This window comes from Pseudomonas sp. R11-23-07, assembly GCF_003852295.1.
In the GTDB taxonomy this organism is placed as follows: Bacteria; Pseudomonadota; Gammaproteobacteria; order Pseudomonadales; family Pseudomonadaceae; genus Aquipseudomonas.
Genome location: NZ_CP027761.1, coordinates 4,570,395 through 4,683,347 on the forward strand (window position 1 = coordinate 4,570,395; position 112,953 = coordinate 4,683,347).

Below are 112,953 nucleotides of genomic sequence, written 5' to 3' on the forward strand. Positions count from 1 at the left end.
TGGACGTTACCGCCATGTTATTCGCCAACCTGCTGGGCAGCGTGGTGGTGGTCTGGTCGCTCTGGCGGCTACGAGAGCCGAGCCGCAGCATTGGTTTATATGACGCACTGGCGAGAATACTGTTCACTATCTGGCAACTATTCGCGGTAGCCCACGGAGCCAGTTTTTTGATCCTTGGCTTCACCTGTTTCGAAGTCGGATTTGCCATCGCGCAAATACTGCCACTGAACCCTCCAAGAAAGGTTCGAACCAGCGCAAGCCCTAAGCGTTCTGGTCTTGGTTTGTAATAGACGGAATGTCCGCTTCTGGCCGATTGTATTGAAAAAGTCGGCTTTGAATTCCACGCCAGAAAAGTACGCGCCTGAGATTGAAATCTGAATTTTTGGCAGAAGGTTCAGGACTCGGATTTCACGTAGCAGCGTGCAACAGAGGTGTTTTCATGCATCAATATTCGAGTACTTTGGGAAAACCGACTTTTTCAACACCATCGGCCGATAGCCGCCCTTGACTAAGAGAAGCAGTCTTTATAGCTACGCAGCTTTCTCCCAATTCAGCCTCCACACTGCGACCTACGCGACAGCCACTTGATCCATATCGAAATGCGACGTTGCCGTGACTGCATGCCCACGAGCCAAAGCACCGGTATTAGCTAGTAAAAATTAACGTTAGGATGGCGTCATCAAGCGGGAAGCCAGCGTCCAAAATCAATGGCAGAATCCGCCACAGCTATCAACGACAGCGGCTTTGCACTCAATGCAGCGCCGGCCAAGGAATCAAGCAGCAATGAGCACAAAGAACCCGATCAGCCGGCTCACCATTAAAGGCTTCAAGTCCATCAAGAACCTTGAAGACTTGCACCTGGGCAGCCTGAACGTGCTGCTGGGTGCCAACGGTGCGGGCAAGAGCAGCTTCGTTTCCTACTTTCGCATGCTCAGCGAAATGATGGAGTTGCGCCTTAAAAAGTGGACGACCCAACAAGGTTCGGCAGACCGCGTTGTCAGCTTCGGCGTCAAGGAAACTCAGCAGATCAGTTCCTATGTCCATTTTGGCTTGAACGGCTATGAGTTCGAGTTGGAGCCGACCGTGGATGGTGACTTTGTTTTTTCCAATGAGCGGCTCTTTTTTGACGGCCCCATGTATGGGTCCGAGTGGATTCCGCTGGGCTCCGGGCATCAGGAGACCAAGCTTAAAAAAGCCTACGACATCAAGCAGTTCCAAGCCCCCTACAAAAACAACGTAGTGGCGTACTGCTACGAATCAATTTCCAGCTGGAAGATTTTCCACTTCCACGACACCAGCGAAACCGCGAGCGTCAAACGCTGGGGACCGGCCCATATCGACGACTATCTGCGTCCAGACGCGTCGAACCTGGCGGCCTATCTGCATCGTTTAGCCACCCAGACGCCTGAGGTGTATGAGCAGATCCGAAAAACGATCCAACTGGCGATTCCATTCTTCGACGACTTTGTGCTCAAGCCTGTGCGACTGGACAGCCAGGAAGAACTGATCAACCTGCAATGGCGTCAGAAGGACAGCGACTACACCTTCTGGCCGAGCCAACTGTCGGACGGTTCGATCCGTTTCATATGCCTGGTAACCGCCCTGCTCCAGCCCGACCCGCCATCGACCATCATCGTTGATGAGCCGGAACTCGGCCTGCATCCCTACGCCATCACCCTACTGGGTTCACTGCTGCGATCAGCCTCCACCCGAATGCAGGTGATTGTCTCAACGCAGTCAGTGCCTCTGGTGAACGAGTTTTCAATCGACGACCTGATCATCGTCGAGCGGGAAAAAGGCGCAACCGTCTTCAAGCGTCTCGACGAAAAAGCCTTCGAAACATGGCTGGACGATTATTCGGTAGGTGAGTTGTGGGAGAAAAACATCCTGGGCGGGAGGCCGCGTAAATGATTCGAGTCCACGTGATCTGCGAGGGCCAGACAGAAGAGATGTTCATCAACGAGGTGCTGGCTCTAGCCTTCCAGCACTTGGATATTTACCTGATGCCCGCGCTGATCGGGAAGCCCGGCCACAAGGGCGGCAACTTTCGTTTCGAACGTCTGCTCAGCGATGTTGAAAAGCGCCTGCTAGGTGACCGTCAGGCATATTGCACCACGTTTTTTGACTTTTATGGCCTACCCGAAGAATTCCCTGGCAAGGCGAATGCCGGTGGCAGGAACACCATGGATGAAAAAGCTGAGTGCCTGCTTGAAGCGATGGTGGAGAAGTTGGCGAACAAACTGGGTGATGAAGCCATGCGTCGATTCATTCCCTACGTGCAAATGTATGAATTCGAGGGTCTGCTATTCAGTTGCCCCACAGGGTTAGCTGTCGGGATCAACCAGCCGGCCCTCGAAGACCGTTTTTTGCACATACGAAATGAGTTTGAAACGCCGGAAGCGATTAACAACAGCCCGATGACCGCGCCGAGCAAAAGATTGCAGAAGCTGTACGCCGGCTATGAAAAACCGTTGCACGGTTCACTTGCTGCCATTGAGATCGGACTGCCGATCATTCGGCAACAATGCGCTCGATTCGATGCCTGGATCAGGCAGATGGAAGCGCTGCATACAATCGCCCAGCCATGATCGATCCGACCACACCCGCCGCCATTCTGACTGAACCTCCCACCCATCCACCTGGTCGCTAACGCTCGTCGATCAAGCCGAATTCTCCCCTACCCGCGCGCATCACAACCCTACGCACCACGCCTTCACCGGCTTCAACAAGGAGAACCTAAGCATGTCCGAACCCAAAAACCCCCAGCCGCCACTCCAAGGCTCCCAGTCCGACGACTCCGCCGCCGGCGGCTGGCCTGCCCTAAACGCCGTCAACAAACACCTGCTCCACCAACACGTCCTGCTCAAGGGCAACCGTACCCTGCTATCCATGAACAAACCGGACGGTTTCGACTGCCCCAGCTGTGCCTGGCCAGACCCGAAGAAGCCGCACACCTTTGAATACTGTGAAAACGGCGCCAAGGCACTGGCATGGGAGTCGACCAAAAAACGCGTCACGCCGGAGTTCTTCGCTGAACATACGGTGAGTGAGCTGGCCACCTGGAGCGATCACGACCTGGAAGATCAGGGCCGTATCACCGAACCGATGCGCTATGACGCGGGCAGCGACAAATACCTGCCCGTCAGTTGGGACGAGGCTTTCGCCGAGATCGGGCAGGAGCTGCGCGAACTGAGCGACCCGTGGAAACTGGAGTTGTACACCTCGGGGCGTACCTCAAACGAGGCGGCGTTTCTGTATCAGTTGTTTGGCCGCCTGTATGGCATGGCTAACTTTCCTGACTGCTCGAACATGTGCCACGAAACCACCAGCGTGGCCCTTCCCGAGTCGATCGGCGTAGGCAAAGGCACCACGACGCTGGAAGACTTCGAGAACGCCGACGCCATTTTCATCTTCGGTCAGAACCCTGGGACCAACAGCCCGCGCATGATGTCGGAGCTGCATGCCGCCGCACGCCGTGGCGCGAGCATCATCTCGTTCAACCCGTTGCGCGAAAAGGCCTTGGTGCGTTTTGCATCCCCCCAGGACCCGCGCGACATGCTCAGTCGCAGCGGCGTCAAGATCAGTTCCCAGTACCATCAGGTCAGGATCGGCGGCGACATGATTGCCCTGCAGGGCATCTGCAAGGCGGTGATTGAAGCGGACGATGCGGCTCAGCGTGAAGGGCTGCCCCGTGTGCTGGACGTCGCCTTCATCGACGAGCACACCCACGGCCTTGAGCCGTTCGCCGATTATTGCCGACAGCTGCCGTGGGAAATCATCGAGCGTCATTCGGGCCTGACGCGTCAGGCGCTGGAGGATGTGGCGGCGGTGTATATGCGGTCGGAGCGGGTCATCTGTTGCTGGGGCATGGGCATCACTCAACACAAGCGCGGTGGCGACGCGATGCAGCAGATCATTAATCTGCTGCTGTTACGCGGCAACATCGGCAAGCTGGGCGCGGGTGCTTGCCCTATTCGCGGCCACTCCAATGTGCAGGGTGACCGCACCATGGGTATCTACGAAAAAGCCGGCGAGCCGTTCCTGGCCAGCATGAGCAAGGTGTTCGGTTTCGAAGCGTCCCGCAAAGGTGGGCATGATGTGGCCGAAGCCTGTGAAGCGCTGCTGCGCGGCGAGATCGAAGCGTTTATTTCAATGGGCGGCAATTTCTTCCGGGCCATCCCGGATATCGACGTGGTGTGCCCGACCGTCAAGCGCTTGAAAATGACCGTGCTGGTCAATACCAAACTCAACCGCAGTGCAACGGTACATGGCCAGAAAGCGTTTTTGCTGCCGTGCATCGCCCGCTCGGAGCTGGACATGCAAAACGGTGTGGCGCAAACCGTTACGGTAGAAGACTCGATGTCGATGGTGCACGGCTCGACCGGCATGCTGGAACCTGCATCGAAACACCTGATCTCCGAAGTGGCGATCATCGCCGGTATCGCCAAGGCGACGCTTGCGCCCAACCCCAACGTGGATTGGGACAGCTACGTGAGCGATTACGCGCGTATTCGCGACAAGATCGAAGCCGTGCTGCCCGAGCAGTTTTATGACTTCAATCAGCGCATCAAGGAGCCGGGAGGGTTCCGCCTGCCCAATGGCGCCAGCGAGCGCAAGTGGAACACCGAGTCAGGCAAGGCTAACTTCCTGTTTCCGGCAGGGGTTTTTGACGAGGACGACACGCCACCGGGCGCTGATCATCTGCAGTTGATGACGATCCGCAGCCATGACCAGTTCAACACCACGGTGTATTCCAACGATGACCGTTACCGGGGTATCTACGGCGACCGCATGGTCGTGATGCTCAATCCGCAGGACATCGAGCGCCTGGGGCTCAAGGCGGGGGATTATGTCGAATTCCACACCGCCCTCGACATGACAACGCCGCGCCGAGCGCCCGGCTTCAAAGTCATCCCCTTCGACGTACCGCAAGGCTGTTGCGCCGCGTATTACCCGGAAACCAACGGCTTGCTGCCACTGGCGAATCGGGATAGCCGCAGTAACACACCGGCGGCGAAATCCATCCCGGTGAACCTGGTGCGGATGAATCCAGAGGAGGCGCAAGTGGCTTTGGAGCGACGCGGATTGATTGCGGCGGCCAGTTAGGGCTCGTGGTACAGCTTGCGCCCCCCTGACGCTCCGCGTCCTGCTTTCAGCGCAAAATCCGGCACTTGCGCAATGGGGACGCGGAGCGTCACGGGATGCATTCCCACGCGGAGCGAGGGAACGATCACTGTCCCCTTTTCGGGCTATTCAGTAGTAACATCCGTCCGACCCACCAAATCGGGTCTCCCGCAAGCAAACATGCCGCCAGCTATTGAGCACCAGCGGGGCATAGCTGCAAGACGCACCGGTTTTGTTGATAGCGACTTGCACCGACTCCATGTCGTCGCGGCTGACAGGGACGGATATTGCGCAGCAGTCCGGGGTTTTTGAACAGGCTGAAATTGTCGTGTCATTTCGCGTGCGCCCATTCACAGATACGGCCAACGCAGTGCTGTCACAGTGACCAGCCAAACCTTCCCCCGTGACAATAAACGAGGTGGTTGACGGGTTACCAGCACCACCCCCAAACCCTAGCGGAATAAGGAACAGAGAATGAGCGTAGCTTTCCCCGGCACTTACCGTTGAGATCGTGACGGGTGGATTACAGGACTGATTGACCCACGCCACGTGGGACACCGGTTTCCAATCGCGGTCGTCTGTGAGGTTCCAATGCTTGCCACTGCGGTAGTCATAGCAACCGTTCAGGCCTGCGACGGCGGTGAGTACCAGAAGAATTACCGCCCGTGTTGTTTTCATGGTTGACCCGCTTTTCCAATAAGGTTTTGATTGCCTGCACTCAGTTAAACCGGACATTAAAAGAGGACCGGGTTTCCAGGAGAAATAATCCGTTCCCTTTTCGGGTTTCCGATTGCGTCTACCGGTCTTTCGACGAAGTAACATAGGAAATCATGGCCTTCACAGCTACCTGCATTGTGTCCCTGTTTTTTTGGACTGTTGTTTCAGCAATTACAGGAACCAAGGAGCCTTGGGACCTGGCCAGTTATTGGACCATCATCTATCCCGCCGCGCTTGCTCTGTCAGCGATTCTTGGAGCCGTGTTAAAAAGCGCCCAGTGGTCCGCAGGCGCCGTGGTAATGCTTGCTCAGATCCCGGTGATTTTAGTTACTTCTGGTGCTTCCCCGTTGCTGGCTGTCGGTATCCTGTATGCGGCTGTTCTCTCAATTCCGGCGATAACGCTATCTTGGCTCGCCGGCAAAGTGCGGCAGGCTTACACCACGCCATAAAGCCCTGGTGGTTCTTTCTTAAAAACTAGACGGCTGGAAAATAGTCGCAGAGCGAAGCGCAGGTCGCTGAAGCTATGAACCCAGCGCCCTCACTCAGGCTTGGCGTCAGGCACCCACAATGTGCACGATGTTGCGGCCTGGGCGATCAGCCAATCATGATCACGTTTGGCGAAGGGCCGTGGCATCCCGGCAGAGACCCGAAGTGCCATTCTGTGGGCACCCGTGACTTCGCTTTCACTCGGAGTCGCCTCCCCCAGTTTTGTATTGTTCTTGAGCCCGCCAATGGCACCATGCAGTGCGAGCGCCTGTTTGTAGGTGTCGGCACTCTCTTCAACGATAGATACCGCGATAAAGGCGGCATTTGAGCAGCGATCCATTTTTTCCCACTGCTTCAGCTGCGCTTCTGTGCCGAGGGCGGCCGCTGATGACAACAAGACCATAAAGCCAATTAAACAACGCATTGTTTGCCTCCTTTCAAATAATTGACCGCTGTAATACCTCATCAAAAGCTGGCGAGCAATGTGGGCAACACTTACTCCACGTATCCCATAAGCCTCTAACAACTGCCAAACGCTTCACAACATGGGGTCTTTTTTTTCACGCGCAGAACAGTAATCATCGCCCTCCCCTAAAGCCCCAGGAACAGAGACCATGGAATTGACGCTGGAAGCGGTTGCGCTCTTTGCACTGAAGCTCGTGCACGAGACAGACGGCGGCAGTCCGGTTTTGCGGGATGATCCGGTGATGCAAGCGTACGACCGCGAGGTGTTTGGGTTGTTGGTGCGGCAGGGGGATTTGTCTGGGATTCAGTGGAAGCTGGATGAGTGCCTGACGTTAGCGCTCGAGTCGCTGGGCGGCGCAACGACCGTGATGGGGTTCGAGCTGCAACGGCTTGCGCTGCAGGTGCGCCAAGCGCCAACACTGGAAACCCTCAATGCCCCGCTCGACGCACTCAAGGATTATCTGAAAGCCATCCTGTGAACTGGGGCTATCGACGCCCCTCTACCGCCATCCGCACCGCCAACCCCATCAACGCCGACCCCATCAACCAGCGCTGCACCACCTGCCACCCCGGCCGGGTGACGAAAAACACTGCGATAGACCCCGCCAGCGTGGCAATCACCGCATTCACGCTCACGCTGATGAGAATCTGCGTGAAGCCCAGCACCAGGGATTGCGTCAGCACGCTGCCGTGGCCGTCCGGGTCGATGAACTGCGGCAGCAACGACAGGTACATCACCGCCACTTTGGGGTTCAGCAGGTTGGTCAGCAGGCCCATGGTGAATAGTTTGCGCGGGCTGTCCTGGGGCAGGCGCTGCACCTGGAACGGCGAGCGGGCACCCGGTTTGATCGCCTGCCAGGCCAGATAAGCCAGGTACAGCGCCCCGCCAAAGCGCAGGGCGTCGTACGCAAAGGGCACCGCCATCACCAGCGCCGTAATACCCAAGGCCGCGCACAGCATATAAACCAAAAAGCCCAACGCAACGCCGCCCAGGGAAATAAACCCGGCGGTGCGCCCCTGGCAAATCGAGCGCGAAATGAGGTAAATCATGTTCGGACCGGGCGTCAGCACCATGCCGAGTGATATCAGCGCATAGGCAAGCCAGCTGGACAGTTCAGGCATGGTCGGGCTCCCGAAATATTTGGTCAACGTTGTAGGGTTGGACGCCATGGTAGGGCGTTCAAAATGCGCGCGTTAGATACAGATACGTGATCAAAACGTCATACACCGTCCACACCATTCACCCAGGGGCAGGCACATGATTGACTTCAATGACAAAGGTTTCTTCAAGCTCAAACAAAACAACGAGTACGCCGAACGCGTGGCTTCATTGCTGCTGGATGGCGAAGAGGTAGTGGATGCGTACAAGGCCATGCGCGACGGCGTGGTGTTCACCACCAAGCGCATCATCGCGGTGAACGTGCAGGGGATTACCGGCAGCAAGAAGGATTTCACGTCGCTGCCCTATAAGAACATCGTGGCGTATTCGGTGGAAACGTCGGGGACGTTTGATCTGGATTCGGAGTTGGAGATTTACTTTTCGTCGCTGGGGAAGGTGAAGTTCGAGTTCACCGGCAAGACGTCGATTGTGGAAATTTCACGGTTGATTTCCAAGCACTTGCTTATTTGATCAGCGGGCAAAAAAGACCCTGGCGTCCCAAGGTCTTTTTTACTGCCTGCACACGGATTAAACGATGTATTCCGATCAAAATGGGGAGCTGGTTAAGTACAGCAATCGTAGTCTAAAACTACAACATTACCTCATAAGGCCCAAGCAGCTTACTGGTCTGCACTAGCCCCTGCCGCATCAACATCTCGAGATACCCTTCCCCATTCATCGGCGGCCTAACTAGTGCACGCCTCTGCTTCTGCACTGCCGCCAACACGGCCGCTTGATCCAAGTCCCAAAGGTCCGAGATAAAGTCGTCGGGATGCATCGGTTCTATGTCATAAGCCGCGAGTACCCGCACTGGAAAATCTTTCAAGTTAAAGGTCACGATAACTTCCGCCTTACTCCGAATCGCCGCGGCCAATACGTGACGATCATCTGGATCAGGCAAATCCAAACTTGAACACAAGTCTTCGTACCCTGTTACCAACGCGTCCGGTATGGCCTTGTCCATCAATGCCGAAATTTTATCTACTTGGTCGGGAGTGAGATCAGGTCGGTTCTTGAGGACGTTACGCTTCCACTCTTCATGAATCTGTCGGGTCCATCGCGCCCGGTACAACCCGGATAAACCAAGCCACATCAACAAATCCCTGAGAGCCGCCGGGTACAGAACACAGGCGTCGTAAACCGCAGTGAAAGGCGAACACCTCATTCGTCATACCCCAATCCCAACTCCCGGGTCTGCCGTACCAGTTCCTCCATCGCCTCTTGACTTTCTTCATCGCGGCGCTGTTTGAACGCCATCAAATCGGAAAATCGAATACGCCGATGACGACCGGTTTTCGTAAAGGGAATGGCGCCTTCTTCCAGCATCTTGACCAGATGCGGGCGTGAAACGTTAAGCAGGTCGGCAGCTTCCTGAGAGGTCAATTCAGCATGGACGGGTACAACTTTGACGGCATTACCCAGCGCCAGCTCACCCAAAATATCAACCAGCAGGCGCAGCGCGGATGTGGGGAGTACAAGGGTGTGAGGCTTGTCTTCTTTGTCGAAGATGTCGATGCGCTGGGTTTCGAATTTGGTCGATAGCAACGAAGCCAGCTCGCGTTGGCCTTGCACAGCGGCTTCGACTTCCCTCTCCAGCGGAGGAATTGTTTTGGGAAGGTGATTGGTGATCATGGTGCTACTCCGTCGTAACTTAACTCAATGGGCTCAACCTAAACGAAACAAACGAAAATCGCAATATTCGAAACCCAGTGTTATTTCTGTCTACTTTTCCCACGCCCACCGTCGAATACTGCCAATTCCAGCCCCCTGATCCCCCCCCGTAGGCTCACTCCCTCGCACAAGGAAGTGAGCCGGTCATGTCAGAACGTTTTTATCCACCGACTGAAGAACAGCTACGCAGGCAACGAATCCTGACCCCGCAACCGTCACGCGTGCCCTATTCGCCGGCGATTATTCCATTTGAGCCATCTCCTGCCCCAACTCCCACGCCAACCAAACCTCCCGGCTGCGTCTTCATTAAGCCGTGCCAACTGCCGGACGGCTTCACCCGTTTCGCTGACCCCACTGGTTATTTGCCGCTGAAGTTGTTCAAAGAGTTCGCCCGTTTAAGTCTGTTGGGCGGGCGCGGGCGCGGCTGACCCAAAACGCCGAATTTACCAATAAAGAGGAACATGGAAAATGGTCATGAAAATCAGACTGCGGTGGTACGAAAAACACAGTAATAACTTAAAGGCGGATGAGTATTCAGCGGATATCGAGGACTCAGACAGCATTCTCAAAGCGTTGGGTTTAGGCGAGGAAACCGCGATATATGCCGATATATTCAATATGCGGCCTAACTGGATAACGATTATTCAGCCATATTTCCAACACATGATCGAACCCGACCACCTCGACTACCAGATTTCCTTCCGTTACCAAGGCGCGTGGCCACCGCTTCCCAATCAACTTAAGAAGGGGTCTTGATGCAATGAGACCTCCACTGCAAAAGCCTCTGCTCTATCGCTCAGTCAACACCCGAACCCATGGCGTGCGTCATGGGAGTTGCTGTGCTTACAGATATCAACGACACAGCAAAAGCGAAAAGCGAGCGCTATCAACCCGTGGCTCAATGCACAGCCATCAAAGACACGGGTTCGATTACACCCCCCTATTCCGGTTCCTCCTGTCCAAAGTCGGCCACCCCTGGAGCAAGGTTTTCAGCGAAGCCAACGCCCGCCTGGATCGCCCGGAGCCGGTGTTCTGGATGGTTGCGCTGCATGAAAGCGACAAGCAGGAATACGTGAGTACGGGCGAAAATAGCTATTACAGCGGCTTGTGGGTGGACGAGGCTGGCCTGCTGCAAAAGGTCAACCCGCAGCTGACGCCCGAGCACATGGAACCCTTTTACGACTGCTGCACCCAAACGTTCAACGGCGTGGTGTTCGCACACGCTTTACCGCGCGAACGGTAGGCAGTCGGGCACGACAGCTTCCAAAGGTGTTCCGCCTTGCCTCAGCGATCACTTGGACTGAAACGTCTCCAAATACGCCAATATATTCTCAATTTTCTCCTGATCACTGATCCCCCAAAAAATCATCCGCGTGCCGCTCACCACTTTCTTCGGCGCTTCGATGTAGGCGGCAAGTTTGTCGCGGGTCCAGACCACGCCTGAGTTTTTCATCGCGTCGGAATACTGGTAATCCGTAGTAGTGCCCGCAGGCCGGCCGATGATGCCGTTGAGCTGTGGTCCGAACCCACCGCGTGCGCCTTCGCCCACACTGTGGCAGCCACCGCAAGTCTTGGTGAAGAGCTTGCCGCCCGCCTCGGCATCGCCGGCAGCAAAGGCCCCGTATGTGTTGAAGATCAGGGCAAGGGTCAACCAGGCGTACTTCATCAGAGGGCTCCGCATCGAGTGTTGCCGACAATTATGCCCGTTTAAATGGCCGTTTCCCCAGCCGCTTTACGATAACCGTGCGGGCCTGTGCTATGAACTGGCGCCCCCCAGCCACGTTCCTGCAGACCACCAAACGACCACCCATCGTTTAAAAAACATCCAATCGAACCTATATGCCCCGCCTCCACTCCACCCTACTGAACCCTGATGGTGGAGTAAGGATCATGGCTCAGCCATCGATTTTAGTATTGGAAGACGACGAGATCATTCGGGCGTTGATGGTGGATGTGCTGGAGGACTTCGGCGCATTGGTAAAGTCGTTCCCTTCGGCGGATGAAGGGATGATTTATCTGGAGCGGGGCGATGACCCCGTGGACCTGATTGTCAGTGATATTCAGATGCCCGGCTTGCTCAATGGTTATGACTTGAGCCGAGTGGTGGCGCATCGTTGGCCTGAGGTTCAGGTGGTACTGACGTCCGGCAACACCACGATAGCGTCGCAACTGGGTGGCTCTGTGCGGTTTTTGCCCAAACCCTGGAGTACCGACCACTTGCTTGAGTGCGTGCAAAAAGCATTGACCCAGCAAGGCTCGTCTGTGCATTAATAGCGCGGCGATATCATTCAACCCGAACTTCGTGCCAAGGCCTGTGGTCGTTTTACCTATAAGGAGTGACTTTTCTGATCTGATGGTCAGCCTTTTCGCTTGTTGCGTAAGCTGACGACAATGAATTGTGTAGAATCGTCGCCCGTTTTCATGCGTCATTCATGGCCGAGAGGCCCACAGTTCGAGCTCATTAATGCACTCAGAAGCCCATGACGTTGGTGCGCCATCTTTGTTGGAAACGTTGCGCACAGGCACCGGGCTGTTGCATGTCGCGCTGGAAAAGCGCCTGCCGTTTTTTTCCGAGCGCCTGGATACAGACTGGTACCGGCGCTTGCTCCAGGCCTACTACGGTTTCTATCAGCCGATGGAAGCGGCGCTGTATGACGGCGGCCTGATTCCCCATGGATATGACGCCGCGTCGCGTACGAAAACGCCGACGCTGGTCAGTGATCTTCGCGCCCTTGGCCTGAATGAGCACACCATCAGCACCCTGCCCCGTTGCACCCGACTCCCGCCTCTGGACACACCCGCCGCCTGCCTTGGCGCCTTGTATGTGCTGGAAGGCGCGACCCTCGGTGGGCAAGTATTGCGCCGCGAAATGGCCCTACGCCTGGGGATCGATGCCAACAACGGCGGTGCGTTTCTCGATATTTATGGCGCCGAGACCGGCCGACACTGGAAAGAGTTTCTCGACTACCTGGGTCGCCTGCCGCTGGACACAACAGCCAGAGCGCGCGCAGTCATGGCTGCCCGCTCCACATTCAGCGGCTTTGAGCAATGGCTCGACAGCCAGGAGGTACTGTTATGAAACCCGACGATTTTGAAGAGCTGCTTGCCAACTGCGCCGACGAGCCCATCCGCTTTCCCGGAGCGATCCAGCCTCACGGTGTGCTGCTGACATTGTCGGAACCCGGCCTGGAGATCATCCAGGTCAGCGCCAACGTCGGCAGCTTGTTCGGCCAGGCGCCCGAAGCGCTGCTCGGCCAGCCGCTGCACAGCTTGATCGGCGCAGAGCACACCCAGGCGGTGCAGGTTATGGCACAAACCGACACATTCTTCGACATGCCACCGTTGCATGTCACGCTCAATGGCGCGGACTTCGAAGGCTTGCTGCACCGCCACCAGAATGTGCTGGTGCTGGAGTTCGAACCGCGAATCAAGGATTTTCGCCCACGCGCGCTGAACGGTCGCACCAGTAATCTGGGCAAGATGCTGCAACGCTTGCAGGCGGCGAAAACCCTGCAAGCGCTGTACGAAATCAGCGTGAATGAAATCCAGGCCATGACCGGTTACGACCGCGTGCTCATTTACCGCTTCGAAGAGGAAGGCCACGGCCAGGTGATTGCCGAAGCGTCAGCGCCGTCCATGGAGCTGTTCAACGGGTTGTTTTTCCCCGCCTCCGACATCCCGGAACAGGCCCGCGAACTGTATCGCACCAACTGGCTGCGCATCATCCCCAACGCGGCCTACGAGCCAGTACCGTTGCTGCCCAAGCTGCGCCCAGACACCGGCGAGCCGCTGGATTTGAGCTTCGCCACCCTGCGCAGCGTGTCGCCGATTCACTGCCAATACATGAAGAACATGGGCGTACTGTCGTCCATGAGCATCTCGTTGATGAAGGGCGACAAGCTATGGGGCCTGATCAGCTGCGGCAACCGCGAGCCGCTGCTGGTGCCGAACGAGTTGCGCACCGCCTGCCAGACCATCGGCCAAGTACTGTCGTTGCAGATCAGCGCCATGGAGACCCTGGAACTGAGCCGTCAACGCGAGGAAAAAGTTCAGGCGCTGGCACTTCTCGATCAAGCGCTAAAGGCCTCCCAGGACAGTGTGTTCGACGGCCTGGCCCAACAAAGCCAGCTGCTGATGGACCTGACAGAGGCAGGCGGCGTGGCGATCATCGAGGACAAGCAGTTGCACTGCTACGGTCACTGCCCGGAACCGGCGCAGATCCGCGCGCTGCACAAGTGGCTGCAAGAGCGCGACGAACCGGTATTCGCCAGCCACAACCTGGTCTCGGTATACCCGCCGGCCGCCGAGTTCCAGCAGTTGGCCAGCGGCGTCCTGGCCCTGCAGCTGCCCAAGCCTGTGGATAACGGTGTGCTGTGGTTCCGCCCGGAGGTGAAGGAAAACATCCACTGGAGCGGTGACCCGCAAAAGCCGCTGGACCTGGAAAGCTCCCACGCGGGCCTGCACCTTCGCCCACGCACGTCGTTTGAAGTGTGGAAAGTGGTCATGGCGGGCATTTCCACCAAGTGGAGCCATGGTGACCTGTTCGCCGCCAACGACCTGCGCCGCTCGGCCCTGGAAAACGACCTGGCACGCCAGGTACAGCGTGAGCAGCAGGCCGTGCGGGCGCGTGATGACCTGGTGGCCGTGGTATCTCACGACTTGCGTAACCCGATGACCGTCATCTCCATGCTCTGCGGCATGATGCGAAAAGCGTTCAGCTCCGAGGGCCCGCACACTTCGCGACGCATCTCCTCGGCTATCGACACCATGCAACAGGCGGCCGGGCGCATGAACGTGCTGTTGGAAGATCTGCTCGACACTTCAAAAATCGAGGCTGGGCGCTATGTCGTCAAACCCGTGCCGCTGGAGGTGAGCCAGATGTTCGATGAGGCTTATTCGTTGCTCACACCGTTGGCGATGGAAAAAGGCATTGACCTGTCGTTCAACGCCGAGCCCGGCCTGCTGATCAATGCCGACCCGGAGCGTTTGTTCCAGGTGTTGTCGAACCTGATCGGCAATGCCATCAAGTTCACCCCGCGCCTGGGCTATATCGGCGTCAGCGCCATGAGCAACGGTGAAGAAATCGTGTTCTCGGTGCGCGACTCCGGTGAAGGCATTGCACCGGAGCAGTTGCCTCACGTGTTCGAGCGCTACTGGACACAAACCGAAAACAACCCCACCGGCAGCGGTTTGGGGCTGTACATCACCCAAGGCATCGTCCAGGCCCATGGCGGCGAAATTTCTGCCAAAAGTGAGGTGGGCCAGGGCAGTGAGTTCCGGTTCACGGTGCCCAGGGTGATTGAAGGCTCGCCTACCTGATACGTCTTGTGAATGTCATACCGGCAATATCACCACGGCTTCCAACCCACCCCCCTGGCGCTCGGCCAGGGTCAGGGTACCGCCATGTTCCAACACGATCGCTCGTGCGGTAGAGAGCCCAAGCCCTACGCCGCCGGTGCTTTTGTTGCGTGACCCCTCCAAGCGATAGAACGGCAGGAATACATCCTCCCGATGCGCTGCGGGAATGCCCGGGCCACGGTCGAGCACGCGAATCACCACCGTATCCTGCTTGTGCTGCAACTCGATTTGCGGCGCCGCACCGTAGTGGATGGCATTGTCCATCAGGTTGGTCATCACGCGTTTGAGGCCCAGGGGCCGGCCGAAATACACCAGACGTGGCGGCCCGTTAAACGTGAAGTCGATGGCCTGGTCGCGATAATCGTCGATCAGGGTCTGCAGCAACTCCGCCAGGTCCAGTTGGGTGGCCTGTTCCAGGCGCGCGTCATCGCGGAAAAATTCCAGGGCGGTGTTGATCATGGCCTGCATTTCATCCACGTCGCGGAACAGTCGCTGTTGCTGGTCGCTATCCTCGATGAACTCACCGCGCAGGCGCAGGCGGGTCAGCGGCGCACGCAGGTCGTGGGAGATGGCGGCCAGCATTTGGGTACGGTCCTGGATGAAGTGGCGCAACTGCGCCTGCATGCTGTTGAAGGCAAGAATCGCCTGGCGGATTTCGTGAGGTCCCACCGGCTCGATCGGCGGCGCGCGAAAGTCGCTGCCAAAACGCCGCGCACCTCGGGCGAAGTGTTGCAGCGGGTGGGCCAGGCGTCGGGTCGCGACCAGGGTGACCAAGGCGGTGGAGACCAGCACCAGCAGCGCCACAATCAGGCTGCGCACACCATCGTCCAGGCCCCAGCTGCGAGTACCGGTGCTGAACATCAGCCAGGATCGATCGGTCAGTTGCATCAACAGCACGTACTGGCCGTTGCCGTCGGGCCAGTCGGCAGGTTCATAGGCCTCCATGGGGCGCGTCGGGCCTTCAAGCAGGTGCTTGAACACGCGCTCGCCCGTGTTGAAATCCGGATCAGCCAGCACCGGCAGATTAAACGCCACCCGCTGCGCCGCCCACGTCACCCTGAAGGACCCGTCCCCCATCACCTGGGCAAGATGCGCTCGCTGCGCCGGTTCGGACGCCTCGATCACGCGCACCACCACCGCAACTTTTTCCAGCAGGCCGGTTTCAGCCAACGGCGGCCTGGCCCATACCCCCGCCAGTTGCACGAACAAAGCGTTGAATCCCAGCGCGGTGATCATTGCGACCAGCACGGTCAGCGCGATCCAGCGTGCCACCGTGTCGCGCGGACGCTGGATCATGAACGGGTCACGCTGGCGGTGAATTGATAGCCGCCATTGCGCACGGTGCGGATCATCGCCGGGCGCTTGGTATCGAATTCCAGCTTGCGGCGCAGGCGGCTCACCTGCACGTCGATGCTGCGGTCAAAGGCATCATGGCTATGGCCGCGCGCCAGGTTCAACAACTGTTCACGGGTGAGCACGCGTTGCGGGTGTTCGAGAAACACCAGCAGCAGGTCGAACTCGCCGGACGACAGCGGAATCATCACCTGGTCGGGCGAGCGCAGCTCGCGGCGCGTGAGGTCCAGCTGCCAGCCGGCAAAACGGATCAGCGGGCGCGCGGCCTCCCCCATCGGCGGCCGGCTTTCACCCGCCCGGCGCAGTACCGCACGCACCCTGGCGAGCAGTTCGCGAGCATCGAAGGGTTTGCTCAGGTAATCGTCGGCGCCCATTTCCAGGCCCACCACGCGGTCGCTGAGTTCACCCATGGCCGTGAGCATGATCACCGGCGTAGCGTATTGCTGGCGCAGGCGCTGGCACAGCAGCAGGCCGTTTTCGCCGGGGAGCATCAGGTCGAGGATAATCAGGTCGGTGGGCTGACGCTCCATGGCCGCCCACAGCTCAGCGCCACTGGCCGCGGTCTCTACCGAATAGCCATGACGCAAAAAAAATTTCTTCAGCAGGGCGAGGACTTCAAGGTCATCGTCGACGATTAACAGGTTGCTCACCGGCAGGCTTCACTGGACTGGGTCAAGGCGCCATCTAAAACTATTCGACGCGCTCCGTCATATATTTCAATCGTGCAATAAAGCGTCAGCAATGCAATAAAGCAGACATCTTTGCGCAAGGCGGCAATGCCAGCATCGGCCTCCCTTTTGCGGAGACTGTGCCCATGCACGCGTTGACCAACCCACGGCACCTGGCCCGCCACGCCGTGCTGTTACTGACTGTGTCTTACCTGGCGGGCTGTGCGAGCCCTCCACCCTTGACACCCACCACCCGCTGCGCGCAGGTGAACAATCCGGTGTATGACCCTGCCGAACCGGTCAACCGCAGGGTATTTGCGTTCAACCGTGCTGTGGATAACTACGCCCTGGCGCCTGTGGCGCGCGGTTACCGTTACCTGCCGGAATTTTTCCAGGCGGGTGTGCATAACTTCGCGAGCAACTTCAGTGAGCCGAAGGTATTTATCAACGACTTGCTGCAAGGCAACCCGCGGCGCTCGGTCAACACCCTGGGGCGCTTCGCCGTGAACACCACAGTGGGCGTGGTGGGGCTGTTCGATGTGTCGGATCGACTGGGCATCCCACGCCATACAGCCGACTTCGGCCAGACATTCGGCGTGTGGGGCGTGGGCAACGGCCCCATTGTCGAACTGCCACTGCTGGGCACCCACAACAGCCGGGATGCTGCAGGCAAGGTCTTGAGCTTCCTGGTTTCGCCATTGGGCGACAGCGATACGGTGCAGACCCTGGGCACCATCAGCCTGGTCGGCGGTACTGTCGACACCCGCGCGTCGCTGTTGCCGCTCACCGACAGCCTGCAAAAACTGCCGGATTACTACAGCGCGTTGCGTAATGTGGTGGCGGAACATCGCGCGGCTTTTGTGCAGGAAGGCGCGGAAGGCGCGACCTCTGCGGGAATGGACAACTGCGCTGACCGCCCTGCGGATGATTTCTGAAGAGGCTCGTCAGCCACAGTCATATCTTGCAGCAGTGCGTTTATAGCAGCCTTGTTTCTGCCGCTATTAAGGTTGGCCTTACTTCGTCCCGACGGGCGAAGCATCCTCTCCTCATAGAAGGAAACATCCATGGTCAGCGGAATCAACCCCTCACTGGGCAGCTTTCAATACCCACCTCTGCAACAGGATGATGCAGAGCCCCTGCGTAGGAAACGCAGCATCGACACCACCCACATGCAGCTCAACGCCGCCGAGCCTGATGGCATGGCGACCAATGACCGACGCAAAAACAGAGGAGGTGGGCTCGACAGCCTGGGTCAAGGCAACCTTCTTTAACTAGCCGCGTACGAAGGGCAGTGCACGGCCCTTCGTACATCCCTCCTTAACAAAACCATCACATTCACTCGCTTAAACTCGCCGGTTCAATCCAGCCTGGGGCCACTGTCTGCATGCCGCACTCCGACACACTGCCCGCCGTATTGGCCGGCCCACTGCTGCGACGTCTCGAAGCTCGGCGCCTGGTGTTGTGGCTGGTAGGCAGTCGAGCACTGGCACTGACGCTGAAGCTGCACCTGCCGGCGCAAACACTGGAAATCGCCCTGGACCAATGCCAAGTGGTACCCGTGGGGCGCCAGGCGTTTATTCATTTGATCGATGTGGCGCTGGACGAAGCGCTGCCTTTGGACGTGGCGATCAGCTACGACCTGCTGTTTGACGACACCGGCATCGCCGACTGGGCACCGCACCTGCTGTACGCGAATGCTCAATACCCGAGTTTCGTGTTGCATAGCCGTATCCATCAGTTGGTGCACGGCTCATGCCGCAAACCCCATCACAGTGCCGACGAAGGATTGCTGTGCGTCGACCGTCTGCTGGCCGAGGCCAAAACCCCGGCCGAACGTCCGGCCTTGTTGATGATGAGCGGCGATCAGGTCTATGCCGACGATGTCGCCGGGCCGATGCTGCGGGCGATTCATGGGTTGATAGCACGGCTGGGCCTGTTCGATGAATACCTCGAAGGCGCTGTGGTCGATGACAGCGCCAGCCTCTATGGGCATCCGGCCAGTTATTATCACCGTGCCGATTTGCTGCCGGCCTTGGACAGCAACGAGACCTTGCGCGAGCGCTTCTTTGGCGGCGTGAAAAAGCCGATTTTCACCAGCAGCACCGCCGACAACCACCTGGTGACCTTTGCCGAAGTCATCGCGATGTACCTGCTGGTGTGGTCGCCCACGCCCTGGACACTGACCACGCTTCAGGGCCCGCCACTGAGCCTGGAACGACAGCAGCGCTACGCCCGCGAAGAGGTCCAGATCGAGCGATTCCGCGACAGCCTGCCCGGTGTCGCGCGGGTATTTGCCCACCTGTCGACCTTGATGATCTTTGACGACCATGACATCACCGACGACTGGAACCTCAGCGCCCAATGGGAAGAAACCGCCTACGGCCACCCCTTCTCCAAACGCATCATCGGCAACGCCCTGCTGGCGTACCTGTTATGCCAGGGCTGGGGCAACCAGCCGGATGCGTTTGTCGAACTGGTGAGCCAGACCCAAGCGTTGACCACCCAGGCCCAGGCCAACCACCTGGACGCAGCCGCGCAGGACGAATTACTCGAGGCGCTGCGTAAATTCCAGCACTGGCACTACGTACTGCCGACCACCCCCGCGTTGGTGGTGCTCGACACCCGCACCCGACGCTGGCGCAGCGAGTTCACCCTCAAGCAACCTTCCGGCCTGCTGGATTGGGAAGCCCTGAGCGAACTGCAGCAGGAGCTGCTCGACCACCCTTCGGCCATCATCGTCTCGCCTGCACCGGTTTTCGGCGTGAAGCTGATCGAGACCGTGCAAAAAGTATTCAGCTGGTGCGGTTACCCGCTGCTGGTAGACGCTGAAAACTGGATGGCCCATCGCGGCGCCGCCCAGGTGATTCTCAACATCTTCCGCCATTCCCGCACACCGGGTAACTACGTGATTCTGTCGGGCGACGTGCATTATTCGTTCGTCTACGAAGTGTTGATCCGCCACCGAAACGGTGGCCCCAGGATCTGGCAAATCACCAGCAGCGGCATCAAGAACGAATTCCCACCACGCCTGCTCGAATGGTTCGACCGTCTCAACCGCTGGCTCTACTCCCCGCGCTCGCCGCTGAACTGGTTTACCCGGCGCCGCACCATGCAGGTGGTACCGCACATTCCGGAACATGCCGAAGCCGGCGAGCGGTTATGGAATTCAGCCGGGATCGGCCAAGTGTTTTTCAACGGGCAGGGCCAGCCTGAGGCGATTTACCAGCACAACGCGGATGGCAAGCCTCGGACGAAAATGATTGCGCCGCGCTCCTGAAACAGTCTGCCTGCCCTATTCAAAGGCCGCCAACCACGTTGTACAGTAGCGTCAGCCACGGAGTATCGGCGTCAACGAAAGCTGGCCTTGAAAGCCCGCTCATGCAGGAAGCGTGTAATGGACGATACACCCGGCACCGAACCGCTGCGTAATGACCTTGCCAATATCAGCACCGACATGTTGCATGCCATCATGGAACTGGTCAGCGACGGGATATGGGATTGGAATGCCAATACCGGGTTCGTCTACCGCAATCCCGGCTGGTACGAAATGCTTGGCTATCCGCGCCACTCCCTGGAAAACAGCGTATTCACCTGGGAAAGCGTGATCCATCCCGAGGATTATCCCCATGTGATGGCCGGATTTGATGACTATGTCTGCCAACGCGCGCCCCTGTACCGAGCCGAATACCGCTGTCGAAAATACGACGGCACGTACCTCTGGATCGAGGACCGTGGCTACATCATTGCGCGCAATCCCGACACTTCGGTAGCGCGCATGGTGGGCGCACACCGCGATATCCATGCACGCAAATGCTCGATTGAACGTCTTCAAAAGCGTAACCGCTCCCTTGAGACCTTGGTGCTCGAGCGCACCCTTGAATTGTCGCGCGTCAATCAGCAGTTGCAATTGCAACTGGTCGAAAACCGCTCCCTGGCCGAACGGGATGCCCTGACGCGCATCGCCAACCGTTATCGCCTGGAAAAAGTGATGCTCCAGGAATGCGACCGCGCCGAGCGCTTTCGCTTGTCATTGGCGCTGGTGGCTATGGATATCGATGACTTCAAGCCGATCAATGATCGATATGGCCATGGCGTAGGCGACCAGACGCTGGTCCAGGTAGCGGAAGGCCTGGAAACCTGCGTACGTGCCGGTGATGTGCTGGCCCGCTGGGGCGGCGATGAATTTATGCTGGTCTTGCCCAACAGCACTCTGCAGACGGCGAAGGAACAGGCCGAACGTGTGCGCCACACAATCCAGAACCTGTTTGCCGTCGCTGATCCCAAGATAACCCTGAGCCTGGGCGTGGTGGAACGGCGGGTGGGGGAGTCACCGGCGGCCCTGATGGCGCGCGCCGATCAGGCGTTATATCGATCCAAGGCGGCAGGGAAGAATGGAGTCTCGGAATGAATGATCCCGACTTTTAATAATGACCCGGCGACTTTATTTCGTTTGCGGCAGAGGCGCTCACGCAGCTTAGATAAACCGAGCCCATTACTGCCGAGTCAACGATTCATGAGCCGCGAAACGATCAGCCAATCGATTTCCATCGTCCATCCCATCAACCTCAGCCATGGAAAAAACGCTGAGGTCTGGGACACCGCAGGTAAGCGCTATATCGATTTTATCGGCGGTATCGGCGTACTCAACCTCGGCCATTGTCACCCGGCCGTGGTGGACGCGATTCGCGAGCAGGCGACCAGACTCACCCACTACGCGTTCAACGCCGCGCCGCACATGCCCTATATCGATTTGATGGAGCGCCTGACCGCGTTTATTCCGGTGAGCTATCCGGTCAGCGGCATGCTCACCAACAGCGGCGCTGAGGCCGCGGAAAATGCCTTGAAGATTGTGCGCGGCGCCACTGGCCGCACGGCGGTGATTGCGTTTGACGGAGCGTTTCATGGGCGCACCCTGGCCACCCTCAACCTCAATGGCAAGGTCGCGCCTTACAAGCAAAAAGTCGGCGTACTGCCCGGCCCGGTGTATCACCTGCCCTACCCCAGCGCCGACAACGGCGTGACCTGTGCCGAAGCGCTGAAGGCCATGGACCGCCTGTTCAGTGTGGAAATCGACGTCAACGACGTAGCCTGTTTCATCATTGAACCGGTACAGGGCGAAGGCGGTTTCCTCGCCCTGGATACCGAATTCGCCCGGGCCCTGCGCCGTTTTTGTGACGAGAACAACATCCTGTTGATCGCCGACGAAATCCAGTCCGGTTTTGGTCGCACCGGGCAGCGATTCGCCTTCTCGCGCCTGGGCATTGAACCTGACCTGATCCTGCTCGGCAAAAGCATCGCCGGCGGTGTGCCGCTGGGGGCGGTGGTGGGGCGCAAGGCACTGATGGACAACCTGCCCAAGGGCGGTCTGGGAGGCACCTATTCCGGCAATCCCATCGCCTGCGCCGCCGCGCTGGCAACCCTCGATGTGATGACCGATGAACACCTGCAGGTATGGGGTTCCCGGCAGGAGGAGGCGATCGTGCGACGTTACCAAGCGTGGCGCGCACAGCACCTGTCGCCGTATCTGGGCCGCCTCACCGGTGTCGGCGCGATGCGCGGCATTGAACTGGCGCATGCCGACGGCACGCCCGCCGCCAAGCAACTGACCCAATTGCTGAGCCTGGCGCGGGCTGCCGGCCTGCTGCTGATGCCCAGCGGCAAGTCACGGCATATCATCCGCTTGCTGGCACCGCTGACCATTGAGCCGGCCGTGCTGGAGGAAGGCCTGGATAAGCTCGAAGCGTGCCTCAAGCAGCTGGACTGATGCATGCGTCCACAAATTCGACCGCTGATAAGATGCCTCTTGTAGATATGTACGTATTTCTGTACGTTCAAAGCTTAAAACGAGGATGTTTTCATGGAAACTATCAACTACACCCATGCGCGTGCGCACCTGTCCGAAACCATGGACCGCGTTAATGAAGATCACATTCCACTGCTCCTGACCCGACAAAAAGGCGAACCGGTGGTGATGATCTCGTTGTCAGAATTCAATGCTCTCGAGGAAACAGCCTATTTACTGCGCTCGCCAAAAAATGCCGAACGCCTCATCAACTCAGTCAACAGCTTACGAGCCGGCAAAGCCAAGCCAAGGCAGTTGATTGAAGAATGAAAATACTCTTTACCCCTGAGGGCTGGGACGATTATCTGTGGTTTCAACAAAACGACAAGGCAGGGCTCAAGCGTATAAACCTGCTCATCAAAGCGATTCAAAGAGACCCATTTGAAGGTGTTGGAAAACCTGAGCCCCTCAAACACAACCTGAGCGGCTACTGGTCCCGGCGAATCACAGCAGAGCATCGTTTGGTGTATGGCATCGAGGAGGATGAAGTACAGATCCTCATGTGCCGTTATCACTACTGACCGGGTCCACCTTCAGGAGGCGCCTTGACCTGACTCCCCGGCACCCTGAAAATGCCCGACGCTTTTTTGTCTCTCCCCGTTTACTGAAGTAGTGAAATTTCAATGTCCGATGCGTACACCGCTGAATCCGCCGAAGCCTCCGTCGTCGTCTCGCACGCCAAAGCCGAGTATGAAAACGCCATCAATCTTTCACAGCATGTGCCAGCGGCCAAGATCATCAGCGAAATGGTGCTGGACGCGTTTCACACTTCCAAGGAAAGCGACCAGATCCGCGAGTTGCGCGTGGCCATTCGTCAGGCCCATGACGCCTTCGACGACGACAAAGCCTACGACCTCATGGGCCAGCTCAAGCAATTGAAGGACGCCGAAGCCGCCGACAACGCTGCCCTGGAAGACCTGAGCAGCAAGTTCTCCATCAGCCGCCTGCTGTCCAGCTTCAAGGACGACCCTGAATTCCAAGAGCTGGTCTACGGCCTGGCCCTCAAGGTGCTGAACCAGTCGCACCAGGCCATCAGCAACCCGAGCGCCGGCAAGGGCAAGGCCGCACGCGCCAAGAAGGACGCCGAGGTGTTTGTGATCAGCAAGGATGGCATCAGCGTCACCCTGCCGCTGCGCACACCGCGTTCCAAGCTCAATGTGGACCGCGAAGCGCTGGAGTTCCTGGGCCTTACCTTTGTAGGTGAAGGCAGCGAGGCGGAGCTGGAAAGTGACACCTTCGTTGACAACAGCGGCGTGGAGCAGCCGGTCACGCGCAAGAGCATTGTGACCGCACTGCAACAGCAAAGCGCTTTTGACGGTTACTCCATCGCCGCCCAGTAAATGCCGAAGCTATAGGCTGCGCAGGATGACCAGCGCCTGCTCGACCTGGGCGAGGGTGATATGCCGGCCCACCGAGGCACGCACGAAGTGGCTGACGCCCAGGTCCTTGAGCAGCAACGGGGTATGGGCGGCAGTGCCTGCCCAGAGGTTGAGCCCCAGCGCGCGGGCTTGGTCGACGAATGCCTTGGCCGGCACGTTGTGTGGCACGAACGAGACAATCCCGGTCTGTTCGAACTGGTCACACATCAGCGTTAACTGCGGCAGGCGCCGCAACGCCTGCGCCAGCAGCGCATAGGGCTCCGTGCTCACCTGCCCGCCGCCTACTTGCAGGTATTCCTGCACCGCCGTGTGCAAACCCACCAGGGCCGAAAGGCTCTTTTCAGCGATCTCCAGCACCCGAGCGCCGGACGCATCCACCTGGTTGACCTGGCCATCGGTGCTGGCGGCGTGCAGGTCTGCAAAATTCAGCTGCAATTGGCCCAGCAGGCGTGGCGACACATAAGCAATCCCGCTGCCACGGGGCCCGCAGAGAAACTTACGCCCCGCGCCTGTCAATAAATCACAGTGCATATCCCGCACATCCAGCGGCAACTGCCCCAGCGATTGGCACGCATCCACCACATACAGTGCGTTCGAACCCTTGAGCAGCGCACCCAGCGCCTCCACCGGATTGATCACCCCGCAGCAGGACGGCAGGTGCGACACGCTGACGAGAAACACATCGTCGTCCAGATGACGCCGCACCCAATCCAGGTCCAGCGGGCTGGTGGCCGTGGTCGGGATCACTTCAACGCGAATTTCGCGCGATTGCTTGAGGTAGTTGAAAAAGATCAGGTTCGCGGCGTATTCCGAAGTCGACACCCACACCCGCTTACCTCGGGGAAATTGCAGCTTGCCGAGAATGCTGGTCCAGGCCTCGGTGGCGCTGCTGAAAAAGCCAATCTGCGCAGGCTCTGCATTCAACAGCTTGGCCACCAGGCGGTACAGGTCGTCGTTGAGCAGCGCCTCGTAGGCCAGCTCGGTTTCATAGCTGCCCATTTGCGCTTCTGTGGCGGTAAAACTCTGGATCGCATTCAGCGTGGCCGGTGACATCAGGCCCGCACCGGCGGTGTTCAAATGAATCCTGTTCATTTCATGCTTCCTTGTTCCACAAGACAGCCGAGCCTTTCATCACGCCTACCGCCACCGCGAACAGCAGCAATATCGTGCCCGCCAGCAGCCACGGCGAAGGCAGCGCGGGCTGTGACACCAGCATGAACGCCAGCGAAGGCGTGATCATTACGCCGATGTTCACCCCCGCCGAGTAATAGCCGAGGTTGCGGTCCACGGTGTGACGGCTGGAGATACTGCTGACGTAATGGGTGATGCCGGGAAAGACGATCATCTCGCCCAGGCTCCAGAGCACGGTAGCCACCAGCAACAGCGCGCCGACCTGGCTGAAGCCCATCAGGAAAAACCCCACGCCGGCTACCAGAAACCCGGCCACCAGCGAGCGGCTGCTCGACAGGTGCGACATACGTTGGTTGATCGGCACTTCGAACAGAATCACCAGCAGTGCATTGATGAAAAAGATGATCCCGACGTAGTACGCCGGCAACTCGGTGTAATTGATGATGTAGGCCGACAGAAACGTCGGCGGCAGCGCATAGGCCACGTGCACCGGCAATGCCGCCAGCAAAATCACCAGCAAGCGCGAGCGCTCGTGCACTGCGCTCTCCGGCAAGCCGTTGCCCTTGCTGACGACGGCAGCCCCTTGGACCACTGGCACCGCACGCCCGAACCGCAGGCAGGCAACGAAGGCCACCAGGGACAACGCCGCGTTGAGGTAGAACACCGCGTCGGCGTTACTCAAGAAAATCAGGCTGCCCAACAGCGGCCCGATCGCCATGCCGATGTTGATCGCCAAACGGTTGCAAGAGAACGCCACTTTGCGCGATTCGCTGCTGCTGTGGGTGACCGTTTCGGAGAACGTCGCCGGCGTGAATGCCTCGTAGCAGGCCCCCCACAGAAACGACAGCACAAACAGCAGCGCCGTATTATCCACCGACGGAATGATCAGCAGCAGCAGCGCGTTAAGCAGCAACGAACCGAGGATCACCCGATTGGCGGAAAACCGTTTGATCACCCCGCCGATGATCAAGTCCACAAACAATGCGCCCGCGCCATAAACGCCCACCAGCAACCCTGCGGTTGCCGCCGACACGGCGTGCTGATGAATCAGGTAAGCCGCATAGAAAGGGAACGCCATGGTGCCCATGCGGAACACCAGGGTGATCAGGAACAGCAACTGCAAGCGAGCGTTGAGCCCGCGCAACGCGCGATAAGTGCCTATCATCAGCGAATCACATAGACGTTGTCTTTGTACTGGCGGATCTGCTCGTAATCCTGGTCGATAGTGCCCTGGCTATCCGATACCAGAAACACCCGCAGCGGGCTGCTGAGCAGGTCCACGGTCTTTTTCATCAGCTTGCCGGCCTTGTATTTGACGCTCAGCTTATGCACCGAAGGCAACGCCTCGATCCGGTGGATGGCCGATTCATTGAAGCCGGTAACCTCGCCTTGCAGCGTGGTGTCGGTGTTGATGACACAGGCCTCCTTGAGCTTGTGGTAGCGCTTGCCGGCGTAGTTGGCCTTGAACGCCTCACCGTCGCAGTACGCCAGGTAGGTGAGCTGCGCCTGGTTGCCACCCAGGCTGATGTCATGGAACCTTGGCTCCATGTTGCCGTTCAGGCGAGCACCGACTTCCACCAGCGCGGGGCCGGCTTCGGTGAGGATCACTTCCGAATGGGCCGGGCCGTTATCGATACCCAGCGCCTTGAGCGCCTTCACGATGTAGTCCACCAGCACGTTGGCCTCGGCGCTGTCCGGGGCAATCAGCACGTCGCGGTCGTAGATGTTCTTGCCGCCGCTGATTTCACGCTTCACATAGCGCCAGATCCCGCACACGTAAGTCTGCCCATCACGGCTGACGGTATCGACGATGTACTCCGGGCCCTTGAGGTAGGACTGGCAAAGAATTTCCGTGTTGGGCAGGCCAAAGATATCCGGGTTGGACACCACCTCCTCACAGGCGCGCTTGACGTCCTCGAGGTTGTGGCAGATCGAAACCCCGTCGGTGGATGCCGAACTCAGCGGTTTGATTACGCAGGGAAACACCTGACCGGCCTCGACCCAGGCCAGCAGCTCGGCGGGGTCCGAGGATTTGATCTGGCGTGCGGTCAACAGGCCTGCGGCGGCGACTTTGTTGATCATTTCAAACTTGTCGCGGCGAGCGCGTGAGCCTGCACTGCCGTTGGAGGTGGACAGTTGCAACTGTTCACTCAAGTAATCGGCGAATGGCACGCCCGGCTCCTGGCCGGCAATGACGGCGACTACATTGAACTCACGCAAGCGTCGCACTATGTCCTCGGCGTTGTCGTTGAGTGCCAGGTTGTGCTCGAACTCAGACAGGTTCGGCCCGAGCATGCTTGGCATCAGCTCGGGTGTACTCTGTACATGGATCAGGCTGAAACCGGCATCCCGGAAATACTGCGGCAGGAAATTACCGCTCGAGTAGACATCCACCAATGCGACGTACTGCTTCATAAGAATGTCCTTTTCAGTAATGAGTGGCGGTTTCAGAGGCCCGTGGCGACGCCACGTCATCGAGCGCCAGGAAAATGTTCTGCGGAAACTCAGCCACACGGTGCAACAGGTGCAAGTACCAGTTGGTGCCGTAAACCGCCGAAACCCGGGCCTTGACCTGGCCCTGGTCTTTTACCGCCTTGATCAGCTCAGGGCGCACGCCGTGGAGCATCTCCAGCTCACCTCGGTCGGCGATGCGGCTGGTGAGGATTTCTTCAACCAGCAGCGGGTCCTGGGTGGCGAAAGCAAACTGCCCGCGGCCACCATTGATCCGGTCCAGCAGCCCCAGGTAACGCTCGTTGAGCGCCTCGCCACGGGGCAAGGCAATGGCGGCAGGCTCAGCATAGACGCCTTTGACCAGACGCACCTTGCAGCCGGTTTCCAGCACCGCTCCCAGGTCATCCGGGGTTCGGTTCAACTGCGCCTGGAGGGTGATGCCCACGTTGGGAAAACGCCCGCTCAGGTGCAGGAAGATCTCGAGGATCGAATCCGTCCATTGGGAGCGCTCCATGCTGATGATCACGCCGACATCCTTATCGGCTGCATGGGCCAGGATCTTCGAGCAGTTCTCGACTGCCAGCTCGCGGGAAATGATGGTACCGACGTTCGACAAATCGAACCCCAACTGAGGAGGTTCACCGAGCTTGGGATGCTGGGCGATCAAGTCGATCAGCTGCAGGTATTCATCGGTTGCCGTGGTCACCTCGGCCAGCGTCGTCGCTTCCTCGCCGACGAACTCGACACCGGTGCGATAGCCTTTGGCCAACAGGGCCCCAAGCTTGTCGAGCATCTCCAGGCGATCTTCGGAAATGATGTAGCGAAGCGCCGCAGGTCGCAGGAAATCACGCAGCGTCTCGCTCTCCAGGAACAAGTCGCGGTAGGTCTTGTTCGCCGCCAGTTTCTTCAGGGCCAGGGTTGCCAGCAGGCTGTTATCTGTCGTGTTCATGGCATTAAACCCCGTAGGACTGGTTGAGCATGCGACGTGCGAAACTCGAATCGTCGGTGTGGTTGGCGATCTTGTGGGCGCGGAATTTGGCCGCGTAACTGAGCAGGGTTTCCTTGTGGCGGCTATGCCGGTCACGGGTAAAAATCCCCGCCCACAGGTTGTCCCAGCGTGCGTACTCGGGGTGCGACATCAGCAGTTTATGGGCCTTGCGCATGTTCCAGTGGGGAATCGACGGGTGCAGGTGGTGCACAAGGTGGTAGTTATCGTCGTGGCGGCCGAAAAAGAAGTTTTCCAGCGCGTTGCCTTTACGGTTACGGGTCAGCAGCAGCTTTTCGCTTTCAACGGCGGGCAACGGATAATGCTCGGCCAGCTCGATGATCCAGCCCACGGCCACGGCGGCCGTGAACAGCGGCACGAACCAGAACAGCACCAGTTCAACCGCAAGGCCAAACCAGGCAACCACTGCAAAAATCACTGCCCAGTAGGCCCACATCAGCACGCGTTCCTTGCGGATGCGTGCGTCCTGGCCCTGGAGCCGGTCCTTGACGATATACTTGATGTATTGAAGGGTGCGGTAACCCGATAACGCCATCACCACGTTCTTCAGGAAGAACTCGCGCTCGCTTTGCTGGAGGTCGTACAGGCCGCACTTGAGATGGAAATTGTAGTCCGGGTCTTTTTCCGGGTGCCCCAGGTGCACATGGTGGTTTTTGACGTGCGAGGTGCTGTAGGACTGGTAAAGATGGAAGATCAGGTACCCCGAGAGAAAGGTACCGGCAAACCAGTTGATCGCCCGGTTTTTCGCCAACAGTTTGTGACTTGACTCGTGCAACACGTTCGCCAGGGCACGTTGAGTGGTGCCGATGAGAAACAGCGAAACGGGATAAAACCAATAGCTGACGCCCACGGACAGATAAATGGCAAAGGCGATGATTGAATAATCCTTACCCAGTGCGATGGCCCAATGGTAGTTATCTTTCTTGCACAGGTGCTTGAGCATCCCGAAGGTTTCACGGGAAATACCCGCAGCGTTTTGGCCACCTGGCTCTTTGTTTTTATCGACCAGCATAATCACTCCATAATTAAGCGGCACGCTGCAACACTCGCATCGCGCGGAGCGACGATGTTTTTTCGGGTGTTGCGGCTATTGTTTTTTTGCCTGAGCTAAACTCATTGGCTGCAAAAAAACTAAAGCACCGCTTGAAAGTGAACAAGCTGCCCTTTTAGACAGGTAGCGCCAAATCACACACGCACGCGCACGCCCGCCGGTAATAAATCATCGGCGGGCGTGGCAATGGGGAAAGAAGTACCGGCGAATCAGGCCTGTTCGCGGATATAGCCCAGCTGCAAGGCTTTGCGAATGGCGGACTTGCCGTTGGGCACACTCAGCTTGCTGAAGATATTCTTCATATGGAACTTGACCGTACGCGGGCTCATTGAGACCAGAAGCGCTATTTCGTTGTAGGTCTTGCCCTGACTGGTCCAGGACAACACCTGCGTTTCCCGAGGTGTCAGCACGGTTTCCGGTACAACCGGCGGGAGCACGGTGGTGCTTTCCAACGCCTCGTCGTAAACCGAGACCAGCAGCATCTGCAGTTCACTTTTGTTGGCCAGCACTCGCTCGCGAAACTGTTGATGTTCGCCAAAGCTGCACAGGTTGAGGATGGAATAAAAGCCCCGGTTACCATGCACGATAAAACTGGCGCCCTCGCCGACGGGAGCACAGGGCCCTGGCACCGGGACCGCGTCTGCAGCGGGCGCAAGGATGTTTTCATCGCTCCAGAAAAACGGTTTTATGCGGCGTTTGGACAAGGACAGCAATTGACCGCGTTGGTAAAAGTCATCTGCAGCGTCACCACGGTCCAGCGCGTCGGGGTAGTTAGTGATGATTTCCGCTTCATCCAGCGTCGGCCCACATTGATAGACCTCGAAATGCCCGAGGCCGCGTCGGCTCAGCTCAACATCGAGCAATTGGCGCACATCGGTGGGCTGCATGAGCGTATTGTTATTGGCTTGACCATCGCTTCGCATGACTATCGTCCCTGATGAGTGACAACGGGTGAGGTTAGCGACCTGACCGGAGTGCTTCAATCCGTAAGCTTCCGATCAAAATCGACCTACACCGTAGGAAAATTCCTCTATATCAGGGAAAGAATGAAACATGCCTACCAACCTTGTCCAGTGCTTCCAGCGCTGAGCCGACCGCAAGCAGGCGCAGCAGCGTCTGGTCAGGCTATCTGTGTCGCAAACACTTCGCGAAACCGCTGCATTTGCTGCTTATTGCCTACCGTCACCCGCACCCACTGCGGCCAATCCTTCCAGACACGTCCTACCAGCACATTCTGCGCAGCCAGGCGCGCAACCACCTGCTCTGCCGGCTGCTTGACGTCGATCATGAAGCAATTGCTCTGGGAAGCCGTGCAGCTATAGCCCCGGCCCTTCAGCCAAGCGATGGTCTCCTCACGCACATCGGCATTGAGCGCCTTGCGCTGGCCCAGCAGCTTGACGTCTTCCAGGCTGGCATGGGCACCCAGCAGGCTGGCACCGGCCGGCACATTGTCGCCGCCAAACACCGCGAGGCGCTCCAGCAGCGAGGGATGGCCGATCGCCAAACCGAGGCGCGCACCGGCCATGCCGTAAATTTTCGAGAAGGTGCGCAGTACCAGCAGATCGTCATGGTCCTTGATCCAACTCACGCAACTGGGGGCGTCGCAGAAGTCGATATAGGCTTCGTCCACCACCAGCACGCTGCCTTTGGGTTTGTTCGCCAGCGCCTGACGGATAGCCTCGGTCGGCGTCAGGGTGCCGGTCGGGTTATTGGGGTTGCACAGGTACAGCATGCCGGCCTGGGGATCAGCCGCGAGCATCGCCGGTACATCATGGGCATGCTGGGTATCAAGGCTGACTTCGTGTACCGGCGCCTTGTTCGATTCGGCCGCCTGGCGCGGAACTTCATAGGACGGCGTGGCCATCACCAGGCCACGGGTTGGGTGGGTGAATGCCAATACGGCATAGCGCAACGCGGCCATGGAGCCGGCAAACACCGCCACATTGTCTTCGCTGATGCCTTGTTGTTGGGCAAACAGCGCAGCCAGCGCGTACATGTGCGGGTAGGGATAACGCCCGGCTGCCGCACTACCACGCTGCATCGCCTCAAGCGCCGCTTTCGACGGCCCATATGGGCTTTCGTTGTAGTTGAGCAATACATCGTCAGAGGCCGCCGGCGCAGGGCTTGCGACTGCCCAATCGAGATGCCCGAGCACAGGCAAGGCCGCGCCCAGGGCGAGAAGGGATCGACGACTGACGCTGACCATGGTGACTACTCCTTGTAGGCGGACGGGGGATTCGTACGGGTCATACAGAAGAGTATGACGAGGAAAATGTCGCCTGATTTAGCACCACCGGGTTAGCCGCCGTTACCGCAGCAACGGATATGTGCTCGCTCTGATTCAGCATCCTGGTCGGCTGTCAGGCCGCCATCGGGAGCAAGCCCCCTCCCACATTTGGAACGCGAGGTGTCAGTTAGAGAGGCTCTCGACTCCTGAGCCGCCACAGGTTCAGGGCCCTACCGCGAAACTTATGTGGGAGGGGCGGTGCGACGATTCGACTTGCTCCCGATGGCGGTGTGTCAGTTACACAGGCATTCACTGACACTGCCTCATCGGGGCTTGCCCCCTCCCACACTTTGATCGTCCTCTATCAGGTAGACCTCACCTGGCTCTGGATCGAGTTATTTCAACTGCAACTTGTGCTTCAGGCTCTGCATCACATCCGCCTTGTTCTGCAGGTACTCATTCAAGCCCCGCGCGCGCAGGTTGCACGCGTCACACTCGCCACAGCCGGTGCCAATGACGCCGTTGTAGCAGGTCAGGGTCTGCTCGCGCACCAGTTCCAGTTGCCCGTGGTAATCGGCCAGGGCCCAGGTCTCAGCCTTGTTCAGCCACATCAACGGGGTGTCGAGACGCACGTCGTATTCCATGCCCAGCTTGAGGGCCTGGTTCAGTGCCTTGACGAACTCGTCACGGCAATCCGGATATCCCGAGAAGTCGGTTTCGCACACGCCGGTGATGACGGTCTCTGCCTTCACTTGATAGGCGTAGATCGCGGCCAGGGTCAGGAACAGGATGTTGCGCCCCGGTACGAAAGTGCTCGGCAGGCTTTCGCCTGAGCTGTTCACGGTCGGCACCGGAATGTTGTCACGGGTGAGGCTGCTGATCGCCAGCTCATTGAGCAGCGACACGTCCATCACTTTGTGCACGGTGGCGCCCAATTGCTTGGCCAACTGCTGGGCAACTTCGATTTCCGCCACATGGCGCTGACCATAATCGAAGGTGATGCAGTGCACTTCGTCATACAGCTTCAGCGCCTGGATCAGGCAGGTGGTCGAATCCTGCCCGCCACTGAACACCATCACGGCTTTTTTACTCATTGCTTTGCTTCCTGCCTTCGAAGAATGGGGAATAGTTTAAAGGCCACTCAATAAAAAACCCCGCGCTCTTTCGAAGGCGGGGTTTTTCACTGCCAGACCACTCAGGGCGCGTACGTCAGCAACAGCTCTTTCGGCACTTGGAAATCCAGGGACATCATCACGCTGAGCGCGGTGATGGTGAAGATCGAGAACACGAACAGCTTGCGCGCCCAGACGGTGTCATCCACCGCCTTGTAGCCGGTCCAGGCCATGTACAACCAGTACATGCCCATGGCCGCGGCGACGGCGAGGTAGCTCATGCCGGCGTAGCCGCTGAAGGTCAACATCAAGGTCGCCACGAGGAAGGCCAGGATGTAGAGCAGAATGTGTTTCTTGGCCACCTGGATGCCACGCTTGACCGGCAGAACCGGAATCGACGCAGCCAGGTAGTCATTGAAGCGGAAAATCGCGATGGCGTAGGAATGCGGCATCTGCCACAGGCTGAACATCACCAGCAGCACCAGCGCGGCCATGTCGAAGCTATTGGTTACAGCCACATAACCAATCACCGGCGGCATCGCCCCCGACAGACTGCCCACCAGCGTGCCGTGTACCGACTTGCGCTTGAGGTAGAGGCTGTAGAGGCCGACGTAGATGACAAAACCGATTACGGCAAACAGCGCCGCCAACGGGTTGGCCACCTTGTACAACAACACCACGCCCGCAACACCCAGGACGGTCGCGAAAATCAGTGCCAGCTTCAGGGAGATAAGGCCCTGGACCAGCACGCGATTCTTGGTGCGCTCCATCTTGACGTCGATGTCACGGTCGATGCAGTTGTTGAACACGCATCCGGAAGCTACCACCAGGGACGTGCCGATCATTGCAGCCAGGAAGATGGCCAGATCGACATGTCCCTTGGAGGCCAGGAAGAAACCGCCCGCCACAGAAAGCACGTTACCGAAAATGATCCCCGGTTTGGTGATTTGGATAAAGTGCTTAAGCGACATCGGGTTTTACCTCACTTCGCCATCATGTAGGTGTGGATGCTGAACATGATCCACAGCGACAGACCAACCAGCAGAACGATCACCAGGCCTGCGAACACGAACGCAATCACGTTCTCGCGCTGCTCTTTGGAACGATCCAGGTGCAGGAAGTACACCAGGTGAACCAGGACCTGAATCACCGCGAACGCCAACACGATCATCAAGGTGATCGACTTCGGCAGGGTTGGGTACATCACCAGGCCGAACGGGATCAGGGTCAGGATGACCGACAGGATAAAGCCGATGGCGTAAGACTTTACGCTGCCGTGGCTTGAATCGTGGTTGTCATGGGAGTGTGCATTAGCCATTACAGAGTACCCATCAAGTAAACGACGGTGAATACGCAGATCCAGACCACGTCCAGGAAGTGCCAGAACAGGCTCAGGCAGCTCAGGCGGGTCTTGTTGGTGTTGGTCAGGCCGTGCTTATTAACCTGATACATCATCACCGCCATCCACAGCAGGCCGGCGGATACGTGCAGACCGTGGGTGCCGACCAGCGTGAAGAACGCCGACAGGAAACCGGAACGGTGCGGGCCGTAGCCTTCGGAGATCAGCAGGTGGAACTCGTTGATCTCCATGCCGATGAAGCCCAGGCCGAACAGGAAGGTCAGTGCCAACCAGCTCAGCACGCCTTTCTTGTTGCCTTTGTAGAAGGCCAACATGGCGAAGCCGTAGGTGATCGAACTGAACAACAGCAAGGCGGTTTCGCCGAGCACGTAAGGCAGTTCGAAGATGTCGTGGCCCGACGGGCCACCCGCTACGTTGTTTACCAGTACCGCGTACACCGCGAAGATCGACGCAAACAAGATGCAGTCGGTCATCAGGTAGAGCCAGAAACCGAAGACGGTTATTGGCCCCGAGTCGTGGTGATGGTCATCGTGCCCATGGTCATCGACATGGGCGTGTCCAGCATTGGTCACTAAGTTCGACATGGTTTAAGCCTGTTCCAACGAGGTTTCTACACGGTTGGCCGGGATCTTGTTCTCGGCTACCAGGCGAGCGTGCTGCTCGGCTTCGATGCGTTCGATCGTTTCGACCGGCACCATGTAGCCTTGATCATCACGGGCAGCGTGAATGATGAAGTAACCGATAGTGCCCACCAGGCTCGCGATTGCCAGCCACCAGATGTGCCAGATCATCGCGAAACCGAACACGGTCAACAGCGCACCCATCACCACGCCAGTGGCGGTGTTGTTTGGCATGTGGATCGGCTCGTAGTGCTTGGGTTGCTGGTACGCAGTACCGTCTTCCTTGGCTTCGGTGAACGCATCGATGGTGTTCGCGGTAGGAATCACGGCGAAGTTGTAGAACGGCGGTGGCGACGAGGTCGACCATTCCAGGGTGTGGCCATTCCACGGGTCGCCCGATTCGCACAGGTTCTGCTTGCGATCACGCACGCTGACGTACAGCTGGATCAGCTGGCAGGCGATGCCCACAGCGATCATCACCGCACCGAACATGGCGACGTACAGGTACGGCACCCACTCAGGGTTGGTGGTGGCGTTCAGACGACGGGTCATGCCCATGAAGCCCAGTGCATAGAGCGGCATGAACGCGACGAAGAAGCCCGAGATCCAAAACCAGAATGCAGCCTTGCCCCAACCTTCGTGCAGCTTGAAGCCGAACGCTTTCGGGAAGTAGAAGCTGAAACCAGCGATGTAGCCGAATACCGCACCACCGATGATCACGTTGTGGAAGTGAGCGATCACGAACAGGCTGTTGTGCAGCACGAAGTCAGCACCCGGGATGGCCAGCAGTACGCCGGTCATGCCGCCGATGGCGAAGGTGACCATGAAGCCCAGGGTCCACAGGACCTGGCTGGTCATGCGCAGACGACCGTGGTAGATGGTGAACAGCCAGTTGAATAGCTTCACCCCCGTCGGGATGGAAATCAGCATCGTCGCCAGGCCGAAGAAGGCGTTGACGCTGGCCCCCGAACCCATGGTGAAGAAGTGGTGCAGCCACACCATGAAGCCCAGTACCGAGATCGCGCCCGATGCATAAACCATCGAGTGGTGACCGAACAGACGCTTGCCGGTAAAGGTCGAGATCACTTCGGAGAAGATACCGAACGCTGGCAGGATCAGGATGTACACCTCAGGGTGACCCCATGCCCAGAACAGGTTCACGTACATCATTGGATTGCCACCAAGTTCATTGGTGAAAATGTGGAAATCCAGGTAACGGTCAAGCGACAGCAGCGCCATGGTAGCGGCCAGGATCGGGAACGAAGCCACGATCAGCACGTTTGCCCAGGTGCAGGTCCAGGTGAAGATCGGCATGTCCATCAGTTTCATGCCAGGGGCGCGCATTTTCAGCACGGTGGCCAGGAAGTTGACCCCCGTCAATGTCGTCCCGAGTCCTGATAACTGTAGCGCCCAGATGTAGTAGTCCACACCCACGCCCGGACTGTATTGCAGGCCCGACAATGGCGGATACGCAACCCAACCGGTCTTGGCGAATTCGCCGACGCCCAGGGACACGTTGATCAGTACCACGCCGGATACCAGCAGCCAGAAGCTCAGGGAGTTCAGGAACGGGTAGGCAACGTCACGCGCACCGATCTGCAGCGGCAAGGCCAGGTTCATCAAGCCGGTGAAGAATGGCATCGCCATGAAGATGATCATGATCACACCGTGGGCGGTGAAGATCTGGTCATAGTGTTCAGGCGGCAGGTAGCCAGGCGAACCCTCGGTGGCCATGGCCAACTGGGTACGCATCATGATGGCGTCGGCAAAACCACGCAGCAGCATGACCATGGCAACGATGACGTACATGACGCCGATTTTCTTGTGGTCGACCGAAGTCAGCCACTCGGTCCACAGGTAGGTCCACTTCTTGAAGTAGGTGATACCCGCAAACAGTGCCAGACCACCCAGCGCGATCATGGCGATGGTAATCATCACAATCGGCTCGTGGAAAGGGACCGCGTCCCAACTTAATTTACCAAACATCGTTTACTCCTCTGCCCCAGCAGTTGAATGCGCGCCTGTGTCAGAACCTTCAACCACGGCCACTTCTTTCTTCTCGTGCTTGACCGGCTTGCCTGGCTTCATACCTTCGTACTTGTCGACGATTTTCTGAAACAGGTTCGGCTCAAACGCGGAGTACAGGGCGACAGGGTTGTTCTGGCTTGGTTTGGTCAGGGCGTCGTATTCAGCTTGATCAAGCTGTTTAGGTGCGGCCTTGACTTCGGCTACCCAGGCGTCAAATTCTTCCTGGCTCGTCGAGATCGCTTTGAATTTCATGCCGGTGAAGCCAGCGCCGCTGTAATTGGCGGAGATGCCTTCCATTTCAGCTTTCTGGTTGGCGATCAGATGCAGCTTGGTCTGCATGCCTGCCATCGCATAGATCTGGCCGCCCAGGGCTGGGATGAAGAACGAGTTCATCACGGCGTCGGAGGTGATCTTGAAGTTAAGCGGAGTGTGCTCCGGGAACCGGATCTGGTTCACAGTGGCGATACCCAGGTCCGGGTAGATGAACAGCCACTTCCAGTCCAGCGCGACCACTTCGATGTTGATCGGCTTGACGTCCGATTCCAGCGGACGGTACGGGTCCAGTGCATGGGTGGACTTGTAGGTCACATAACCCAGGGCAATGATGATGAGGATCGGGACCAGCCACACCGCGATTTCGATCTTGGTGGAGTGCGACCACTTCGGCGCGTAGGTAGCGCTGGTGTTGGACGCGCGGTATTTCCAGGCGAAGGCGAAGGTCATGATGATCACAGGGATCACGACCAGCAGCATCAGCAGGGTGGCGGTGATGATCAGGTTTCGTTCATCCAGACCGACCTGTCCTTTTGGGTCGAGCAAGGTCCACTTGCAGCCTCCCAGCATTAACATCATGCCAAGCAGCGGCAAAAAGCCTAGTAATCGGGGGTACCTGTTTTTACTCATCTCACGACCTCTAAAGCAGCTTGCGCAATGCAGTTGGGTTTTGATCGCCAACACTTCACCCTGCCAAGGGTTGGCATTTCTCTTCGATTGAATAAGAGCCTGCCCGTTACGTCATAGCTGTACGTCGCACGGACCTGCGGTGAGTTCTTATTCGATTTCGTGGCTAAAGGCCTTGTTACAGACCAATTCCATTTGGTGCGGAAAGTTGAAAGGCTGCCGGAACCTGGGATCGCACAGAGCCTTCCATCTGCTCCTCGACCGCTCCAATGCTCAAATATTGAACAGCACCGGACATTCAGTGCGGGCGATTGTAGTTAGCTAGCGATGTATAAACCATGTCTGATAAAGAAATAATTTTTATCGATTACAGCAATAATACTTCACCATTCCTGCAAGGGTTCGCGATGTTATCGCGTTCAATTCTCAACAAAAACCACAAAAATTGCGCTGTTATTGGGCAGATTGCCACTCCCCTTACGCTGTGTAAGGGCATGGCAAACGTGGCAAAGTCCCCATAAAACAAGGCATTTGCAGAGCGCTCATGGGCTCAAACCTCACGCGCCCTGCGGTGTCTTTCAAACCACGAATTGACAGCACGTTTTGTGCCCCGGATGCAAATTCGGCAGCCGGTTCGGCCATTCAGAAATGCCCTGCGACAGCCTCCGTGTGACAACATGTCGCACGCTGCGCGCACTATTCATTGCCGCTCGTCACGGCTCTTTCACAAATCCCTACACACAAAAACGCCCCGGCCTTCACTCAAGGAGACCGGGGCGTTTTAGTGAACGGGTTCAGGCTTTGGGGTGACGATTACGATAGATGCACAGGGGCACCAGGATCGCCGTCAGCACGAACGCGACCAACGCCCATTGCGCCAGGGACAGGCCGAGGATCGGCGGATAGGGCGTGCTGCAGAAACCATCGACCTGAAAGCCCAGGGGAAACACTTTGGCCAGGGGCAGGTCATCGACGATCGGCTGCAACACATCGATGCCGCAGCTGACCTGAGGGAAGAACTGGGTGTACACATGATGACCGGCGGCAGCCACACCGCTCAGGGCGCTGAGGACCACCAACCCTTCAAAGAACGTGACCGCCCCCTTGCTGCGCATGGCAGCGCCGAGGAACGCGAAGATCGCGATCAACAGCAAGGCATAGCGTTGCAGGATGCACAGTGGGCACGGCGCTTCGCCCAGCACCACTTGCATGTACAGCGCTCCGCCGATCAGCGCCAGGCAGATGATGCCCAGCAACACCAGAAAGCGCCGCTCCCTGCCCAAACGCAATTCGTCACTCATCTCTGGTTTCCTTTGTCTGTTTGCCCAAGGGCAACAAGTTTACACACAGGCACCCGTTAAAACAGAGAGGGGTTAACAACGGATTAATCAGGAAAAATGAAGAACCCAATGTGGGAGGGGGCTTGCTCCCGATAGCGGTGGATCAGTCAGCTTGCCTGTCACTGACACACCGCTATCGGGAGCAAGCCCCCTCCCACACTGGTTCACTGTTGCTGTGAAGCAGCTTACTCCAGGGCAGCAGCCGGGCCGAAAAATTCGTAGCGGCTTTGTTTCTCGGGCACACCCAGGGCCTTGAGGTAGCGCTTGATTACCGCCATGAACCCCTTGGGCCCCAGGAAATACGCATCGATGTCGCGCGCCTCGGGCAGCCACGCCGCCAGTTGATCCTGGCTCAGCAGGCCGACCTTGTCCGCCGCCGGGCTTACGCCGTCATCCTCGGCATAGCAGTAGAAGCGCTTGAGCTGCGGGTGCCTGGCCGCCAGCGCGTCTACCCAGTCCCGGAACGCATGCACCGCACCGTTACGCGCGCAGTGGATAAAGTGCACCGGGCGCTCGGTAGCCAGGGCCGCTTCGAGCATCGCCAGGGTCGGGGTAATACCTACCCCGCCGCTGATCAGCACCAGCGGCTTGTCGCCGGCGGCCAGGGTGAACTCGCCCGAGGGCGGGAACAGGTCAAGGGTCGCGCCGACGTGCAATTGGTCATGCAAGTAGTTGGACACTCGCCCACCGGCTTCGCGCTTGACGCTGATGCGGTACAGGCCGTCATTGCTCAGGGCCGACAGGGAATAGTTGCGACGGACTTCCTCGCCGTCGAGCACCAGCTTCATGCCGATGTATTGGCCGGGCGCAGCGCTGAGGATCGGGCCGTTGTCCACCGGGGCGAAGTAGAACGAGGTGATCTCGTTGCTCTCCTCCACGCGTTTGACCAACCGGAACGGCCGCGCACCGCGCCAGCCGCCGGGCGCCTGGGCTTTCTCGTTGTAGATAGCCGCTTCGGCACCGATCAGGATGTCCGCCAACTGCCCATACGCCGCGCCCCAGGCGCTCATCACCTCAGGGGTGGCAATCTCGCTGCCCAGCACTTCGGAAATCGCCCGCAGCAGGCAGGCCCCCACGATCGGGTAGTGTTCCGGCAGGATCTGCAAGGCCACGTGCTTGTTGATGATTTTGGCCACCAGGTCGCCCAACTGGTCCAACTGGTCGATATGCCGCGCGTACATCAGCACGCCATTGGCCAAGGCGCGCGGCTGGTCGCCGCTGGCCTGGTGGGCCTGGTTGAACAGCGGGCGAACTTCGGGGTATTCGGACAGCATCATGCGGTAGAAATGGGTGATCAACGCTTCGCCACCGCTTTCCAGCAGGGGCACAGTGGATTTGACGATGGCACGGTCTTGGGCGCTCAGCATGGGAGACTCCTGGGTCTTTTCATTCGTTGCCCTCAGGTACTCAGTAATCGTGCCAACTAATAAATTCATGTTTTTCAGCAACTTAAATACAGCATAGTCAGAATGACTTCCTACAGTTTATAGTCATAAGGACTACAAGGAGTCATTATGACTGCACAATCGCTGCTCACCACCCTGCTGCCCCTCGTGGCCGACCTGTCACGGGACTTGCCCGAAGGCGAGCGCTATCGACGCCTGCTGCATGCCATGCGCGCCCTGCTGCCATGTGATGCCGCCGCCTTGCTGCGCCTGGAGGGCGAATGGCTGGTGCCGCTGGCCGTGGATGGCTTGAGCGCCGATACCTTGGGTCGGCGCTTCAAGATCAGCGAACACCCGCGTTTTGCGCTGCTGCTGAGCAGCCCCGGCCCTACCCGCTTTGACAGCGACAGCGAATTGCCCGACCCCTACGACGGCCTGGTGGAAGGCCTGCACGGGCAGCTGGAAGTGCACGACTGCATGGGCTGCCCGTTATTTATCGACGACCAGCCGTGGGGCCTGCTGACCCTGGACGCCCTCGACACCGAGCGCTTCGAACGGGTCGAACTCGACGCCCTGCAAGCCTTCGCCAGCCTCGCCGCTGCAACGGTCAACGTCGCCGAGCGCATTGAGCGCCTGGCGTTGCGCGCCGAAGACGAACACCAGCGCGCCGAGATCTACCGCCAGGCCAGCAGCCAGCAGCACAAGGAAATGATCGGCCAGAGCAAGGCGCACAAGCGCCTGGTCGAGGAAATCAACCTGGTGGGCGGCAGTGACCTGACCGTGCTGATAACCGGTGAAACCGGGGTCGGCAAGGAGTTGGTCGCCCAGGCGATCCACGCCGCGTCGTCGCGTGCCGACAAACCGCTGATCAGCCTCAACTGCGCCGCGCTGCCCGAAACCCTGGTGGAAAGCGAGCTGTTCGGCCATGTACGCGGTGCCTTCACCGGCGCGCTGAATGAGCGCCGGGGCAAATTCGAACTGGCCAACGGCGGCACGCTGTTTCTGGATGAAGTGGGCGAGCTGTCGCTGAGCGTGCAGGCCAAGCTGCTGCGGGTGCTGCAAAGCGGCCAGTTGCAGCGCCTGGGGTCGGACAAAGAGCATCAGGTGGATGTGCGCCTGATTGCCGCCACCAACCGCGACCTGGCCGAAGAAGTGCGCCATGGCCGCTACCGCGCCGACTTTTACCACCGCTTGAGCGTCTACCCACTGCAAGTGCCTGCGTTGCGTGAACGCGGGCGCGACGTGTTGCTGCTGGCCGGTTTTTTTCTGGAACACAACCGCTCACGCATGGGCCTGGGCAGCCTGCGCCTGACCAGCGATGCCCAGGCGGCGCTGCTGGCCTACGACTGGCCGGGCAATGTGCGCGAGCTGGAACATTTGATCGGACGCAGTGCGCTCAAAGCCCTGGGGCATTGCCGCGAACGTCCGAAGATTCTCAGCCTGAGCGCGGCGGATCTGGACCTGCCTGATGTCAGCGCAGCCGCCATCGAAGCACCGGCCGCTGTCGCCCGCGACGTCACCGGCGACCTGCGCCAGGCCACCGAGCATTACCAGCGCCAGATCATCAACGCCTGCCTCGAACGCCATCAACACAACTGGGCCGGCGCCGCCCGAGAACTGGGCCTGGACCGCGCCAACCTTGGCCGCATGGCCAAGCGCCTTGGCATAAAATAACCAGGGTCAACCCGGTCAATGTGGGAGGGGGCTTGCTCCCGATAGCAGTAGATCAGTCACCTTATGTGCAACTGATATACCGCTATCGGGAGCAAGCCCCCTCCCACACTAGACAGGCTTTGCATCGAAAATTGGGTTGGCAGGCCGAGGCTTGCGAAACACCAACACATTACCCAACATCACCAGCACCAATCCCGCCAGGGCCGGTGCCGTCCATTGATAACCCTCGGCAAAGGCCGATACGTTCAGCGCCACCACCGGGAACAACACGGTGCAATACGCCGCCCGCTCCGGCCCCATGCGGCCGACCAGCGTCAGGTAGGCGGTAAAGCCAATCACCGAGCCTGGAATCACCAGGTACCACAAGGCGCCGATGTAACGCGTGCTCCAGTCCATCTCGAACGGAATACCGCGTACTGCGCAATACGCCGCCAGCATCGCCGCACCATAGGCCATGCCCCAGGCATTGGTGGTCAAGGGCCGCAGCCCGGCCTTCTGTTGCAGGCTCGAGAGCATATTGCCCGCCGAAAAACACAGTGTGCCCAGCAAGGCCAGGCCCAGGCCGAGCAGGGTCTGTGGGCTGGCGGCGTGCCCTGCCAATTCGGGCCAGAACAAACAGCCCAGGCCGAGCAAGCCAAGGCCGCCGCCCATCAACACATTCCGCGCGACCCGCTGGCCGAAAAACACCCGGGCATTCAGCGCGTTCCACAAGGTCGCCGTGGAAAACACCACCGCCACCAGGCCGCTGGGAATCCACTGGCTGGCGGTCAGAAAACACATGAAGTTGACGCAGAACAGGCACAGGCCCTGGGCCAGGCAAATCAGGTGCCCGCGCCGGTTCATCACCTGCAGCCGGCGGCTGAGCAGCAACAGCACGAACAGCACCAGGGCCGCCAAGGCGAAGCGGTAAACGATCGACACGGGAATCGCCACCACGCCCAACTGCCATTTGAGCGCGATCCAGGTCGTGCCCCAGATCAGTACAGTGAGTACATACAGGAAAAGGTTCATAGCGGGCTCCGGTGAGTGAGCCACAGTGTCGCGTTTTCCGTGTGCGACGCTCTTGCACATTCTTGCGCTTTTTCAGGGGGCGGGGATCACAGCGCCATGACGGCGGAGTAGGATGCAAAACGTCGGAGAACACACCATGCCAGAGCTGCAATCGCTGCACGTCTTTCAAGCCCTTAACCGCTCGCCCAACGCACGCCTGGAAGCCTGCGCCGAGCTCGGTGACGGTTTGTCTGCGGCGTTGTGGAGCAACCACCACGATGCTCAGGATTACCAGGCGCCCAGCCATCACACCTTGTCATGCTACGTCGGCGGCGGTACCGGCACTTTTCGCCGTGACCAACCGGGCACCAAGGGCGGCCCCGACAAACTGTGCATCCTGCCGGCGGAGCATCAATCGGCCTGGGTGATCAATGGCGAGATTCGCCTGGCCCATGTCTATTTCAGCCCCGAACAATTCGCCCTCGGCTGCGTCACCCTACTCGACCGCGAACCCCGTGAACTGCAACTGCGCGAAAGCACCTTCCTCGAGGACGCCAGCCTGGCCGCACGCTTTCACCAGTTGATCGCCCTCAACTGGCAGGAGCCCGGTGAGCGCCTGCTGACCAGTAGCCTGGCCCATGAAATGCTCAGTCACACCCTGCTCAGCCAGGTCGGCGCCCGCGAAGGCCTGCGGGTCAAAGGTGGGCTGGCCGCGCACCAGCGACGGCGTTTGGTGGAGTACATCGACCATCACCTGCAGGACGCCATCAGCCTCGGCCAACTGGCCGGCCTGTGCGCGCTGTCGGAATACCATTTCGCCCGCATGTTCAGGCAAAGCTTCGGTCTGCCGCCCCACCAATACCTGCTGGCGCGCCGGCTGGCCCGTGCCAGGGCGCTGTTGCGCGACAGCGCCCTGGCCGTGGGTGAGATTGCCTGGCGGTGCGGGTTCTCCAGTGCCAGCCATTTCAACCAGCGCTTCCGCCAAGCCATAGGGGCGGCACCTGGGGACTATCGCCAGGCCTTTCGCACCTAGCCCATCAAACCCAGCGTCTTGGCCTTGGCCACTGCCTGGGTGCGCCGCTCTACCCCGAGTTTGCTGTGGATACGCCGTGCATGGGTCTTGACGGTGTGCAGGGAGATATACAGGCGCTCGGCAATTTCCAGATTGGAGTTGCCCAGGGCGATCAACTGCAGCACTTCCAGCTCGCGCAGGCTCAGCGGATTTTGCGTGGCGCCGACTGGCGCGGCTTGCGGTTCCAGCCCCAACTCACTGAGCAACCCCGGCGCACGCAAACGCAACTCGCGCACCGCCTGCTGCACCTGGCAACGCGCCGCCAGTTCCAGGCCGGCTTGCAGGGCCGCGCGCGCCCGCGCTGGCTCGCCCAGCCGCCAGGCCACCTCCCCCAGCACCAGCTGCAGTTCGGTTTCCAGGCAGAGCATGCCGCGTTGGCGGGTGCTGTCGAGCAAAGCGCCAAGCCGCTCGAGCGGGTGTTCGGCGCAGCCCAGCCTGACCTCGGCCAGCACCAACAGGTACTCAAGACGCGGGATCAATTCCAGCGTGGCCGGCGGCGCCTGCTTGGCGCAGGGCCCATGGAAGTGACGCAACACGCGGCGCATCGCTTGCACCGTCAACTCCGCGCGCCCTTGCTGCAACCAGAAATGCGCGCTGACCAACAACAGCACCGCGCGGTACACCAGGTCGGGGACGTGACGCTGCTGCATCAGCCGCTCGGCATCGCGCAACTGTATAAACGCCTGGGCGTAATCACCGCGATTCGCCGCCAGCAGCGCCAGCCCGAGAAACCCGTAGAGCACCCGCTTGTCCTGGCTGTGCAGGCAGATGTTCAAACCAGCCTCGAAACACTCATGCGCCAAGGCGTCCTGCCCTTGGCGCAAGGCGAGATGCCCACGTCGCAGGGCGATACGCCCCATCAGCGGCCCAGCCTGCAAGCGTTGCTCGACCAGCATCGCCTGCACGCTTTCCAACAAACTCTGCGCCCGGTAAGGCGCGCCGCGTTGTTCCAGCAATTGGGCGTGATCCAACTCAAGCAAGGCTTCCAGCACCAGCGAACCGTGTGCGCGGGCCAGGCACAGCGCTTCGCGATTCAGCGCTTGGGCCACGTCCAGCTCACCGCGCAGCATGGCCTGCTGGGTCAGGCCCGACAGGCACATCAGGCGTGACGTCCAGGCACTCTCGGGCAAGGCTTGCAGGGCCTCGAGGAAATGCTCGCGGGAACCCTCGGCATCGCCGCTCAGGTGCAGTAACCAGCCGACTTGCGCCTGCCAGCGCGCCACCAGATGCCGCTGCGCCGCCGCCGTCGGTCGCGGCGAGAATCGAGCCAACTGGTCGATGCACACCGCCGCCTGCTCGAACCGCCCGGCAAACAGCAGTGCCGCCGTGACCAGGCCCACCAGCGGTGCCGAGCCGAGCATCAGTTCATCGCCATGCTGCTCATGCAGGCGCAACAGCAGCACAGCATTTTTCCCGCGGAACAAGTCTTCGAAACTGAAGTGCTGCAACAGGCTCACTGCGCCCTCATATTCCTGCGCCAGCAGCGCCTGTTCGAAGGCCGCCTGCCAGTCCTGCTCGGCGCTGAACCACTGGCACGCGCGCCGGTGCCAGGCGCGCTTGGCCGGCCAGGGTTCTTCGCGCAGCAAACGCGCCAGGGGCGCAAAAATGTGCAGCCAATCGGTGGTGCCTTCCCAGGGTTGGATAAACGCACCGAGCGCTTGAAGCTCGCGCAGGTACTGAGCGCCGTCACCCGAGCCGAACAGGTGTTCACACAGGCCGGTATTGAAGCGCGGCAGGTTGGCCAGCACCCGCCAGGCTTCGGCCAATTCCGCCGGCAAGCTGCTGAACACTTCGTGTTGCAGATAATCGAGCAGGGTTTTATCGGGATGGCCGTCACCGAGCAGCGCAATACGCACCCCGGCGCACCATCCGGCGCTGAATTGCATGATGTGGTCGACGCTCTGCCCTGGGCCGAGCAACGCCTGGATTTCCGTCGCGCTGAACGAAAGTTCGGTACTGCCGCACTCCAACAATTCGTCATCGAGCAACAGGCGCGGCCAATTGCACGCCGGCCGCCGCCGCGCGCCCAGCCACCAGGTCAGCGCCGGGCTGCTGGCGGTGAGCAACCGGTCCAGCAAGGCGTCCAGTGCAGGCGCGGGCAGCCGGCAAAAATCGTCGAGGAATAGCCACGCCGTGTGTTGCCAGCGCCCCAGGTCCAGCAATAACGTCGCTTCATCGGTGTAAGACAGCCCAAGGCTGTGGGCCAGGCGCCGGGAGAAGTCCACGGGGCATGCAACCACGCCATTGAGCGCCAACCAGTGAACCTGGCACCCGGGCGGCGCCTGCAACGCGCACTCGGCAAGCAACGCGCTTTTGCCACTGCCGCCCGGCGCGCACAGCAGCTTCACCCGCGCCGGTGCCGCGAGCAAAGGCGCGGCCAGGCGCGGGCGCAGCAGATGGTGAGCGGACAGCCGGGGCATGAATCCAGGACGGTCCAGGCAGCGTGTCATGGCGGTCATTGCTGCATCCTGCTTTTTTATTGTGATGCAACCCTAGTCCTGTGGTGGGCGGTTGTTGAAGAAGTATTCAGCGGGGTGATTGAAAGATATGCGCAAAACCCAATGTGGGAGGGGGCCCCCGAATGATCATTCCCACGCTCTGCGTGGGAATGCCTCCTGGGACGCTCCGCGTCCCGCCAACCGCCGCGCACAGGTGACGCAGAGCGTCACGGGCTGCATTCCCACGCGGGAGCGTGGGAATGATCTTTAGCGCACGCCTTCGGACCTGAGCGCGGCTGGGGTGTAATCCGCTGCCTTGGCCGCGAAGCCGAAGACGAAGCTGCTCTTCTCCTCGTTCTTCATACCCAGCGCGAGATAACGCCCGGCGATCAGGTCGTACAGGGTTTCCACGGTGTAGGCCGGTACCTGATGGTCGTAATAGAACTGCGCATGGCCTTCGGCGACGCGCCACAGTTGGCCGCGACCGTCGTAGTGGTCCACCAGGGCGACTTGCCAGCTGTCTTCGTCAATGTACATGTGGCGCTTGGCGTAGATGTGGCGTTCGCTCGGCTTGACGGTGCCGACCACTTCCCAGACGCGATGCAGTTCATAGCGGGTCAGGTCCTGGTTGATATGCCCGGCCTTGATGATGTCGTCGTATTTGAGGGTCGGCGAATCGAGCTTGTAGCTGTTGTAAGGGATGTACAGCTCCTTCTTGCCCACCAGCTTCCAGTCATAGCGGTCGGGCGCGCCGGAGAACATGTCGAAGTTGTCGGTGGTGCGCAGGCCGTCGGAGGCGGTGCCCGGCCCGTCATACGAGACCTGCGGCGCCCGCCGCACCCGGCGCTGGCCGGCGTTGTAGATCCAGGCCAGGCGTGGCTCCTTCACCTGGTCGAGGGTTTCGTGTACCAGCAGCACGTTGCCGGCCAGCCGCGCCGGCGCCGTGACCGATTGCTTGAAATAGCTCAGCACGTTGGCCGCCTTGGCCTGGTCGATATCGGGGATGGCCTGCGGCACCGCCACTTCCTCTTCGAAGCGGATCGGCGTGTAGCTGCCGTTGGTCTGTGGCGTGGCCTGGGTGATGATGCGGCGCAAGTTGCCGCCGTGGTAACGGGTGATGTGATTCCACAACACCTCCACGCCGTTTTTGGGAATCGGGAACGCGTAGTAACGGTTACCGGTGAAGTTCTCCAGGCCGTTGCCGTCGTTGATCGCCTTGACGTTCAGTGCGCTGCGCTTGATCGACTCGTAGATATCCGCCGGCAGGTTGACCGTACGGTGGCTCGGATACACCGGGATCTTGTAGGTCTCGGGGTAGCGCTTGAACATCGCCACCTGGCCGTCGGAGAGTTTGTCTTTGTACTTGTCGACGGTGGCTGCGGTGATCACGAACAGCGGTTTTTCACTGGCAAACGGGTCGGCGAGAAAGCCCTTGCTGTCCACCGCGCCGGCGTTTTTCGGAATGCCGCCGGTCCAGGCCGGGATCGAGCCATCGGCGTTGCCGGCTTTTTCGGCGCCGACCGGGGTCAGGCTGGTGCCGAGCTTGGCGGCTTCTTCCGGCGATACCGCGGCCATCACGTGGGCGGCCAGCAGACTCAGGGCCAACGCTGCAATTGTCTTACGCATAGTTCTTGTCCTTCTTTAAGCCAGATCAGAAGTTCACGCCGAAGCTGAGGGCGAGGAAGTCGCGGTCGGTCAGGGTGTTGTAGTCGCCGCCAAAGAAGTCGGTGTAGCTGAGACTGGCGGTGTAGGTGCTGCGGTAGTCCGCATCCACGCCGACGCTGATCGCCTTGGCGCCTTTATTGAACAAGCCGTTGGGGCCGTAGCCGGCCACGTCATGGGACCAGGACAGGTTGGGCTTGAGGTTCACCCCGGCAATCGCGTTGTTGTAGTCAAGGATCGCCCGCGCGCGGTAGCCCCAGGAGGTGGAGGTGACGAAACCGTCGGTGTCACCCTGGAACCCATAGGCGCCGTACACCGAGTCACGGCCATAACGCAGTCGGGTTTTGTCTTCCAGGCCGGCGACGTGCACAACGGCCGCTTCGCCCACCAGGGTCAGGCGCTCGGCGCCCAGCACCTGGTCGAAGAACTGGGTCATGGTGCTCTGGATCTGGGTGATTTCCTTGCGACGGTAGCCTTTGTTGTCGGCGCCAAACGAACTGCGGATCGGCGACGCGGTGTTGCCGGCAATCGGGTTGACCAGCGCCAGGGTCAGGTCGGTGGTGTTGAGTTGCACCGGCGCATTGGGCCGATAGCTGATTTCGCCGGTCCACGCCGTGCCGGTGGGCAAGGTGGTGGAGAAGCTGGCACCGAACAGACGGATATCCTCCGGGTAATCCAGGTAGTACTGGCCACGCCCGAGCATGGTGCTCTGGGCCAGGGCCCCACCAAAGCCCGGCGGAGCGGCGGCACCAATGGCGCCGATGGTTGCCAGGTTGGTATTGGCGGTAATCGTGCCCACGGTCGGGGTGCGGCTGTGGTAGTTCATGAAGTACAGACCGTATTCGGTGTCGTCACCCAGCCAGCGCAAGGCGGCGCCGAACTGGCCGGAGTCACGCGCATCACGGTCCGCGGCGCGCTGCACCACCACACCCTCGCGGGTGACCACAAAGCCTTGGCCGCGTGCCGCTGCAATCGGTTGCAGCGGTGCAATCCCCGGGCTGCCCACCGTGTAGTTACCGGTGCAGCCATCCGCCGCTACGTCACCGCCGAAGAAGGTGCCGCAGTTGTCCAGCACAGTCTGGTCCCATTCCAGTTGGTAGAAACCTTCTACGGTGAGCTGATTGGTCAGGCTCTGGGAGGCGAACAGCATGTTCACCGGGATCAAGCCTTCCTTGATCTCGGCCCCCGGACGACGGAACGCCGACACGTCGATCGGGTTGATGCTGTTGATGGAGTTACCGATGAACGTACTTTCGCCCCAACTGACCACTTGCTTGCCGGCGCGCACGGTGCCGGGCAGGTCGCCCAGGGAATAGTTGTGGTAGACGAAGGCATCGAGAATCTGCGCACCGCTGGATTTGGCGCCTTCCTTGCGGTTGTGGTCGCTGATCTGCTTGAACTCGCGGTCTTCGTCCTTGAGCTCGAAGTCGTACCAGTACTTGCCGCGCACGAACACACCGGTGTCGCCGTATTTCAGTTCAAGATCATGCAGGCCCTTGAAGATTTTCGAGAAGGTCTCGCCCTTCTTGAAGTTCAGGCGCCCGTCATCCCCGGTGGACGCCTGGCCCGTGCCGCCGTTGACGGTGCCGACCAGGCTTTTGTCGGCATCCCGCGTGCCCCAACTCGCACCGACCGATAGCGAGGAATCGAATTGCCCTTCGATCTCGCCGATGTTGAACGAAACAGCGTGGGCCTGGGCACAGCAACCCAAGGCAACCGCAGCGGCCAGCGCCTGTGGCGTGAAGATGGCGCGCATTGTTGTTTTTGTCATGCGTCTTCCCCGGTGAGTGACAGAAGGCCCCACCCTACTGCTGCCCAGGAGGAGCGATAAGCGCACCAAGGAGGTATTCGTGTTGTCGCTCGAAAGGATGACGGGCCGCGCGGGCCATGGGTGCGGCGCGCGTCATGGATTGGATGGATGGTGGCCTATCAGAAGCATCGATGGCATGCGCCGAATTATTGTCGTTTTGGTAACAGTCCTTGTCCTGAACCGCTATTACTCATTCTGTTACAACCGACTATGCTTACTTCGCTTTCAGGGCAAACAGCCCGCTCCGAGGTTCTGGAGAAAAGCTTGAATTCAACGGATTGCCAAGACATTCAATCTGTTACCTGTGTTCACTGACGTTGATTTATCGCTCCTTGATCCAACGTCTTACTTCGGCCGCTGCCTGTGCAGCGGCCTTTTTTATGCCTGGAATAAAAACGGGGCGCCATTGGCGCCCCGTTGGATTCACTGTTTTTACGGCAACGATCAGAGGCTGAACTTCTGCAAGTTGGCCATCATCTCCTTCAATGCCTCGATCGTGTCTTTGGGGTGCGCCGCGCCTTCGAAGTCGCAGATCTGCTGCCAGTGCGCCGCCACGTCATCCGGCGAAAAGCCCGCTTCGGGGTCAAAGCCTACGCCCAGGCTGCGCTCCCAACGGGTCTTGCCGATCCAGCCGCCGCCCACTTCGAACAAGCCTGAGGTTTCCTGGCAGGCGTCGCTGCCCAGGTACACCACCAACGGGCTGATCAGTTCCGGCTTGAGGCGCTCGAACACCTGCAGCGGAATCAGCCCCTCGGTCATGCGCGTGGCGCCGGTGGGCGCAATCGCGTTGACCAGGATGTTGTTCTTGCGCCCTTCCAGCGCCAGGGTTCGGGTCAAGCCATACAGGCCGAGCTTGGCCATGCCGTAGTTGGACTGGCCGAAGTTGCCGTAGATGCCCGAGGTGGACGCGGTGAAGATCACCCGGCCGTAGCCCTGCTCGCGCAGATGCGGCCAGGCGGCGCGGGTGACTTTGTAGGCGCCTTCGACATGCACCCGGTAAACCAGGTCCCAGTCGCTGTCGTCCATCTTGTGGAAGGTCTTGTCGCGCAGGATACCGGCGTTGTTCACCACCACGTCGATGCGGCCGAAGGCATCCAGAGCGTTCTGTACGATTTTATCGCCCTCGGTGACGGAGTCATGGTTGGCGTGCGCAATGCCACCCGCTGCGCGGATTTCGGCCACCACGCGGTCGGCCGCCGAGGCATTGGCGCCTTCGCCCTGGGTCGAGCCACCGAGGTCATTGACCAGCACCTTGGCCCCGTGCCGGGCGAACAGCAGCGCGTGGGCGCGGCCCAATCCGCCGCCGGCGCCGGTGATGATCACGACCTTATCCTGCAACTGCACTGACTGACTCATACCGAACTCCTTGGGCGACAATGGCAATGGGCAGAGTGTCCGGCACCGGGCCTTGGGTCACAATAAATACGGCCGACGCTGAATGGTGCTCGATAAGGCAGCGGGATGATGCCGCCTGGGGGCGCAAGGCTCAGGAATAGGCCGGACGCGCTGACCGCAGGCCAATACGCTCGCGAAACGCCTGGTAATGCCTGAGCACCTGGACCGGCGCCTCGATCTGTGGGTAATGGCCGATATCGGCCAGCAAGATGGCATCGGCATTCGGCACTAGTTGGTGATAGCGCTCCACCATATGCGCGCCGGAAATGGGGTCGACCTCACCGTCGATGACCCGCAACGGCACGTCGCCGCGCTGCATTGCCGCCACCCAGCGGTCACGCAGGCGACGGCGCTGGGGAATGTAGTTGATCAGCTTGTGCAGGATGCGCGGGCCGTCGTTGTGTTCAATCAAACTCCAGAAATCATCCAGGGCGCTTTCGCTGGGTAGCGTCCGAGGACCAAAAATCTGGTTAAAGCTGTTGGCCAGGCTACTTCGTCCGGAAGCTCGGCCGATCATCCAGCCCAAGGGGCTGAGCAATAACTTCTGCACCAAGGTTGCGCGGTGGGTTTCGGGGAACAGCCCACCGTTGAGAAACGCACAACTGGCCATCTGGAACCGCCCTTCGTAATGCCGGGCCAGGAGTTCCTGGGCAACGCTGTCGCCATAGTCATGGGCCAATATGTGCACCGGCTCTGCCACCCCCAGGTGTTCAAGCAACGCCTGTTGCAGGTCGGCTTGCTCCAGCAGGCAGTACTCGTGATCCAGCGGTTTGGCCGATTCGCCGAAGCCGAGCATGTCGCAGGCGATCACCAGATTGCGCTGGGCCAGGGGCTGCCACAGGTAATGCCAGTCCCAACTGGCCGTGGGAAAGCCATGGATCAGCAGCAGCGGCTCGCCCTGCCCGGCCACCCAATAACGAATGGAGCGGCCGCGAAAGACGAAATCCTGGCCGCGTTTGCGCCAGGCGCTGAGGGGTATCTCGGCAAGTGGCATCAGCTTTTATACCCGGGGTCCTGGTTATCCAATTTGCGCAGCAGCGCCGGCCAGGCCAGCGCACCGCCCATACCTTGGGCGCTTTTTGTGACAGCCGCCACCATCGCCTTGGCACCGGCCAGAATCTGCGGCTCGATGGCAATCAACTCGGCAGCGCCGTTCTGCGCCAGTACCTGGATGTCACAGGCACGCTGGAACGTGAACATCATCAGAAAGGTGTCAGCGATGGTCGCGCCGCACGTCAGCAGGCCATGGTTGTGCAGCATCAGAAAGTTGTGTTCGCCCAGGTCCGCCTGCAAGCGCGCCTTTTCATCGTGATTCAGTGCGACGCCTTCATAGGCGTGATAGGCCAGGCTCGACAGCACAAACAGCGACTGCTGGCTGATCGGCAGCACGCCCTGCTTTTGCGCAGACACGGCGACACCGGCGGCAGTATGGGTGTGCAGCACGCAGGTCACGTCGTGGCGCACTTCGTGGATGGCGCTGTGGATGGTGTAGCCCGCGGGGTTGATCTCATAGGGGCTGTCCATGCGCTTGTTGCCGGCCTGGTCCACCTTGACCAGGCTTGAGGCGGTGATTTCGTGGAACATCAGCCCATAGGGGTTGATCAGGAAATCATCGGTGCCCGGCACCTTGGCGGAAATATGCGTGAAGATCAGATCATCCCAACCGTGCATCGCCACCAGGCGATAGCAGGCCGCCAGGTCGACACGGGCTTGCCATTCGGCCGCGCTGACCTGATCTTTGACATTCTGTGACGATAGAACGGGGGCTAGGCTCACAATAATGACCTCCTTGGCGCATTTATTATTATTTTTTAAGTGATGAGCCAGTCTAGTCAGACGCCCTGGCTTGCGGAGTTGCCTTCGCAGCCAGCTTGATGACTGAGCGAGTCAGCCTGGAGAATAGTACAAACGGTGTCAGAGAAGCGCCGTCAATAAAAACACGCGGACAGCGCCTCACGGGGTCGGTCAGCGCTGCAGTGCAGTAATCAACTCGGCCAGCCACGGCTCGGCGTCGGTCTCCGGGGTCACGCTTTCGCTGGCGTCCAGGCGCAGCATCGGCAGCACTTCGCGCAGGCCCAACTCACTGAATACTTCGCGCATTTGCTCGCCGCCGCCGCAGAAGGTATCGCCGTAGCTGGCGTCGCCCAGGCCAATGACCGCACCGGGCAGGCCGCGCCAGGCGGCGGGCAACTGGTCGCGAATGCTTGAGTACAGCGGTTGCAGATTGTCGGGCAGCTCGCCCATGCCGGTGGTCGATGTGACCGCCAGGAACGCCTCGGGCGCGAAGGCCTGCACGTCGGCCAGCGTGGCACGCGGGTTGTGCCAGGCTTCAAAACCCGCTGCTTTGAGGATTTTTTCGGCGTGGCGAGCGACTTCTTCAGCTGTGCCGTAGACCGAGCCGGAAAGGATGGCGACTTTCATCAATCTGATCCTGTAATTGAGCGAAAGCGTAGGATATTAGCAGCTGGCGCAGTTTTCTCAGCGCGCGCCGTGCAACATTCAAGACGTGTCATAAACTTCAGACCTCAACAACAAGCCATGGACCGCTCAATGATCAACGCCAAGCTGATGCAAATGGTCATCAACGCCTCCAACGACGGGATTGTCGTCGCCGAACGAGAAGGCGAAGACAAGCCACTGATCTACGTCAACCCGGCCTTCGAACGCCTGACCGGCTACACTCTGGACGACATCCTTTATCAGGATTGCCGTTTCCTGCAGGCGGGCGACCGTGACCAGCCAGGCCTGATGGCGATCCGCGAGGCGCTCGACAGCGGTGGCGCGTGCCGGGAAATCCTGCGCAACTACCGCAAGGACGGCACACATTTCTGGAACGAGTTATCACTGTCAACGGTGTACAACGCGGCCGACCAGCAGACGTATTTCGTCGGCGTGCAAAAAGACGTCACCGTCCAGGTAAAAGCGCAGCAACGCGCCGCCCAGCTGGAAGCCCAGGTAGCCGAGCTTAAAGCCGAGCTGGCGGCGCTCAAGGCGACGAGTGAAATTAACAAGCTGTAAAAATGGCGGTCTTTAGAGCGATAATGGCCTTTTAACGCCCAACTTTGAGCTATATCCATGCACCGCGATGCTCTTTTGACCCAGGACGAACTGGCGTTTATCCAGGACATGCAGCACAACCCGCAGCTCAACCTGCGGGATGCATGGTCGAGCCTGACGGTGAATGGCGGTGCGCAGATTCGCGATTTGCTCACGCGGTTGGCCGCTCACGACCAAGTCACCATCCAGGCGCAGTTCGATAACCAGCAACTGACCTTTCCCCTGCATCTGGTGGAAGATGAGTTTCATGCGGTGCATCTGCGCCTGGGCGTGCCGAGTATCTTTGAAGACGGGCCGATGATCCGCCCGTGGCGCCTGGCCCTTGAAACACCGGTGGCCCTGGAGAACATCAAGGGCTACGCCAGTGCGCTGTGGGTGCACGAAGTGTCATTCAAGGGTGTGCTGGTGGAAGGGCGTGGCCGAGCCAAACCGCCGAAAACCTTTTCTTTGTGGTTCAGTCCGTCCGGTTACGAACGTATTGCGCTGCGTGGCACGCTGGAGCGGGAAACCGCCCGGGGCCTGTTTGCCTACCGCCTGAATCAGAGTGACGCAGGTGAAATCGAGCGCCTGCGCCAATTCATCCTGCACCAGCATCGTCTGGTGCATCCCCATGTACATGCCTGAGATCAGGTATCCAGACCGCCACTGAGAAACTGCTGCAAACGGCGCTGCATCTGGCGCCCTTCGCTGCCGAGGCAGCCGATGGACGTGCCGGCCAGATCGGCCTGCAACAGGTCCGATGCAGCGCCTGCGAGAAACAGCGGGCAGTCCAGGGTCAACGCCAAGCGGTTCAGACGCGCAGCCAGGTCATGCTTATGCGAGTGATTGGAGAACATGACCAGCGCCTGGGGGCGGATCTTTTCACAGACCAGGGTCAACTCATCGACCGGCTGGTCCAAGCCCAGCACCTTCACGGACAAATCCTCCCAGCTCATCAACAGCGCCGCCACCAGTAGCTCCAATTTGCGGCAATCGCCCGGCAGGGCGCTCAGTAATACCTGGGGGGCGGGCGATGCGCTTGCCACCTGCAAGCGCAGCAAAGTCTGCATACACAGAAAAGAGTCGAAAAATAGCCATTCACTGGCCTGGCCGAAACGGCCCTGGTGGCGCAGCAAGTCGCGCCACAACGGCATCAGAATGTCCTGAAACGCAACGTTCAGTGGATAGGTCGAGAACACCTGGCCATACACGCTCTCCAACTGACGCTCGTCGAACGCGCTGATGGCATGCATCAGCCGGGCTCGCCACTGCGGCCATTCGCTGTCTTCGGCCGCGTCGCGCTCGGCACGAATCGCTTCGATCTGTTGATCGTCACGCGCCAGAATCTTGCCAACCTTGCTCACCGCCACGCCGCGTTCAGTCCAATCAAGGATACGCTGGACCGTCTCAATATCGGCCGTGGAGTAGAGACGGTGCCCGCTTTCGGTGCGCATGGGCTGGATCAGCCCGTAGCGCCGCTCCCACGCTCGCAGGGTGACCGGGTTTACGCCTGTCAATCTCGAGACTTCCCGAATGGGAAACAGCTGATCTGAATCTGTCGAAATCAGACGCGAAATGCTATCAATCGGAGCAGTAATCAAGGGCATTGGTGACCAAATGTGGCAATGCTGGCTGAAGGGTATTTAACGCTTATCGACCTGTCTTTTTCAAGGCCGCACTTATCGGACCAATGTCTCTGGTGTATTTCGGCAAAAGAGGAATAATCCTTGCCTGTTTTTTAAGAGAGCGGCCTCACCCGGCCGCCTCTTTGTGCGCCACCTACCCGGTTCAGCGCACCCGTACATTTGGAGATATACCATGTCTACCTCACCCGTCACCTTGATGGTCGCGCGCCGCGTGGCCAAAGGACGCTATGAAGAGCTGATGGCCTGGCTGCGCGAAGGCGAACAACTGGCCACCGACTTCCCCGGTTACCTGGGTTCCGGCGTGCTGGCCCCGCCGCCCAATGACGATGAATTCCAGATCATCTTCCGTTTCGCCGACGAAAAAACCCTGCATGCCTGGGAGTTTTCCGCTTCGCGCAGTGCCTGGCTGAGCCGTGGCAGCGAGCTGTTTGCCGACCCGTCCGAACACCGCGTGAGCGGCATCGATGGCTGGTTTGGCGCCGTGGGAGCCCGCCCACCCCGTTGGAAACAGGCGGTGGCGATCTGGCTGGCGTTTTTCCCGGTGTCGCTGCTGTTCAATTTTGGCCTGGCCCCCTTGCTCGGCGAACTGGACCTGTTCAGCCGGGTGCTGGTCAGCACCTTGGCGCTCACACCGCTGATGGTGTACTTCTTTATTCCGTTGTCGACGCACCTGCTGGCGAACTGGCTGCATCCCACGCCACCACGCAAGGCCAGCGAAGCCGCTGCCTGAGTACAGGGGAGACGGGTCGCTGGTATAGTTTCCACCTGCCAGCGACTAGAGCCTCCCATGACTGCAACCAACGCCCCGATCCTGATCACCGGTGCCGGCCAGCGCGTCGGCCTGTATTGCGCCGAGCGTCTGTTGGACGCAGGGCAATCGGTCATCTTCAGCTACCGCAGCGAACGCCCAGGGGTGCAGCTGCTGCGCGAACGCGGTGCGTTCGGCCTGTTTGCCGATTTTTCCAGCGAAGCGGGGATTGTGGCGTTCATCACTGAGTTGAAGGCACATACCGACTCGCTGCGCGCGATCATCCACAACGCCTCGGCCTGGATCGCGGAAACGCCTGACGACGAAAGCCACGCCTTTACCGACATGTTCAGCGTGCACATGCTTGCGCCGTACCTGATCAACCGGCATTGTTCACCCCTGCTGCAACGTTCGACACCGGCCGATATCGTGCATATCAGCGATGACGTGGTACGCAAGGGCAGCCGTCAGCACATCGCGTATTGCGCCACCAAGGCCGGGCTCGACAGCCTTACCTTGTCGTTCGCCGCAGAGTTCGCGCCGCTGATCAAGGTCAACGGCATCGCGCCGGCCATGGTGATGTTCAATGAAGGCGACGACGCGGCCTACCGTGCCAAGGTCCTGGCCAAGTCGGCGCTGGGCATCGAGCCCGGGCCTGAGGTGATCTACCAGAGCGTGCGTTACCTGCTGGACAACCCCTATGTCACCGGGACCACCCTGACCGTCAACGGCGGGCGGCATATCAAGTAAGCCGTTTTGAGGATGTTGTATGACCTTGTCCCTGCCCCACCATTACCGCGAAATCCTCAAAGGCCTGGGCGAAGACCCGGAACGCGAAGGTTTGCTCGACACCCCCAAGCGCGCCGCCAAGGCGATGCAATACCTGTGTCATGGCTACGAGCAGAACCTGGAAGAAATCGTCAACGGCGCGCTCTTCGCCTCCGATAACGACGAGATGGTGATCCTCCAGGACATCGAGCTGTACTCGCTGTGTGAGCACCACCTGTTGCCCTTTATCGGCAAGGCCCATGTGGCCTACATTCCGACCGGCAAGGTGCTGGGCCTGTCGAAACTGGCGCGCATCGTCGACATGTACGCCAGGCGCCTGCAGATCCAGGAAAACCTCACGCGGCAAATTGCCGACGCCATCCAGGACGTGACCCAGGCCGCCGGCGTGGCGGTGGTGATCGAAGCCAGGCACATGTGCATGATGATGCGCGGCGTGGAAAAACAGAATTCAACCATGAACACCTCGGTGATGCTCGGCGCGTTCCGCGAGTCGAACACCACGCGCATGGAGTTCCTGCAACTGATTGGACGGAGCAAGTAGCAATGCCACAACTTCAACCAGGCATGGCGCGCATCCGGGTCAAGGACCTGTGCCTGCGCACCTTTATCGGCATCAACGAGGACGAAATCCTCAACAAGCAGGATGTGCTGATCAACCTGACCATCCTGTATGCCGCCCAGGAAGCCGTGCGCGATAATGACATCGACCACGCGCTGAACTACCGCACCATCACCAAGGCCATCATTGCCCACGTCGAAAGCAACCGCTTCGCCTTGCTCGAACGCCTGACCCAGGAGCTGCTCGACCTGGTGATGAGCAACGAGTCGGTGCTGTACGCCGAAGTCGAAGTCGACAAACCCCATGCGCTGCGCTTTGCCGAGTCGGTTTCGATCACTCTGGCGGCCAGCCGCTGATAGTCAAGTGAGCCCTATGAACGACCAACAACGCCTCGAACTCGAAGCCGCCGCCTTTCGCCGGCTGGTGTCACACCTGGACAGCCGCAAGGATGTACAGAACATCGACCTGATGAACCTGGCCGGCTTCTGCCGTAACTGCCTGTCCAAGTGGTACAAGGCCGAGGCCGATGAGCGCCAGATCGAACTGAGCCTCGATGACGCCCGTGAAGTGGTGTACGGCATGCCGTACGCCGAGTGGAAAGCCCAATACCAGAAAGAAGCCAGCGCCGACCAACACGCGGCGTTTGCCAAAGGAAAAGCCCATGACTGACCTGAACACCCTGCGCGCCAGCCTTAACAGCGGCAAACACGCGTTTGCCGACACCCTGGCCTTTGTTGCCGCAGGTTACGACTACCAGCCGCAAGCCTTCACCAACGGCGAGGTGGAAAATGCCGCCGGCCAGAACGAAGGTTCGTGCAAGACACTTGGATTGGCGTTGCTGGAAGGGTTGAGCGATCAGGAAGCGTTGCTGGCGTTTGGCGAGCATTACCGTTCAGTGGTGGCTACGCCGGAAGGCAGTGACCATGGCAATATCCGTGCGTTGATCAAATACGGCCTGGCCGGAGTGAAATTTGCAGCACAACCCCTGACCCGCAAATCCTGAGCCAAATAAAGATCAAAATGTGGGAGGGGGCTTGCCCCCGATTGCGGTGGTTCAGTAGCAAATGTGCTGACTGAAACACCGCTATCGGGAGCAAGCCCCCTCCCACATTTGTTTTGCAGCGTTGCTTAGAACGAGGCGTCTTTCAGACCGTCAAGGTAACGTTCGGCATCCAGGGCCGCCATGCAACCGGCGCCGGCCGAGGTGATGGCTTGGCGGTAGACGTGGTCAGCCACGTCGCCGGCCGCGAAGATGCCGTCGATGTTGGTGGCGGTGGCATTGCCTTCACGGCCGCCCTGCACCACCAGGTAACCGTCTTTGGCTTCCAGCACACCTTCGAACAACGAGGTGTTCGGGGTGTGGCCGATGGCGATGAATACGCCGTCGACTTTCAGCTCGTCGAAGCTGCCGTCATTGTTCTTCAGGCGCGCACCGGTCACGCCCATGTTGTCACCCAGGACTTCGTCCAGCGTGGCGTTGAGCTTGAGGATGATCTTGCCTTCAGCGACACGGGCGTGCAGCTTGTCGATCAGGATCTTCTCGGCGCGGAAGGTTTCGCGGCGGTGCACCAGGGTCACGGTGCTGGCGATGTTGGCCAGGTACAGCGCCTCTTCCACTGCGGTGTTGCCGCCACCGACCACAGCCACTGGCTTGTTGCGATAGAAGAAACCGTCGCAGGTCGCGCAGGCGGAAACACCCTTGCCCATGAACGCTTCTTCCGATGGCAGGCCCAGGTAACGGGCGCTGGCGCCGGTGGCGATGATCAACGCGTCACAGGTGTACACGCCGCTGTCGCCTGTCAGGCTGTAAGGCTTCTTGGAAAAGTCGACCTTGTTGATGTGGTCGAACACGATCTCGGTTTCAAAGCGCTCGGCGTGTTCTTTCATACGCTCCATCAGCACCGGGCCGGTCAGGCCGTGGACGTCGCCCGGCCAGTTGTCGACTTCGGTGGTGGTGGTCAACTGACCGCCCGCCTGCATGCCGGTGATCAGCAGCGGCTTGAGGTTGGCGCGGGCAGCGTAGACCGCAGCGCTGTAACCGGCAGGGCCGGAACCGAGAATAATCACTCGCGAATGACGGGTATCAGACATGACTCACTCCTATCGACCGTCCGGACAACAAGACGGCTGGAATAAAAAAGGACCGCGAAGCACTTGGGGAAGGCTTGAACTCGCAGATCCTGAAAATAATGGGTGCAGCGTATAGAGGGGGGCAAGATTAAGGAAATACGGAATAACAATCCAGCTCATAGGTGGTCTCTATGCAGTCGACCGGTTTGATCGACCTTATTGTCCACTCAGGTGTAACCGCTGATGTCGCCACTTTCACCGCCACGGCAAAGCCGGTAAGGTCGGCGCGTTCGCCCTTCTGCTCGGAGTCTTCCATGCCTGCCCCCGCTCTTTCCGGCCCGCAATACCTGCGCGAAGGCCTCAAACTGGTGTTGAGCCCCGGCCTGCGCCTGTTCGTACTGCTGCCGCTGGCGATCAACCTGGTGCTGTTCGTCGGCCTGATCTACTTTGCAGGCCACCAATTCAGCCTGTGGGTCGACCACCTGATGCCCACGCTGCCCGGCTGGCTGAGCTTTTTGAATTACCTGCTGTGGCCGCTGTTCGTGGTGCTGGTGGTGTTGATGGTGTTTTTCACCTTTACCATGCTCGCCAATATCATCGCGGCGCCGTTCAATGGTTTTCTCGCGGAGAAAGTCGAGATCGTGGTGCGTGGCACCGACGACTTCCCACCGTTCAGCTGGGGCGAGCTGATCGCGATGATTCCGCGCACCCTGGCCCGGGAAATGCGCAAGCTGGGCTACTTCCTGCCACGGGCCATCGGCCTGTTCATCCTGTCGTTCATTCCCGTGGTCAACCTGATCGCCGCGCCATTGTGGCTGTTGTTCGGCGTGTGGATGATGGCGATCCAATACATCGACTACCCGGCCGACAACCACAAGCTGGGCTGGAACGAAATGCTCGCCTGGCTGCGCCAGAAGCGCTGGCAGAGCATGAGTTTTGGCGGGATCGTCTACCTGGTGCTGCTGGTGCCGGTGGTCAACTTGCTGATGATGCCGGCAGCAGTAGCCGGGGCTACGTTGTTCTGGGTGCGCGAGCAAGGTGCCGAAGCGATGGCCGGGCAACAGGTGGCCCGGTCATAAATCCATCATCCCAGTGACACAATGAAGACATGGCCCGCAGCGACACTGTGGGTCATGACGATAGCTTCGCTCCACATCACCCTGATCACCGAAACCTTCCCGCCGGAAATCAACGGGGTGGCCAATACCCTTGGCCGCCTGTGCGACGGTTTGCGCGCGCGCGGCCATCAAATCGAACTGGTACGCCCCCGCCAAGGCGTCGACCAGAGCCGGCCGAGTGACGATGAGTTGCTGCTGTGCCGCGGCTGGCCGTTACCGGGGTATCCAGGGCTGCAGTGGGGCCAATCGTCGATGCACAAACTCCTGCGCCGCTGGACCCGCCAGCGTCCGGATGTGTTGTACATCGCCACCGAGGGGCCGTTGGGCTTGTCGGCGTTACGCGCGGCGCGGCGCTTGGGCATCAGCGTGGTCAGCGGCTTTCACACCAACTTTCAACAGTATTCGAACCAGTACGGCTTGAGCCTGTTGAGTCGCCTGGTCACCCATTACCTGCGCTGGTTTCATAACCGGTCGACGTTGACCCTGGTTCCCAGCGCGAGTCAGCGCCTGGAGCTGGAGCGCCGGCACTTCGAGCGTCTTGGCATGCTGTCGCGGGGGGTCGACAGCCAACTGTTCCATCCGGCCAAACGCGACGACGCTTTGCGCGCGAGCTGGGGTTTGGAGAACGACGACATTGTGGTGCTGCACGTAGGACGCCTGGCCCAAGAGAAAAACCTCGGGCTGCTCAAACGCTGTTTCGACACGTTGCAGACCACCTATCCATCGCGGCGGCTCAAGCTGGTGATTGTCGGCGATGGCCCGCAGCGCAGCCTGTTGCAACGCGATTTGCCCGACGCGGTGTTCTGCGGCGCCCAGCGCGGTGAAGCACTGGCGCGGCATTATGCTTCGGGCGATCTGTTCCTGTTTCCCAGCCTGACCGAAACATTCGGCAATGTGGTGCTGGAAGCCATGGCGTCCGGGCTGGGTGTGGTGGCCTACGACCAGGCAGCCGCGACCCAGCATATTCGCCACGGCTACAACGGTGTGCTGGCGATGCCGGGGGATGAGAACGCGTTTTGCGATGCGGCCGTGTGGCTGCTGGAAGAGCGCGAGACGCTGCGCCGAGCGCGGCTCAATGCCCGGCAACACGCCAGTCGCCAAGGATGGCCGGCGATCATCGAGCAATTCGAGCGTCAGCTGCGCGATGTATGCAAGGACGGGCCTCCGGTGCCCGCCCTGGCGTCGCTTACACCAGGCTCGTCAACGCCTCACGACTGAACGGCAGAATGTCGGCCTCGCGACCTTCGCGCACCTTCACGGCCCAATCCGGATCCACCAGCAGCGCACGACCCACGGCGACCAGATCGAATTCGTCGTTATTCAAACGCTCCAGCAGGTTCTCCAGGCTGGCCGGCTGCGCGACCTTGTCGGTGTTGACCATGAACTGCAGGAACTCACCATCCAGACCAACGCTGCCCACGGTGATCGTCGGTTTCCCCGTCAGCTGGCGGGTCCAGCCGGCCAGGTTGAGGTCGGAACCTTCGAATTCAGGCTCCCAGAACCGGCGCGTGGAACAGTGGAAAATATCCACGCCAGCGTCGGACAACGGCTTGAGGAATTCGCCCAACGCCTCGGGGGTTTGCACCAGGCGCGCGGTGTAGTCCTGCTGCTTCCACTGGGAAAAACGCAGGATGATCGGAAAATCCGGGCCGACCGCAGCACGGATGGCCTGGATCAATTCGATAGCGAAACGTGAACGGTTGGCCAGGCTGCCGCCGTACTCATCGGTACGCTGGTTGCTGCCTTCCCAGAAGAACTGGTCGACCAGGTAGCCGTGGGCGCCGTGGATTTCCACACCGTCCATGCCGATGCGTTGAGCATCTTTGGCCGCCTGGGCGAACGCGTTAATCACGTCCTTGATGTCCTGGGTGGTCATGCCATGGACGACTACCTTGCCATCCTTGAGCCTCTCCATCGGGCCGTAGGCTGGCACGCTGGCGTCAGGTTCGGTACCGATACGGCGCACGGCGCCCACATGCCACAACTGCGGAACAATCTTGCCGCCTTCGGCGTGGACCGCATCGACCACTTTCTTCCAGCCGGCCAACGCCGCTTCGCCGTAAAAGTGCGGAACGTTGGGGTAACCGTTGGAGGCTTGATGGCCAACCACGGTGCCTTCGGTGATGATCAGCCCAACGCCGGCGGCGGCGCGACGGCGGTAGTACTCGATCACTTGAGCATTGGGCACGCCACCCGGGGAGAATGAGCGGGTCATTGGCGCCATGACCACGCGGGTCGACAGTTGCAGTGCACCGAGCTGGAAGGGTTTGAACAAGGCTTGGACGGGCATGGAGCACTCCACATAAGACGGATTTATGATGTGGATAATATGGGCGCCGCAACTTGCTGGATAGCACTATTGATCTGGGTGATTAAGGCGATAAAAGCAACCGAATACCTGTAGGAGCGAGCTTGCTCGCGAAGCGCCTGAGGACGCCGCGTACATCCAGAGCACACGCGTTATCGTTGGCGATTTTCGCGAGCAAGCTCGCTCCTACAGTGGCAGGGTTAGCTCAGGGCTTTTTCGATGGCCTGGACGATCGATGGATCTTCCGGTGGCGTACGTGGCGAAAAACGCGCCAGCACCCGGCCATCTTTGCCGAGCAGGAATTTCTCGAAGTTCCAGGTGATATCCCCAGGAAATTCAGCGCCCTCGCCCGCCAGCAGGCGGTAGAGCTGGTGGCGCTCCGGCCCGTTCACCTCGAGTTTGCTGCCCAGGGGAAAGGTCACCCCATAGTTGAGGCTGCAGAATTGCTGGATCTCTTCCTCGGTGCCCGGTTCCTGGCCCGCAAACTGGTTGCACGGCAGGCCGAGCACGGTGAAACCCCGGTCCTTGTACTGCTGATAGAGGTTTTCCAACGCCGCATATTGCGGGGTCAGGCCGCATTTGGAGGCCACGTTGACCACCAGCACAACTTCCCCCTTGAAAGGCGCCAGCGGCAGCTCTTGCCCATCCAACGCTTTGAGTTTCAGGTCGTGGAAAGCACTCATGACGAACTCCAGATATCCTATTTTTCTACGCCTCGCGACGCCTTGAGCTTACAACCCGCAAGCCCGCAATTATAGACGCCCGTAACAAAACCCGCCTGCAGGTTACTGAGCGGTCGGCCACGGCAGGATCGGGATCGCCGTCACCGCGTTCTGCGGGCTGCCTTCGATCAGGCGGTCGCTGTAGACCAGGTACACCAACGTGTTGCGCTTCTTGTCGAGGAAACGCACCACCTGCATGGTCTTGAACACCAGCGAGGTGCGCTCCTTGAACACTTCGTCACCGTCCTTGAGCTCACCCTTGAAGTGGATCGGGCCGACCTGGCGGCAGGCAATCGAGGCTTCGGCGCGGTCTTCGGCCAGGCCCAGGCCGCCTTTGACGCCACCGGTCTTGGCACGGGACAGATAGCAAGTCACGCCATCGACCTTGGGGTCGTCAAACGCTTCGACCACAATCCGGTCGTTGGGGCCGACAAACTTGAACACCGTCGAGACCTGGGCAATCTCTTCGGCCGAGGCCAGCAGTGGCATGGCGAGCAACAGGCCAAGCAATCCCTTCATTACGCGCATCGGGTATTCCTTCGTTTAAACCAGAATGAGGTTATCGCGGTGCACCAGTTCCGGTTCCGCCATGTAGCCCAAGAGTCCGACAATCGCTTCAGACGATTGTCCAATAATCTTCTGCGCCTCCAGGGCGCTGTAGTTGGCCAGGCCGCGGGCGATCTCACGACCATCCGGCGCCACGCACACCACCATCTCGCCTCGGCGGAAGCTGCCTTGCACCAACTTGACGCCCACCGGCAGCAGGCTCTTGTTGCCCTGGGACAACGCCGACACCGCTCCCGCGTCGAGCACCAGGGTGCCACGGGTTTGCAGGTGCCCGGCCAGCCACTGCTTGCGCGCCGCCAGCATGCCGCGCTCGGGCGACAGCAGCGTACCGATGCGCTCCCCGGCCTTGAGACGGTCGAGCACGCGCTCCAGGCGCCCGCCGACGATGATGGTGTGGGCACCGGAGCGCGCGGCCAGGCGGGCGGCGCGCAGCTTGGTCTGCATGCCGCCACGGCCCAAGGCGCCGCCGACACTGCCGGCAACGGCGTCCAGCGCCGGGTCATCAGCGCGCGCTTCATGGATAAGCTGGGCATCAGGGTTGTTGCGCGGGTCGGCGTCGAACATGCCGTCGCGGTCGGTGAGAATCACCAGCAGGTCGGCTTCCACCAGGTTGGCTACCAGGGCAGCCAGGGTGTCGTTGTCGCCGAAGCGGATTTCGTCGGTGACCACCGTGTCGTTCTCGTTGATCACCGGGATGACCTTGAGCTCCACCAGCGCACGCAAGGTGCTACGGGCGTTGAGGTAGCGCTTGCGGTCGGACAGGTCGTCGTGGGTCAGCAGGATCTGCGCCGTGTGGCGGCCGTGCTCGGCAAAGCTCGATTCCCAGGCTTGCACCAGGCCCATCTGGCCGATGGCGGCGGCGGCTTGCAGTTCGTGCATCGCGCTGGGTCGCGCGGTCCAGCCGAGGCGGCTCATCCCGGCGGCAACCGCCCCGGACGAGACCAGCACCAACTCGACACCGGCCTCATGCAAGGCCACCATCTGCTCGACCCAGACGCTCATGGCTGCGCGATCGAGTCCCTTGCCATCGGCCGTCAGCAACGCGCTGCCGATCTTTACGACCCAGCGCTGCGCACCTGTCACTTTGCTCCGCATCATCTTCAACCTTAGAGTGGGGGCCGCGCGACCCAGCGCCGCCATAACGTTATACCCGGATACCAAAACGCCGCTCCAAAGGAGCGGCGTTCAAGTTTATCGCAACGAATCAGTCGCGCACGTAAATGATTTCCGGACCGTCTTCATCATCCACGTCTTCCTCGTCCCAATCATCGTCGCCGATGTCATGCACCGACTTCACACCGCTGCGGCGCAGGGCACGCTGGTCGTCCAGCGCTTGCAGCTGGGCACGGGCTTCGTCTTCGATCTGCTGGTCGAGCTCGGCCAGTTCGGCCTTGAAGACCGGGTCGGCCGCCAGGCGGTCGGCGCGGTCTTCCAGATAACGCATGATGTCGCGACAAAGGCGCTCGGTGCCTTCTTTGGCGATGGCCGAGATCACGTAGACCGGACCTTCCCACTCCAGGCGGTCGACGATTTCCTTGACGCGCTCTTCGTGCTCTTCTTCAAGGATCTGGTCGCACTTGTTCAGCACCAGCCAACGATCACGCTCGGCCAGGGCCGGGCTGAACTTGGTCAGTTCGCTGACGATCACTTCGGCGGCATCGGCAGCATTGGTTTCGTCCAGCGGCGCCATGTCGACGAGGTGCAGCAGCAGACGGGTGCGCGACAAGTGCTTGAGGAAGCGAATCCCCAGGCCCGCGCCATCGGAAGCGCCTTCGATCAGGCCAGGAATGTCGGCGACCACGAAGCTTTTCCAACGGTCGACGCTGACCACGCCCAGGTTTGGCACCAGGGTGGTGAACGGGTAGTCGGCGACTTTCGGCTTGGCGGCCGACACCGAGCGGATGAAGGTACTTTTGCCGGCGTTCGGCAGGCCCAGCAGGCCTACGTCAGCGAGTACTTTCATTTCCAGCTTGAGGTCGCGCTGCTCGCCCGGTTTGCCCGGCGTGGTCTGGCGCGGTGCACGGTTGGTACTTGACTTGAACCGGGTGTTACCCAGCCCGTGCCAGCCGCCCTGCACAACCATCAACTTCTGGCCGGCCTTGGTCAGGTCGCCGATCACTTCCTGGGTGGCCGAGTCGATGATCGTGGTGCCGACCGGTACGCGCAGTACCAGGTCTTCACCTTTTTTACCGGTGCAGTCGGTGCTGCCGCCGTTGGAGCCACGCTCGGCATCGAAGTGCCGGGTGTAACGGTAGTCGACCAGGGTGTTGAGGTTTTCGTCGGCCATCATGTAGATGGAACCGCCGTCGCCGCCGTCACCGCCGTTTGGGCCACCGTTTTCAATGAACTTTTCGCGACGGAAACTCATGCAACCGTTACCGCCGTCGCCTGCTTTTACTCGGATGGAAACTTCATCAACGAACTTCATAACAAAACGCCTCTCGCCGCACGGACGAGCTTAAGAAACCAAGACATAAGACTCTTGCAAAAATGAGCGCAGCGACCTCAAGCAACGACTGCAAAACCTGCTGCCCTCGCCATTACAAACAGCTTTGCAAGAGACTCACTCCACAAACGAAAAAGCCCCGTCGCAAGACAGGGCTTTTCCAGCGATCTCGCAATTAAGCTGCGACAACGCTCACGTAACGGCGGTTGAACGCGCCCTTTACTTCGAACTTGATCACGCCTTCGATTTTCGCGAAGAGGGTGTGATCTTTACCCATGCCAACACCGTAACCGGCGTGGAATTGGGTGCCGCGCTGACGCACGATGATGTTGCCCGGAATGATCTTCTGGCCGCCATACATCTTCACGCCAAGGCGTTTGGCTTCTGAGTCGCGACCGTTACGGGTACTACCACCAGCTTTTTTGTGTGCCATGAGTCAATTCTCCTAGTGAGGAATTAGGCTGAAATTAAGCCTGAATACCGGTGATTTTGATCTCGGTGTACCACTGGCGGTGGCCCATACGCTTCATGTGGTGCTTACGACGACGGAACTTGATGATGCGGACTTTATCGTGACGACCTTGGGAGATCACTTCAGCCACAACGGTAGCGCCAGCAACAACTGGAGCGCCGATGTTCACGTCATCGCCATTGGCGACCAACAGAACGCGATCAAAAGTCACGGATTCGCCAGTAGCGATTTCCAGTTTTTCGATCTTCAGGTATTCACCTGGGGCGACCTTGTATTGCTTGCCACCAGTAACAATTACTGCGTACGACATGGTATTTCTCCGATAATCCTGCTCACCCAGCGCTTTATAAGAAGAGGTATTGGCTGGCATGGCTGCATGGGATGGACGTCCCGAATGCAATTGCGTAAGGCAGGTGCTGCCCAGGAAGTTCAGGGTGCGCGATTGTACGCAAGCAATAGACGTGTTGCAAGAGGCCGTCCATCGCGCCTTGACACCCAGGGGCATGGGTCCTAGCATGCCGCGCAACCCTTCTGGAGCGACTGTCGCTGATGCAACCCCAAGCTTTCTACCGCGCGGTCGCGGACGATTTTAGCGCCGTCGACGGCATCATCAAGCAGCAGCTGACGTCTAAAGTGCCGCTGGTCGCCAAAATTGGCGACTACATTACGTCGGCGGGCGGTAAGCGCCTGCGTCCTTTATTAGTGCTGCTGTGCGGCAAGGCCCTGGGCCGCGAAGGCGATGACCTGCGCCTGCTGGCGGCCACCATCGAATTCCTGCACACCGCCACCCTGCTGCACGACGACGTGGTCGACATGTCCGGTATGCGCCGTGGTCGCGAGACCGCCAACGCCATGTGGGGTAACGCCCCGAGCGTTCTGGTGGGCGACTTCCTGTACTCGCGCTCGTTCGAAATGATGGTCGAGCTGGGCTCGATGCCGGTGATGAAAATTCTTTCACAGGCCACGCGCATCATCGCCGAAGGCGAAGTGTTGCAGCTGTCGAAGGTACGCGACGCCAGCACCACCGAAGAAACCTACATGGAAGTGATTCGCGGCAAGACCGCGATGCTCTTCGAAGCCTCCACCCACAGCGCCGCCGCGCTGTGTGGGGCGAGCGCCGAACAGGCCGAAGCGCTGCGCACCTTTGGCGATCACCTGGGCGTGGCGTTCCAACTGGTGGACGACCTGCTCGACTACCGTGGCGACGCCGAGACCCTGGGCAAGAACGTCGGTGACGACCTGGCCGAAGGCAAACCAACCCTGCCGCTGATCTACACCATGCGCGAAGGCACGCCGGAACAGGCCGCCCTGGTGCGCAAAGCGATCCAGAAAGGCGGGATCGAAGACCTGGAAGCCATCCGTGCCGCCGTCGAAGCGTCCGGTTCGCTGGAGTACACCGCGCAACTGGCGCGTGACTACGTAGCCCGTGCGATCCAGTGCCTGCAAGCCCTGCCCGCCAGCGAATACCGGGATGCATTGGTTGAGCTGAGCGAATTTGCGGTCGCGCGTACGCACTAAAATACACGCGGGCCAATGTAGGAGGGGGCTTGCCCCCGATAGCGGAGTATCAGTCGCCGAATATATCGACTGGCAAACCGCAATCGGGAGCAAGCCCCCTCCCACATTTGGATTTCATACAACCTGTAAGACCACAATCCCCTATATAATGTGCGACTTTTAGCCATCCTGACTCTCAAGGAGCTTTAGTGAGCACGTTGCCACCCTGCCCGAAATGCAATTCCGAATACACCTACGAAGACGGCGCCCAGCTGATCTGCCCGGAATGCGCCCATGAGTGGTCCGCCAATGGCGAGGCCGAAGCAGCCGGCGATGAAACCGTGAAGAAGGACTCTGTGGGCAATGTCCTGCAGGACGGCGACACCATCACCGTGATCAAGGACCTCAAGGTCAAGGGCACTTCCCTGGTGGTGAAAGTCGGCACCAAGGTCAAGAACATCCGCCTGTGCGACGGCGACCACGATATCGATTGCAAGATTGACGGCATCGGCCCGATGAAACTCAAGTCCGAGTTCGTGCGTAAAGTCTGATCGTGCTGCAACCATCCCACGCCCGCCGTGGGATGGCGTTTCGCCCTCTTGCTTGACCCGCCTCAATCTCCACACAGAAAAAAGCGCAAACCGCCAATAGGCACTTGCTATTCTACGAATAAGAATTATTCTCATTGAAACCCATCAAGGAGAACGACCATGACTTATTTGATAGACGCCTGGCTGGACCGCCCTCACCCCTACCTGCGGATCCTGCATCGGGAAACCGGCGAAGTCTGTGCCGTGCTGGAAGAAGAAGCGCTGAATGAACTGCAGGACCAGGGCGACCTGGACGTGAATGGCCTGAGCTCCAGTGAGCCTGGGGTGCTGAAGGAAGTGGTGAGGAACCTGTTTTTATTCTGCTATGCCCGAGCGTTGCGCCCGGCGACGGAGCTCAATGGCAAGTTCCACCCATGAACCACCCTGCAAAACGCTGTAGGAGCGAGCTTGCTCGCGAAGACCGCATAAACAACGCGCTCATCCAGAATGCCCGCGTCATCGTTGACGTTTTTCGCGAGCAAGCTCGCTCCTACAGGTGATCAACAGCAGGTCTTACAGAACGTCGAGCAGCTCGACGTCGAACACCAGAACGCTGTGCGGCGGGATGCTGCCAACGCCTTGAGCGCCGTAAGCCAGTTCGCTCGGCACGTACAGGCGCCATTTGCTGCCGGCATTCATCAACTGCAGGGCTTCGGTCCAGCCGGCAATCACGCCGCCCACCGGGAATTCTGCAGGCTGGCCACGCTCGTAGGAGCTGTCGAATACAGTGCCGTCGATCAGCGTGCCGTGGTAGTGAGTGCGCACCTGGTCTTCACGGGTCGGCTTGGCGCCATCACCGGCAGTCAGCACTTCAAATTGCAGGCCCGAAGCCAGGGTGGTAATGCCGTCACGCTTGGCGTTTTCAGCCAGGAATGCCAGGCCGGCGCCTGCAGCGGCTTCAGCTTTGGCCGCGGCTTCAGCTTGCATGATTTCGCGGATCACCTTGAAGCTGGCCGCCATTTGCTCTTGGTCAACACGGCTTGGCTTGCCACCGAACGCGTCGGTCAGGCCGGCCAGGATTGCATCGAGGTTGACGCCTGGTGGCGGGTTGTCGCGCAGTTGGTCGCCCAACTGACGGCCGATACCGTAGCTGACGCGGGTTTCGTCGGTGGACAGATTAACTTCGGACATGAAGAGGCTCCGCTGTAGGACAACACGGTTTCCCGTGCCATCCAGAACTAAAAGGGCCCGCAGACTAGCACACAAGACCGGCCCATGATCAGCCCCCTCCCCCGACTACCAGAGCGCCAGGTCGTAAGTCAGGTACAACCGGAAATTGTCACGGTCACTGGCATAGGTCGAACGATAAGTGGCCTTGCGCAACTCCACTCCCAAGCCTTTGAGGGTGCTGTTCTGGATCACATAGCGCAAGTTAGTGTCGGATTCCCACTCCCGCGCCTCGCGCCCCCTGACGTCACCGTTTTGTCCTTTGTAGTAACGGGTCATGAAGCTCAAACCCGGCAGTAGCGCTGCGAAGTCATAGTCGTAGCGCAGCATCCAGGTTTGCTCACCCGCCTGGATGAACTTGCCCACACCCGCGTTACTGAAGGAATACACCGTCGACACACTGGCATACGGCACGGCGGTCTCGCCACTGACCTTCTGATAGCCCACACCCAGCGCCTGCGCGCCCAGGCGGTAAGTAAACAAGCCGCTGAACATGTCACTGTCGACCTGACCGTTGCGAGCTTCACCCGCTTGGGTGCTGATGAAGTAGCGCAAGTCGCTGGTCAGCGTGCCGCTGCCCACCGGCTGCTTGTGCACCAGGCCGAAGAACTGCTGCCGATAGAATTCACGCATTTCACCGTAGTACCAGCTACCGCTGAGCTTGGGCGTAAAGGCATAGGTGGCGCCGGCAAAATTGAAGTCACTGCCTTTTTTGCCACTGTAGCCCTGGGGATAGATAGCCACGCTGTCGGTGGAGTTGCGCAGCTTGAATTTATCCAGGTGTCCGACATGCAGGTACAGGTCACGAATGCCGCTGTATTCCACTTGGGTGCCCTGGAACGTCTGCGGCAACAGGCGACCATCGTTGTGCACCAGCACCGGAATCTTCGGCAGCAAGGTACCGTTTTTTAGTACGGTGTTGCCCCAGCGTATCTTGGCTGTGACGCCCAGGCTGGAGAACTCGCTGGCCGCATGACCATCATCATGCACGGGCAACAAACCTGTGCCGGCGTGGGTTGGGCTGGAGTCCAGGCGCAGTCCCGCCAGCCCCAGAGCATCCAGGCCAAAGCCTACGGTACCCTCGGTATAACCCGATTGAAGATTGAGCAGAAAGCCTTGGGCCCACTCCTTGCGGTCTTCACCACCGTCGCGGTAGCCGTCGTTGAAGTAGAAGTTGCGCAAGGTCAATCGGCCGTAGGAATCCTCCCAGAACCCCTGGGCCATCAATGCCGGTGACAGGCTCGCCAGCAGTCCCGCCGAAACTATTTCCCGCTTCGTGAAAAGCTCACGCATAAACCTTTCCTCAATGCCATGTTGTGTTTTTTATGGGCGATTGCACGGCGCGGCAGCTGGACGGCGTGTCGCGTTGGAGCGGACACTAACGACTCGCCCGCCGCCTCACAACGTTATGCGAGAAGCGCATCAGGCTATGCGTGAAGCACCGGCCGCCCTTCCCAACCGATAGGAAAACCACGGTGAATCTCAAGCAACTCGAAGCCTTCAAGGCGATCATGTCCACCGGCTCGACCATCGGCGCAGCGACGCGCATGGGCCTCTCGCAGTCGGCGGTCAGCCGCCTGCTGAGCCAGTTGGAAGAGCACTTGGGTTTTGTCTTGTTCCTGCGTAAGAAGGGCCGCCTGATGGCCACGCCGGAAGCCGAGGAATTGCTTGCCGAAGTCGCCGGGCTGGTGGATGGCATGCAGCGGATCCAGCGCCTGGCCGACGAGATGCGTGCAGGACGCTTACGCAAAAGCCTGCTCAAGGTCGGGGTGCCCACCAGCATGGCCCAGGGACTGTTGCCACGCATCGTGACCGAGTTTCTCAAGGGCCATGACGACATCGTCGTCGAGTTGCTGACCGGTTCCTACGACATGATCGAGCGTGCGGTGCTGGACCGTTCCGCCGACCTGGGTTTTGTGCGCCTGCCCACGGAAATCCCCGACTTCGACGTCGAGCCGGTGCTGCAAACCGAAGGCGTCTGCGTGATGCCGGCCGAGCATCCGCTGACCCGTCACGCTTGCATCGAAGTGCAGCACCTGCGCAACGTGCCGCTGGTGATGCTCGGCCGGCAACGGGCACTGCGAGCCGAACTGAACCAGGTGTTCCGCGCGGCCAACCTCACGCCGCAGGTACGGGTCGAGGTGCACTCGGTAGGGGCGGCGTGCAGCTTCGTTGCCGAGGGGCTGGGGGTGTCGATCGTCAACGGTCTGCTGGCCAGTCACTTCCTGCATTTGCCCATCGTCACGCGCCCCTTCCGCCCGGCGCTGCCCTACGCATTCGGCCTGGCGTTTCGCGCCAATGAACCGCGCTCGCAACTGGTGAACGCGTTTGCCGAGCATCTCAAGCAGCGTCTTGCCGAACAAAACGCATAGCCCAACCCACCCTACGCATAACGTTGTCGCCGCGAAAAGTTTGCCCTAGTGTCCGCCCCACACGTGTCACCCCTATAACAATAACGGCGCACGCCGGGGCCACCAGCATGAGTGAATCGCAGAGCACCCCCACCCAAGCAGCGGTAGGGAAAACCACGCAACGCAAACAGATCAATCCCGCCATCATCTTGCTGAGTATTGTCCTGCTCGCGGTGGCGTTTACCTACGCCGTGAATTCGGGCACGTTCCAGCGCCAGAATGGCCTGGTGGTGCCGGGCTCGTATCAGGTACTGGAAAAACACGATTCCCTGAGCCAACTGTTCGCCCTGGAGCCACGCAAAGTCTTCGACACCGTGGCACGTCCGGTGTCTCTGGCGGAAGGCTTCATGGCCATTCCCCAGGGCATCGAGAAACGTGCGGCGCTGATTTTCATGGTGCTGTTCATCGGCGGCATGTTCGGTGTGCTGAACAAGGCCGGGGTGATCGATGCCGGGCTGGAACGCATGCTGGGGCTGACCCGGGGCAATATCTACGTATTGGTGCCGTGCCTGATGCTGGTGTTTTCCGCCGGGAGTACCTTCATGGGCCTGGCCAAGGAATTCATCCTGATCGTGCCCTTGATGGTTGCCATGGCTAACCGGCTGGGGCTGTCGAACCTGATCGGCCTGGCCATTGTCACGATCTCGGTGAAGATCGGCTACCTGGCCTCAATCTCCAATCCTGTGGCGCTGTCCGTCGCCCAGCCGATGGTTGGCTTGCCGATCTTCAGCGGCCTGAGCATGCGCGTGTTGGCCTACTGCACGTTCCTGCTGGTGGGAATTGCCTTCGTACTGTGGAGCATTCGCAAGCACGGTTTCGATGCCACAGCGCAGATCACATTCCAAAGCACACCGCTGCCCATGCGGCACTTGGGCAACCTGATCGTGCTGCTGACGGGCATCGCTTTTTTGGTCTACGCCTCCAACCGCTGGGCCTGGAAATACCACGAGCTGTCGGCGTTCTACTTACTGCTGACGGTGGCCTTCAGTGTGATCGCCGGGCTCGGTGCAAGCGTTGCCGCCAGCGCCTTTGTCGATGGGATGAAGAAGGTGCTGATCGCCGGCGTACTGATCGGCCTGGCCACCGCCGTGGAAATTATCCTCAGTACCGGCCAGGTACTGGACACCATCGTCAACAGCCTGGCCAACTTGGTGGGCGATCACGGCCCGATTGTGTCGGCTTACGGAATGTTCTTCGCACAACTGGGGCTGGATGTGCTGATCCCGTCCACCTCGGGCCAGGCCGCCGTGACCATGCCGATTTTCGGCCCCTTGGGCCAACTGTCCGGGGTCAGCCCACAGACCACGGTGTTCGCATTTTTGCTGGGCAATGGCCTGACCAACATGATCACCCCCACTTCCAGCGGCTTGCTGGTGCTGTTGGCTACCGCCAATGTCGGCTGGGGCCAGTGGGCGCGTTTCATCCTGCCTTTATTCTTGATCTACGCCGTGCTGGCGATGGTGTTGCTGGCCATTGCGGTGACGAGCGGGTACTGAATCGATGAGTGTTATCGCCATGCAAGTCCTGCGCAACCAAATGATTGCGATGCGTGACGGCGTCCACCTGGCCACCGATATTTATCTGCCGAAGGAAGGTGATGGACCTTTTCCGGTGGTGATCGAACGCACGCCCTACGACAAGAGCAAGCCCTCGCGCTCGGAAAAACAGCTCGACGGCCAGCACATCTCCCGCGAGCAGATGGCCGGACGGTTTATCGAGCAAGGCTTCGTCGCGATCTTCCAGGACTGCCGTGGGCGCTACGCCTCCGAAGGCACGTTCACCAAATACACCGCCGAGGGCAACGACGGTTTCGACAGCCTGGCCTGGATCGTCCAACAGCCCTGGTGCAACGGCGAGATCGGCAGCATGGGCTTGTCCTACGCTGCCCACACCCAACTGGCGATGGCCTGCCTGCACCCTCCTGGCCTGAGCAGCATGGTGCTGGACAGCGGCGGCTTCGCCAATGCCTACCAGTGCGGAATTCGCCAGGGCGGCGCCTTCGAACTCAAGCAGGCAACCTGGGCTTTTCGCCAGGCCAAGGAAAGCCCGGCGGCGCTGGCCGATCCGCTGATTCGTGAAGCGCTGGAGCAGGAGGATATTTATCAGTGGTTCACTCGCATGCCGTGGCAAGCCGGGAAATCGCCACTGCGCCATGTCCCGGAATATGAAGCCTATGTGCTGGAGCAGTGGGCGCGGGGCCGCTTCGATGAGTATTGGCAGAAGTCCGGCATCTATGCTGAAGGCCACTATGGTCAACTGCCCGATATTCCGGTGCTGTTCATGTCCAGCTGGTATGACGCCTATGTCAGCTCGACCCTCGCCAACTACCGCGCCTTCACACAAAACGGTACCGCCCGCCAACGGCTGGTGATGGGCCCGTGGCTGCATGGCGACCGTAATATCAGCCACAGCGGCGATGTGGAGTTCGGCCCGCAAGCCGCTTTCGATGGGCAGGTCGATCAGGACTGGCTCAGTTGTCGCCTGGCCTGGTTCGAGCAAACCCTGAAGCCGTCGCCCCGCACCACGACGGCCAGCGTGCAGGTGTTTCTGATGGGGGGCGGCAGCGGTCGTCGCGACGAAAACGGGCGGCTGCACCATGGCGGCCGCTGGTTGCACACTACGCAATGGCCACTGCCCGGCAGCCAGACACTGACCCTCTACCTGAATGCATGCAGACAGTTGAGCCGCACCGCACCTGTGGAGATAGACGCCCGCTTGAGTTATCGCGCCGACCCGGCTCACCCGGTCCCGACCATCGGCGGCGCGCTGACCTCTGGCGCCCCCGTCTTCGTCGGTGGAGCCTTCGATCAACGGGAGCGTCCCGACTTTTTCGGCACCCAAGGTGATAACCGCCCCCTGGCCCAGCGTGATGACGTCTTGAGCTTCCAGACCGAGCCACTCGACGAAGACCTGATCGTCGCCGGTGAGGTGCAAATCGAACTGTGGATCGAGAGCGATGCACCCGACACCGACTTCACCGCCAAGCTGGTGGACGTGTATCCACCCAGCGTCGATTATCCCGATGGATTTGCCATGAATATCACCGACGGCATCCGCCGCTGCCGTTACCGAGCGTCGTGGGAGCAGCCCACTCTCCTGACGCCAGGCGAACGGGTCAAGGTGCTGATCGAACCCTTCGCTACCTGCAACCTGTTCAAGCGCGGCCATCGGCTGCGCCTGGATATCGCCAGCAGCAATTTCCCGCGCTTTGACGTCAACCCCAACAGCGGCGAACCTTCAGGTCAGGCCAGCCGGCCTCGGGTTGCCCACAATAGCGTGCACCTGAACCACACCGCCGCTTCGTGCATGAGGCTAACTGTGGTGCCTACCACTGTGTCCTGAGCCCGGAGGGTCGCCATTGCTGCGCGGTAATAGCGCCCCTTCGTCGCCCCTCAACAAAAGTATTTCAGAATTGCCCTTTGCCGCCGATACAGCCCTACACATCTTGGCTGGCTCAAACAACAACACCCCGTCCAGCAGACAGACATCACTCTCAAGGAGCTTTCGATGAACAGCTGGTTCGGTAACATCAGCGTCAACCTCAAACTCGGCCTGGGCTTTGGCCTGGTACTGGTCCTCACCTCGATCCTGGCACTCACCGGCTGGACCAGCCTGGGCGGTTTGATCGACCGCAGCAACTGGATGAGCGACATCACCCAGCTCAATGCTTCGCTGACCAAGCTGCGCATCGTGCGCCTGCAATACATGCTGGCCAACGGTGACGAAGCCGTGGCGCAGAACGTGCAGACCAGCCTCGACGCCTTCGCCGCCCAGCAACAGAAACTGCTGGACAGCTTCAAGAGCCCGGAAAACCTCAAGCTGCTCAATGAACAGAAAGCCGTCATCACGGCTTATCAGCAGTCCTTGAACAAAATGCGCGAGGCCTATCGCAACGGCAATGCTGCGCGCCAGGTCATGGGCGACAAAGCCGACATCGCCAACGCACAAATCAACGCCCTGGACACCAGCGTGCAGCAGATGCCCGACAGCCCGGAGCGTTTCGCTCAGTTCCAGGCCGTGACCGACGCCAAGGAAGAGTTCATGCTGGCGCGCTACGAAGTGCGGGGTTACACCAACACTGTCAACGCAGAAAACGAAGCCCGCGCCGCTGCACAAATCGACAAAGCCATCGCGAGCTTGAAAAGCCTCAACGCCGTCTTCGGCGCCAGCCAGCAAACCGCGCTGGCCGCGCTGGACACCGCACTCGGTGCCTATCGCAGCGCCGTGCAGAGCTACAAGGCCGCCAACGCCAACATCGTTACCGCCCGTGCCGAGATGACCACCCAAGGCACCGATATCGTCACGATCAGCGACAAGCTGTACGACATCCAGCTGGAACGTCGCGACGCCGAAAGCGCCCAGGCCCGTAGCCTGCAATTGATCAGCACCTTGCTCGCCCTACTGGTGGGCATCATCGCGGCGCTGGTGATCACTCGCCAGATCACCCGTCCGCTGCAAGACACCCTGGCGGTGGTCGAACGCATCGCCTCCGGCGACTTGAGCCACAACATTCAAGTGACTCGTCGTGATGAGCTGGGCGTGCTGCAACAAGGCATCCAGCGCATGGGCACCACCTTGCGTGAACTGATCAGCGGGATTCGTGATGGCGTGACCCAGATCGCCAGCGCCGCTGAGGAACTGTCGGCGGTGACCGAGCAGACCAGCGCTGGCGTCAACAGCCAGAAGATCGAGACCGACCAGGTCGCCACGGCGATGCATGAAATGACCGCCACCGTGCAGGAAGTGGCACGCAACGCCGAACAGGCCTCCTTGGCCGCCGCCGATGCCGACGGCCAAGCGCGCGCGGGCGATAAAGTTGTGGCCGAGGCCATCGCCCAGATCGAACGCCTGGCGGCTGAAGTGGCGCGCTCCACCGACGCCATGGCCCATCTGCAACAAGAGAGCAACAAGATCGGCAGCGTGATGGATGTGATCAAGGCCGTGGCCGAACAGACCAACCTGCTGGCCCTCAACGCAGCGATTGAAGCAGCGCGCGCCGGTGAAGCCGGTCGTGGGTTCGCCGTGGTCGCCGACGAAGTACGTGGCCTGGCCCAGCGCACGCAAAAATCCACCGAGGAAATCGAAGGCCTGGTGGCCGGCTTGCAGAACGGTACCCAACAAGTGGCCAACGTGATGAACAACAGCCGCAGCCTCACCGACAGCAGCGTCGAGCTGACGCGCAAGGCTGGCGTATCGCTGGAAAACATCACCCGTACCGTGTCGAATATCCAGTCGATGAACCAGCAGATCGCCGCCGCCGCCGAAGAGCAGAGCGCCGTGGCCGAAGAGATCAGCCGCAGCATTGTGAACGTGCGCGACGTGTCGGAGCAGACCGCAACGGCGAGCGACGAGACGGCCAAGTCGAGCGTGGAATTGGCGCGTTTGGGTAGCCAGTTGCAGCAGATGGTCAGTCATTTCCGGGTGTAAGAAATCAAAAAAACCGCCTCGGGATTAACCGAGGCGGCTTCACTTCTCAAACCTTAACGGTCATCGAAGCTGTCCCGCAGAAACTTCCATACGTGATAAGCACGCAGGCAGTTCACTACGAGGTTCCATGTACGTCGTGCAAACTTAGACATACTCGGCCCTCCGTGAGTTGGGCCTTACCTCCAGCGCACTTACCGGAACATGTGGGCCTTTGGATGCAGGTCAATGCATCTTTGAGGCGGCCGGGTTGATGGGCCTTCCGCTTGAATCCGGCACGGATTACTAGCCCGTGGCGGTCGGTCCGAAAATCGCGCGCATACCCGGCGCACCCAAAAGCGACAAACGCAGAACGAAGGAGAGACTACCCAAAACTCCACGTGAAGGTGTGACAAGCAGTGGCCAAATATCCAGTATTGTTCGTGGGATCTATTGCAGAATTTTTCGACTGAGAGAGAAGTTTGATAATCGAGGAGCACTGGCCACCGTTCAATCTTGCGTGATGATAAGACCAAGGTTAATATCCGCCTGCAGGTCAATGCATCTTTGAGGTCGCGATCCAGCCACTCACTGGATTGCAAAAAAACCGCCCTACTAAGGCGGTTTTTTATTGTCTGCGATTTACCTCTCAGCTCTCACCCTCCTCAACAAACACCACACGATTCCCAAACGGGTCCTTGATACTCATCTCCCGCGAGCCCCAAGGTGTTTCCTCAACGCCAGGCTTGGCATAACGGTAGCCCTTGGCCTGCAATTGCTGCTGGTACGCGTCTATCCCCTGCGCCTGGATCCGCACCGCTGCGCCCGGCGACGCATCGCCATGATGCTCGGACAAATGCAGCACACACTCGCCCAGCGACACCTGCAGGTACAACGGAAAATCCGCCTCGAAACGATGCTGCCAATCGACCTTGAACCCGAGGAATTCGACATAGAATTCCAGCGCCTTGGCCTCGTCGAAAATCCGCAGGATGGGGGTGACTTTTCCTAAGTGCATCGCGATGGCTCCCTGTTTGAAAGCACCCACTATAGAGGCGAAAAACCCCGACGCAAATCCCCGTTGCGCGCCAGGAATCGACCCGAGCGCTGCCCCGTCGCCTGTCCTTCGCTGTAGCTCAGCACACCGTTGACCCACACTCCATCAATGCCCTCGGCTGCCCGCTGTGGTTCTTTGAAGTCCGCTACATCCCGCACGCGTAACGGGTCGAACAACACCAGGTCAGCCCAGTGCCCTTCACGAATTTCGCCTCGCTCAGCCAGGCCAAAACGCGCCGCCGACAGCCCGGTCATTTTGTGCACAGCGGTGTGCAACGGGAACAATCCCACATCCCGGCTGAAATGCCCCAGCACCCGTGGAAACGCGCCCCACAAGCGCGGATGGGGAAACGGGTCTTCAGGCAACCCATCCGACCCGATCATCGACAAGGGGTGCGCCAAAATGCGCCGCACATCCGCCTCATCCATCCCGTAGTACACCGCTCCCGCCGGTTGCAGGCGGCGGGCTGCGTCCATCAACGAAACATCCCACTCGGCGGCAATGTCCTGCAGGTCACGCCCGCCCATTTCAGGATGCGGTGTGGACCAGGTGATGGTGATACGGAACGCATCGGTGACTTGCTTGAGGTCCAGGGTCGAGGAGCTGGCCGCGTAGGGATAACAATCACACCCTACCGGATGAGTTTTCGCCGCCGCTTCAAGCGCCGCCAGCAGTTGCGGACTGCGCCCCCAATTTCCGGCACCGGCACACTTGAGGTGGGAAATAATCACCGGGGCCCTGGCGTGCCGGCCGATCAGGAACGCTTCGTCCATTGCCTCCAGTACCGGCTCGAATTCACTGCGTAAGTGAGTGGTGTACACCGCGCCATAAGCCGTCAGCTCTTCACTCAGTTGCAGCACCTCGTCGGTGTCTGCATTGAATGCGCTGGCGTAGGCAAGGCCAGTGGATAAACCCAGGGCTCCGGCCTCCAGACTCGCCTGCAACTGCATGCGCATGCCCGTGATTTCGTGGGCCGTGGCCGTGCGGTGCAGGTCATCCATATGATTGCTGCGCAATGCCGTGTGGCCGATCAGGGCGGCGACGTTGACCGCTGGGTGGGCGCGTTCCACCGCGGCGCGGTAATCGACAAAGCGCGGGTAAGCAAAGGCGTCGGCGTTGCCCAGCAGGTTCATCGGATCGGGCGGATTGCCGCGCAGGCTGACCGGTGAGGCGCTGATGCCGCAGTTACCGACAATCACCGTGGTCACGCCCTGGCTGAGTTTGGGCAGCATCTGCGGATGGCGGATAACCACCGTGTCATCGTGGGTGTGTACGTCGATAAACCCCGGCGCCAATACGCGGCCTGTCGCGTCGATTTCATGCTCGGCCATCGCTGTCGACAAGTCGCCGATCGCCTCGATGCGCCCATCACGTACGCCCACGTCAGCGACATAACCTGCACTGTTGCTGCCATCAATGATCTGCGCCTGGCGAATCAGCGTGTCGTACTTCATATCAGTCTCCGAGCGGCAGGCTGTCGGGGCCGCCGCGATAGTCGTCCAGGGCCAGCTTGATCCGGCGCAGGCGCTCCTGGTTGGCGTCAGGCATGGCCAGCGCCAGCTCGGTGGCAAGCAGGTCGATAGCCAGCAGCATGCCGTAGCGCGCAGCCGTGGGTTTGTAGATAAAACTGGTTTCAGCCGGTTGCAGCGGCAGCAGCACATCCGCCAACTCGGCCAGCGGGGAACCTGCAAGCGTGATGACGACAATGCGCGCGTCGTAGCTGCGCGCCAGCCTCACCACATCCAACAGCTCAGGCGTAAGGCCGGTCAGCGAGCACACAATCAACGCGTGTTCCGGCCCCAGGGTCGCGGCGGTCACGCGCATCATCACCGGGTCATGGCAGGCTGCAATCGGATAGCCCAGGCGTACCAGGCGCACCTGTAGCTCATCGCTGCAGAGGCTCGATGGGCCGCCCATGCCGAACGCGTGGATCATCCGCGCCTTGCCCAGCAGGCTCACTGCATCGACAAAGCTGTCTTGATTGAACCCCGACAGGTGCTGGCGCAGCGTCGCTTCGATATCACCCAGAATCTGCCGATGAAACGCCGACTGTTCCGGCAACCCCGCCGGGTCGAGAAAGCGGCTGCCCACGCCGCTGGCCTGGGCCAGTTGCAGGCGCAGGTCACGCAAGTCGCGGCAACCGACACTGCGGGCAAAGCGCGACAAGGTCGCCGTACTGACCTCGGCCCGTTGCGACAACGCTTCCAGGCTGGCCGACGCGGCAAAGCCCACGTCATCGAGCAGCAGCCTGGCGATACGCCCTTCGCCGGCGCTGAAGGAAGCCTGGCGGGCGCGGATCTGGTAGAGGATGTCCATGGGGCTCCGAGTGACAGGATGCGGCTCATAAAACCAGAGACAGGCCGTAGGTGAGAGCGAAGGCAACCACCGAAATCAACGTCTCCAGCACGGTCCAGGTCTTGAAGGTCTGGATCACCGTCATATTGAAGTATTCCTTGATCAGCCAGAAGCCGCCGTCGTTGACGTGGGAGAAAATCACCGAACCCGCACCGGTCGCCAGTACCAGCAATTCCGGGTGTGGATAACCCAGGCCCAGGGCGACCGGCGCGACCACGCCGGACGCCGTGGTCATCGCCACCGTGGCCGAGCCCGTGGCGATCCGCATCAGCGCGGCGAACAACCAGCCCATCACCAGCGGCGAGAGCTGGAACGCATTGGCCAGGCCAAGGATCTCGTGGGTGACACCGGCGTCCACCAGGATGCGATTCAAGCCACCGCCCGCGCCCACCAGCAGCGTGATGCTCGCCGTCGGCGCCAGGCATTCATTGGTGAACTTGAGGATCGACTCACGGTTGAAGCCCTGGGCCAGCCCCAGGGTCCAGAAACTCACCAGGGTCGCCACGAGCAGCGCGATCACCGAGTTGCCGATGAATAAAAGGAACTGGTTGAAGCCGGTGCCCGGCGTGGAAATCACATTGGCCCAGCCGCCAATCATCATCAGTACCACCGGCAACAGAATGGTGCCCATGGTCAGCGCGAAGCTCGGCAGACGGGTGCGCGGTTCACGCTCGATGAACTGGCGTTCCAGCGGGTTTTCCGCCGGCAGGTGAATGCGCGGCACGATGAACTTGGCATACACCGGGCCGGCGATGATCGCCGTAGGAACACCGACCAGGATCGCATACAGCACGGTCTGCCCGACCGAGGCGTTATAGGCCAGCACCGCCATCATCGCCGCCGGGTGCGGCGGCACCAGCGCATGCACCACCGACAGCCCGGCGACCATCGGCAGGCCGACCATCAGGATCGACACGCCCACGCGTCGCGCCACGGTAAAGGCGATCGGCACCAGCAACACAAAGCCCACCTCGAAAAACAGCGGCAGTCCCACCAGAAACGCGATGCAGACCATGGCCCAGTGGGCATTGCGTTCGCCGAAACGGTTGATCAACGTGCGCGCCACCTGCTCGGCGCCACCGGACTCGGCCATCATCTTGCCGAGCATGGTGCCCAGCGCCACCACCAAAGCGATATGCCCCAGGGTCTTGCCGACCCCCGCTTCGTACGAGCCCATGATAGTGTCCGCCGGCATCCCGGCCATCAGCGCCAGGCCAATGGACACCAGTGTGATAACGATAAACGGGTTGAGTCGGTAACGTGCAATCAGCACGATCAAAGCAATGATGGCGATGGCAGCGTATGCCAATAGCCCGAAGCCCGGTGATGCGGCCATGCGGTACTCCTCGGAAAGGGTCACGTCGAATAGGTTGTGAAACTCATAAATCATTACCGAGGATGATTTTCAAATTATATGAAAGTAATTTTCGCTCAGGGATAAGCGCTGTCGCGGTGGGATATGCCCGACACCGCCGTATGAAAATTCGAGGAGTGTTCTTACATGAGGACCAGAAAAAGCTGGAAACTCAACCCACGCGGTTGAGTCATAGAATGCACATCCACTGCTGCCAGGAACCGAACATGATGCGTTTCACACTAGCCGCCCTGCTGATTACCCTGTGCGGCAGCGCCGCCGCCGCCGATAACCCGGCGCTGAAAAAATGCATGGACGGCGCCAACACCACCGCCGAGATGGTCGGTTGCAACGTCAAGGAGGCCAAGGTGCAGGATGCCCGGCTGAACAAGGCTTACAAGACCGCGCTGGCCGCTCAGGAAGGCAACCGCAAGGACCAGTTGCAAGACCTGCAGCGCCTGTGGATCAAATACCGTGACGCCAATTGCGCCTTTGCCGGCAGTGCCACCGGCGGCACCATCGACCAGGTCAACGGCTCCGGCTGCGTACTGGACATGACCCAGACCCGCGCCCAGGAACTGGAAGACCTGGTCGGCCCGTAACCCTAGTCGTGCTGAACCTTCGCCCGCTTGAGCAGCTTCTTGCAGCGCTCCGACAAATGCAGCACGCGCACCTGCTTGCCCGCTTTGCGGTAGCGCTCGCGCAAGGTCATCAGCGCGGCAATCGCTGAATAATCGACGAAGCTCAGGTGCCGGCAATCGAGCGTCACCTGGGCCGGGTCGTTGGCCGGGTCGAATTGATTCAGGAACGGCGTGGTCGAGGCAAAGAACAACGTGCCGTGCAGACGATAAAGTTTGCTGCCGTCGGCTTCCAGGTGTTCATCGGCATACAGCTCACGGGCCTGTTGCCAGGCGAAGTTCAGCGCCGCGATCACGATGCCGCACAGCACCGCAGTCGCAAGGTCAGTGAACACGGTGATGACCGTCACCGCCATGATCACCAGCACGTCATTGAGCGGCACCTTGTTGATCACCCGCAACGACGCCCAGGCAAAGGTCTGCTGGGACACCACGAACATCACCCCCACCAGCGCCGCCAGCGGAATCCGCTCGATCAGCGGCGACAGAAACAAAATGAACAGCAGGATCATCACCCCAGCGAACACCCCGGAGAAACGTCCACGCCCGCCGGAACTGAGGTTGATCACGGTTTGCCCGATCATCGCGCAACCGCCCATGCCGCCGAACAGGCCCGAGACCATATTCGCCGCGCCCAGGGCCACGCTTTCGCGGTCGGGGTAGCCACGGGTTTCGGTGATCTCGTCGGTGAGGTTGAGCGTCAGCAGGGTTTCCAGCAGACCGACCATGGCCATCAGGAGCGCATACGGCGCGATGATGCCGAGGGTTTCCAAGGTCAAGGGAATCTGCGGTAGGGCGAAGGTCGGCAGGCCACCCGCGATGTGCGCCATATCGCCCAGGGTGCGGGTGGGCAGGCCGAGCAGGTACACCGCCAGGCCCACGCCGAGGATCGCCACCAGGGCCGGCGGCACGGCACGGGTCAGGCGTGGCAACAGGTAGACGATGGCCATGGTCACTACGACCAGCCCGGCCATCACGTACAACGGCGTACCGCTGAGCCAGGTTTCACCGTTCTTGAAGTGCTCCAACTGCGCCAGCGCAATGATAATCGCCAGGCCGTTGACGAACCCCAGCATCACCGGGTGCGGCACCATGCGCACCAGCTTGCCCAGGCGCAACAGGCCGAAAGCGACCATGATCAACCCGCCCAGCAGCACCGTCGCCAGCAAATATTCCACGCCGTGTTGCACCACCAGCGCCACGATCACCACCGCCATCGAACCGGCTGCCCCCGACACCATACCGGGGCGACCACCGAACAATGCGGTGAGGGTGCAAATGATGAAAGCGCCGTAAAGCCCCATCAACGGGTTGAGATGGGCCACCAGGGCAAAGGCGATGCATTCGGGCAGCAAGGCAAATGACGTGGTGAGGCCGGCCAGGGCGTCGGCGCGCAGACGGGTGAGCTTCATGGAATACCAGGGAGTTGCGGGGGATAAGGCGAGGAATGGTACGGAATTGAGCGGCGCTGGGCTAGCCTTCGGGACCGAGGCGCGGCCAATCGGGAGCAAGCCCCCTCCCACATTTGACCGAGCACAGCCGGTGCGACGCGGTCTAGTGTGGGAGGGGGCTTGCCCTAATGCCAGTCAGTTAAGGCGACACCGAACCTGTGGCGAGGGAGCTTGCTCCCGCTGGACTGCGCAGCAGTCCCATTGTTTGGGGCCGCTTCGCGCCCCAGCGGGAGCAAGCTCCCTCGCCACAAGTTAGTTCTCGCTCCTGCTACTTCTTAACTGACCGGCATTAGGGCTTGCCTCCGATAGCCTCACCTCAATATCAAGCGAACATCACACCATCTCGTGGCGAATCCACTCCACCACCGAGGTACGCTTCGGCGCCCACCCCAGCAGCTCACGGGCATGCTTGCCGCGCACCCGGCTGTTGGAGCCAAGGCCATAGTTGGCCATTTCATAACCCCACTCGGCTTCGGCCTCGGCCAGCGGCCAATCCTGCGGTTCGCCCAGTTCAAGCGCTTGCGCGATGGCCGTGGTCATGTCGATAAACGAGGCTTCGCCGCTTTCGACGAAGTAGAACGTGCCCGGCACATTCTTCGTCAGCGCCAGCAGGTACAGCGCGACCACGTCTTCGATATGCACATTGGACCAGATGTTCTGCCCTGGTCCCACGTGGCGTACTACTCCACTCTTGCGGGCCTGCTTGAGCAAGCGTGGCAATTGCACGCTGTCGCGCTTCACGCCCAGGCTGTGACCATAGATCAGGGTGTTACAGATCACCGCCGAATTCACACCTTCCTGGGCAGCGGCCAGGATCAGGTTATCGATCGCCACGCGAGCGGCCTTGTCGACGGTCGGCTCCGGCAGGTTGTCCTCAACGTAAATGACCTCACTGGCCTTGCCGCCCGACGCATCGCCAACGATGCTCGAACCGCTGGTGTGCAGGAACACCTTGTTGGAGCCTTTCAAGGCACCCAGCAGGGTTTCGACGGCCGCACGGTGGTCGCTGCTGGCGGCATTGATCACCGCATCGGCGTGCTGCGCCTGCTCGGTCAATACAGCGGCGTCATCCAGGGTGCCGATCACTGGAGTGATGCCCAGTGCCGTCATTTGCGCGGCTTGCTCGGCGCTGCGCACCAGGCCGGTGACGGCGTGGCCGGCCTTGACCAAGCCGGTGGCGATGGAGCCGCCGATAAAACCGGCTGCGCCGGTAACGAATACATTCATGGAGAGTGCTCCTGACTGGGTAAGTGATGAACCCAGTATCAAGCACGCCCTGGCGTCGAATAACCCCGTACAGGCCAATTCACTCTTGCGCGCCAGTCACGAATCACACCGCATAACGTGCCAGCTTGGCCTGGATAAAATCCAGGAAACACTGAATACGCAACGCCAGTTGCGAATTGCGGTAATACACCGCATGGATCGGCTGGCGATAGCCACTGTTGAATGCTTCCAGCAGCGGTACCAGGCGCCCGGCCTCGATGTCTTCGTGGGTCATGAAGTTGGACAGGCAACAAATGCCCTGCCCCTGCAAAGCCAGGTGGCGCACGGTTTCACCGCTGGACGCGGCAATGCCCGGCTGGATCAGCCAGCTGTCGCCCTCGCCATGGCGCAGCGGCCAATGGTTGAGGGTGTCGGTCTGGGTGAAGCCCAGCAAGGTATGCTCGGCCAAGTCGGCAATGGTGCTCGGTGTGCCGTGTTGCTTGAGGTAGTCGGCGCTGGCCAGGATGTGCAGCGGCGTGCTGCCCAGCGCGCGGGCATGCAGGGTCGAGTCGGCCAGGGTGCCGATACGAATGGCGATGTCGGTGCTTTGCTCCAGCAGGTCGATGATCACGTCGTCGCTGTTGAGCTCCAACTGGATGTCTGGGTACAGATCACGAAACTCGCCGATGTATGGCAGGATCCCGTGCAGCATGAACGGCACCGCCGCATTGATGCGCAGCCGCCCGGCCGGTTTTTTCTGGCGTGACGACAGGCGTTCTTCCAGCGCCTGCATCTGCGCCAGGATCACCTTGGCCTGCTCGAAGAAATACCGGCCCTCCTCGGTCAGGTCCATGCGCCGCGTGGTGCGGTTGATCAGGGTGGTATCGAGCTTGGCTTCCAGGCGCGACAAGGTGCGACTGACCGCCGATGGCGTCTGCCCGACCTGCTCGGCGGCGGCGGAAATCGAGCCGCATTCAATCACGCTGACAAATATCTGCAGTTCATCGGATCGGGCTTTCACGGGCGGTCCTGGTTATCGGCTCGGGCTCATTATTGACCACTCAGCAACAAATGGCCTCCCAACAGCGCCATGCCGGTGAAAAAAACCCGCTTGAACCATAGCGCACTGATGCGCTGGCGTAGCGCCTGGCCCAGCCACATTCCCAGCAAGGCCGGCACCAGCGCCAACAACGACGCACCGACTTCACCACCACCGAGCGCACCGCGCCAGGCCAGCCCGGCGGCCAACGCCAGGGTCGACACGCTGAACGACAGCCCCAGCGCCTGCACCAGCTGATCACGGCTCAAGCCTAGAGCTTGCAGATAGGGCACTGCGGGAATCACGAACACGCCGGTGACCGCGGTGATGAGGCCCGTGATCAGCCCACACAGCGGGCCCAGCCAGCGCTCGGTGCGCGGCCCGACCTGGAAAGTGGGCAGGCATAATCCGCTCACCGCATACAGCAACAACGCCCCGCCCAACGCGCGCACCACCCACGCCCCAGCGTCCATGCCCAGCCACAGCGTGCCCAGGCCGGCACCGAGAAAAATCAGCAACAGCATCGGCCACAGGCGCTTGAGCAAGGTGCCCAGGTGACCGCCCAGCGCCAGTTGCCAGAGGTTGGTGACCGTCGAGGGGATGATCAGTAACGCCGCAGCCTGTGTCGGCAACATAGCCAGGCCGAGCATGCCCATGGCCACGGTGGGCAGGCCCAGGCCGATCACGCCCTTCACCGTGCCGGCCAGCAGGAAAGTGCCGATCACCAGCAGTGTCAGGGCCGGGCCGAGGGTTTGGTAGAAAGCCAGTAAAGTCGTCATGACGTAAGTGTGCGGTGTGGATGAACCGTTGGAAATTCGCCATATACTGAGGCAGCCTCTTGTTTTGAGTGAGGCAGAGGAAATCTTCAGCATGCACTTTGACCTGATCGACCTGCGCCTCTACCTGCACATACTGGACGCCGGCAACATCACCGCCGGTGCCGCCCGCAGCCATTTATCCCTGGCCGCCGCCAGCGCACGCGTTCGGGCGATGGAGGCTTCACTGGGCGTCGAATGCCTGGAGCGTGGCCGCCGTGGCGTCACCCCGACACCCGCCGGCAAAGCCCTGGGCCGCCACGCCCGCCTGCTGCTGCAACAGGCCGAGCATCTGCAACAAGACCTGGCTGAATACGCCAACGGCGTCAAAGGCCAGGTGCGCCTGCTGTGCAATACCACGGCCCTGAGCGAATACCTGCCGGAGCGATTGGCGGACTTTCTGTGCGAGCACCCCAACCTCGATATCGACCTGCAGGAGCTGCCCAGCCTGCGCATCACCCAAGCCCTGCGCCAAGGCACGGCCGACCTGGGGATCATCTCCGATGCGGTGGACACCTCCGGCCTGCAGACCCTGCCCTTTCACGACGATCCGCTGGTGCTGATCATGCCCGTAGAGCATCCGCTGGCAGCCGGCACGGTGAGTTTCATCGACAGCCTGCAACACGACTACGTGGGCCTCGCCGCCAGCAGTGCGTTAGCGGTGTACCTGGAGGAACAGGCGCTGCATGCGGGGTTTCGCCTGCAAACGCGGATCCGCGCCGAGGGTTTCGATGGGGTGATTCGCATGGTCGCCCGGGGCGCGGGCCTGGGCATCGTGCCCAAGGCCGCCCTGGACCGCTGGCCGCCGGACGTTCGCATCAAGGCCCAGCCGCTCAAGGAGGACTGGGCCTGTCGCCACTTGCTGCTCTGCGCACGCTCGTTCGAACACCTGCCGGGTTATGCCAGGGCCTTGTTCGACGCCTTGGCCCTGCCCTTGCGGAAAAACCCGTAGTACACCGCGCTCAGGATCAGCAGGAACGGCACGCCAAACACCAGGGTCATCTTGAATGCCTCGGTAAAATACGTGGTGATCATCACCGCGCCCATCAGCACCAGGCCCAGCAGTGTGCTGTAGGGAAACAGGCGCAGCTCGAAAGACAACTTCGCCCCGCCGTGGCGCTGGCGGTAGCGGCGGAAAAACAGGTGCGTGAGGAAGATCATGAACCAGGTGAAGACCGCGCCGAACATCGAGATCGCCATCATCAGCGTGAACGAGCTTTCCGGGTACACCAGGTTGAGCAAGGTCGCCAAGGCGATACCGGAGCTGGACAGCAGCAGGGCATTGAGCGGGATGCCGCTCTTGCTCAACGCGCCCATGGACTTGGGCGCAAAACCCGCGCGGGACAGGCTGAACATCATGCGCGTGGTGATGTAGAGCTGGCTGTTCATGGCCGACAACGCCGCGATCAGGATCACGAAATTCATCACCCCGGTGGCGCCGGGAATGCCGATGGTCTGCATCACCGTGACGAACGGGCTCTGGGCTTGGCCGGCCTGGTTCCACGGCACGATGGCGAGCATCAGCGCCAGGGTCAGCAGGTAGAACACCACCAGGCGCACGATGGTCGCGCGAAAGGCTTTCTTCACCGCCCGCTCCGGGTCGGCCGCTTCGCCGGCCGCCACCGCGATCATCTCCACGCTCAAGTAGCTGAAGATCGACACGATCACCGCCACCCACATACCGCTTAACCCATGGGGGAAAAAACCGCCGTGGGCCGTGTAGTTCTGCACGCCGTAATCCGGATTGCCGGAGCCGAACACCACGTACACCGCCAAGATGATGAAGCCAACAATGGCGCCGATCTTGATGGTGGAAAACCAGTATTCGAAGGTGCCGAAGGTCTTCACGCTGATCGCATTGAGCAGGATCAGCACGCTGGAAAACGACACGATCCACACCCATTCCGGCACGTTGGCGAACCAGTACTTCATGTACATCGCCACCGCCGTGACCTCGGCCCCCACCGCCAATACAATCGCCGCCCAGTAGGCATACCGCACCAGGAACCCGGCCAGCGGGCTGATGTAGAACTCGGCGTAGGCACCAAAGGAGCCGGAGGTGGAATGGGCCACCGTCATCTCCGCCAGGCACCCCATCAATATCAAGGTAATCAACGCCCCGATGGCGTAGCTCAGCAACACGCTGGGCCCGGCATAGCCGATGGCGTAGGCGCTGCCCATGAACAGCCCGGTCCCGATAGCGCCGCCGATGGCGATCATGCTCATCTGGCCCGAAGTGAGCTGGCGCCTCAGGCCCAGTTCGCGGTGGGTAATGTCTGCAAAGCCGTTGTCTGGCGTGGTCACGTGATGTGCCTCTTTTATTATTGTGATTGCTGCTGTTGCCACAGATCCCCTGTGGGAGGGGGCTTGCTCCCGATAACGGTGTGTCAGGCACTGATATGCCTACTGACACACTGCTATCGGGAGCAAGCCCCCTCCCACATTTGGATCTAGGTGTATTCAGGTGACGCTATGGCGAACCTTGAATTGCGGCTGGTCCCAGGTGGTGTTGTCGAGAATGTCAGCGAGGATTTCCACGGCGTCCCACACGTCGGTAAAGCGTGTGTACAGCGGGGTAAAACCGAAGCGCATGATGCGCGGCTCGCGGTAGTCGCCGATCACACCACGGGCGATCAGGGCCTGGATCACTGCATAGCCTTGCGGGTGTTCGAAGCTGACATGGCTGCCGCGCCGGGCATGTTCACGGGGTGTGATCAGCACCAGGTGATGGGCCGCACAGCGTGCTTCGACCAGGGCGATAAACAGGTCGGTCAGGGCCAGGGATTTGCTGCGCAGGCTGCTCATATCGGTGCGCTCGAAAATCTCCAGGCCGCACTCGACCATAGCCAGCGAGGTGATCGGCTGGGTGCCGCACAGGTAGCGGGCGATGCCGGCGCTAGGCGCATAGTTGGATTCCATAGCGAACTGGCGGGTATGCCCGAACCAGCCCGACAGCGGCTGGCGCACCAGGTCCACCAACGCCGGGTTGACCCACACGAACGCCTGGGAGCCAGGGCCGCCATTGAGGTATTTGTAGGTGCAGCCAATCGCATAATCGGCGCCGGCCGCGTGCAGGTCGATGGGCACCGCGCCCGCCGAATGGGCCAGGTCCCAGATGCTCAGCGCGCCGCATTCATGGCTCAAGGCAGTGAGCGCAAGCATGTCGTACATGTAACCGGTCTTGTAGTTGACGTGGGTAAGCATCACCACCGCCACGTCCTCATCGATGGCCTGGGGCAGTTCGTCCGGGCTGTTGACCAGGCGCAACGAGTAACCCTGTTGCAGCAATTCGGCGAGACCCTCGGCGATGTACAGATCGGTGGGAAAGTTGCTCTCTTCGCTGACGATCACCTTGCGCGCCGGCTGGCGCTGGCGCTGCACGGTCAGCGCGGCGCTGAGGACTTTGAACAGGTTGATGGAAGTGGTATCGGTGATCACCACTTCGCCCTCCCGCGCACCGATCAGTGGCGCCAGGCGATTGCCCAGGCGCTGGGACAAATCCGCCCAGCCCGCGCTGTTCCAGCTGCGAATCAAGCCATCGCCCCACTCCTGCCCGATCACCTGTTGCGCCCGCGCCAACGCCGCCGCCGGGCGCGCGCCCAAGGAGTTGCCGTCGAGGTAGATCACGCCCTCGGGCAAGGCAAATTCGCGGCGCAATGGCGCCAGCGCGTCCTGGGTATCGAGGGCTTGGCAATGGCTTCGGGTGGTCATGGGCAGTCCTGGTTTTTATCGGAAATATGTAGCAAATAATGAACGAACTTTTAGAGAATTTTCGTGCAAAGTGGTGGGCGAAGGGCTATTTAAGCTGTAGGAAATTCGAATTTAACCTGCAAACACGCGGATTTATGCCAACCATGATTCTTGACGCCACCGACCTGCGCCTCCTGCATTTCCTGCAACAGGATGGCCGTATCAGTAACCAGGAACTGGCGGAAAAAGTCGCGCTGTCGCCCTCCGCCTGCCTGCGCCGTTTGCGCCTGCTGGAGAGCGAAGGCGTGATCAGCGGCTATCGCGCGGTACTCAATGCCGAGCAGTTGGGCATTGAGCTTGAGGCCATCGTGCATCTGTCGCTGCGCCAGGATGTGGAAGACTGGCATGAGACGTTCATCCAGAAAGTGCAGGGCTGGCCGGAAGTGGCCAGTGCCTATGTGATCACCGGCGCGAGCAACTATGTGCTGCGGGTACAGGCGCGCAACCTCAAGCATTTTTCGGACTTTATCGTGAACCACCTGAACCGCACGGCGGGGGTGATGGATATCCGTTCGGAGATTGTGTTGCAGAAGATCAAGGATCGGGATGAGGTGCTGGATCTGGTTATTCGCAAATAGCACCTGCAACAAAGTTCAAATGTGGGAGGGGGCTTGCTCCCGATGGCGGCGTGTCAGTTGACCTATTAGTGACTGACACACCGCTATCGGGAGCAAGCCCCCTCCCACATTTTTTTGACCGCGTTCAGTCCTCGAGGGCTCGGACTCGCTGCATGCGCTGTTGCTCCATCGGCGCAGTGGCTGGCTGCAATTCAAAGTCAAAATCAATCTGCGCAAACCGACCCTCCACGCCAAACTCCCGCGCCAGTTGCGGGTCGTCACTGAAGCGAATCTCGGCGATCAATTCGTCGCGGGTGGCGTAGGCAAAGTCATCATGCAGGTACGGGTCGTCCGACAGGTTGATCTGGGTGGTCAGGTGCCGATGCCCCGGCGCCGAGATGAAGAAGTGAATGTGCGCCGGACGCTGCCCGTGACGCCCCAATTGGTCGAGCAGCTGCTGGGTCGGCCCGGTCGGCGGGCAGCCGTAGCCGGACGGCACGATGCTGCGAAAACGGTAGTTGCCCTGCGCGTCGGTCTCGATGCGTCGGCGCAGGTTGAACTCCGATTGCGTCGGGTCGAACCACGAATACGTGCCGCCGGTATTGGCCTGCCACACATCGACAATCGCCCCCGCCAACGGCTTGCCGTCGGTGTCGCGCACCTGCCCGCGCATGAACAGCGGTACGGCATCGTCCGTGCCATCATCCAGGCGCGCTTCGTATTTGGACAACGGCGCACCGGCCACGTACAGCGGGCCTTCGATGGTGCGTGGCGTGCCACCGGATTTGCCGGCTTCGATGTCGGCGGCGTCCATCAACAGGTCCAGGTAATGCTCCAGGCCCAGCCCGGCGGCGAGCAAGCCGGCTTCCTGGTGTTTGCCCAGTTCGTTGAGGTAGTTGACCGCCTTCCAGAACTCTTGCGGGGTCACTTCCAGGTCTTCGATGATGTTCACGGTGTCGCGCAGGATCCGGTAGATCAGCGCCTTGGTGCGCGGGTTGCCGCCATCATTGAGATTGCCGCTGGCTTGTTCGAGAAACTGCTGGGCGTGGGCCGTCTGGGACAGTCGGATGGACATGGTGCAATCCTCATCTTGTAATTATCGGGTGCAAAAAAGGCTCAGCGGTCGTCGTCATGGATCGACGACGGGTGCCGACACAGCGCATTCACTTCGATGGTCATATAGGGAAACAACGGCAGTTGCATCAGCGTGTCATGCAGGTCTTGCACGCTCTCGACATCGAACACGCTGTAGTTGGCGTAGTGCCCGGCGATGCGCCACAGGTGACGCCATTTGCCCTCTTGCTGCAGGTGCCGGGCCAGGGCTTTTTCTTCGGCCTTGAGGTTGGCGGCGCGCTCGGGGGGCATGTCGAGCGGCAGGTTCACGGTCATTTTTACGTGGAACAACATGGCAGGCGCCTCTTAGTGTTTATCCCGACGGAAGAACGCCAGGCGCTCTTCATCGATCGCTAGGCCCAGGCCCGGCGCGGTGGAGACATGCAGCTCGAAGTCGCGATACAGCAGCGGTTCGGTGAGGATGTCTTCGGTGAGCAGCAACGGGCCGAACAGTTCGGTGCCCCATGCCAGCGTGCCCAGCGTGAGGAACGCGTGTGCCGAGGCCAGGGTGCCAATGCCGCCTTCGAGCATAGTGCCGCCGTAGAGGCCGATGCCCGCCGCTTCGGCAATCGCCGCCGTGCGCAATACCGCACGCGGGCCGCCGTTCTTGGCGATCTTGAGGGCGAACACCGAGGCCGCGCCTTCGCGGGCCAGGTTGAAGGCATCCTCGACGCACTCAATGGATTCATCGGCCATGATCGGCGCCGGGCTCGACAGGTTCAGCCGCGCCATGCCGCCGCGGTTGTTGCGCGAGATCGGCTGTTCGATCAGGTCGATACCGCTGTCTCCCAGCACCTTGCAGGCGCGCAGGGCCACGGCCTCGTCCCAGGCCTGGTTGACATCGACGCGCACGCTGGCACGCTCACCCAGCGCGCGCTTGATCGCGAGTACATGGGCCAGGTCACGTTCGACTGCACCGGCACCGATCTTCAATTTGAAGACGCGATGGCGGCGCAAGTCGAGCATCTTCTCGGCCTCGGCAATGTCTTGGGCGGTGTTGCCGCTGGCCAGGGTCCAGGCCACCGGCAAGGCATCGCGCACACGCCCGCCGAGCAGTGCGCTGACCGGCAGGTTCAGGCGCTTGCCGAGGGCATCGAGCAACGCGCTTTCGATCCCCGACTTGGCGAAGGTGTTGCCGCGAATGCTGCGCTCCAGGCGCAACATGGCGGCGTTGATATTGCTCGCGTCCTGGCCGATCAGCAGCGGCGCGAAGTGCCGGTCGATGTTGACCTTGATGCTCTCAGGGCTCTCGTTGCCATAGCTCAGGCCGCCGATGGTGGTGGACTCACCGATACCCTCGATGCCATCGGCGCAACGCAGGCGGATGATCACCAGGGTCTGGTTTTGCATGGTGTGCATCGCCAGCGTGTGAGGGCGGATTGTGGGCAGATCGACGATGATCGTTTCGATCGACTCGATGGGGCAAATCGGCATGGCAATACCCGTTGGGTTCTTTATAGGTTTGCGTCGATTCTGTGCTGCGTGGTTAGAGGGTTCCAATATAGAATTGGTCTGGTTCAATACCTTGAAGGTATTAAAGGAGCCAACATGGAACTGCGTCACCTGCGCTATTTCCAGATGCTGGGGCAGACCCTCAACTTCACCCGTGCGGCCGAACGCCTGCACATCGCCCAGCCGCCGTTGAGTCGGCAGATCCAGCAATTGGAAGACGAATTGGGCGTGGTGCTGCTCGAACGCGGCCGGCCGCTGCGGCTGACCGAGGCCGGGCGGTTTTTCTATGAGCACGCCAATGTGCTGCTCGAGCAATTGGGCACGGTGTGCGACAACACCCGGCGCATCGGCCTGGGCGAGAAGACCTGGCTGGGCATCGGTTTTGCGCCGTCGACCTTGTACGGCGTGCTGCCGGAACTGATTCGGCGGTTGCGCACCCATGAGTCGCTGGCGTTGGAATTGGGCTTGTCGGAGATGACCACCGTGCAGCAGGTCGAAGCGCTCAAGGCGGGGCGCATCGATGTGGGCTTCGGGCGGATCCGCATCGACGACCCGGCCATCGTCCAGCGTGTACTGGTGCAAGACCGACTGGTGGCGGTGTTGCCCAGTGGTCACCCGTTGCTCGGCGCGCCCGCGAGCCTTGCGCAACTGGCCGCCGAACCCTTTGTGCTGTACCCCGGCAACCCGCGACCCAGTTACGCCGACCACGTGATCGCGCTGTTCGACGCCCATGGCCTGAGCCTTAACGTGGCGCAGTGGACCAACGAGCTGCAGACCGCGATCGGCCTGGTGGGCGCCGGCATGGGCGTGACGCTGGTACCGGCGTCGGTCCAGGTGCTGCACCGCGCTGATATCGGCTACACGCCGATCGTGGAAGCCACCGCGACGTCGCCGATCATTCTCAGCCGGCGGGTGAATGATCAATCGCCGGGGCTCGGTCATTGCCTGCAACTGGTTGAAGAGCTGCTGTGAAACCTTGCAAACACCACAATTCCAATGTGGGAGGGGGCTTGCCCCGATAGCGGAGTGTCAGTCAGCACATCTGTCACTGATACACCGCAATCGGGGGCAAGCCCCCTCCCACATTGAATCTTCATTGCCCTAGAGACTGCGCAGGCGCTTGCGTTGCAGGGTTTGGCTAGGGGCCTCATCGAACAGTTTGCGGTACTCCGCCGAAAACCGTCCCAAGTGGGTAAAGCCCCAGTCCAGTGCGATTTCGGAGATGGTACGCGTGGCACCCTGTTCGAGGATTTCCTGACGCACCGCCACCAGCCGGTGCTTCTTCAAATACGCCATGGGCGACAGCGCGAAGTATTTGCGAAACGCATCGAACAGCTTGAAGCGCGACACGCCGGCCACCGCCTCCAGGTCTTCCAGATGCACTGCCTCGCGCGCATTGTCGTGCAGGTACTGGCGCGCCCGGATCAGGTAGTGCGGCAACTTCACGCCCAACACGTCGCGCAGTTCTTCGGAGTAGTTGTTCGGCTGGGCCAGGATCAAGCCCTTGATCAGCGAGCTTTCCAGGTCCCGGGTAAACGCCGCTTGCTCGTACAACTCGCTACGGTGCTCAAACTCGGCAATGAAGTAGCGTGCCATGCGCCACCACGAGGCCGGGGCGCCGTCCACTGCGTCCATCACCGGTTCGAAGCGCAGCGGCGCCTCGATCGGCCGTTGCAGCAAACCTTCCAGCGACTCGCTCATGGCCGCACGCGTGATCACTACCTGCAGCTTGCGGCAGTCACCGGAAATCGCCAGCACCTGATGCTCGTTGGGCGCAATGATCACCCCCTGGTCGCGGTTGGAGCTCAGGCGCTCACCGTTCTTGCTCAGCTCCTGTTCGCCGATCAACGGCAGGCTCAGGCTGTAGCTGCTGAAGTGCTCGGCGTCTTCGATGTCGATGGTCACGTCGGTGCCGTATTCGATCACGCCCAGGGTGGTGGCGCGGGACTTGAACACATTGGCGCTGTGGTGAAAGCGCAGGCGTTCCGGCGTGGCCGTCGCCAAACGATGGGGCCCGCAGATGCCGCACATCCAGCTGCAGGCACCCTCCAGGTCGAAGCGTTGAATACGGATATCGCGTGTCTGGCTATTCATAAGGTGCACCCACGGCGGTCAGGCGTTTGCGCGCTCTGGCGGCGCGTCGTCAGGGTTCGACAGCAAGTTCCAGGCCACGCCAGCGCAGTGCTCACTGGGTGGATAGCAAAGGTCGACTAAGTGGATAAAGCCCGGCTGTTTTCGGCCCTTACCCGCAATGACAGTAGCGCATCACGTCACCGCTGCGCACCGGGTTGGGTATTTGCCGCCCAACTTTGCGGCCCATCTTCCCCGATTAAGCGGATAGCCCGCGCCCTGCCGCGCTGCCTCTAATGACCCACCGATTAGCCCCGATCAAAAAGGTGCCTCCCATGAGTGGTGCAAGAAACGTCGAGCAGTGGAAAACCTTTATCGAAAGTTGCCTGGACTTTCGCCCGGCCGATGAAGTGTTCCGCATCGCCCGCGACATGTTCACCGAGCCCGAACTGTTCGACCTGGAAATGGAACTGATCTTCGAGAAGAACTGGATCTACGCCTGCCACGAAAGCGAACTGGCCAATAACCACGATTTCGTGACAATGCGCGCCGGGCGCCAGCCGATGATCATCACCCGCGACGGCGAAGGCCGGCTTAACGCGCTGATCAATGCCTGCCAGCATCGCGGTACTACCCTCACCCGCGTAGGCAAAGGCAACCAGTCCACGTTCACCTGCCCGTTCCACGCCTGGTGCTACAAAAGCGATGGCCGCTTGGTGAAGGTCAAGGCGCCGGGGGAATACCCGGAGGGTTTCGACAAAGCCACCCGTGGCCTGAAAAAGGCGCGCATCGACAGCTACAAGGGCTTTGTGTTTATCAGCCTCGACGTGAACGGCACTGACAGCCTGGAAGACTTCCTTGGCGATGCCAAAGTGTTCTTCGACATGATGGTGGCGCAATCTGCCACCGGTGAGTTGGAGGTGCTGCCGGGCAAGTCCGCCTACACCTACGACGGCAACTGGAAGCTGCAGAACGAAAACGGCCTGGACGGGTATCACGTCAGCACCGTGCATTACAACTACGTGGCCACCGTGCAACATCGCCAGCAAGTGAACAGTGAAAATGGCGCCAGTGCCGGCACTACCCTGGACTACAGCAAGCTCGGCGCCGGCGACGCCAATACCGATGACGGCTGGTTCGCCTTCAACAACGGCCACAGCCTGTTGTTCAGCGACATGCCCAACCCCAGCGTGCGCTCCGGCTACGCCACCATCATGCCGCGTCTGGTGGCCGAACACGGTCAGCAGAAAGCCGAATGGATGATGCACCGCCTGCGCAACCTGAATATCTACCCGAGCCTGTTCTTTCTCGACCAGATCAGCTCCCAACTGCGCATCATCCGCCCGCTGGCGTGGAACAAGACCGAGATCATCAGCCAGTGCCTGGGGGTGAAGCACGAGTCCGACGCCGACCGCGAAAACCGCATTCGCCAGTTCGAGGACTTTTTCAATGTGTCGGGCATGGGCACGCCGGATGACCTAGTGGAGTTTCGCGAAGCCCAGCGCGGTTTCCAGGGCCGCCTGGAGCGCTGGAGCGATATTTCGCGCGGCAGCCACCGCTGGCAGACCGGGCCGACACCCAACAGCGAAGCCATCGGTATCCAGCCGGCCATGACCGGCACCGAATTCACCCACGAAGGCCTGTACGTCAACCAGCACCGCAACTGGCAGCAATTCCTGCTCAACGGCCTGGACCAACAAGCGCTGAAGCTGCGGGAGGTGAAGTGATGAACGCGCAGTTGCAGTACCAGATCGAGCAGTTCTTCTACCGCAAATCCGCACTGTGCGACGCCCAGGACTGGGATGCCTATGTGCAGCTGTTCGACCCACAGAGCGAATTCCACCTGCCGCAATGGGACTCCGAACATGTCTACACCCAGGACCCCAAGCGCGAGATGTCGTTGATCTATTACGCCAACCGCTCAGGGCTGGAGGACCGGGTATTCCGCCTGCGAACCGGCAAGGCCGCCTCGGCCACGCCGATGCCGCGCACCTTGCACCTGATCAACAACGTGCGCATTGCCGAGTTGGCGGGCGGCGAGCTGGACGTGAAGTTGAATTGGCACACGCTGTTCTACCGGTTGGCGACCTCGGAGCAGTTCTACGGGCAGGCCACTTACCGCCTCAAGCCACACGGCGACAGCTGGCTGATCACCCACAAGCATGCGTTATTGCTGAACGACACCATCAACTCGGTGCTGGATTTCTATCACCTTTGAAGCACATCCCACCTGTGGCGAGGGAGCTTGCTCCCGCTGGGCTGCGCAGCGGCCCCAAAAAGCTTGGGAGCGCTGCGCACTCCAGCGGGAGCAAGCTCCCTCGCCACAGATCATGTGCTAGCCATACACGCGTGGAGTTTCGCGAATGAATCACAAAGTGGCCTTCAGTTTCGCCGACGGCAAGACCTTGTTCTTCCCGGTGGGCGCCCATGAACTCCTGCTGGACGCGGCCTTGCGCAACGGTATCAAGATCCCGCTGGACTGCCGCGAAGGCGTGTGCGGCACCTGTCAGGGGCGTTGCGAATCCGGCGATTACACCCAGGATTATGTCGACGAAGAAGCGCTGTCGAGCCTCGACGTGCAACAGCGCAAAATGCTCAGTTGCCAGACGCGGGTGCAGTCCGACGCCACCTTTTACTTCGACTTCGATTCGAGCCTGTGCAACGCGCCGGGGCCGGTGCAGGTGCGCGGCACGGTGAGCGAGGTGCAGTTGGTGTCGGCCAGTACGGCAATCCTGCGCCTGCAGGTGGACGCTGCGCTGGATTTTCTGCCGGGCCAATATGCGCGGCTGGCGGTGCCCGGTACCGACAGCTGGCGTTCCTATTCCTTCGCCAACCTACCGGGTAATCAATTGCAGTTCCTGGTGCGCCTGTTGCCCGATGGGGTGATGAGCAACTACGTGCGCGAACGGTGCCAGGTGGGCGATGAGGTGTTGATGGAAGCGCCGCTGGGGGCGTTCTACCTGCGGCACGTCACTCAACCGCTGGTGCTGGTCGCTGGCGGCACCGGGTTGTCGGCGTTGCTGGGCATGCTCGATGAGCTGGTGGCGCGCGGCTGCGATCAACCGGTGCACCTTTACTATGGCGTGCGCACTGAGCAGGACCTGTGCGAAGCCGTGCGCATCAATGGCTATGCGTCGAAGATCGCGAATTTTCGCTACACCGAAGTGCTCAGCGACGCCTCGACCCAGTGGACCGGCAAGCGCGGCTACCTCACCGAACATTTCGACCTGGCCGAATTACGGGACAGATCGGCAGATATGTATGTGTGTGGCCCGCCGCCAATGGTCGAATCGATCCAACAATGGCTGGCGGATCATGCACTTGATGGCGTTCAGCTGTATTACGAAAAGTTTACGCAGAGTAATATCTGACCCTCAGCACGTCTGAGGGGCTGATGCGGCCTGCGCTCACCCTTAAGAAAAACAAGTAGAAGGGAACGTTAATGGCGGATGACATGGTTAACCCGGTGGGCCTCAAGCGCGGCCTGAAAAACCGGCACATTCAACTGATCGCCTTGGGAGGGGCGATCGGCACGGGGTTGTTCCTCGGCTCGGCCGGGGTGCTCAAGTCGGCGGGGCCGTCAATGATCCTGGGTTACGCGATTGCCGGTTTCATCGCCTTCCTGATCATGCGCCAGCTCGGCGAGATGATCGTCGAAGAGCCGGTGGCCGGTTCCTTCAGCCACTTTGCGCATAAATACTGGGGCGGTTACGCGGGCTTTCTGGCGGGCTGGAACTACTGGGTGCTCTACGTGCTGGTGGGCATGGCCGAACTGACGGCCGTGGGCAAGTACATCCAGTTCTGGTGGCCGGAAATCCCGACCTGGGTCAGCGCGCTGGTGTTCTTCGTCGCGGTGAACCTGATCAACACCCTGAACGTGAAGTTCTTCGGCGAAGCCGAGTTCTGGTTCGCGATCATCAAGGTGGTGGCGATTGTCGGCATGATCGTGCTCGGCTGCTACCTGCTGTTCAGCGGTACCGGCGGCCCGCAGGCGTCGGTCAGCAACCTGTGGAGCCACGGTGGGTTCTTCCCGAACGGCGGCATGGGGCTGTTGATGTCCATGGCGTTCATCATGTTCTCGTTCGGTGGCCTGGAGCTGGTGGGCATCACCGCCGCCGAGGCCAGCGAGCCACGCAAGGTGATCCCGAAGGCGATCAACCAGGTGGTGTATCGGATCCTGATTTTCTATGTCGGCGCCCTCACCGTGCTGCTGTCGCTGTACCCGTGGGACCAACTGCTGCAAACCCTCGGCGCCTCAGGCGATGCCTACAGCGGCAGCCCGTTCGTGCAGATCTTCTCGCTGATCGGCAATGACACCGCGGCGCACATCCTCAACTTCGTGGTGCTGACCGCGGCGCTGTCGGTGTACAACAGCGGCGTGTACTGCAACAGCCGCATGCTGTTCGGCCTGGCCGAGCAAGGCGACGCGCCCAAGGCGCTGATGAAGCTCAACAAACAAGGCGTGCCGTTGCGCGCGCTGGCAATTTCGGCGGCGGTGACCCTGCTGTGCGTGGTGGTCAACTACGTCGCGCCGCAAAGTGCCCTGGAGCTGCTGTTCGCGCTGGTGGTTGCCTCGCTGATGATCAACTGGGCCCTGATCAGCATTACCCACATCAAGTTCCGCAAGGCCATGGGCGAGCAAGGCGTGACGCCGTCGTTCAAGACCTTCTGGTTCCCGTTCAGCAATTACCTGTGCCTGGCGTTCATGCTGATGATCATCAGCGTGATGCTGGCCATTCCGGGGATACGTGAGTCGGTGTATGCGATGCCGGTGTGGGTAGCGATTATCTATGTGGCCTACCGCTTGCGGGTCCGAAACACGAAACTTGTGACAGCGCAGTAACCCATGTGGGAGGGGGCTTGCTCCCGATGGCGGTGTGTCAGTCATTGATATGTTTACTGACCCACCGCTATCGGGGGCAAGCCCCCTCCCACATTGGATTGCATTGCATATGAAGATTTTTGTTTAGAGCGTAGAGCGCACTCGCCACAACTCGGGGAACAACACCGTGTCGAGCATCTTGCGCAAATACCCCACACCTTCGGTGCCGCCAGTGCCCGGCTGGAAGCCGATAATCCGTTCCACCGTGGTCACGTGCCGGAAGCGCCACTGGCGGAACGAATCCTCCAGGTCGATGAACTTCTCGGCCAATTGATACAAATCCCAGTACCGACTCGGGTCGCGGTACACCTCACGCCACGCGGCTTCCACGGAGTCATCGTGCACGGTAGCGGCCGTCGGGTCGCGTTCGGCGCGCTTGGGGTCAATCGCCAGGCCCGCCTTGAGCATCAGGTTGATCGCCTCGTCATACAGCGACGGCGTGGCGATCGCCACCTGCAATTGCAGCAATAACTCCGGGCGATGGGCATGGGGCCGCAACAGCGCCGGGCTTTTGTTGCCGAGGATGAATTCGATCTCACGGTACTGGAACGACTGGAACCCCGACGACTGCCCGAGGAACGGGCGGATCGCCTTGTATTCCGACGGAGTCATGGTCGCCAGCACCGCCCAGGCGTGCACCAGTTGGTCGAAGATCCGCGAGACCCGCGCCAGCATCTTGAACGCCGGCGGCAGCTCACCCAGGCGCACGTGTTCGCGGGCCGCCTTGAGTTCATGCAGCATCAGTTTCATCCACAGCTCCGAGGTCTGGTGCTGGATGATGAACAGCATTTCGTTGTGATCCGGCGACAGCGGGTGTTGGGCGCTGAGGACTTTGCCCAGGTCCAGGTAGTCGCCGTAGCTCATGGACTCGGAAAAATTCAGCTCAGCGTTGTGCCAATCCTGCGGGGGTTGGTCGCCGGCAGGCTTATATTCTGGCGAGAAGGGACATTGGCTCATCGCGTGGGCTCCAAAAGCGGGCGCAGGATTGCGCGGACCGGGCTGGCATCCAGGTGGGCAAAGCGCAGCGGCAGCGCGATCAGTTCATAGTCGCCTTCCGGCACGTCATCGAGCACGATGCCTTCGAGGATCGCCATGCCATGGCGCGCCACGGCGTTGTGCGAATCCATGGTCTTGGACTGTTGCGGGTCCAGGGACGGGGTGTCGATACCGATCAGGCGCACGCCAAGGCTGGCGAGCAGCTCGATGGTCTGCGGGGCGATGGCGGTGAAATGTGAATCCCATTGCGTCAGTGGCGCTTGTGGATAAGTGCGCAGCAGGACCCGTTCCGGCAGATTATCCACACGCCCTTGCAGTTGATGGGGTTGCACCAGGGCGCCACTGTCCAGGCAATGCAACACCCGGCACGGGCCCATATACACGTCCAGCGACACCTCGCCAATCGGCGCGCCGTCGGCGCTGTAATGCAGCGGCGCATCCACATGGGCGCCGGTGTGCGGCGAGAAGGTCACGCGCCCCACATTCACCGGGCACTCCGGACCGAACTGCCACACGCGCTCTTCCTGGAACGGCGTATCGCCCGGCCAGGTCGGGGTCGCCGCGCTCAAGGGCGGGCTGATATCCCACCACGTTTTTATTGGGTTCATTTCAAGGCTCTCGGCTGTCACTGAGGTGAATGATACGAGGGCCAGCTGTGAATTTTCTTGCGAATTCTGGCGCAAAGCGGGAAATCTTTCGCACTTACTGCGAAGAAATAGCGTATTCACGCTCGGAAGTTTCACGCGATGACCCTGTGGGAGGGGGCTTGCCCCCTCCCACAGTTGACTGCTGCGGTTCTGGGCATCCCGATGTCGAGTTCAGACCACTGGCAAACAGCTCGGCGCTATAGGGTTCAACTTCTGTTTCCTTGCCTCGGAGTCATCATGCCCCAGCCGATCACTGTTCTGCGCGACACCCATCCCCTGCCGGTCCTGGATGCCTGCAAATGGGAAAAACTCGAAGGCGACCCGCATACCGTCAACCTCAACGCCTACACCAGCGAAGACGGCAGCAAGATCATGGGTACCTGGATCTGCACCCCAGGAAAATGGCGAATTGATTATCTGAAATGGGAATACTGCGATTTTAGGGAAGGATATTGCATAATCACTCCCGATGGAAAAGACCCTATCCACCTTAGAGCGGGGGATATTTTTATAGTTGAACCTGGCATGAAAGGAACTTGGGAAGTGGTAGAGACAGTACGGAAGTATTTTGTTTTTGCATGACCATTGTTCCCATCCTGAGACTCGGATTGTTCACTATCAATTCCACCAGTGTCGCGACCGGGCTGCCGTTTCTCAGACGCCAGAAACCACAGCTCCCTCGACCGTCTCTATAAAAATCAGGTGTTTGTGTGTACTGAATGGGGCAGTGAAGGAGGCAGCCCAAGTTACTTTGAGTGCCCCGCAAATTTCTGGATGAGATGGGTCAAACCAGACACGATGAGTACATCTCCCGGCAGGATCAGGGTACTGGGAGTGGCATGCTGGAAGTCTTCATTGGCGCGCTTCAATCCGACGACTGTGATGCCATATTTCTCACGAATATTGGAGTCAATAAGTGTGCTGTTGTGACTCGGCAGTGGGGCGTGAATTTTTGCGATTGCAAAGCCGTCATCAAACTCGATGAAATCGATCATCCGCCCCGTAATGAGGTGCGCGACGCGCTCCCCCATATCCGCCTCTGGGTAGACGACGTGGTGAGCACCTATACGCTGAGCTATCTGCCCATGCTCGGCCGTTCGTGCCTTGACCCAGATATCCCGGATACCCAATTCAGTCAACGCCATGATGGTCATGAGGCTGGCAGCCATATCGGTACCAATGCCCACGATAGCGTGGGCAAAGTCAGCAACGCCCAGTTGGCGTAAGACCGCGAGGTTGGTGGAGTCAGCCTGGACTGCATGACTCAGGATATCAGCGCAGTCATGGACCGGATCAGCGTCCCTGTCGATGCCCATCACATCGTGACCCAACCGCATCAGTGATTGGGCCACGGAACTTCCGAATCGGCCCAGGCCAATCACCACAACGCTATCGCCTTTGGAAAAAGCAAACTGATCCGTAAACAGAAATTTAGCCAACAATGGGATGTTCCTCAGGGTAGCGGTAGGGCATGCGATGTTCGCCCAGGGCCAGTGACGCTGCAAAAGTAATCGTTCCAACACGCCCGACATACATCAGCAGAGTCAGCATCAACTGGCTCGATTCGGGAAGGTCCGCAGTGATACCGGTGGACAGACCGACGGTGCCAAACGCCGAGATGACTTCGAATATGACCTGGCCGATTGGTAGACCGGTGTCGCGCAGGATAACCAGGGTTCCCAGTACAACCATGGTACTGCTCAGTACCAGTATCGTGATGGCCTGGCGCTGCGCCGAAGTACCGACTCTGCGGCCAAATGCTTGGCTGTCATTACGGCCACGAATTTCAGCGATTACCATCAATGCCAAGATAGCCACAGTCCCCACTTTGACGCCACCTGCAGTACCCGCGCTGCCTCCTCCGATAAACATCAAGAAGTAGTGCAACGCCCAACTTTCTTGAGTCAACGCACCGATATCAATCGAGTTGAACCCGGCAGTACGCGCAGAAACAGACGCAAATGCAGCCGAGAGAATTTTATCGGCCACAGGCATGGGCTTGAGTGTGGCTGAGTTAGACCACTCAAACACCAACAGCGTGAAAAAACCCACCAGCAGCAATATAAGCGTGCCAACAACGGTGAGTTTGGTATGCAGTGACCAATGCCGCGAATCCTTGAATTTACTACGCATGTCATGCAGGACTGGAAAGCCGATCCCACCAATCACAATCGCCATCATCACCGGTAGCAGGATCAACGCATCAGTGGCATAGCGCATCAGGCTGTCGGAGTGAATGGAAAAACCTGCGTTATTGAACGCCGACACGGCATGAAATAGTCCGCTCCATGCCGCCTCAGTCCACGACAGCCCATAGCTCAGATGTAACCTGAGGGTCAGCATCACGGTAATGATGAGCTCCAGGCCGAAAGTTACCACCAGAACCAGCTTGGCCACGCTGGCAATATCGCCCATTCCCAGCGAGCGCGACTCAACCTGAGCGGCCATTTTGGTCCGCAGGCGAAAGGAGTGATTGACCATCAGGCCGAGTAGGGTCGCGATGGTCATCATGCCAAAGCCACCAAGCTGAAATAGCAGCAGAATGAGCGACTGACCAAAAGTCGACCAATATGTGCCGGTATCCACCACCACCAGCCCTGTAACGCATACAGCCGATACGGCCGTAAACAATGCCGTCACCCACGGTGCCCCCACACCTTCAGTGCGGGATATCGGAAGCATCAGAAGGGCAGTGCCTACCAGTACCGTGACCAAAAAAACCAGGGCGACAACCCTGGCGGGATGAAACTGTGATTTCATTTTGACGGTCGCCAGTAGAGTTGGGAACCCTGCATGAGGGCTTGCAGGCATTGGGACGCGTCTCAAAGGGGCCAGCCCAGACGTGGACGGGCGCAATATTTCAGAAGCTTTCGGTAGATGGCTACGTAATAGACTTTTGCCGCTACGAGCCACTCCAGGGCCGGATGCTACCACTCTTTAGGACACCGATGCCCTGGAGAGCGTGAGCGGCAATGCGGGGTGAGACTCCGCTGCTAAATCCCCTAAGCCGGCCCCAGGGCGCTACCGGGTCCGGCTAATTACTTATAACAACATGTATTTGAACCCGCTCTAAATACAGTCAGCACACACTTAGCGCCGAACTCAATTGGCCCCTGCGAACATTCAACTCTCTTTTTACTTAGTTTATCGGTATTGCACCTCGCCAGAGGTTTGAGACAGTTCTTATAGCCTGCCTATGCTCGCGTCTACACAATCGGCGCCTGCATATTCCCTCTAAAGCCCGTTGAAGCCCAGTGCTGCGATCAGCGTCAGAGAACTTCTAAATGACTTTGCAAAACGCTTTGATGTGCCTTGCACTCAATATTTATCATGAAGCCCGCGGCGAACCGCTTGATGGGCAGATCGCGGTTGCCATGGTGACGATGAACCGCGCCGACTGGCAGGCCTCCAGCGTTTGCCAAGTGGTGTATGAAAGAAATCAGTTCTCCTGGACCCGCCGTGCCAACCCATCATTGCCAAGCGAATCCGCCGCATGGGCGAACGCCAAGCGTGTCGCGAACCGGGTTGTCGCGGGCCATCATGAAGATATGACCCACGGTGCAACGCATTTTCATGCACGGACAGTGCGACCCATCTGGCGCACTTCGTTGAAGAAGACCGCAACGATTGGCGAGCATATTTTTTATGTACACCATTAGAATCGAAAATACCGACCGTACTCATTACCGATATAAAGCAGCCACTCACGTTGTCGCACGCCACGCCTGCAACTTCTATATAAGTACACCACCATGGTCGTCATGGGGTTCAAGACTTGTCTCAAAAATACCGTCTGTAATTGCCACCCAACAGGCTTTCAGTCATAAACCTTTCAAATTACTTTCTAAAGCGACGTTCCCATGAACAATCACGTAATAATTGTCGACGACCACCCCGTTGTTCGTATGACGCTGCGCATCCTGTTGGAGGGTGAAGGTTACAAAGTCGTCGGGGAAGCAGGAAATGGCGCGGATGCCGTGGACCTCATCCGCGAACTTCAGCCAGGGACCGTGATACTCGATATAGGGCTGCCCAAAGTTGACGGACTGACCGTGATCAGCCGCCTGATTGGCCTGCGTCAGCCGGTCAAGATCATTGTGTTGACCGCACAGATTTCAAACCACATTGCGATGCGCTGCATGGAAGCCGGGGCTCATGGGTTCGTCGCCAAACACGATGATCTGTGCGAGTTGATCAACGCAATGCGGGCGGTAAAGAACGGGCATACCTATTTCCCTGATTCGGCATTTTGCCTCACCCGTCGTGAAGCGGGTACGGATCAGGAAGAAGAGCTGCTCAGAAGTCTGTCTGTGCGGGAACTTGGCGTTTTACAGTATTTGACGCAAGGGCTGAGCAATAAGCAGATTGCCGAACGCATGTCACTGAGCGGCAAAACTATCAGCACCTATAAAACCCGCATTTTGACCAAACTCAATGCCAATACGCTGCTGGACCTCTACGACTTGGCAAAACGTAACAACCTCGCCAAATCGTGACACCCGCGCGCGGCCTTCAGATGTCTTTAAGGTCCAGGTGCAACTTGAACAGTTCAGTGTCCGTACGCACGTTCAACTTGCGCAGGGCCGCCTGTTTCTGCCCGCTGATGGTCTTGCGGCTGCGCAGAAACTTGATAGCGATCTGAGAGACTGACATTCCTCCCAAGCAGCAACTCAACACCTCACGTTCCTTGGGCGACAGTGCTGGATAATCGATCAGCGGGTCGCGGCCATCGACGTCTACCTCTTGCGCGCCAGAAAGCGCAGGGGCTGGCATCTTGGGTGTCGAATCCAGTTCAGCGGCCATAGACGGGGAAAGGTACAAACGATCCAACGCGACCGTCCTGACAGCAAACACCAATTCCTCAGTTTCCTGCGACTTTCCGAAAAAGCCGTTGGCCCCCGCACGAATCGCCATATTGACCGTGGCAGGCCGTTCCACGGAAGAAAAAATCAGGATACGCAACTCGGGATAATGACTGCGCAACAACTGAATCAACCGTAAGCCGTCCAGTTCGCCATCACTGAGCTGGTAGTCGAGGATCAACAGATCGGCGGGCTCGGTGCGCAATGCTTCCAGCAATCCGGCACTGCCCGAATAAACCCCTACTACCTTCAGATCCGACTCTGCGGAAAGCCGAACGTTAAGGCCCTCTCTGATTAGAGCGTGATCGTCGAGCAGAACAATCCGCAGGGGTGAAACAACCGACCACTTCATTTTCAGGACTCCACAAGTCTGGCAATGGGTTCGGAACTTTCCTACAAATTCACGTTGCCAGTAGCACGTTATCCTAAATGTGGAATGAAAGATAACTTCCAATAGTTTTGCCTATCACCCCGATTATTAAAAAGGTTTCGACGCGTCATCATGCGCAGTGTAGGTCCTGATTTTTCATAACGTTACGAAGATAAACCATCCCCCGTTGTGCCCGCCAAAAGACCTTCAAAAACTACCCAGCCGACATTTTCGAATGCATACCCAGCGCACTGGCTCCCAGCGCTTTTGGGACAAGTCTCGTTCACACATGCCCACTCAGCGATCAGAATTATCTCAATGGTCGGGAGACGTTTTACACCTCATCAAAACGCCGTTTCATCCAGGCGTCCCCCTGCATACACACGCCGATAAGCTCGCCACCAGGCGGGCCCAGCCCAGGACCGAATCTGATGGCTACTCATAGCGCGCCCGTTGAAAAAGACGTGGACGCCCAGGCGATGCCTGCGCCTCAAACACAGATCCAGGACACGCTGTTACAGAGCGTGTCCTGGATGTGTGATCACTACAACCTGGGCAAGTCGCCTCAGGCGCTGACGGCCGGTTTACCTAAAGTCGGCCTGCTGACGCCTTCCCTGGCAATGCGCAGCCTGGCCAATGCCGGGCTGACTGCCGGGATGGTGGAGCGGCCTGTGCGAGTGCTGCCCAAACAACTGATGCCGATCATTCTGCTGCGCAAGGATCGCGGCGGCTGTATTTTGCTGGGCTACCACCTCGACACCGAAGCCGAGGACAAACGCGCCTGTCGTTACCAGGTTGTCCTGCCAGAAATCAGCAGCGAGCCGGTCGAAGTCGACCAGACGGCCATGGATGAGCTGTACACCGGCTTCGCCATTCTCATGAAGCCAAAAGCCAAGATCGACGTGCGCGCCGGCGATGAAACACCCCAAGCCGCCGGTCACTGGCTGTTCTCCACGCTGTGGCGTTATCGTCGCTATTACCGCAGCGCGGCCATCGGGGCGGTGTTGATCAACGTGCTAGCCCTGGCCAGCATCTTCTTTACCATGAACGTCTACGACCGCGTCGTGCCCAACCAGGCGTTTATCACGCTGTGGTCGCTGGCCATCGGCGTGGTGGTGGCCATGGTCTTCGAGGCCATCGCGCGTTATGTGCGGGCACACTTGCTGGACCTCGCGGGAAAAAAAGCCGACCTGGTGCTCGGCACGATGCTGTTTCGCCAGGCGCTGTCGATCCAGATGGAGCACAAACCCGCCTCCTCCGGCTCGTTTGCCAACCAGCTGCGCGAATTCGAATCGGTTCGCGACTTCGCCACGTCGGCCACCCTGGCGACCATTTCCGACCTGCCCTTCGTGCTGTTGTTCGTCGCGGTGATTTTTGCCGTAGGCGGCCCATTGGGCTGGGTGCCGCTGCTGTTGATCCCACTGATCCTGATCATCAGCGTGGGCATCCAATGGCCGCTGGCCCGCACCATGAAAGAAAACCTGCGTGAAGCGTCCCTCAAGCAAGGGGTGTTGATCGAATCCGTGGAAGGCCTGGAAACCCTCAAAGCCATCGGTGGCGAAGCCTACATGCAGCGCCGCTGGAAAACCTTTAGCGCGCTGGCCGCCAACACCTCGATGAAATCGCGCGAACTGTCCAGCATGGCCTCCGGCAGCGTGGCCTTCTTCCAGCAGATCCAGACCGTGGCGCTGATCGTCATCGGTGTTTACCTGATCGATGCCGGCGACCTGACCATGGGTGCGCTGATTGCCACCGTGATGCTTGCCGGCCGGGCCACTGCGCCACTGAGCCAGGTGGTCGGCCTGGCCTTGCGTTTCCAGCAGGCCAAGGCAGCGATGAGCTCGCTCAACGGCCTGATGGCCATGCCGGTGGACCGCGATGTTTCCCGCGAGTACCTGCCCAAGCCCGATATCACGGGTCAGATCAGCCTCAAGAACATCGGGTTTTCGTACCCGGCGCCACCGATGCAACCCAACCCGGCCGTGCTGCAAGGCATCAACCTGGTCATCAAGCCCGGCGAACGCGTGGCGATTCTGGGGCGCATCGGCAGCGGCAAATCCACCCTGCTGCGGGTCATGGCGCGCTTGTATCTGCCGGTCAGTGGGCAAATGTTTGCCGATGGCCTGGATGTCAACCAGATCGACCCGGCGGACTGGCGCAGAGCCGTTGGTTATGTCGGCCAGGATGCGCGCCTGTTCTACGGCACCCTGCGCGAAAACGTGATGATCGGCCGGCCCGAAGCGACAGCCGAGGAGTTCCTTCGGGTGATCCGCCTGACCGGGCTGGACCATGTCGCAGGGCGCCATCCCAAAGGTATCAACCTGCCGATCGGCGAGATGGGCGAAGGCCTGTCAGGCGGCCAGCGTCAGTTGGTGTCCCTGGCGCGAAGCTTGCTGGCGCGGCCCAGCCTGCTGTTGCTGGATGAACCCACCAGCGCGATGGACGGCCAGACCGAAGTGCAGTTTCTCGAACACCTCAAGCGCGCCACCGTAGGCCAGACGTTGGTAGTGGTCACTCACCGCCCGTCCCTGCTGTCGCTGGTGGAGCGAATCATTATTGTCGATGACGGCAAGGTCACCGCTGACGGCCCCAAGGACACCATCCTTGAGGCCCTCAATGGCAACACGGCCAAGGCTGCGGCAAAACCGGCCGCCGCCGCGCCGGCCAAGCCGCGTACCCACGCCAACATCGGCCCGGCACGCCCTGTCGCACCTCAACGGGTTACGACCCCGGACGCCATCCGTAACAACGACGCCCAGGCAACGCCTGCCCTAACCCCGGAACAACCTGCGGTGACAGAACAATGATCAAGAAACTATTTGGCCGGGGTGAACCCGCCTCGGCACTGATGCCTGGCGACGCCGCGTTCATGAATGACGTTCAGGAGTCACTGCTGGCACAAACCACACCGGGCTC

112 protein-coding genes and 3 pseudogenes (2 of these 115 running past the window's edge) are annotated in these 112,953 nt (G+C 59.9%); 54 read left to right on the forward strand and 61 right to left on the reverse strand.

Going from position 1 to position 112,953, the window contains the following annotated elements:
* The 5 genes from C4J84_RS20925 to C4J84_RS20945 all read left to right on the forward strand — a co-directional run.
* Positions 1–287 carry the 3' portion of a hypothetical protein gene (locus C4J84_RS20925; RefSeq protein ID WP_124371771.1) on the forward strand. 160 nt of this gene lie to the left of the window's left edge, so the window shows 287 of its 447 coding nt (coding positions 161–447); its start codon lies off the left edge, out of view; its stop codon occupies positions 285–287.
* 466 nt (positions 288–753) lie between these two features.
* Complete coding sequence (locus C4J84_RS20930; RefSeq protein ID WP_256681361.1) at positions 754–1,911, forward strand: AAA family ATPase; 1,158 nt, start codon at positions 754–756, stop codon at positions 1,909–1,911.
* On the forward strand, positions 1,908–2,588 hold the full coding sequence (locus tag C4J84_RS20935) for a DUF4276 family protein (protein WP_124430437.1): 681 nt from the start codon (positions 1,908–1,910) through the stop codon (positions 2,586–2,588). Before C4J84_RS20930 ends, C4J84_RS20935 begins: the two co-directional genes overlap by 4 nt.
* 154 nt (positions 2,589–2,742) lie before the next feature.
* Positions 2,743–5,106 (forward strand): FdhF/YdeP family oxidoreductase, encoded by a 2,364-nt coding sequence (locus C4J84_RS20940; protein ID WP_124436023.1) that lies wholly within the window; start codon positions 2,743–2,745, stop codon positions 5,104–5,106.
* Positions 5,107–5,954: 848 nt separating this feature from the next.
* Complete coding sequence (locus C4J84_RS20945) at positions 5,955–6,290, forward strand: hypothetical protein (RefSeq protein ID WP_124436024.1); 336 nt, start codon at positions 5,955–5,957, stop codon at positions 6,288–6,290.
* 89 nt (positions 6,291–6,379) lie between these two features.
* Here the strand turns inward: C4J84_RS20945 and C4J84_RS20950 are convergent, their stop codons facing one another.
* Positions 6,380–6,751, reverse strand: a complete 372-nt coding sequence (locus C4J84_RS20950) for a hypothetical protein (RefSeq protein ID WP_256681362.1) — start codon at positions 6,749–6,751, stop codon at positions 6,380–6,382.
* Positions 6,752–6,941: 190 nt separating this feature from the next.
* On the opposite strand from C4J84_RS20950, the gene C4J84_RS20955 reads away from it, so the two are divergent.
* Positions 6,942–7,271, forward strand: coding sequence for a hypothetical protein (locus C4J84_RS20955; protein WP_124371776.1), 330 nt, complete (start codon positions 6,942–6,944; stop codon positions 7,269–7,271).
* A gap of 7 nt (positions 7,272–7,278) precedes the next feature.
* Here C4J84_RS20955 and C4J84_RS20960 read toward each other — a convergent pair whose 3' ends face one another.
* Complete coding sequence (locus tag C4J84_RS20960; protein ID WP_124371777.1) at positions 7,279–7,914, reverse strand: LysE family translocator; 636 nt, start codon at positions 7,912–7,914, stop codon at positions 7,279–7,281.
* 136 nt (positions 7,915–8,050) lie between these two features.
* Here C4J84_RS20960 and C4J84_RS20965 point away from each other — a divergent pair, with 136 nt between their 5' ends.
* Positions 8,051–8,422: a PH domain-containing protein gene (locus C4J84_RS20965; RefSeq protein ID WP_124371778.1), complete on the forward strand. Its 372-nt coding sequence runs from the start codon at positions 8,051–8,053 to the stop codon at positions 8,420–8,422.
* Positions 8,423–8,540: 118 nt separating this feature from the next.
* On the opposite strand, the gene C4J84_RS20970 is transcribed toward C4J84_RS20965, so the two are convergent.
* Together C4J84_RS20970 and C4J84_RS20975 are read right to left on the reverse strand one after the other, a co-directional pair.
* The gene (locus C4J84_RS20970; RefSeq protein WP_124371779.1) at positions 8,541–9,116 is read right to left on the reverse strand and encodes a PIN domain-containing protein; all 576 of its coding nucleotides are present in this window, start codon (positions 9,114–9,116) and stop codon (positions 8,541–8,543) included.
* The gene (locus C4J84_RS20975) at positions 9,113–9,583 is read right to left on the reverse strand and encodes a helix-turn-helix domain-containing protein (protein WP_124371780.1); all 471 of its coding nucleotides are present in this window, start codon (positions 9,581–9,583) and stop codon (positions 9,113–9,115) included. Before C4J84_RS20975 ends, C4J84_RS20970 begins: the two co-directional genes overlap by 4 nt.
* A 185-nt stretch (positions 9,584–9,768) precedes the next feature.
* Between C4J84_RS20975 and C4J84_RS20980 the strand changes: the two are divergent.
* From C4J84_RS20980 to C4J84_RS20990, 3 genes and pseudogenes are all read left to right on the forward strand, one after another.
* A pseudogene (locus C4J84_RS20980) lies at positions 9,769–10,038 on the forward strand (detoxification); the annotation flags it as partial.
* Positions 10,039–10,090: 52 nt separating this feature from the next.
* The gene (locus tag C4J84_RS20985; protein WP_124436025.1) at positions 10,091–10,378 is read left to right on the forward strand and encodes a colicin E3-like toxin immunity protein; all 288 of its coding nucleotides are present in this window, start codon (positions 10,091–10,093) and stop codon (positions 10,376–10,378) included.
* 145 nt (positions 10,379–10,523) lie between these two features.
* On the forward strand, positions 10,524–10,865 hold the full coding sequence (locus C4J84_RS20990; protein ID WP_305955453.1) for a hypothetical protein: 342 nt from the start codon (positions 10,524–10,526) through the stop codon (positions 10,863–10,865).
* A gap of 48 nt (positions 10,866–10,913) precedes the next feature.
* On the opposite strand, the gene C4J84_RS20995 is transcribed toward C4J84_RS20990, so the two are convergent.
* Positions 10,914–11,288, reverse strand: coding sequence for a cytochrome c family protein (locus tag C4J84_RS20995; RefSeq protein WP_124371782.1), 375 nt, complete (start codon positions 11,286–11,288; stop codon positions 10,914–10,916).
* Between the two features lie 224 nt (positions 11,289–11,512).
* On the opposite strand from C4J84_RS20995, the gene C4J84_RS21000 reads away from it, so the two are divergent.
* From C4J84_RS21000 to C4J84_RS21010, 3 genes are all read left to right on the forward strand, one after another.
* On the forward strand, positions 11,513–11,893 hold the full coding sequence (locus C4J84_RS21000; protein ID WP_124364322.1) for a response regulator: 381 nt from the start codon (positions 11,513–11,515) through the stop codon (positions 11,891–11,893).
* 193 nt (positions 11,894–12,086) lie between these two features.
* A complete protein-coding gene (locus C4J84_RS21005) occupies positions 12,087–12,701 on the forward strand; it encodes a biliverdin-producing heme oxygenase (protein ID WP_124436026.1) in 615 nt (204 codons plus the stop codon).
* Positions 12,698–14,941 (forward strand): ATP-binding protein, encoded by a 2,244-nt coding sequence (locus C4J84_RS21010; RefSeq protein ID WP_124436027.1) that lies wholly within the window; start codon positions 12,698–12,700, stop codon positions 14,939–14,941. Before C4J84_RS21005 ends, C4J84_RS21010 begins: the two co-directional genes overlap by 4 nt.
* Positions 14,942–14,956: 15 nt before the next feature.
* Here the strand turns inward: C4J84_RS21010 and C4J84_RS21015 are convergent, their stop codons facing one another.
* Together C4J84_RS21015 and C4J84_RS21020 are read right to left on the reverse strand one after the other, a co-directional pair.
* The gene (locus C4J84_RS21015; protein ID WP_124436028.1) at positions 14,957–16,276 is read right to left on the reverse strand and encodes a cell wall metabolism sensor histidine kinase WalK; all 1,320 of its coding nucleotides are present in this window, start codon (positions 16,274–16,276) and stop codon (positions 14,957–14,959) included.
* Positions 16,273–16,983 (reverse strand): response regulator, encoded by a 711-nt coding sequence (locus tag C4J84_RS21020; RefSeq protein WP_124436029.1) that lies wholly within the window; start codon positions 16,981–16,983, stop codon positions 16,273–16,275. The genes C4J84_RS21015 and C4J84_RS21020 overlap by 4 nt, the downstream gene beginning before the upstream one ends.
* A 164-nt stretch (positions 16,984–17,147) precedes the next feature.
* Between C4J84_RS21020 and C4J84_RS21025 the strand changes: the two genes are divergently transcribed.
* From C4J84_RS21025 to C4J84_RS21060, 8 genes are all read left to right on the forward strand, one after another.
* Positions 17,148–17,936, forward strand: coding sequence for a VacJ family lipoprotein (locus C4J84_RS21025; RefSeq protein ID WP_124436030.1), 789 nt, complete (start codon positions 17,148–17,150; stop codon positions 17,934–17,936).
* A gap of 129 nt (positions 17,937–18,065) precedes the next feature.
* Entirely contained in the window at positions 18,066–18,272 is a 207-nt protein-coding gene (locus tag C4J84_RS21030) for a hypothetical protein (RefSeq protein WP_124436031.1), read from the forward strand.
* A 113-nt stretch (positions 18,273–18,385) separates the two neighbouring features.
* The gene (locus tag C4J84_RS21035) at positions 18,386–20,278 is read left to right on the forward strand and encodes an alkaline phosphatase D family protein (protein ID WP_124436032.1); all 1,893 of its coding nucleotides are present in this window, start codon (positions 18,386–18,388) and stop codon (positions 20,276–20,278) included.
* Between the two features lie 117 nt (positions 20,279–20,395).
* Positions 20,396–21,409, forward strand: coding sequence for a diguanylate cyclase domain-containing protein (locus C4J84_RS21040; RefSeq protein ID WP_124436033.1), 1,014 nt, complete (start codon positions 20,396–20,398; stop codon positions 21,407–21,409).
* A gap of 105 nt (positions 21,410–21,514) precedes the next feature.
* A complete protein-coding gene (locus C4J84_RS21045) occupies positions 21,515–22,765 on the forward strand; it encodes an aspartate aminotransferase family protein (protein WP_124371792.1) in 1,251 nt (416 codons plus the stop codon).
* 93 nt (positions 22,766–22,858) lie between these two features.
* Positions 22,859–23,113 (forward strand): type II toxin-antitoxin system prevent-host-death family antitoxin, encoded by a 255-nt coding sequence (locus tag C4J84_RS21050; protein WP_124368289.1) that lies wholly within the window; start codon positions 22,859–22,861, stop codon positions 23,111–23,113.
* Entirely contained in the window at positions 23,110–23,364 is a 255-nt protein-coding gene (locus C4J84_RS21055; RefSeq protein WP_124408130.1) for a Txe/YoeB family addiction module toxin, read from the forward strand. The genes C4J84_RS21050 and C4J84_RS21055 overlap by 4 nt, the downstream gene beginning before the upstream one ends.
* A 102-nt stretch (positions 23,365–23,466) precedes the next feature.
* Positions 23,467–24,183, forward strand: a complete 717-nt coding sequence (locus C4J84_RS21060) for a hypothetical protein (protein ID WP_124420791.1) — start codon at positions 23,467–23,469, stop codon at positions 24,181–24,183.
* Positions 24,184–24,192: 9 nt separating this feature from the next.
* Here the strand turns inward: C4J84_RS21060 and C4J84_RS21065 are convergent, their stop codons facing one another.
* The 15 genes from C4J84_RS21065 to hmpA all read right to left on the reverse strand — a co-directional run bounded on the left by C4J84_RS21065 (position 24,193) and on the right by hmpA (position 40,815).
* Positions 24,193–25,314 (reverse strand): aminotransferase class V-fold PLP-dependent enzyme, encoded by a 1,122-nt coding sequence (locus C4J84_RS21065; RefSeq protein WP_124436034.1) that lies wholly within the window; start codon positions 25,312–25,314, stop codon positions 24,193–24,195.
* 1 nt (position 25,315) lies between these two features.
* Positions 25,316–26,518, reverse strand: a complete 1,203-nt coding sequence (locus tag C4J84_RS21070; RefSeq protein WP_124436035.1) for an MFS transporter — start codon at positions 26,516–26,518, stop codon at positions 25,316–25,318.
* Positions 26,518–27,768 (reverse strand): ATP-grasp domain-containing protein, encoded by a 1,251-nt coding sequence (locus tag C4J84_RS21075; RefSeq protein ID WP_124364335.1) that lies wholly within the window; start codon positions 27,766–27,768, stop codon positions 26,518–26,520. Before C4J84_RS21075 ends, C4J84_RS21070 begins: the two co-directional genes overlap by 1 nt.
* Before the next feature lie 13 nt (positions 27,769–27,781).
* Positions 27,782–28,753, reverse strand: coding sequence for a proline dehydrogenase family protein (locus tag C4J84_RS21080; RefSeq protein WP_124368295.1), 972 nt, complete (start codon positions 28,751–28,753; stop codon positions 27,782–27,784).
* A 4-nt stretch (positions 28,754–28,757) separates the two neighbouring features.
* Positions 28,758–29,822, reverse strand: coding sequence for a fatty acid desaturase family protein (locus tag C4J84_RS21085; protein WP_124364337.1), 1,065 nt, complete (start codon positions 29,820–29,822; stop codon positions 28,758–28,760).
* 248 nt (positions 29,823–30,070) lie between these two features.
* A complete protein-coding gene (locus C4J84_RS21090) occupies positions 30,071–30,784 on the reverse strand; it encodes a LuxR family transcriptional regulator (protein WP_124436036.1) in 714 nt (237 codons plus the stop codon).
* A gap of 197 nt (positions 30,785–30,981) precedes the next feature.
* Positions 30,982–32,067, reverse strand: coding sequence for a pyridoxal phosphate-dependent aminotransferase (locus C4J84_RS21095; protein ID WP_124436037.1), 1,086 nt, complete (start codon positions 32,065–32,067; stop codon positions 30,982–30,984).
* Between the two features lie 416 nt (positions 32,068–32,483).
* The gene (gene queC, locus C4J84_RS21100) at positions 32,484–33,182 is read right to left on the reverse strand and encodes a 7-cyano-7-deazaguanine synthase QueC (protein WP_124436038.1); all 699 of its coding nucleotides are present in this window, start codon (positions 33,180–33,182) and stop codon (positions 32,484–32,486) included.
* A gap of 101 nt (positions 33,183–33,283) precedes the next feature.
* Entirely contained in the window at positions 33,284–34,171 is an 888-nt protein-coding gene (gene cyoE / locus C4J84_RS21105) for a heme o synthase (protein ID WP_124364341.1), read from the reverse strand.
* Between the two features lie 11 nt (positions 34,172–34,182).
* A complete protein-coding gene (gene cyoD, locus C4J84_RS21110; protein ID WP_124436039.1) occupies positions 34,183–34,518 on the reverse strand; it encodes a cytochrome o ubiquinol oxidase subunit IV in 336 nt (111 codons plus the stop codon).
* Positions 34,518–35,144 carry a cytochrome o ubiquinol oxidase subunit III gene (locus C4J84_RS21115; protein ID WP_057723999.1) on the reverse strand — a complete coding sequence of 209 codons (627 nt, stop codon included), beginning with the start codon at positions 35,142–35,144 and terminating at the stop codon, positions 34,518–34,520. The genes cyoD and C4J84_RS21115 overlap by 1 nt, the downstream gene beginning before the upstream one ends.
* Positions 35,145–35,147: 3 nt before the next feature.
* Positions 35,148–37,166, reverse strand: coding sequence for a cytochrome o ubiquinol oxidase subunit I (cyoB, locus tag C4J84_RS21120; protein WP_124436040.1), 2,019 nt, complete (start codon positions 37,164–37,166; stop codon positions 35,148–35,150).
* 3 nt (positions 37,167–37,169) lie between these two features.
* Positions 37,170–38,111 (reverse strand): ubiquinol oxidase subunit II, encoded by a 942-nt coding sequence (gene cyoA, locus C4J84_RS21125; protein WP_124359764.1) that lies wholly within the window; start codon positions 38,109–38,111, stop codon positions 37,170–37,172.
* Positions 38,112–38,902: 791 nt separating this feature from the next.
* On the reverse strand, positions 38,903–39,409 hold the full coding sequence (locus C4J84_RS21135; RefSeq protein WP_124436041.1) for a disulfide bond formation protein B: 507 nt from the start codon (positions 39,407–39,409) through the stop codon (positions 38,903–38,905).
* Positions 39,410–39,633: 224 nt separating this feature from the next.
* Positions 39,634–40,815 carry an NO-inducible flavohemoprotein gene (gene hmpA / locus C4J84_RS21140; RefSeq protein WP_124436042.1) on the reverse strand — a complete coding sequence of 394 codons (1,182 nt, stop codon included), beginning with the start codon at positions 40,813–40,815 and terminating at the stop codon, positions 39,634–39,636.
* A 147-nt stretch (positions 40,816–40,962) separates the two neighbouring features.
* Here hmpA and norR point away from each other — a divergent pair, with 147 nt between their 5' ends.
* Positions 40,963–42,507, forward strand: a complete 1,545-nt coding sequence (norR, locus tag C4J84_RS21145) for a nitric oxide reductase transcriptional regulator NorR (protein WP_124436043.1) — start codon at positions 40,963–40,965, stop codon at positions 42,505–42,507.
* Between the two features lie 108 nt (positions 42,508–42,615).
* Here the strand turns inward: norR and C4J84_RS21150 are convergent, their stop codons facing one another.
* Complete coding sequence (locus C4J84_RS21150; protein ID WP_124436044.1) at positions 42,616–43,518, reverse strand: DMT family transporter; 903 nt, start codon at positions 43,516–43,518, stop codon at positions 42,616–42,618.
* A 136-nt stretch (positions 43,519–43,654) separates the two neighbouring features.
* Here C4J84_RS21150 and C4J84_RS21155 point away from each other — a divergent pair, with 136 nt between their 5' ends.
* Positions 43,655–44,530, forward strand: coding sequence for a helix-turn-helix domain-containing protein (locus C4J84_RS21155; RefSeq protein ID WP_124372474.1), 876 nt, complete (start codon positions 43,655–43,657; stop codon positions 44,528–44,530).
* Here the strand turns inward: C4J84_RS21155 and C4J84_RS21160 are convergent.
* The 7 genes from C4J84_RS21160 to C4J84_RS21190 all read right to left on the reverse strand — a co-directional run bounded on the left by C4J84_RS21160 (position 44,527) and on the right by C4J84_RS21190 (position 54,295).
* Entirely contained in the window at positions 44,527–47,028 is a 2,502-nt protein-coding gene (locus C4J84_RS21160) for a LuxR C-terminal-related transcriptional regulator (protein WP_124436045.1), read from the reverse strand. The two genes, C4J84_RS21155 and C4J84_RS21160, sit on opposite strands and share 4 nt — an antisense overlap.
* Before the next feature lie 246 nt (positions 47,029–47,274).
* The gene (locus C4J84_RS21165) at positions 47,275–48,633 is read right to left on the reverse strand and encodes a DUF1329 domain-containing protein (RefSeq protein WP_124364348.1); all 1,359 of its coding nucleotides are present in this window, start codon (positions 48,631–48,633) and stop codon (positions 47,275–47,277) included.
* A gap of 25 nt (positions 48,634–48,658) precedes the next feature.
* Positions 48,659–50,440 carry a DUF1302 domain-containing protein gene (locus C4J84_RS21170; RefSeq protein ID WP_124364349.1) on the reverse strand — a complete coding sequence of 594 codons (1,782 nt, stop codon included), beginning with the start codon at positions 50,438–50,440 and terminating at the stop codon, positions 48,659–48,661.
* Positions 50,441–50,923: 483 nt separating this feature from the next.
* On the reverse strand, positions 50,924–51,835 hold the full coding sequence (locus C4J84_RS21175) for an SDR family oxidoreductase (RefSeq protein ID WP_124436046.1): 912 nt from the start codon (positions 51,833–51,835) through the stop codon (positions 50,924–50,926).
* 130 nt (positions 51,836–51,965) lie between these two features.
* Positions 51,966–52,868, reverse strand: a complete 903-nt coding sequence (locus C4J84_RS21180) for an alpha/beta fold hydrolase (RefSeq protein WP_124371806.1) — start codon at positions 52,866–52,868, stop codon at positions 51,966–51,968.
* Positions 52,868–53,650, reverse strand: a complete 783-nt coding sequence (locus C4J84_RS21185) for a class II aldolase/adducin family protein (RefSeq protein ID WP_124371807.1) — start codon at positions 53,648–53,650, stop codon at positions 52,868–52,870. The genes C4J84_RS21180 and C4J84_RS21185 overlap by 1 nt, the downstream gene beginning before the upstream one ends.
* A 189-nt stretch (positions 53,651–53,839) precedes the next feature.
* The gene (locus C4J84_RS21190) at positions 53,840–54,295 is read right to left on the reverse strand and encodes a flavodoxin (RefSeq protein ID WP_124371808.1); all 456 of its coding nucleotides are present in this window, start codon (positions 54,293–54,295) and stop codon (positions 53,840–53,842) included.
* A gap of 129 nt (positions 54,296–54,424) precedes the next feature.
* On the opposite strand from C4J84_RS21190, the gene C4J84_RS21195 reads away from it, so the two are divergent.
* Positions 54,425–54,892, forward strand: coding sequence for a PAS domain-containing protein (locus C4J84_RS21195; protein WP_124371809.1), 468 nt, complete (start codon positions 54,425–54,427; stop codon positions 54,890–54,892).
* Between the two features lie 57 nt (positions 54,893–54,949).
* Positions 54,950–55,555: a hypothetical protein gene (locus C4J84_RS21200; protein ID WP_124364355.1), complete on the forward strand. Its 606-nt coding sequence runs from the start codon at positions 54,950–54,952 to the stop codon at positions 55,553–55,555.
* A gap of 2 nt (positions 55,556–55,557) precedes the next feature.
* Here the strand turns inward: C4J84_RS21200 and C4J84_RS21205 are convergent, their stop codons facing one another.
* A complete protein-coding gene (locus C4J84_RS21205) occupies positions 55,558–56,517 on the reverse strand; it encodes a MerR family transcriptional regulator (RefSeq protein WP_124371810.1) in 960 nt (319 codons plus the stop codon).
* Between the two features lie 211 nt (positions 56,518–56,728).
* Between C4J84_RS21205 and C4J84_RS21210 the strand changes: the two genes are divergently transcribed.
* The 6 genes from C4J84_RS21210 to C4J84_RS21235 are packed head-to-tail and all read left to right on the forward strand — an operon-like array spanning position 56,729 to position 59,655.
* The gene (locus tag C4J84_RS21210) at positions 56,729–57,286 is read left to right on the forward strand and encodes an antibiotic biosynthesis monooxygenase (protein ID WP_124371811.1); all 558 of its coding nucleotides are present in this window, start codon (positions 56,729–56,731) and stop codon (positions 57,284–57,286) included.
* Between the two features lie 57 nt (positions 57,287–57,343).
* A complete protein-coding gene (folM, locus tag C4J84_RS21215) occupies positions 57,344–58,054 on the forward strand; it encodes a dihydromonapterin reductase (RefSeq protein ID WP_124436047.1) in 711 nt (236 codons plus the stop codon).
* A gap of 19 nt (positions 58,055–58,073) precedes the next feature.
* The gene (folE, locus tag C4J84_RS21220; protein WP_124364359.1) at positions 58,074–58,634 is read left to right on the forward strand and encodes a GTP cyclohydrolase I FolE; all 561 of its coding nucleotides are present in this window, start codon (positions 58,074–58,076) and stop codon (positions 58,632–58,634) included.
* 2 nt (positions 58,635–58,636) lie between these two features.
* The gene (gene folX, locus C4J84_RS21225; protein WP_124371813.1) at positions 58,637–59,008 is read left to right on the forward strand and encodes a dihydroneopterin triphosphate 2'-epimerase; all 372 of its coding nucleotides are present in this window, start codon (positions 58,637–58,639) and stop codon (positions 59,006–59,008) included.
* A gap of 16 nt (positions 59,009–59,024) precedes the next feature.
* A complete protein-coding gene (locus C4J84_RS21230) occupies positions 59,025–59,321 on the forward strand; it encodes a DUF1244 domain-containing protein (RefSeq protein WP_124364360.1) in 297 nt (98 codons plus the stop codon).
* The gene (locus tag C4J84_RS21235; protein WP_124371814.1) at positions 59,314–59,655 is read left to right on the forward strand and encodes a HopJ type III effector protein; all 342 of its coding nucleotides are present in this window, start codon (positions 59,314–59,316) and stop codon (positions 59,653–59,655) included. The genes C4J84_RS21230 and C4J84_RS21235 overlap by 8 nt, the downstream gene beginning before the upstream one ends.
* A 125-nt stretch (positions 59,656–59,780) precedes the next feature.
* On the opposite strand, the gene trxB is transcribed toward C4J84_RS21235, so the two are convergent.
* Both trxB and C4J84_RS26310 read right to left on the reverse strand, forming a co-directional pair.
* Positions 59,781–60,743: a thioredoxin-disulfide reductase gene (trxB, locus tag C4J84_RS21240; protein WP_124364362.1), complete on the reverse strand. Its 963-nt coding sequence runs from the start codon at positions 60,741–60,743 to the stop codon at positions 59,781–59,783.
* 127 nt (positions 60,744–60,870) lie between these two features.
* Positions 60,871–61,038 (reverse strand): hypothetical protein, encoded by a 168-nt coding sequence (locus tag C4J84_RS26310; protein ID WP_164487786.1) that lies wholly within the window; start codon positions 61,036–61,038, stop codon positions 60,871–60,873.
* Here C4J84_RS26310 and cysZ point away from each other — a divergent pair.
* Together cysZ and C4J84_RS21255 are read left to right on the forward strand one after the other, a co-directional pair.
* Positions 61,037–61,801, forward strand: a complete 765-nt coding sequence (gene cysZ / locus C4J84_RS21250; protein ID WP_124371815.1) for a sulfate transporter CysZ — start codon at positions 61,037–61,039, stop codon at positions 61,799–61,801. The two genes, C4J84_RS26310 and cysZ, sit on opposite strands and share 2 nt — an antisense overlap.
* A gap of 54 nt (positions 61,802–61,855) precedes the next feature.
* Positions 61,856–63,058: a glycosyltransferase family 1 protein gene (locus C4J84_RS21255; RefSeq protein ID WP_124371816.1), complete on the forward strand. Its 1,203-nt coding sequence runs from the start codon at positions 61,856–61,858 to the stop codon at positions 63,056–63,058.
* On the opposite strand, the gene C4J84_RS21260 is transcribed toward C4J84_RS21255, so the two are convergent.
* The 7 genes from C4J84_RS21260 to rplU all read right to left on the reverse strand — a co-directional run bounded on the left by C4J84_RS21260 (position 63,027) and on the right by rplU (position 68,665).
* Positions 63,027–64,130, reverse strand: coding sequence for an NADH:flavin oxidoreductase (locus tag C4J84_RS21260; RefSeq protein WP_124368316.1), 1,104 nt, complete (start codon positions 64,128–64,130; stop codon positions 63,027–63,029). The two genes, C4J84_RS21255 and C4J84_RS21260, sit on opposite strands and share 32 nt — an antisense overlap.
* Before the next feature lie 218 nt (positions 64,131–64,348).
* Entirely contained in the window at positions 64,349–64,831 is a 483-nt protein-coding gene (locus tag C4J84_RS21265; RefSeq protein WP_124436048.1) for a glutathione peroxidase, read from the reverse strand.
* A 102-nt stretch (positions 64,832–64,933) separates the two neighbouring features.
* Positions 64,934–65,398: a CreA family protein gene (locus C4J84_RS21270; protein ID WP_124364367.1), complete on the reverse strand. Its 465-nt coding sequence runs from the start codon at positions 65,396–65,398 to the stop codon at positions 64,934–64,936.
* Positions 65,399–65,413: 15 nt separating this feature from the next.
* Positions 65,414–66,532, reverse strand: a complete 1,119-nt coding sequence (gene proB / locus C4J84_RS21275) for a glutamate 5-kinase (protein WP_124365208.1) — start codon at positions 66,530–66,532, stop codon at positions 65,414–65,416.
* Between the two features lie 109 nt (positions 66,533–66,641).
* On the reverse strand, positions 66,642–67,865 hold the full coding sequence (cgtA, locus tag C4J84_RS21280) for an Obg family GTPase CgtA (RefSeq protein WP_124364368.1): 1,224 nt from the start codon (positions 67,863–67,865) through the stop codon (positions 66,642–66,644).
* 193 nt (positions 67,866–68,058) lie between these two features.
* Complete coding sequence (gene rpmA / locus C4J84_RS21285) at positions 68,059–68,316, reverse strand: 50S ribosomal protein L27 (RefSeq protein ID WP_003176049.1); 258 nt, start codon at positions 68,314–68,316, stop codon at positions 68,059–68,061.
* 34 nt (positions 68,317–68,350) lie between these two features.
* Positions 68,351–68,665: a 50S ribosomal protein L21 gene (gene rplU, locus C4J84_RS21290; RefSeq protein WP_003176051.1), complete on the reverse strand. Its 315-nt coding sequence runs from the start codon at positions 68,663–68,665 to the stop codon at positions 68,351–68,353.
* Positions 68,666–68,904: 239 nt separating this feature from the next.
* Here rplU and C4J84_RS21295 point away from each other — a divergent pair, with 239 nt between their 5' ends.
* From C4J84_RS21295 to C4J84_RS21305, 3 genes are all read left to right on the forward strand, one after another.
* The gene (locus C4J84_RS21295) at positions 68,905–69,873 is read left to right on the forward strand and encodes a polyprenyl synthetase family protein (RefSeq protein WP_124371819.1); all 969 of its coding nucleotides are present in this window, start codon (positions 68,905–68,907) and stop codon (positions 69,871–69,873) included.
* Positions 69,874–70,061: 188 nt separating this feature from the next.
* On the forward strand, positions 70,062–70,403 hold the full coding sequence (locus C4J84_RS21300; RefSeq protein WP_017254008.1) for a zinc ribbon domain-containing protein YjdM: 342 nt from the start codon (positions 70,062–70,064) through the stop codon (positions 70,401–70,403).
* 159 nt (positions 70,404–70,562) lie between these two features.
* Positions 70,563–70,820, forward strand: coding sequence for a hypothetical protein (locus C4J84_RS21305; RefSeq protein ID WP_003194088.1), 258 nt, complete (start codon positions 70,563–70,565; stop codon positions 70,818–70,820).
* Positions 70,821–70,955: 135 nt separating this feature from the next.
* Here the strand turns inward: C4J84_RS21305 and C4J84_RS21310 are convergent, their stop codons facing one another.
* Positions 70,956–71,573 (reverse strand): FKBP-type peptidyl-prolyl cis-trans isomerase, encoded by a 618-nt coding sequence (locus C4J84_RS21310; RefSeq protein WP_124364370.1) that lies wholly within the window; start codon positions 71,571–71,573, stop codon positions 70,956–70,958.
* A 105-nt stretch (positions 71,574–71,678) separates the two neighbouring features.
* Positions 71,679–72,902 (reverse strand): OprD family porin, encoded by a 1,224-nt coding sequence (locus C4J84_RS21315; protein WP_124371820.1) that lies wholly within the window; start codon positions 72,900–72,902, stop codon positions 71,679–71,681.
* Between the two features lie 182 nt (positions 72,903–73,084).
* On the opposite strand from C4J84_RS21315, the gene C4J84_RS21320 reads away from it, so the two are divergent.
* From C4J84_RS21320 to C4J84_RS26825, 5 genes and pseudogenes are all read left to right on the forward strand, one after another.
* Entirely contained in the window at positions 73,085–73,981 is an 897-nt protein-coding gene (locus C4J84_RS21320) for a LysR family transcriptional regulator (protein WP_124371821.1), read from the forward strand.
* 107 nt (positions 73,982–74,088) lie between these two features.
* Positions 74,089–75,516, forward strand: a complete 1,428-nt coding sequence (locus C4J84_RS21325; RefSeq protein WP_124371822.1) for a YfcC family protein — start codon at positions 74,089–74,091, stop codon at positions 75,514–75,516.
* A 19-nt stretch (positions 75,517–75,535) separates the two neighbouring features.
* Positions 75,536–77,362: a CocE/NonD family hydrolase gene (locus C4J84_RS21330; protein ID WP_124372475.1), complete on the forward strand. Its 1,827-nt coding sequence runs from the start codon at positions 75,536–75,538 to the stop codon at positions 77,360–77,362.
* A gap of 165 nt (positions 77,363–77,527) precedes the next feature.
* Positions 77,528–78,544: pseudogene (locus C4J84_RS26820) on the forward strand (methyl-accepting chemotaxis protein); the annotation flags it as partial.
* A 309-nt stretch (positions 78,545–78,853) separates the two neighbouring features.
* Positions 78,854–79,447: pseudogene (locus C4J84_RS26825) on the forward strand (methyl-accepting chemotaxis protein); the annotation flags it as partial.
* A gap of 625 nt (positions 79,448–80,072) precedes the next feature.
* Here the strand turns inward: C4J84_RS26825 and C4J84_RS21340 are convergent.
* Genes C4J84_RS21340 through C4J84_RS21355 form a run of 4 tightly spaced genes read right to left on the reverse strand, consistent with a single transcriptional unit; the run spans position 80,073 to position 84,171 of the window.
* Positions 80,073–80,441: a glyoxalase superfamily protein gene (locus C4J84_RS21340; protein ID WP_124430479.1), complete on the reverse strand. Its 369-nt coding sequence runs from the start codon at positions 80,439–80,441 to the stop codon at positions 80,073–80,075.
* Between the two features lie 29 nt (positions 80,442–80,470).
* Positions 80,471–81,934, reverse strand: coding sequence for an amidohydrolase family protein (locus tag C4J84_RS21345; RefSeq protein ID WP_124436049.1), 1,464 nt, complete (start codon positions 81,932–81,934; stop codon positions 80,471–80,473).
* A 1-nt stretch (position 81,935) separates the two neighbouring features.
* Positions 81,936–82,796: a MurR/RpiR family transcriptional regulator gene (locus C4J84_RS21350; protein ID WP_124436050.1), complete on the reverse strand. Its 861-nt coding sequence runs from the start codon at positions 82,794–82,796 to the stop codon at positions 81,936–81,938.
* A 25-nt stretch (positions 82,797–82,821) separates the two neighbouring features.
* Positions 82,822–84,171 carry a gluconate:H+ symporter gene (locus C4J84_RS21355; RefSeq protein ID WP_256657813.1) on the reverse strand — a complete coding sequence of 450 codons (1,350 nt, stop codon included), beginning with the start codon at positions 84,169–84,171 and terminating at the stop codon, positions 82,822–82,824.
* 245 nt (positions 84,172–84,416) lie between these two features.
* Here C4J84_RS21355 and C4J84_RS21360 point away from each other — a divergent pair, with 245 nt between their 5' ends.
* Positions 84,417–84,791, forward strand: a complete 375-nt coding sequence (locus C4J84_RS21360; RefSeq protein WP_124364376.1) for a lysozyme inhibitor LprI family protein — start codon at positions 84,417–84,419, stop codon at positions 84,789–84,791.
* Positions 84,792–84,793: 2 nt separating this feature from the next.
* Here the strand turns inward: C4J84_RS21360 and C4J84_RS21365 are convergent, their stop codons facing one another.
* From C4J84_RS21365 to C4J84_RS21380, 4 genes are all read right to left on the reverse strand, one after another.
* Positions 84,794–86,239 (reverse strand): SulP family inorganic anion transporter, encoded by a 1,446-nt coding sequence (locus tag C4J84_RS21365; protein ID WP_124436051.1) that lies wholly within the window; start codon positions 86,237–86,239, stop codon positions 84,794–84,796.
* Positions 86,240–86,611: 372 nt separating this feature from the next.
* Complete coding sequence (locus C4J84_RS21370) at positions 86,612–87,505, reverse strand: NAD-dependent epimerase/dehydratase family protein (protein ID WP_124430484.1); 894 nt, start codon at positions 87,503–87,505, stop codon at positions 86,612–86,614.
* Between the two features lie 103 nt (positions 87,506–87,608).
* Positions 87,609–88,505, reverse strand: coding sequence for a LysR family transcriptional regulator (locus C4J84_RS21375; protein ID WP_124430485.1), 897 nt, complete (start codon positions 88,503–88,505; stop codon positions 87,609–87,611).
* Between the two features lie 29 nt (positions 88,506–88,534).
* A complete protein-coding gene (locus C4J84_RS21380; protein WP_124436052.1) occupies positions 88,535–89,302 on the reverse strand; it encodes a sulfite exporter TauE/SafE family protein in 768 nt (255 codons plus the stop codon).
* Positions 89,303–89,393: 91 nt separating this feature from the next.
* On the opposite strand from C4J84_RS21380, the gene C4J84_RS21385 reads away from it, so the two are divergent.
* Positions 89,394–90,290, forward strand: coding sequence for a LysR substrate-binding domain-containing protein (locus C4J84_RS21385; protein ID WP_124436053.1), 897 nt, complete (start codon positions 89,394–89,396; stop codon positions 90,288–90,290).
* On the opposite strand, the gene C4J84_RS21390 is transcribed toward C4J84_RS21385, so the two are convergent.
* Both C4J84_RS21390 and kynU read right to left on the reverse strand, forming a co-directional pair.
* Positions 90,236–91,642 (reverse strand): amino acid permease, encoded by a 1,407-nt coding sequence (locus C4J84_RS21390; RefSeq protein ID WP_124436054.1) that lies wholly within the window; start codon positions 91,640–91,642, stop codon positions 90,236–90,238. The genes C4J84_RS21385 and C4J84_RS21390 overlap by 55 nt on opposite strands.
* 156 nt (positions 91,643–91,798) lie before the next feature.
* Positions 91,799–93,049 (reverse strand): kynureninase, encoded by a 1,251-nt coding sequence (gene kynU, locus C4J84_RS21395; RefSeq protein ID WP_124436055.1) that lies wholly within the window; start codon positions 93,047–93,049, stop codon positions 91,799–91,801.
* A 143-nt stretch (positions 93,050–93,192) separates the two neighbouring features.
* Here kynU and C4J84_RS21400 point away from each other — a divergent pair, with 143 nt between their 5' ends.
* Positions 93,193–93,666, forward strand: a complete 474-nt coding sequence (locus tag C4J84_RS21400; RefSeq protein WP_124364384.1) for an Lrp/AsnC family transcriptional regulator — start codon at positions 93,193–93,195, stop codon at positions 93,664–93,666.
* A 124-nt stretch (positions 93,667–93,790) separates the two neighbouring features.
* Here C4J84_RS21400 and catA read toward each other — a convergent pair whose 3' ends face one another.
* The 3 genes from catA to C4J84_RS21415 are packed head-to-tail and all read right to left on the reverse strand — an operon-like array spanning position 93,791 to position 96,192.
* The gene (gene catA / locus C4J84_RS21405) at positions 93,791–94,720 is read right to left on the reverse strand and encodes a catechol 1,2-dioxygenase (protein WP_124410755.1); all 930 of its coding nucleotides are present in this window, start codon (positions 94,718–94,720) and stop codon (positions 93,791–93,793) included.
* Between the two features lie 41 nt (positions 94,721–94,761).
* Complete coding sequence (gene catC, locus C4J84_RS21410) at positions 94,762–95,052, reverse strand: muconolactone Delta-isomerase (RefSeq protein WP_124436056.1); 291 nt, start codon at positions 95,050–95,052, stop codon at positions 94,762–94,764.
* Positions 95,053–95,064: 12 nt separating this feature from the next.
* Positions 95,065–96,192 (reverse strand): muconate cycloisomerase family protein, encoded by a 1,128-nt coding sequence (locus C4J84_RS21415; protein WP_124368333.1) that lies wholly within the window; start codon positions 96,190–96,192, stop codon positions 95,065–95,067.
* A 114-nt stretch (positions 96,193–96,306) separates the two neighbouring features.
* Here C4J84_RS21415 and C4J84_RS21420 point away from each other — a divergent pair, with 114 nt between their 5' ends.
* Complete coding sequence (locus tag C4J84_RS21420) at positions 96,307–97,182, forward strand: LysR family transcriptional regulator (protein WP_124430490.1); 876 nt, start codon at positions 96,307–96,309, stop codon at positions 97,180–97,182.
* Between the two features lie 129 nt (positions 97,183–97,311).
* Here the strand turns inward: C4J84_RS21420 and C4J84_RS21425 are convergent, their stop codons facing one another.
* A complete protein-coding gene (locus tag C4J84_RS21425; RefSeq protein WP_124430491.1) occupies positions 97,312–98,304 on the reverse strand; it encodes a helix-turn-helix domain-containing protein in 993 nt (330 codons plus the stop codon).
* 311 nt (positions 98,305–98,615) lie between these two features.
* Here C4J84_RS21425 and antA point away from each other — a divergent pair, with 311 nt between their 5' ends.
* From antA to C4J84_RS21445, 4 genes are all read left to right on the forward strand, one after another.
* Positions 98,616–100,007, forward strand: coding sequence for an anthranilate 1,2-dioxygenase large subunit (antA, locus tag C4J84_RS21430; RefSeq protein WP_124415591.1), 1,392 nt, complete (start codon positions 98,616–98,618; stop codon positions 100,005–100,007).
* Complete coding sequence (gene antB, locus C4J84_RS21435) at positions 100,007–100,498, forward strand: anthranilate 1,2-dioxygenase small subunit (protein WP_124436057.1); 492 nt, start codon at positions 100,007–100,009, stop codon at positions 100,496–100,498. The genes antA and antB overlap by 1 nt, the downstream gene beginning before the upstream one ends.
* Before the next feature lie 145 nt (positions 100,499–100,643).
* Complete coding sequence (gene antC, locus C4J84_RS21440) at positions 100,644–101,651, forward strand: anthranilate 1,2-dioxygenase electron transfer component AntC (protein WP_124436058.1); 1,008 nt, start codon at positions 100,644–100,646, stop codon at positions 101,649–101,651.
* Positions 101,652–101,722: 71 nt separating this feature from the next.
* Positions 101,723–103,123 carry an amino acid permease gene (locus C4J84_RS21445; RefSeq protein WP_124364393.1) on the forward strand — a complete coding sequence of 467 codons (1,401 nt, stop codon included), beginning with the start codon at positions 101,723–101,725 and terminating at the stop codon, positions 103,121–103,123.
* Between the two features lie 123 nt (positions 103,124–103,246).
* Here C4J84_RS21445 and kynA read toward each other — a convergent pair whose 3' ends face one another.
* Positions 103,247–104,119 carry a tryptophan 2,3-dioxygenase gene (kynA, locus tag C4J84_RS21450; RefSeq protein WP_124405275.1) on the reverse strand — a complete coding sequence of 291 codons (873 nt, stop codon included), beginning with the start codon at positions 104,117–104,119 and terminating at the stop codon, positions 103,247–103,249.
* Positions 104,116–104,766, reverse strand: coding sequence for an arylformamidase (gene kynB / locus C4J84_RS21455; protein WP_124436059.1), 651 nt, complete (start codon positions 104,764–104,766; stop codon positions 104,116–104,118). The genes kynA and kynB overlap by 4 nt, the downstream gene beginning before the upstream one ends.
* 276 nt (positions 104,767–105,042) lie before the next feature.
* Between kynB and C4J84_RS21460 the strand changes: the two genes are divergently transcribed.
* Positions 105,043–105,387, forward strand: a complete 345-nt coding sequence (locus C4J84_RS21460) for a cupin domain-containing protein (RefSeq protein WP_124371846.1) — start codon at positions 105,043–105,045, stop codon at positions 105,385–105,387.
* A gap of 164 nt (positions 105,388–105,551) precedes the next feature.
* Here C4J84_RS21460 and C4J84_RS21465 read toward each other — a convergent pair whose 3' ends face one another.
* Positions 105,552–106,247: a TrkA family potassium uptake protein gene (locus tag C4J84_RS21465; RefSeq protein ID WP_177412759.1), complete on the reverse strand. Its 696-nt coding sequence runs from the start codon at positions 106,245–106,247 to the stop codon at positions 105,552–105,554.
* Complete coding sequence (locus tag C4J84_RS21470) at positions 106,237–107,565, reverse strand: TrkH family potassium uptake protein (protein WP_124436060.1); 1,329 nt, start codon at positions 107,563–107,565, stop codon at positions 106,237–106,239. The genes C4J84_RS21465 and C4J84_RS21470 overlap by 11 nt, the downstream gene beginning before the upstream one ends.
* A 524-nt stretch (positions 107,566–108,089) precedes the next feature.
* Here C4J84_RS21470 and C4J84_RS21475 point away from each other — a divergent pair.
* Both C4J84_RS21475 and C4J84_RS21480 read left to right on the forward strand, forming a co-directional pair.
* Positions 108,090–108,464 (forward strand): cell wall hydrolase, encoded by a 375-nt coding sequence (locus C4J84_RS21475; RefSeq protein ID WP_124436061.1) that lies wholly within the window; start codon positions 108,090–108,092, stop codon positions 108,462–108,464.
* A gap of 201 nt (positions 108,465–108,665) precedes the next feature.
* Positions 108,666–109,301 carry a response regulator transcription factor gene (locus C4J84_RS21480; protein ID WP_124436062.1) on the forward strand — a complete coding sequence of 212 codons (636 nt, stop codon included), beginning with the start codon at positions 108,666–108,668 and terminating at the stop codon, positions 109,299–109,301.
* Between the two features lie 16 nt (positions 109,302–109,317).
* On the opposite strand, the gene C4J84_RS21485 is transcribed toward C4J84_RS21480, so the two are convergent.
* Complete coding sequence (locus C4J84_RS21485; RefSeq protein ID WP_124436063.1) at positions 109,318–110,019, reverse strand: response regulator transcription factor; 702 nt, start codon at positions 110,017–110,019, stop codon at positions 109,318–109,320.
* 449 nt (positions 110,020–110,468) lie between these two features.
* Between C4J84_RS21485 and C4J84_RS21490 the strand changes: the two genes are divergently transcribed.
* Together C4J84_RS21490 and C4J84_RS21495 are read left to right on the forward strand one after the other, a co-directional pair.
* A complete protein-coding gene (locus tag C4J84_RS21490; protein WP_124436064.1) occupies positions 110,469–112,844 on the forward strand; it encodes a type I secretion system permease/ATPase in 2,376 nt (791 codons plus the stop codon).
* Positions 112,841–112,953, forward strand: the 5' end (the start) of a protein-coding gene (locus C4J84_RS21495; protein WP_124371853.1) for an HlyD family type I secretion periplasmic adaptor subunit. Its footprint extends 1,132 nt past the window's final position; the window shows 113 of its 1,245 coding nt (coding positions 1–113); its start codon is at positions 112,841–112,843; the stop codon falls past the right edge of the window. Before C4J84_RS21490 ends, C4J84_RS21495 begins: the two co-directional genes overlap by 4 nt.

Coding starts and splice junctions, on each gene's coding strand:
- C4J84_RS20930 (WP_256681361.1), top strand. CDS start 754: ATGCAGCGCCGGCCAAGGAATCAAGCAGCAATGAGCACAAAGAACCCG.
- C4J84_RS20935 (WP_124430437.1), top strand. CDS start 1,908: ATGATTCGAGTCCACGTGATCTGCGAGGGCCAGACAGAAGAGATGTTC.
- C4J84_RS20940 (WP_124436023.1), top strand. CDS start 2,743: ATGTCCGAACCCAAAAACCCCCAGCCGCCACTCCAAGGCTCCCAGTCC.
- C4J84_RS20945 (WP_124436024.1), top strand. CDS start 5,955: ATGGCCTTCACAGCTACCTGCATTGTGTCCCTGTTTTTTTGGACTGTT.
- C4J84_RS20950 (WP_256681362.1), bottom strand. CDS start 6,751: ATGCGTTGTTTAATTGGCTTTATGGTCTTGTTGTCATCAGCGGCCGCC.
- C4J84_RS20955 (WP_124371776.1), top strand. CDS start 6,942: ATGGAATTGACGCTGGAAGCGGTTGCGCTCTTTGCACTGAAGCTCGTG.
- C4J84_RS20960 (WP_124371777.1), bottom strand. CDS start 7,914: ATGCCTGAACTGTCCAGCTGGCTTGCCTATGCGCTGATATCACTCGGC.
- C4J84_RS20965 (WP_124371778.1), top strand. CDS start 8,051: ATGATTGACTTCAATGACAAAGGTTTCTTCAAGCTCAAACAAAACAAC.
- C4J84_RS20970 (WP_124371779.1), bottom strand. CDS start 9,116: ATGAGGTGTTCGCCTTTCACTGCGGTTTACGACGCCTGTGTTCTGTAC.
- C4J84_RS20975 (WP_124371780.1), bottom strand. CDS start 9,583: ATGATCACCAATCACCTTCCCAAAACAATTCCTCCGCTGGAGAGGGAA.
- C4J84_RS20985 (WP_124436025.1), top strand. CDS start 10,091: ATGGTCATGAAAATCAGACTGCGGTGGTACGAAAAACACAGTAATAAC.
- C4J84_RS20990 (WP_305955453.1), top strand. CDS start 10,524: ATGCACAGCCATCAAAGACACGGGTTCGATTACACCCCCCTATTCCGG.
- C4J84_RS20995 (WP_124371782.1), bottom strand. CDS start 11,288: ATGAAGTACGCCTGGTTGACCCTTGCCCTGATCTTCAACACATACGGG.
- C4J84_RS21000 (WP_124364322.1), top strand. CDS start 11,513: ATGGCTCAGCCATCGATTTTAGTATTGGAAGACGACGAGATCATTCGG.
- C4J84_RS21005 (WP_124436026.1), top strand. CDS start 12,087: ATGCACTCAGAAGCCCATGACGTTGGTGCGCCATCTTTGTTGGAAACG.
- C4J84_RS21010 (WP_124436027.1), top strand. CDS start 12,698: ATGAAACCCGACGATTTTGAAGAGCTGCTTGCCAACTGCGCCGACGAG.
- C4J84_RS21015 (WP_124436028.1), bottom strand. CDS start 16,276: ATGATCCAGCGTCCGCGCGACACGGTGGCACGCTGGATCGCGCTGACC.
- C4J84_RS21025 (WP_124436030.1), top strand. CDS start 17,148: ATGCACGCGTTGACCAACCCACGGCACCTGGCCCGCCACGCCGTGCTG.
- C4J84_RS21030 (WP_124436031.1), top strand. CDS start 18,066: ATGGTCAGCGGAATCAACCCCTCACTGGGCAGCTTTCAATACCCACCT.
- C4J84_RS21035 (WP_124436032.1), top strand. CDS start 18,386: ATGCCGCACTCCGACACACTGCCCGCCGTATTGGCCGGCCCACTGCTG.
- C4J84_RS21040 (WP_124436033.1), top strand. CDS start 20,396: ATGGACGATACACCCGGCACCGAACCGCTGCGTAATGACCTTGCCAAT.
- C4J84_RS21045 (WP_124371792.1), top strand. CDS start 21,515: ATGAGCCGCGAAACGATCAGCCAATCGATTTCCATCGTCCATCCCATC.
- C4J84_RS21050 (WP_124368289.1), top strand. CDS start 22,859: ATGGAAACTATCAACTACACCCATGCGCGTGCGCACCTGTCCGAAACC.
- C4J84_RS21055 (WP_124408130.1), top strand. CDS start 23,110: ATGAAAATACTCTTTACCCCTGAGGGCTGGGACGATTATCTGTGGTTT.
- C4J84_RS21060 (WP_124420791.1), top strand. CDS start 23,467: ATGTCCGATGCGTACACCGCTGAATCCGCCGAAGCCTCCGTCGTCGTC.
- C4J84_RS21065 (WP_124436034.1), bottom strand. CDS start 25,314: ATGAACAGGATTCATTTGAACACCGCCGGTGCGGGCCTGATGTCACCG.
- C4J84_RS21070 (WP_124436035.1), bottom strand. CDS start 26,518: ATGATAGGCACTTATCGCGCGTTGCGCGGGCTCAACGCTCGCTTGCAG.
- C4J84_RS21075 (WP_124364335.1), bottom strand. CDS start 27,768: ATGAAGCAGTACGTCGCATTGGTGGATGTCTACTCGAGCGGTAATTTC.
- C4J84_RS21080 (WP_124368295.1), bottom strand. CDS start 28,753: ATGAACACGACAGATAACAGCCTGCTGGCAACCCTGGCCCTGAAGAAA.
- C4J84_RS21085 (WP_124364337.1), bottom strand. CDS start 29,822: ATGCTGGTCGATAAAAACAAAGAGCCAGGTGGCCAAAACGCTGCGGGT.
- C4J84_RS21090 (WP_124436036.1), bottom strand. CDS start 30,784: ATGCGAAGCGATGGTCAAGCCAATAACAATACGCTCATGCAGCCCACC.
- C4J84_RS21095 (WP_124436037.1), bottom strand. CDS start 32,067: ATGGTCAGCGTCAGTCGTCGATCCCTTCTCGCCCTGGGCGCGGCCTTG.
- queC (WP_124436038.1), bottom strand. CDS start 33,182: ATGAGTAAAAAAGCCGTGATGGTGTTCAGTGGCGGGCAGGATTCGACC.
- cyoE (WP_124364341.1), bottom strand. CDS start 34,171: ATGTCGCTTAAGCACTTTATCCAAATCACCAAACCGGGGATCATTTTC.
- cyoD (WP_124436039.1), bottom strand. CDS start 34,518: ATGGCTAATGCACACTCCCATGACAACCACGATTCAAGCCACGGCAGC.
- C4J84_RS21115 (WP_057723999.1), bottom strand. CDS start 35,144: ATGTCGAACTTAGTGACCAATGCTGGACACGCCCATGTCGATGACCAT.
- cyoB (WP_124436040.1), bottom strand. CDS start 37,166: ATGTTTGGTAAATTAAGTTGGGACGCGGTCCCTTTCCACGAGCCGATT.
- cyoA (WP_124359764.1), bottom strand. CDS start 38,111: ATGAGTAAAAACAGGTACCCCCGATTACTAGGCTTTTTGCCGCTGCTT.
- C4J84_RS21135 (WP_124436041.1), bottom strand. CDS start 39,409: ATGAGTGACGAATTGCGTTTGGGCAGGGAGCGGCGCTTTCTGGTGTTG.
- hmpA (WP_124436042.1), bottom strand. CDS start 40,815: ATGCTGAGCGCCCAAGACCGTGCCATCGTCAAATCCACTGTGCCCCTG.
- norR (WP_124436043.1), top strand. CDS start 40,963: ATGACTGCACAATCGCTGCTCACCACCCTGCTGCCCCTCGTGGCCGAC.
- C4J84_RS21150 (WP_124436044.1), bottom strand. CDS start 43,518: ATGAACCTTTTCCTGTATGTACTCACTGTACTGATCTGGGGCACGACC.
- C4J84_RS21155 (WP_124372474.1), top strand. CDS start 43,655: ATGCCAGAGCTGCAATCGCTGCACGTCTTTCAAGCCCTTAACCGCTCG.
- C4J84_RS21160 (WP_124436045.1), bottom strand. CDS start 47,028: ATGACCGCCATGACACGCTGCCTGGACCGTCCTGGATTCATGCCCCGG.
- C4J84_RS21165 (WP_124364348.1), bottom strand. CDS start 48,633: ATGCGTAAGACAATTGCAGCGTTGGCCCTGAGTCTGCTGGCCGCCCAC.
- C4J84_RS21170 (WP_124364349.1), bottom strand. CDS start 50,440: ATGACAAAAACAACAATGCGCGCCATCTTCACGCCACAGGCGCTGGCC.
- C4J84_RS21175 (WP_124436046.1), bottom strand. CDS start 51,835: ATGAGTCAGTCAGTGCAGTTGCAGGATAAGGTCGTGATCATCACCGGC.
- C4J84_RS21180 (WP_124371806.1), bottom strand. CDS start 52,868: ATGCCACTTGCCGAGATACCCCTCAGCGCCTGGCGCAAACGCGGCCAG.
- C4J84_RS21190 (WP_124371808.1), bottom strand. CDS start 54,295: ATGAAAGTCGCCATCCTTTCCGGCTCGGTCTACGGCACAGCTGAAGAA.
- C4J84_RS21195 (WP_124371809.1), top strand. CDS start 54,425: ATGATCAACGCCAAGCTGATGCAAATGGTCATCAACGCCTCCAACGAC.
- C4J84_RS21200 (WP_124364355.1), top strand. CDS start 54,950: ATGCACCGCGATGCTCTTTTGACCCAGGACGAACTGGCGTTTATCCAG.
- C4J84_RS21205 (WP_124371810.1), bottom strand. CDS start 56,517: ATGCCCTTGATTACTGCTCCGATTGATAGCATTTCGCGTCTGATTTCG.
- C4J84_RS21210 (WP_124371811.1), top strand. CDS start 56,729: ATGTCTACCTCACCCGTCACCTTGATGGTCGCGCGCCGCGTGGCCAAA.
- folM (WP_124436047.1), top strand. CDS start 57,344: ATGACTGCAACCAACGCCCCGATCCTGATCACCGGTGCCGGCCAGCGC.
- folE (WP_124364359.1), top strand. CDS start 58,074: ATGACCTTGTCCCTGCCCCACCATTACCGCGAAATCCTCAAAGGCCTG.
- folX (WP_124371813.1), top strand. CDS start 58,637: ATGCCACAACTTCAACCAGGCATGGCGCGCATCCGGGTCAAGGACCTG.
- C4J84_RS21230 (WP_124364360.1), top strand. CDS start 59,025: ATGAACGACCAACAACGCCTCGAACTCGAAGCCGCCGCCTTTCGCCGG.
- C4J84_RS21235 (WP_124371814.1), top strand. CDS start 59,314: ATGACTGACCTGAACACCCTGCGCGCCAGCCTTAACAGCGGCAAACAC.
- trxB (WP_124364362.1), bottom strand. CDS start 60,743: ATGTCTGATACCCGTCATTCGCGAGTGATTATTCTCGGTTCCGGCCCT.
- cysZ (WP_124371815.1), top strand. CDS start 61,037: ATGCCTGCCCCCGCTCTTTCCGGCCCGCAATACCTGCGCGAAGGCCTC.
- C4J84_RS26310 (WP_164487786.1), bottom strand. CDS start 61,038: ATGGAAGACTCCGAGCAGAAGGGCGAACGCGCCGACCTTACCGGCTTT.
- C4J84_RS21255 (WP_124371816.1), top strand. CDS start 61,856: ATGACGATAGCTTCGCTCCACATCACCCTGATCACCGAAACCTTCCCG.
- C4J84_RS21260 (WP_124368316.1), bottom strand. CDS start 64,130: ATGCCCGTCCAAGCCTTGTTCAAACCCTTCCAGCTCGGTGCACTGCAA.
- C4J84_RS21265 (WP_124436048.1), bottom strand. CDS start 64,831: ATGAGTGCTTTCCACGACCTGAAACTCAAAGCGTTGGATGGGCAAGAG.
- C4J84_RS21270 (WP_124364367.1), bottom strand. CDS start 65,398: ATGCGCGTAATGAAGGGATTGCTTGGCCTGTTGCTCGCCATGCCACTG.
- proB (WP_124365208.1), bottom strand. CDS start 66,532: ATGCGGAGCAAAGTGACAGGTGCGCAGCGCTGGGTCGTAAAGATCGGC.
- cgtA (WP_124364368.1), bottom strand. CDS start 67,865: ATGAAGTTCGTTGATGAAGTTTCCATCCGAGTAAAAGCAGGCGACGGC.
- rpmA (WP_003176049.1), bottom strand. CDS start 68,316: ATGGCACACAAAAAAGCTGGTGGTAGTACCCGTAACGGTCGCGACTCA.
- rplU (WP_003176051.1), bottom strand. CDS start 68,665: ATGTCGTACGCAGTAATTGTTACTGGTGGCAAGCAATACAAGGTCGCC.
- C4J84_RS21295 (WP_124371819.1), top strand. CDS start 68,905: ATGCAACCCCAAGCTTTCTACCGCGCGGTCGCGGACGATTTTAGCGCC.
- C4J84_RS21305 (WP_003194088.1), top strand. CDS start 70,563: ATGACTTATTTGATAGACGCCTGGCTGGACCGCCCTCACCCCTACCTG.
- C4J84_RS21310 (WP_124364370.1), bottom strand. CDS start 71,573: ATGTCCGAAGTTAATCTGTCCACCGACGAAACCCGCGTCAGCTACGGT.
- C4J84_RS21315 (WP_124371820.1), bottom strand. CDS start 72,902: ATGCGTGAGCTTTTCACGAAGCGGGAAATAGTTTCGGCGGGACTGCTG.
- C4J84_RS21325 (WP_124371822.1), top strand. CDS start 74,089: ATGAGTGAATCGCAGAGCACCCCCACCCAAGCAGCGGTAGGGAAAACC.
- C4J84_RS21330 (WP_124372475.1), top strand. CDS start 75,536: ATGCAAGTCCTGCGCAACCAAATGATTGCGATGCGTGACGGCGTCCAC.
- C4J84_RS21340 (WP_124430479.1), bottom strand. CDS start 80,441: ATGCACTTAGGAAAAGTCACCCCCATCCTGCGGATTTTCGACGAGGCC.
- C4J84_RS21345 (WP_124436049.1), bottom strand. CDS start 81,934: ATGAAGTACGACACGCTGATTCGCCAGGCGCAGATCATTGATGGCAGC.
- C4J84_RS21350 (WP_124436050.1), bottom strand. CDS start 82,796: ATGGACATCCTCTACCAGATCCGCGCCCGCCAGGCTTCCTTCAGCGCC.
- C4J84_RS21355 (WP_256657813.1), bottom strand. CDS start 84,171: ATGGCCGCATCACCGGGCTTCGGGCTATTGGCATACGCTGCCATCGCC.
- C4J84_RS21360 (WP_124364376.1), top strand. CDS start 84,417: ATGATGCGTTTCACACTAGCCGCCCTGCTGATTACCCTGTGCGGCAGC.
- C4J84_RS21365 (WP_124436051.1), bottom strand. CDS start 86,239: ATGAAGCTCACCCGTCTGCGCGCCGACGCCCTGGCCGGCCTCACCACG.
- C4J84_RS21370 (WP_124430484.1), bottom strand. CDS start 87,505: ATGAATGTATTCGTTACCGGCGCAGCCGGTTTTATCGGCGGCTCCATC.
- C4J84_RS21380 (WP_124436052.1), bottom strand. CDS start 89,302: ATGACGACTTTACTGGCTTTCTACCAAACCCTCGGCCCGGCCCTGACA.
- C4J84_RS21385 (WP_124436053.1), top strand. CDS start 89,394: ATGCACTTTGACCTGATCGACCTGCGCCTCTACCTGCACATACTGGAC.
- kynU (WP_124436055.1), bottom strand. CDS start 93,049: ATGACCACCCGAAGCCATTGCCAAGCCCTCGATACCCAGGACGCGCTG.
- C4J84_RS21400 (WP_124364384.1), top strand. CDS start 93,193: ATGATTCTTGACGCCACCGACCTGCGCCTCCTGCATTTCCTGCAACAG.
- catA (WP_124410755.1), bottom strand. CDS start 94,720: ATGTCCATCCGACTGTCCCAGACGGCCCACGCCCAGCAGTTTCTCGAA.
- catC (WP_124436056.1), bottom strand. CDS start 95,052: ATGTTGTTCCACGTAAAAATGACCGTGAACCTGCCGCTCGACATGCCC.
- C4J84_RS21415 (WP_124368333.1), bottom strand. CDS start 96,192: ATGCCGATTTGCCCCATCGAGTCGATCGAAACGATCATCGTCGATCTG.
- C4J84_RS21420 (WP_124430490.1), top strand. CDS start 96,307: ATGGAACTGCGTCACCTGCGCTATTTCCAGATGCTGGGGCAGACCCTC.
- C4J84_RS21425 (WP_124430491.1), bottom strand. CDS start 98,304: ATGAATAGCCAGACACGCGATATCCGTATTCAACGCTTCGACCTGGAG.
- antA (WP_124415591.1), top strand. CDS start 98,616: ATGAGTGGTGCAAGAAACGTCGAGCAGTGGAAAACCTTTATCGAAAGT.
- antB (WP_124436057.1), top strand. CDS start 100,007: ATGAACGCGCAGTTGCAGTACCAGATCGAGCAGTTCTTCTACCGCAAA.
- antC (WP_124436058.1), top strand. CDS start 100,644: ATGAATCACAAAGTGGCCTTCAGTTTCGCCGACGGCAAGACCTTGTTC.
- C4J84_RS21445 (WP_124364393.1), top strand. CDS start 101,723: ATGGCGGATGACATGGTTAACCCGGTGGGCCTCAAGCGCGGCCTGAAA.
- kynA (WP_124405275.1), bottom strand. CDS start 104,119: ATGAGCCAATGTCCCTTCTCGCCAGAATATAAGCCTGCCGGCGACCAA.
- kynB (WP_124436059.1), bottom strand. CDS start 104,766: ATGAACCCAATAAAAACGTGGTGGGATATCAGCCCGCCCTTGAGCGCG.
- C4J84_RS21460 (WP_124371846.1), top strand. CDS start 105,043: ATGCCCCAGCCGATCACTGTTCTGCGCGACACCCATCCCCTGCCGGTC.
- C4J84_RS21470 (WP_124436060.1), bottom strand. CDS start 107,565: ATGAAATCACAGTTTCATCCCGCCAGGGTTGTCGCCCTGGTTTTTTTG.
- C4J84_RS21475 (WP_124436061.1), top strand. CDS start 108,090: ATGACTTTGCAAAACGCTTTGATGTGCCTTGCACTCAATATTTATCAT.
- C4J84_RS21480 (WP_124436062.1), top strand. CDS start 108,666: ATGAACAATCACGTAATAATTGTCGACGACCACCCCGTTGTTCGTATG.
- C4J84_RS21485 (WP_124436063.1), bottom strand. CDS start 110,019: ATGAAGTGGTCGGTTGTTTCACCCCTGCGGATTGTTCTGCTCGACGAT.
- C4J84_RS21490 (WP_124436064.1), top strand. CDS start 110,469: ATGGCTACTCATAGCGCGCCCGTTGAAAAAGACGTGGACGCCCAGGCG.